This is a genomic window from Paraglaciecola sp. L1A13, assembly GCF_009796745.1.
In the GTDB taxonomy this organism is placed as follows: Bacteria; Pseudomonadota; Gammaproteobacteria; order Enterobacterales; family Alteromonadaceae; genus Paraglaciecola.
The window spans coordinates 2,363,626-2,478,968 of record NZ_CP047024.1 but is presented as its reverse complement, the minus strand read 5'-3'; the positions used below and the strand labels follow the sequence as shown (position 1 = coordinate 2,478,968).

The window sequence follows — 115,343 nt, the reverse complement described above, 5'->3', positions numbered from 1 at the left end:
ATTAAGATTGACGGATTCGGTGCAAAACCAAATTGAACAGAAAATCAAAAAAGGTGATAAAAAGTGAAAAAATACTGGCTACTGATAGCCTTAATCCCATTAAGTGCTTGTACACACAAAGTACAAGTAGAAACAAAAGAACCCATTACAATCAACATCAATGTTAAAATTGACCATGAAATACGCGTAAAAGTTGATAAAGAATTGGATGATATTTTCAGCGATGACAGCGAATTATTCTAAGGAGAAAATTATGAAGACTGCCCTACTACCGACTTTTTTTGCAGCGGCATCGTTGCTGTTTAGTAGTATGAGTTTTGCTATTGAACTGGACAGCGCCAAAGAGCAGGGTCTTGTTGGTGAACAAACTGATGGCTATCTTGGCGCGGTTGTTAGTCAACCGGATGTATTGGCCCTGATTAAAGAAGTGAACGCTAAGCGTAAAGACAAATATAACCAGCTTGCTAGCAAGAATAACCTGACACTTGAGCAAGTCGAAAAGCTAGCCGCTAAAAAAGCCTATGAGAAAACCACTGCTGGACATTATGTACTAGTCAATGGAAATTGGGTTAAGAAATAACATTCCATAGATAAAATGTTATTGGCATTGTACGAATGATAAAAAATTCCGCTAATGTGTGAGCACGCTAGCGGTTTTTTTAATTATTTTTGACGTTATGCTAAGTAACCGCCATCAACAGTGATAGTAGTACCTGTTGTGTAGGAAGACGCGTCTGATACTAGGTATAAGACAGTACCAGCCATTTCATCTGGTTGAGCTACTCGGCCAAGAGGAATGGTCAATAATGCCGTATTAAGTATCTTCTCGTTTGAGGTGAGTGCTGATGCAAACTTAGTTTCAGTCAAACCTGGTAATAAGGCATTTACCCGTATATTAAGCGGTCCGCATTCTTTGGCGAATGCTTTAGTCATACTGATTACCGCTGCTTTTGTAATGGAGTAAATTCCCTGCATAGCACCTGGAGATATACCGTTAACTGAAGCCGTATTTAGCATAACGCCACCGCCCTGCTCTTTCATCATGTTGCCCGCCGCAACTGACATAAAGAAGTAACCTCGGATATTAACATCAACGGTTTTTTCATAAGCGGCTAGGTCTGTATCCAGAATATGCCCAAAGTAAGGATTAGCTGCAGCGTTGTTAACCAATATATCTAGTTGTCCGAAGTCTTTTTTAATCGTAGCGAAAGTTTGCTCAATCTGGGCCATTTCGCCCACATGGCAAGCCATCGCTGTGGCTTTTCCGCCATCATCACGAATACTTTTAGCCACGGCTTCGCAGCCATCAATCTTCCGGCTTGATACAATAACATGTGCACCATAAGCAGCCAGCAACTTAGCGATAGACTCACCAATACCGCGACTTGCGCCAGTGACAAGCGCGACTTTTCCTGTTAAATCAAAAATATCTTTTTTCATAATATGTCCTTTAAATAAAATTATTTACTAAGCAGTCATGCCGCCATCTAATACCACGGTATGCCCTGTCATAAAGCTAGATTCTGCTGTGCATAACCATGCAATTGCCCCAGCAATCTCTTGAGGCTCCCCTAGACGCTTCATTGGGTTGGCACTGATTAGGGCTTTTTGTCCCCGTTCATTTAATTTGGATAGTACGTGTTCCACCATGGGCGTACGCACAAAACTTGGGCATACGGCATTGACACGAATGTTATATCTTGCGTATTCCACTGCAGCAGATTTAGTCAGGCCTACCACAGCATGTTTTGCTGCACTATAAGCCGACAAAGTGGGCGCCGCTCGGATGCCAGCGACGGAGGAAATATTGATCACATGCCCTCCACCGTTTTCTAACATGTGCCCTAGAGCTTGTTTCATGCAGTACCAGACGCCATTTACATTAACAGCAATATTTTTATGAAAAGTAGCATCTTCTATTTCGAGCAAAAACTTAGGGTCATGATCAATTCCAGCATTGTTAATTAATACATCAATGTTGCCCAACTCGCCGATAGCACTTACAAAAAGAGCCTCAACTGACTGGCTAACACTGACATCAACTTTACAAAAACGCGCTTGGCCACCTTCATCATTTATACGCTCGACTAACGTCTTACCATCTACTTCGTTTAAATCGCCTATGGTGACTTTGGCTCCGCGCTTAGCCAGTAATAAAGCTGTCTCAGCACCGATACCTGATGCCCCACCAGTAATTAATATATGTTTGCCAGCTACGCTATTATCACTCATTACTCGTTGTCCACCTTCAGTACTAACTTGCCAGTATTCTCACCTTTAAACAGCATAAGTAAGGCTTCGGGGAAATTCTCAATACCAGTGACAACATGCTCTTTGGCTTTTAGTTTCCCTTCGCTAATCCATTGCGCCATTTCTGCAGCAGCTTCACCATAATGTTTGACGTTATCAAACACGACTATGCCTTCCATTCGCGCTCGGTTCACCAACAATGATAAATAATTAGAGGGGCCTTTAACGGGTGTTGTATTGTTGTATTGGCTTATCGCACCACACACTACGATTCGTGCGTGCAGACGTATCTGCGTTAATACATCATCTAAAATTTCACCACCAACGTTATCGAAAAAAACATCTACACCTATAGGGCATTGTGTTTTGAGGGCTTGTTTAACATTTTCATTTTTATAATCAATTGCACCGTCAAACCCAAGTTCATCTACAAGATACTGGCACTTATCCTTTCCCCCAGCGATACCGATAACTTTGCAGCCCTTTATTTTGGCAATTTGACCGACAACCGTGCCGACGGCACCCGCAGCTCCAGATACTACGACGGTTTCACCTGCTTTTGGCAATCCGGTATTAAGTAAGCCGAAATAAGCCGTCATACCGGGCATACCAAGTACGCTTAAATAGCGCTCTAAAGGAGCGATATTGGTATCTATTTTATGAATGTCTTTACCTTCAGCGACGGCGTATTGCTGCACCCCGCCATGACCGAAAACATAATCCCCTTTCTGGAAATTAGCATCACGTGAGTCAATAACTTGACCAACTGTACTCGCTCGCATCACTTCGCCTATTTGCACAGGAGCAATATACGATTTTGCATCATTCATCCAACCACGCATGGCAGGGTCTAATGAAATATAAGCGACTTTCATTAGAACTTGATTATCATTGAGTGTTGGTACATCGACCTGCACTTGGTCCCAATTGTCACGCGTTGGTATACCAACGGGACGTTTCGCTAATAGAAACTGCGTGTTTTTCATAACTAATCCTATGCATTAATATTTTGTCGTATGATTTAATTAAGGTATTTTTAGAACCAAGCTTCCTGCATATCGCTGCAGCTATCACTCATACTATTTAAAATCTTAAAATCACGGTCTGTTAAGGTTAATTCCCAGTCAATAAAGTATTTTGCGGCTTGTAGTTTTCCACGATAAAACGACTCGTCATCAGTGGATAAGTCACCTGCATTAAGAGCTGCTTCAGCGGTAATCGCTTGACGTATCCACATCCAACTTACAACGATCTGACCGAATATTGTTAAGAAGCAACTTGCGTTAGCTAGCAACGAGTTTTGATGTTCGCCTTTAAGTTCTAAAGCTAATAAAGGGACGAGCTTTTGAAGCTTAAGCAGATAAGGCTGAAGATCACCAATCAGTTGTTTACTCGTTAGATGTTGCGCTTTGGCAAAATCATTACTCATTACACTTTGCAACTGCACCAAGCCCGCACCGTTGGCCTGCCATAATTTACGTGTCATTAAATCTAATGCTTGAATACCATTAGTCCCTTCATGAATAGGGTTCAAACGATTATCACGCCAACACTGTTCAACCGGATATTCACGGGTATAACCAGCACCACCAAGTACTTGAATAGCCAAGTCATTCGCTTTAGGACCGAATTCAGAAGGCCATGCTTTAACAACCGGAGTCAGTAAGTCGAGCAGTTCAGCTGTTTGCTGTTTTTCTTTACCCGACTCTACGGTATGAAGGTCATCCACAAGCCTTGCTGCGTAAAAACAAAGGGCCATGCCACCTTCAACATAAGATTTTTGTGCCAACAGCATTCGTTTAACATCGCCGTGTTGAATAATTGTGGCGGCTTTATCTGTTGGTTTGTTGTGGGGTGCCACACGACCTTGAGTACGCTCCTTTGCATAGCCTAATGAATAACGATACCCTGCGTAGCCAACCATTGCAGCACCAAAGCCGACACCCAAGCGAGCTTCATTCATCATCAAGAACATGTACTTCAAGCCTTGATGTTCTTCACCCACTAGAAAACCGCGACAATCGTCTTTATCACCAAATGTAAGTGCGGTAGACGTGGTTCCGCGGTAACCCATTTTATGGATAAGACCCGCTAACGTAACGTCATTACGCTCGCCAGGGTTGCCGTTTTCATCTAAGCGAAACTTGGGGACCACAAAAAGCGAGATACCTTTAACGCCAGGAGGAGCCCCTTGGATTTTTGCTAATACTAAGTGCACGATATTTTTAGATAATTGGTGATCCCCAGCCGAGATATACAATTTACTGCCTTTAATACGATAAGTACCATCATCTGCGGGTTTGGCACTCGTTGTAATATCTGTCAAAGATGAGCCTGCATGGGGTTCTGTAAGTGCCATCGTGCCGGTAAATTCGCCGGTTAACATACGTGGCATAAATTGTTCTTTAACGCTTTGACTAGCAAAATTCTTAATAACATTCGCTGCTGCAACGGTTAAGAATGCGTAGCCTGTGCTAGATGGATTTGCTGCCATAAAATAACTCGAACAAGCCATCATAATCGTTTCAGGGAGTTGCATTCCGCCGTCTTCGAAATCGAAGCGACCTGCAATGAGTCCTGATTCCGCATAAGTGTCAAATGCCTCTTGTACCTCGGGTATCATATGCACGTTATGCCCATCAAATGTGGGTTCGTTTATGTCAGCTTTACGGTTATGTGGTGCAAATTTTTCTCTGGCAATTTTATCAGCCGTATCCATAACTGCGTCGAAGGTGTCTTTATTATGCTCACTAAAACGTCCGCGCTCACACAATGCTTCTGTATCTAACACTTCATACAATTGAAACGCTAATTCTTTACGACTGACTAATTCTTCACTCATAGTACTTGCACCTTTTTTATTCACGAGTCGTGACACCTAAGTGATCACAGATTGATGTGAGGCCTAATTCTGGCAACATTCTTTTAACAGGCTATAGCTTCGCAGATAAAAGTAGGGTGAATAATTGTCATATATGACATAATAATGGTCATTAATGACTGTTATAACATCCCGTGATACGGTGCAAAAACATGGGTTTATAGTGAGAGCTAATTTATGTTCAAAGTGACTATTCTGGGTTTTGATCAAGCCTATGCTAGTGCCATTACTGGCGTTCTTGATATATTTGGTTTAGCGGGCGTAACATGGCAACGAATGCAAGGGTTACCAATACAGCCCCTGTTTGAAGTGCAAATAGCTTCGTTAAAAGGCAAATCAGTAAAATGTATTAATCAACTCGAATTAAACAGCCATGTCTCAATTGAATCTCTTGAAAAAACGGACTTGTTATTGATCCCCACAATAGGCGGCGATCCCATAGAGGTGCTGCGTAACAACGTTGCTCTTTTACCGCATATTCGAAAGCATTATGCATTGGGGGCAGATATTGCTAGCAATTGTAGTGGCGCTTTTTTTTTAGCTCAAGCCGGTATTTTAGATAAACGAATGGCGACGACACATTGGGGTTATGCAGAATTATTTAAGCAACTTTATCCGAATGTAAACTTACAGATTGATCGGATGATCACCGAACAAGACAACATCTTTTGCTCCGGTGGCGGGATGGCGTGGTTTGATTTAGCGTTACTATTAATAGAGCGTTATGCAGGACATGACATTGCAACGACGACGGCCAAGGCTCATGTGATTGATTTATCCCGTGGAGAGCAATCAGCGTATGCTTCACTGCGCACAAAAAAATATCATCAAGATGCGGAGGTGTTATCTATTCAGCAGTGGCTAGAACAAAATTATGCCCAAAAAATAGTGGTCAATACTTTATGTGAGAGAGTGAATCTGACATCGCGTACCTTTGTACGGCGTTTCAAACATGCAACAGAACAATCCCCTTTGGCCTATTTACAGAGCATAAGGGTTGAAGCAGCTAAAAAGCATCTTGAAGCATCAAGTCATAATGTTGAACGTATAGTCAATTTAGTTGGTTATGATGATCTTAGTTCCTTCACCCGCTTATTTAAAAAGCACACTGGATTATCACCAAGCCAATACGGTAAAAAATTTCGACGTTGACGTTAAGGGTTCCCTATTACATCACCATAAACTAACGTTAATAAAATTGTGGTAATAGCTAAAATGTGTACAGTTTTTGCTTTAAAACAACTCATTAGCAATAAAATATTATGCAAACATTTAGATTTAGTAACGTATAAAATTTAATCCTTTATAAATCAATCAGGTATATATAAATGATTAAAAATTCCTGTTTTTCGTTATTTTATAAATGTTTTAATTAACTATTGAGACTACTGACATGCATCAATATTGTGCAATTGAAATCAGATATACTAGAAAGTAAAACGATGGAATAATGAATAATGGCTATTTATTCCGTAATTTTATTACGGAATCGTTTTAAAATTAGCCGTTTTAGGTGTATAAATAAACCAAAATCTGTTCTTTAATTACATTGAGAGGAAAATCATGGCTTTTAAGAAACAATATTTAAAATCGAAACCTGTTTGTAAGGTCACGTTCAAGCTCACCAAGGAAGAAGCAAAAGCAGCGGATTCAGTTAGTATTGTTGGCGATTTCAATAACTGGGACAAAAGTTCGACAGTGATGAAAAAGCTCAAAAATGGTAGTTTTTCTGCCTCTATGGATTTACCAGTAGAAACGGATTATCAATTTCGCTATTTGCTAGATGGCAAAGTATACGAAAATGATTGGCAGGCCGACGCTTACCAGACGTCTCCAATGTCAACTGAAGAAAATTCAGTTATTAAACTTTGATACTTGGCTACCTGTACCAGCTTCTATACTGGTACAGGGACCTTGGGTCATAAGTTCAACCTAACCCTTTTGAAACTCAGTGAACGATACGCCGGGGTAAGTTTCCCCAAGCCAATTGACATCTTGTTGATTAAAGTTCAGCACAAGCGTTGTATCTCCGCGCGTGCTTAATCTGAGTCCTTTGGGTAACTCGAACGTTTCAATCGCCTGTTTTTCAGCTATATTTTTTAGCACTGATTTAATTAATTCGCCGGACAATGCTCCGATGACACTTACCTGTTCATGTTGAGTAACAGCCGCTAAGTCTGCCATAGGGCCATCTGCGTAATAATGCGTTGCGCTTGCAGACGTTAACTCATAGCTTTCACACCATAGAGCAGCACTAAAACTCTGATTATTATTCGCGCTATCTATTTGCTGCTGAATTGTGGGGCGCAAAGAATCAAAATTCGCCAACTTAATCCCAACCAGTGCTTCGATCATTTGAAATTGCCCTTGATCAGCAACCCGCCCAGAATTATTGCGAAAAGCCGTACGTGGTCCAAATACAATCGGGCATTTGGTAGCCGCGAGACTTAACTGAGTCGCAATTTTATCTGTCATTAATGTCAAGGCGGGTGATACAACTAACGCGTAATCTTTATCAGCTAGTTGATCAGGATGAATAATATCAACATCGATTCCTAATTCGCGAAGAGCGCTGTAGAACATCATAAATTGATGCCAATAGCTAAGATCTTTGTTGTGTGGCTGCAGATTATAAATCCACAAACTGTTGTAATCATGCAATAACGCTACTTTAGCGTTAACTTTTTCTAAAGCAAATTTAGTCGGATCAAATTCTTTAACTTCTTGGTATCCTCTGTCAGCTCGCCCGTCTTGTTGAAGTAAGCCGGAATGCATAATCTCTTGTGCCATATGACTAGCGCGCCATCTAAAGTACGTAACTGAACTTGCTCCATGAGCCCATGCCTGAGCGGTCCATAGCTGAACCGCACCAGCGGCGGGCAATGGGTTGTACTGCGCCCAATTTGCATGTCCACATTGTTGCTCCATGACCCAAAAATCACGGCCACCCTTAATTCCCCGGTATAAATCATGATTAAAGCTCACTAAATCAGGATGGCCCGTACGAGCAAATTCTGTTTTGGTTTCTTCGCTTTCCCACGTAGCGAAAAATTCTAACATACCAATTGGATAGCTATCCCAAGCGACAAAATCTAGATTTTTAGCTACTTTGTACAAATCGAATTCCTGCGCAAAAATAACAAAGTTATGGGTAAGAAAGCGCTTTGGAGATAAAGCTCTAAGAATATCTATTTGGACTTGTTGAAATTCGTCAATCATGTCAGAGCAAAATCGCTGGTAGTCTAACGCTTGAGAGGGATTAGGTTGACGTACAGCGGTTAGATTAGGTGGGTTGATTTGCTGCCACTGTGAGTAATTTTGGCTCCAAAATGCACAACCCCACGCTTCGTTCAAGGCATCTAATGTGCGGTATCGATGCTCAAGCCATTTGGGAAATCGTTGAGCACTAGCCCCACCATACGATACAGCTGTACCTTCATGTCCCAATTCATTATCCGTTTGCCAACCAATAACATCTGGGTGCTGTCCATATCGCTTTGCCATTAGCGTGGTAATACGCTTTGATTCTTGGCGATAAATGTCACTGGCATGATCATAATGCCTACGTGAACCAAACTTCATCGTTTGTCCCTGAGCGTCAACGGCCAGTATTTGAGGATATTTTTGGATCAGCCATGCAGGTGGCGTTGCCGTAGGTGTACACATAACAATCTTTAGGTCGAAATTTGTATATGTATCAATGGCATCGTCAAGCCATTGCCAGTCCAACACACCATCTTGCGGCTCAATTTTTGCCCATGAAAATTCAGCTAAACGAACGTAACTTAAGCCTAATGCTTTTTGTTGCTCTGCATGTTTAATCCACTCATTTTGCGGTACATGCTCAGGATAATCACATACACCTAGCGTTAGTGAGTTGTTATTTAAAGCGGACATACATCGCCTCCGATTGATTAATTTGTATGATAAATACGATGCGAGGAAATTAAACATTTATGTGAGTTAACGCAAAGACTATTTTATTTCTAAGAACTGTTCGTTGCTTAATTAACCAAACCAATATTGTTATAAAAGCCTAGATACAACAATGCCGCTTAAAAGCGGCATTGTTCAAAGATACTTTACGGTTTTATAAAGCAGCTTCAAGCTCAGGCAGTATGTCGAATAAATCGCCCACTAGGCCATAATCGGCTACTTGAAAAATGGGTGCCTCTTCGTCTTTGTTGATTGCAACAATCACTTTCGAGTCTTTCATTCCAGCCAAATGCTGAATAGCGCCAGAAATGCCCACCGCGATATATAACTGAGGTGCAACGATTTTACCTGTTTGACCCACTTGCATATCATTTGGTACAAAACCAGCATCAACCGCAGCACGCGAAGCACCCATGGCGGCTCCCAACTTGTCGGCAATACCATCAAGCAGCTTAAAGTTTTCACCGTTTTGCATACCACGACCGCCAGAAATAACCACATCAGCAGCGGTAAGTTCAGGACGTTCAGATTTAGTCAATTCTGCACTAATAAATGAAGATATCGCAGACGTTTTAACCACATCAATCGTTTCTACAGGTGCGCTGTTGCCCGTACCGTTTGCATCGAACGTTGAAGTACGAACGGTCAGTACTTTTATTGTATCGCTTGATTGTACTGTTGCAATGGCATTGCCCGCATAGATAGGACGAACGAACGTATCACTACTTTGTACACCGATAACGTCTGATATTTGTGCAACATCAAGTAATGCCGCTACACGGGGCATAAAGTTTTTGCCTGTTGTGGTCGCTGCACAAATAATGTGGCTGTAATCTTTACCTAATTCAGATACCAAATCAGCTACATTTTCAGCCAATTGATGTTCGTATGCTACATTATCAGCAAGTAAAACTTTTGTGATACCTTCGATTTCACTTGCCTGTTTTGCTACGTCAGCACACTGAGAGCCGACCACAAGAAGATGAAGCTCGTCGCCCATTTTGCATGCGGCGTTAACCAATTTATGGGTTTCGGTTTTAAGTTGGCTGTTGTCATGCTCTGCGTAAATAAGAATTGGCATTAGATCACCTTCGCTTCGTTTTTTAATTTATCGACTAATTCGGCTACGTCCGCCACTTTAATGCCACCTTTACGCTGTGCAGGTGGCTCAACTTTAAGGACCTTAACATTTGAGGTTAGTTCTACACCAAAATCAGCGGCAGATTTAACTTCAAGGGGTTTACGCTTAGCTTTCATTATATTAGGCAATGAAGCATATCGTGGCTCATTCAAGCGCAAATCAGTAGTAACGACGGCTGGAAGACTCAATTCTAACGTTTGCAGACCGCCATCAATTTCACGAGTGACTTTCACTTTGCCTGCATCAAAATTCACTTCAGATGCAAATGTTCCTTGAGGCATGCCAGTTAAGGCGGCCAACATTTGTCCCGTTTGATTATTATCTGAGTCGATTGATTGTTTGCCCAAAATAACTAAATCAGGCGATTCTTCTTCAACTACTTTTTTGAGTAGCTTCGCAATCTGCAAAGAGTCTAATGTTTCACTGGTATCAATTTGCAAACCGCGATCGGCCCCAAGCGCCAATGCTGTTCTAATTTGTTCTTGGCAAGACTTATCGCCAACAGACACAACAACAATCTCAGTTGCAATGCCTTTTTCCTTCAGCCTAACCGCTTCTTCAACTGCGATTTCACAGAAAGGATTAATAGACATTTTGGCGTTGGTCAAGTCGACAGCACTGTGATCGGCTTTAACTCGTACTTTCACGTTGTAATCGATAGCACGTTTTATTGGCACTAAAATTTTCATTTTCACCTCATTTGATAGGCGTTTAAGCAAAAAAATAATGTAATTAACATTACATTTACGGAATGAGGTTAATTTACGTCTTGTTGACGTAAGCGTCAACCCGCTCTACCCTCGCGTAACTGACCAAAGGCAAAATCTAGCAATACTGCCCGTCAAAAATGATCATGCGGGACGTGTTTAACTTGTAGAATGTAAGCAAATAAATAAGCTTTTTAAATTTATAAGACGTACTTTAAATCATCAGAACACTGCCCTCTATGTCTTTGAAGGTATAAATAAACCTGACTTATTGGGTATATATATACAAATAAGTTGCGCTTTGGCGGCGCTAAAAGTAAAACAACTGTCAAACAATTTGTAAATTTTGTGTAACTGAGTTACGCAAATATTATTTTTTTAATTAATAGATATTTATAACGAAGGAGAAACGGGTGGAACGAGAATCGATGGAGTTTGATGTAGTGATAGTCGGTGCTGGTCCAGCGGGGCTCTCAACCGCATGTCGATTAATGCAATTAGCCCAAGAAAAAGAACAAGAGCTAATGGTCTGTGTTGTAGAAAAAGGTTCAGAGGTAGGCGCACATATTTTATCTGGTGCTGTATTTGAAACCCGAGCATTAGACGAACTATTCCCAGATTGGCAAGCAATGGGCGCGCCGTTAAATACACCGGTAAAAGAAGACCATATCTACTATTTACGAGATGAACAAAAATCCAATAAGCTGCCTAATGCCATTACCCCTAAGACTATGCATAACGACGGAAATTATATCGTTAGCATGGGTAATGTCTGTCGTTGGTTAGCCGAACAAGCCGAAACATTAGGGGTTGAAGTGTTCCCAGGCTTTGCTGCTGCACAAGTTATATATAACGAAGATGGAAGTGTTGGTGGCGTGATAACTGGTGATATGGGAATTGACCATAATGGCAAGCATAAAGATAGTTATATGCCCGGCATGGAACTTCGTGCCAAATACACCGTTTTCGCAGAAGGTTGCCGTGGGCATTTAGGCAAAGAACTTATCGCTAAGTTTGGGTTAGATGATGACAAAGCACCTCAGCATTATGGTCTTGGCTTTAAAGAAATTTGGGATATTGATCCAAGTAAGCACCAAGAAGGTTTGGTTGTTCATAGTGCGGGGTGGCCCTTAACAGAGGCCTCTGGCGGTTCTTATTTATACCATGGCGAGAACAATCAAGTTTTTGTCGGTTTAATCGTAGACCTTCATTATAGTAATCCTCACTTAAGTCCTTTTGACGAATTTCAACGCATGAAGCACCACCCTGTATTTAAACAATACTTAGAAGGTGGTAAGCGTGTTAGTTATGGCGCAAGAGCTATCGCCAAAGGTGGATTTAATTCATTACCTAAAATGACGTTGCCTGGCGCTATTATTGTTGGGTGTGACGCTGGAACGCTCAACTTTGCTAAAATAAAAGGTAATCATACTGCGATGAAGTCTGGCTTATTAGCAGCAGAGACACTCATAGAAGCGTTAAGTACTGATGAACAGGGTGGTAAAGACTTAATCGATTATACCAATCGCTTCAAAGCATCTTGGCTTTATGACGAATTATTTAAGGCACGTAATTTTGGCGCTGCTTTACATAAGTTCGGTACATTTATGGGCGGCGCCTATAATACGCTCGAGCAAAATATATTTAATGGCAATATGTTTTTCAATCTAGCTGATAACGGTAAAGATCATGAGCAGCTAAAGTTAGCCAAAGATAGTGTGAAAATTAATTATCCGAAATACGACGGTGTACTGAGTTTTGATAAATTGTCTTCTGTATTTCTCTCAAATACTAACCATGAAGAAGACCAGCCTTGTCATCTTCAATTAAAAGATAGTGCTATACCTATTACGGTTAATTTAGCTTTATATGACGAACCTGCTCAACGTTACTGTCCTGCAGGCGTATATGAAATTATTGACGCTGAAGGGGGAGAAAAAGCATTACAAATAAATGCCCAAAACTGCGTGCATTGTAAAACTTGTGATATCAAAGACCCAACTCAGAATATTCAATGGGTTGTACCTGAAGGTTCAGGCGGTCCGAATTATCCAAATATGTAATCAATTATAATTGAAAATCAAAAGGCGAAATTTATTTCGCCTTTTTTAATTTACGATGCAAAAATCTGAAATTATTAATATTTAATTACCTTTAACATAATTATTTTCAATAAACTTATTGCTAACTATCACGTAAAAATATATGTTTCACGTAATGTAAACTCTCAAAATAAAAAAGGTAAATTATGAGTGACTTTATTGGTATTTTAACTCATGGACGTCGTTTACAAGGAGCTGTAAAAGAATTATCTGTGGAAGAATTAGAAAGTGTTGCAGATAAGTTAAACTCGATTATTGAAAATCGTAAAACGAAAGAACTAGAACTGCAAGAAGCAGCTAAAGAAAAGAATGAAAAGCTGAATGAGATTCTAGCGCAATTAGAAGCTGCAGGCTTAGATGTCAATGATTTGCAAAAAGCTGAACCTGCTAAAAAATCTACTAAAGTTGGCAAGAAGCGTCCAGTTAAATACATCTTATCGGATAACGAAGGTAATGAGCACAAGTGGACTGGTATAGGCCGTATGCCCAAGGTATTTAAAGCCGCTCTTGATAGTGGTAAATCACTCGATTCATTCTTGATCGGTTAGTTTATCTTTGTCGTCACTTAAGGTGGCGGCAACACTCCCCCATTTACACGCTTCTTATTACCTTATTGACTAATAGGGGTATATTATTTCCATATTAGATATTAACTACAGAATAGATTCAGGCGACAAAAGTCAGCCTTGGATTATATTAATTCATGGCTTGTTTGGCAGTTTAGATAATCTTGCTATGCTTCGTCGTGAGTTAAGTGCTGACTTCAATATTATTTCAATAGATTTACCTGATCATGGGAAATCTCAGCATTCAACTCAATTTAGTTTTGAACAGTACGCAGAATCAATTATTTATTTGTTGAACGAGTTGAGTATATCTAAAGCAAATATTGTTGGGCATTCGCTTGGTGGCAAGGTTGCTATGCAAATTGCATTAATGAATGAAAGTCTGGTTGACTGCCTTGTTGTGCTCGATATTGCACCCGTTACTTATACTCCGCGCCACGAAAATGTATTTAATGCTTTGCTCAGTGTGAATCTAGAACAAATTACTGATCGAAAAGAAGCTAACGATATAATGGCCGAATATGTTGCTGAGTCCTCGGTAAGACAATTTTTATTGAAAAGCTTGTATCAAGATAATAAAACACAAAGCTGGCATTGGCGCTTTAATCTCAATTTACTCTACCGTGATTACTCACTGCTATCTAAAGCATTGGAAATCGGGCATAGCAATGACAAACCCGTGCTGTTTTTAAAGGGTGAATTATCCGATTACCTTCAGCCTCAATACACCCAGCAAACTATTGCACTATTTCCTAATAGCCGTGTGAGGGTCATACAGGGAGTTGGTCATTGGTTACACGCAGAAAAACCAGCCGAGTGTGCGAAACATATACGCACATTTTTACGAAATTAGTTTTTTTCAACCTTGGCTCAATATGCTAAAGTAGCCCCGCAATGAAATGTAGCGAGTTCTCATGTTAAGTGAAAATTATGAACAAATTGAAGCCATCGCCTTAGATTTGGCGTTGGTGGGTTTATTCTTACTCATGGGCTTTGCGGTACATGATGTTTTGAAAAAAAATAACGTGCCTTTGATAGGCAGAGTTGTTGTTTATTTAGTCTTGTTTTTAGGCGCAGCAGGCTTCGTTTTTAAGGGTGTTGTGCAGTATTTCTGGCAAGCAAATTAATGGCACTGGTAACTTACCAGACATGTTTAACTAGATTTTGAGGTATCCCACACAATGGCGAGCGTAGGCCTATTTTTTGGTAGTGACACGGGTAACACTGAGCATATTGCGAAGATGATCCAAAAAGAATTGGGCAAAGGCCTGATCGACGTACACGATATAGCGAAAAGCAGTAAAGAAGATATTGCTGAGTTTGATTTGCTGATGTTCGGTATTCCAACTTGGTATTACGGCGAAGCGCAATGTGATTGGGATGACTTTTTTCCTGAACTTGAAGAGATCGATTTTGCCGACAAATTAGTCGCCATTTTCGGTTGTGGCGATCAAGAAGACTATGCAGAGTATTTCTTAGATGCAATGGGTATGGTCCGCGACATCGTTGAAGCTAAAGGTGCTATTCTGATAGGCCAATGGTCAACTGAAGGTTACGATTTCGAGGCGTCCAAAGGGATGGCTGATGATGATCACTTCGTGGGCTTGGGCATTGATGAAGACCGTCAACCTGAGTTGACTGAAAGTCGGGTTAAAAGTTGGTGCAAACAAATACACGAAGAGATGTGTTTGGCCGAACTACAATAAGTTCATACATTTACACCTTTAGATACTAAGGAGCGTAAGCTCCTTTTTTATGTTGAACGTCGAAAGAAGGTGGCGTGGAACCCTTGGTTTAATCAAAGCCATAAGGCTAAACGCCATTTTAATGAATTGTTAATTTAGTAAGCAATGATATGACTGGATAACCGACGTTATAATCGGTACAGTTCAAGATTATGTTGTTTACACCAAATGTTAAGTTGGATCCATGGACCAAAACAAAGAACTCAAAAAAGCGGGATTAAAAGTCACCCTGCCCCGATTAAAAATCCTTGAAATTTTACAAGATCCCAAAAATCAACATATCAGTGCTGAAGACGTCTACAAAATTCTAATTGAGCAAGACGAAGAAATTGGCCTTGCGACAGTTTATCGAGTATTAAATCAATTTGATGACGCGGGTATCTTGAATCGCCATCATTTTGAAGGTGGAAAATCAGTATTTGAAATCAGCCATAAAAAACACCACGACCACTTAGTTTGTTTAAATTGTGGAAAAGTTGTTGAATTTGAAGACGAGGTCATCGAAAAACGCCAAGAAGAAGTCGCTAAGCGTCATCGTATGACCTTAATCCACCATAGCCTATATCTCTATGGCGAGTGCCAAGATGATTGTGGTAACGACGACTAGTTAAATCGTGATACTCAAGATAATAACTGTAAACCGCCTACGCCAGTTTTTATCTTGAGAAAGTAACGACTAATTCAGCTTAAAATTTAACGGCAACTCTCCACCGACAACCTGCAATGGTGTCAGTGATCCATCGGTCACCCAGGCTGCAATGGCAAAGCGTTTAGCTTGAGTATGATTGCTGTGCAATGTCATATTCAGGGATTGGCCACCAATATATTTTCCCTGTTGATGCTGTAATACAACAAAGCTTTCGGTTAGTTTTTTACCTGCATTTTCACCGCTTCTAACCTGCGTATTCATGCCTAAACCCAACAGGGCGACATTGTAGGTAAGTGGTGTTAGCTGTGATTTTTCAGTATCACTGGTATCAACCCAATAGGTAAATTCAAGTTTGCTGTTGTGAACATTAACATCTAACTGACCAATGTGACGCGGGGCGTTTTGCGGTAGCGATTTACCATTGAACCAACCCGTCCATTCGCGGCCCTCAACGACAAAGCCAGGCGTGTAAACCGTATTTACGTTACCGTTGCGGCTATATTCCTGCTGACGCCGACTGAACGCCTTTGAAGCGAATGGGTCGTTCCAACCTAAGCCATCCCAATAATCTACGTGAAAAACCACAGGTACAACCTTTCGCCATAAACCTGGATTACCCTCAAAGTTATTGATCCAATTTTGAGCTGGAGGGCAACTACTGCAACCTTGTGATGAGTATACTTCTAACAAGGTACTTTGTAGATTTTTAGAACTTAAATGAATTGTATTTTTAAGGGGGATTATGGCTGAATGAACAGAGGCACTTAACAATATAAAACACAGACCAGAAATCGTTTTGCGCAACATAGATAGAATCCCTTATAAGCAAAAGGCTTCATTGTTAAGCAGGACATTCACATAAGTATCACGATAATTTAAATTTTAACTCCGCGCCTTAGCATGCTCAGTGAAAACAATACAAAAAAAGCAAACCCAACAAGCGCAAGTGCCAGCTGATTAGCAGAATCCATCTGGTTTGTTTCGATTAAATCGTAGAGCAAAATGGACAACACCCGTGTTTCACTTTCAATATTGCCACCAATAAGCAACACGACGCCAAACTCTCCCACTGTGTGGGCAAAGGCAAGAATACAGCCTGTTGTAATACCATGTTTGCTCAAAGGCAAAACGATATAGCGAAACGTTTGTATAAAACTTGCGCCTAAGGTACTGCTCGCATCGAGTAGATCGCGATCAATCTTCAAGAATGCGTCACGAATAGGTTGAACCATAAATGGTAAACTATAAATAATTGAGCCAAAGAGTAAGCCATAAAACGAAAATACTAAGGAAGAATCAAATACTGATAACCAAGCGTGTCCCACTGGATTCTGCGGGGAAAACAAAACTAACAGGTAAAAACCGAGTACAGTAGGCGGTAAAATCAACGGTAATGTGATGCAAGCTTCGATGATTGGTTTGAGTCGGCTTTTAGACTGGCTCATCCACCAACCTAGTGGAATAGCCATAATTAGCAATATTAAGGTTGTGAACGTTGCCAGTTTTAGCGTGAGTAACGTTGCTAACCAAATTTCATTCGTTAGCAAATTATTGAACACTCGGGCTCACCGGCGGAGTTAACTGTATCTGTGCACTGAGATATCCATTTTTCATTATAATCTGTTGGCCTGATGCACTGAGAATAAATTGGTAAAAGTTCATCACCTGCTGATTTGCCTGTTGATCACGGCTAGGTTGTTTAATGACAATGACCTGCTGCTCTATTGGAGAATATAAATCGCTAGGGACTAACCAATAATCCGTAACGCTAGGGTGTTGACTGAATACTTGGCTAAGAGCAACAAATCCTGCTTGCGAAGCCCCCGTCTCGACGTATTGAGCCACTTGAGCAACACTGTTGCCCAGCACAATTTGATTTCTCAGTTGCTTAAACAATCCCAATTTCTGCAAAGTCTGTTTGGCCGCTAAGCCAAAAGGAGCCAATTTGGGATTTGCTATCGCTAATTTACCACTGAGTAAACTCAGGTTTGTGGCATTAATTGACGAATGTCCTTTCATCCATAATACCAATTGACCAAGAGCATAGGTTTTGCGCGTACCTAAGATTACTTTGCCGGTATTTTCTAATGTTTTCGGACGTAAACTATCAGCGGATAAAAATATATCAAATGGCGCTCCACGCTCTATTTGAGCATAAAGTACACCTGTCGAGGCCGTCGATAGGTGAATGTCAGCTTTCGGATGCTGTTTTTTGTAAGCATCAACTAGCAACATTAATGTGGGCCTAAAGTTAGCCGCTACGGCAACATTCACTTGGGCATGAACTGAAAAAGTCATAAAGAAGCCATATGCGATAAAAGCAATTGCACTGACTTTGCTCATTAACCCTCCCATTTTTTGCGCGCTTTACTGTCATTAGAATTCGCTTCAACCCATCTAGGACCTAGTTCCGTTGTTTCCTTTTTCCAAAAAGGGGCTTCTGTTTTTAAAAAATCCATGATGAATTGTGCGCCATCAAACGCATCTTTTCGATGGGCAGAGGTGACTCCTACAAAAACGATTTGATCACCTTGGGCTAATCGCCCTACTCGGTGTATTACGCTAATTCTGCCAAGAGTCCAACGTTGGCGTGCTTGTGCAACAATATTGGTTAAGCTTATGCTTGTCATCGCTGGATAATGCTCTAAAAATAACTCGCCGACGTTGTGACCTTGATTGAAGTCTCGCACTAACCCAGTGAATGTAACGATTGCACCGTTGCTGGTGTTATTATGCCTAAGCGCATTGTAAAGAGCACTCATGTCAAAATCTTCGTTTTGCACTTCAATCGTATCAAGCATGCCTTATCCTCCCGTTACCGGAGGGAAAAACGCAATTTCGTCACCGTCACTAAGAACAGTCTGATCGCTCGATATGGTTTGATTAACCGCTACTAAGATCGAATCACTGGCTAAAAACTCTTGCCAAATGATACCGCGCTGGACCAATAATATTTTCAATGCTTTGACATTAGGAACGGTATCCAAGGACAACTTATCGGTTTTAAGTTGTTCTCTTAATTGACCAAAGAATAATACATTAATCATGTGTCTGCTCCTCCCTGCGTTGCCAATGACCCGTTTTCCCTCCTAGTTTTTCTGTTACTTTTATTCCCTCGATCACCATGCTAGGGTCAACCGCTTTACACATATCAAAAAGGGTTAGCGCTGCAACAGAAACTGCAGTTAATGCTTCCATTTCAACGCCTGTTTGTCCGGCAAGTTTACACATAGCGGTAATTTCTATACCGCTGCCATCTTTAAGCGTCGCAAAGTCAATTTGCACCTTAGTCAGCATTAAGGGATGACACAATGGGATCAGGTCACTACATTTCTTAGCGCCTTGAATACCTGCAATACGGGCCACGGCAAAGACATCGCCCTTAGCGTGTTGTTTACTGTTTATCAACGCCAGTGTCTGCGCCGACATATTCACTCGGCCTTGAGCGTAAGCAACTCGTTGGGTTACGCTTTTGTCGGTTACATCTACCATGTTGGCTTCGCCGTGCTCATTTACATGGGATAACATATTTTTTTCACTCATCGCTTAACCCCGACTATCGCAAGGCGCAACAGTGGTATCTTTTAAATGCACAATAAAATTACATGGCTTATGCGTCGCGTTTAATTGTTGTTGTAAAATCCCCGTCCAAGCAGTACGACATGCGCCTGTCGACCCCGGCATACAGAAAATAGCAGTACCATTTGCCATACCGCCTAACGCACGAGATTGAACAGTAGAGGTGCCTATCTCAGTATATGAGATATAACGGAACAACTCTCCAAACCCTTCAATTTCTTTATCAAATAAAACGGACAACGCTTCAGGTGTGGTGTCTCTCGCCGTAAACCCGGTACCACCCGTTACCAGCACAACTTGTACATTTGATGACGCTATCCAATTTGATACAGTCGCTCGCAATTGGTACTTGTCGTCTTTTACGATCCGTTTTTCAACAAGACTATGACCCTCAGCCTGAAGCGCATTAACCAGATATGCGCCCGACGTGTCTGTCTCTTCATCTCGCGTATCTGAAACTGTTAATACAGCAATGTTCAACGCTACACTTTTTAAATTTGCAGAATGTGCCATAAATTTCCTAAAAGTTTGCATCATCGATGACGCACCTAAATTATTACCGATTGAATCAATTGCACCGAGAATAACGACGCATTCGTTTTAAATATTAAAAGATGATTACTGATTCAAGTCGTTCCATTGAGCAGGATAATTAATATTATCTAACTCACGATGACTGATGCCGCTAGGCACCGGAATTGTCTTGGCCAAGACAGCCGCAAATAAGCGGTATAAAGATAAAACTCCTCCATCAACTAACGCGCCTTCCAAGTAGTCGAAAATGGTTCTTTGTAGTGGTATATACATCGGGAGATTCAAGTCCTTAAAATGCACTACCGTGTTTGCACCAGATGCCGTTTTTAGTAAAGTGGTCAGGGTATCTGACGTTAGATTGGGCATATCGACGGGAATGACTAATAGGCCCGTTGCATGTGGATAATTATTCCGTACATAGCTAAACGCAGCATGGATCCCGCCTAATGGCCCGCTGTTAGGAAAAATATCTGGTATCTGATCCAATTCCGAACCGCTTACTAATACAGAGTTGAGGCCTGTTTCTTGGAGCAATTGTTTAGCATGCTCAAGCAATGACACGCCTTTATAATTAAGACGTAATTTGCTTTTATCTTGGCCCATTCTTAAAGATTGCCCTCCCGCCAGCACCAAACCTACCACTTGAGTATTACCAAGGGTAACTGGCGTTGAGTAATTACTTCCGCAATCTACAACCACGTTAAATCATCACCATGCACTGTGTATTTCAAACTTAATTGTTATTCTAGCCTCCAAGCATTGCAAGATGCTTAGTGGCTCCGGTATATCCATCGTGTAAAAAGTGCGTTGACTTTTTGTCGCCCAACAAGGTAGTCAATTCGTCTTGCAAACGTTGGGTATCGTTATTCTTGATGTACTCGCGTATATCAAGTCCTTGGTCGCTGAATAAGCACAAATGCAATTTACCTAACGCAGAAATACGTAAGCGATTACACGTGGCACAAAAGTCTTTGCTATAAGGCATAATTAGACCGATACGCCCCTTATAATCAGGGTGGGAAAACTCTTGCGCCGGACCGGCTGTTTTATCGCGAACAATTTGTTGCCAATCGTCGGCAACAAGCTGTTTTTTGATGGGTTGACCCGAGGTATGGTTCTTATCAAAGAATAATTGATTGTCACCCGTTTGCATCAACTCGATAAAGCGTAACGTAATAGGCGTGTGCTCAATCCACTTTAAAAACGTTTTCAGTTCATTTTGGTTAAAATGACGCATCAATACGGCGTTAACCTTAACCGTAACCCCAAGCTCGACCGCTCGATCGATGCCACGTAAAATGACATCTAACTTATCGTGACCTGTTATTGATGCAAACATACGCGGGTCTAAACTATCAATGCTGATATTAAGCGATGTAAGACCGGCCTCGACCCAACTATCTATATGCTCGGGTAATTTGTAGCCGTTACTTGTCATAGCGACATGCTTAATCCCTGGCGTGCTCGCGCAGGCTCGTATTATTTGCGGCAAATCTTTGCGTAAAGAAGGCTCACCACCAGTAATACGGATTTTACTGGTTCCGAGCTGTGCAAAAGCACTGGCAATGTGTTTAATTTCACTGAGGGACAGAAAATCGCGGTCGGTATCGCATTGGTACCCGTCGGGTAAACAATACTCACAACTGAAATTGCACACATCTGTTATCGACAACCGCAGATAATGAAATCTACGGCCAAATTTATCTTGCAACATATTCACTAACACCTTTCCAAATTGAAGTCGCTACGCTTTATCGGCGTAACACTTGCGGGGAGGCTGTCCGATTTCTCTCGCAACCCTGGCGATATGAATCCCAATCGGATAAATATCGCGGCCAGCACACCTTGTCTTGTGAGTTAGGTATGAAGGCTCGGAGTTAAACCACAATGTATTTTTAACATACTTTGTATCTCACAGGCTACCTGTAGCAGCGGAAACTCTGCGAATAGTTGTCAGCAAATATAAATGCTCACCTTTATGCACAAGATTTAATTATTTTCACCTAAATACATGCCAAGATATAAAAATATAATAACAACTAATCGACTCATTACTTTTCGATTGGCATGTATGTTGATTGCAATATAGTTATCCGAGATTATTACGCTCATAAAAGAGCAACAATATTGGTGCATAACTAGGGAGATAGCGTGATTATGTTGACCGAATTTGCTGATAAGCATCAGTTAGGTAAGGAATTTTTACAAGATGCTAGAAAATGGTACATACCTTTAGCAGATAACATCGCCACGCACCAAGATGGGGCAAGCAAACCCTATTTCTTAGGCGTTAATGGCTGTCAGGGTTCAGGAAAGTCTACCCTATCAGACTTTCTCAAAGCATACCTTAGCGAACAATATGACTTAAATGTTGTTGTTATGTCATTGGATGACTTTTATTTAGACCAATCTCAACGCTGCGCGATTGCTGAAAAGGTTCATCCTCTTTTTAAAACCCGAGGCGTACCTGGGACCCACAATATGACGCTAGCGGCGAAAGTTTTAACGCAATTACATGACCGACAAAATCAAATATCCATTCCCCGATTTAATAAAGCCACTGATAATCCTGAACCGCTCGAACAATGGCAGAAAATTACTACAGCAGTAGATGTGGTGATTTTCGAAGGTTGGTGCTGGGGTGTAGAGCCGCAAAATGATAGCGAACTAGCTGAGCCAATTAATTCACTAGAGAAAAATAATGATCAAACCGGCGTATGGCGTAAGTATGTAAATATGCAGCTCAAGGAAAATTACGCGCCATTGTATAGTTTTATGAATTATTGGATCATGCTTAAGGCGCCCTCATTTAACTGCGTATATAACTGGCGTTTAGAACAAGAGCATAAGCTTCGTAAAGTCCTTAGCGCTAATCCTGAGCATAGCAAAGTGAATATAATGAACGACCAACAAGTTTTAGCATTTATTCAATATTATCAGCGCCTGACACAGCATGCGCTGGCAACACTTGAAAATAAGTGCGATGTAATATTTACCTTAAATGCTGAACGAAGAATCATCGCTCAACACTCAAGGAGTACTCATGCTTAGGCAAGCGTTAGTTTTTACCGATATGGATGGTACGCTACTTGATCACCACAGCTACGATTACACGCCTGCGTTAAATATGCTGGATGTGTTAAAAAGTAAACAGATTCCCGTAATTCCTACAACCAGTAAGACCAAAGCTGAACTTGACGTACTAATGGCAGACCTAAAATTAAGCGGGCCATTGATTGTTGAAAATGGCGCTGCGGTATATATCCCAAAATACTTGTTTACATCCAAACCTTCAGGTTGTCTTGAAAAATCGGGTTTTTGGGTAAAAGAATTTACCAATCCTCGATCGCATTGGTTGCACTTACTGGCAAAACTGCATGATCAATTTACAGGGGAATTTTTGCAGTTTTCCACGATGAGTAATCAACAAATTATTGAACATACCGGGCTTGACGAGAAAAGCGCTCAGTTGGCTAACACTCGTTTATATAGTGAGCCTGTAAAATGGCTTGGTACCCCAGAGCGACAAACTCAATTCGTCACCAAATTGCAGCAACTCGGAGCTACTGTATTGCAAGGAGGTCGATTTCTAGGTGTATCCGGCTTTTGCGATAAAGGAAAGGCACTAGTATGGCTGGTTGAAGCGTATCAATCGGAGCTTGGAAACAGTGCTACATTGAGCATCGCATTGGGGGACAGTAATAATGATGTTGCTATGTTGAACGCAAGCGATATTGCCGTACGCGTGAAATCTCCAAGCCATCCATTTCCTACGCTCTCGCGCATCGCAGGTATATACGACAGTACGTTATATGGTCCAGCTGGCTGGAGCGAATGTTTAACAAAAATCTTAGTCTCTGAATGTTAATTTCATAGATTTGTATATTATTTTTATCCTATAACTAAAGGAATCATCATGGCTGACTTTTATCAAAACGGTATTATCACCACGTTACATAACCTTTCAGAACGTCCGGTTGAAGATTTAGAAAAAGAATTGGTTAGCTTTGCTCGCCGTCGTCCTATGGCACTTATTTTACCTTCATTATTTTCTGAACTTGAAGGTGAAGCACTTCCACATATAGTGTCTGAAATATCAAAAGTACCTTATCTCTCACAAGTCGTTATTGGACTTGACCGCGCAGACAAAGAGCAATACAAACATGCCATTTCGTTTTTTGAAAAATTGGGTCAAAACCATCGTATTCTTTGGAACGATGGACCCCGTTTAAAGGCGTTAGATAAAGAGCTAGCGGAATTAGGCTTAGCACCAAAAGAACTAGGTAAAGGGAGAAACGTTTGGTATTGCATGGGCTATATTCTCGCCACGGGTACCGCTGAGTCTGTAGCGCTTCACGATTGTGATATTCTCACTTATGACCGTAGTTTACTGGCAAGATTGATATATCCAGTAGCTAATCCTCAATTTAACTATGAATTTTGTAAGGGATATTATGCCCGTGTGGCTAATGGCAAAATTAATGGCCGTGTGTCTCGTCTGCTCGTTACCCCAATGCTACGGGCTCTTAAACGTGTGATCGGCAGTACCGAATACTTAGAATTTATGGACAGTTTCCGCTATCCCCTAGCAGGTGAGTTTTCATTTAGACGCGATGTATTAAGTGATATTCGGATCCCAAGTGACTGGGGTCTTGAAATTGGTGTGTTATCAGAAATGCAGCGTAATTATTCAAACAACCGCTTGTGTCAAGCTGATATAGCTAAAACTTACGACCATAAACATCAAGATTTGTCGGCTGACAACGATGCGGGTGGGCTTTCTAAGATGTCTATTGATATCACCAAGGCCATGTTTAGAAAACTTGCAACTCAAGGGGAAACATTTAACACCGAGACTTTTCGTTCAATAAAAGCAACTTATTATCGCATAGCGTTAGACTTCGTTGAAACCTACCACAACGATGCAATCATGAATGGCTTATCACTTGATATACACAGCGAAGAAAAGGCCGTGGAGTTGTTTGCGGAGAATATTATGAAGGCGGGTGAAAGCTTTTTAGATAATCCAATGGAGACCCCATTCATTCCTAGTTGGAACCGAGTTATCAGTGCAATGCCAAACGTACTAGAAAGACTTAGAGACGCCGTAGAGCAGGATTATAACGAGTGTAAAAACACCCTATAAAGTAACAAATACAATTAATGGTGAAGCAATGCAAAGTACTTATAAAGAGCTAACTGAGTTAGTCGAACATCATCTAGCCGTCATTTATAATGAGGTGGAGTTGTCACAAAGTTATCAGGAGGTCGCTCGTGATCTCTTAACGACAATGGAGTTTAGTGAAGATAAAGACATTACTCGCCCTCTGCGTCACCATAACAATTGGACCCAACAAGATGCCGTTCTGATCACGTACGGCGATTCGATTGAAGAAGAAGGTGTTAAACCTTTAAAGACCTTGCATAAATTTTTAAAGCAAAGTTGCACTCAACATATTAACAGTGTTCATATTTTACCTTTCTTTCCTTACAGCTCTGACGATGGGTTCGCCGTCATTGATTACTCCAGTGTAAATGAATCACTTGGAGATTGGACGGACATTAAGAGTATCGCGAAAGATTTTAGACTTATGTCAGATGTGGTTATTAATCACTGTTCGTCGAGAAGTGCTTGGTTTGATAATTTTATAAAAGGCGAAGGTGTGGGCAGCGATTTCTTTTATACTGCAATCCCAGAAGACGACCTATCAAATGTCGTACGCCCGCGCACTTCACCTTTATTACGCGAAACTGAAACAGCTAACGGTATGGAACATGTTTGGTGCACATTTAGCCATGATCAGGTCGATTTTGATTTTCGTAATCCAAAGGTACTGCAAGCCTTTGTTTCAATTATCAGGCAGTACCTGGATAATGGGGTGCGCTTATTTCGGTTGGATGCAGTAGCCTTTCTGTGGAAAAAAGTGGGTACCAGTTGCATTAATTTGGAACAGACTCATGAGGTCGTTAGGCTGCTACGTACCTTGATTGAGTATGCCCAACCTGATGTTATTATCATCACTGAAACCAATATTCCTAATCGAGAAAATTTGGCTTATTTAGGTAATGCCAACGAAGCCCACGCAATTTATAATTTCTCGTTACCGCCTTTACTGGTTAATACCTTAATTACTGGCGATTGTCATTACCTTAAGTCATGGTTAATGAGCATGCCTCCTGCGCAAAACGGCACGACCTATTTTAACTTTATTGCTTCCCACGATGGAATCGGTCTTCGTCCCGCGGAAGGTTTGCTCGAAGACGAAGAACTGACCGTATTAGTTAATACCATGCAAAATTTCGGTGGCAGAGTTTCATGGCGCGCGTCTGAGAATGGTCAACAAAAAGCTTATGAAATTAACATCGCTTTGTATGATGCTTTACAAGGCACCACAAAGGGCCCAGACAAATGGGGATTTCAGCGATTCATATGTGCCCACGCTATTATGTTGGCTCTTGAAGGGATCCCAGGGATATATATTCATAGTTTGTTGGCGACAGGCAACGATTACGAGCGGGTAAAAAACACCAGTCATAACAGAGCAATTAACCGCCACAAATGGCAATACGATGAGTTGCAAAAACAACTCGCATCAACATTTAGCCAGCACCATAAAGTGTTGAATGCTATGGGTGATTTGTTAACTATTCGTCGCCAACAAGTTGCGTTTCACCCAAATGCAACACAGTTCACATTGCAGTTAGGCACGCAAATATTTGGTTTTTGGCGACAAAGTATTGATCGGCGGCAAAGTATATTTTGTATAAATAATATTAGTGATGAACCTCAAGAGATTCATTTAACCGATATTAATTTGGTCGGTACGGATGAATGGCTTGATCTTCTTACCAAACAACCTATTTATGCAACTGATCATACCGTTGAATTAGCGCCTTATCAGTCTATGTGGATAAGTAATTTGCCCAAAAACTAACATCATATAAATCCATTAAAAGTGGCACTATGAATAGAGCGTAATGAATTAATTTATGTTTATCATTTTGTCGCTTTTGCGCTACGCGTAACTAATTTGCTCCCCTTTAACCTACTGATTAATAACATAATTTAAAAACACCTGCATTAAGTGTAACTGTATCCGTACCATTGACTCTTGCAAACATAGCGGCCCCCCCCTTCTAGCCTTTAAATTATTTTTAACCAACTGATTTTAAAGGTATTTATTCCATTGGCACGATATATGTAATGTCTAAATTCGTATTCAAAGTCTTAGTCGTTTCATTTGACTCGGTCGCGCTAGATATGAATACCTGAGCAATATCGCTCGTGAATATGTTGTGTTTGCACTGCCGGTAGAGGCTACCAATGTAGGCACAATCTCGACAACTTAGCTAAGCTTATTTAGCCACAAGGATTCGATACCATGAAAAATTTAATTGCGATTACCTGCCTTTGTTTTGCTTCAGGCTCTGCTTTTGCACAAGAAGACATAATGGACGCACTAGATGCCGATAACGATGGTCGCATCAGTGTAGAAGAAGCATCATCTGATGCGGCGCTGTCTTCAGTATTTACAGAATTAGATGTCAACAAAGACGGTTATTTATCAGCCAGTGAACTTGAAAGTTAATGAGTGGGTTTGAATAGTATTAGCGTCTAAACAAACATTGCCATTGTACTTATCAACATTAGGAGAAAATATGAAAAAAATCATAATCGTGGGTTTATTTTTTATGTCATCAAGCAGCGTTTTTGCTACCACTGACATTTTTACCGCCCTTGATGTAAACGAAGACAATCTGCTTAGTGCCCAAGAAGCAAGTATCGATACTACGTTAACGGCCATTTTTGCTGAACTAGATAACAATAACGATGGATTCGTATCAAAGCAGGAATTTAGCGTTCTGCAAAAGCATTAAGCGACGCATTAACGTAGGGGGAGTAATCCCCCTACCCCGTTGGTCATATTGGCTTGCTGAACTTCGCTAGCTTGACCAAGATACGACTAATTTCCCCATACTATCATTTTGTTCAAGACGCTGATGGGTAATAGCAATATCTTTAACGTCATATCGAGTATCAATCACAGGGCGTAACGCTCCACTTTCAAAGTCTGCCAAAAATTCCTTGGAAAATGCTTCGATTAATGCTGTTTTGTATTCATCAGTTCGGCTGCGAAGTGTTGAGCCAGTAATTGTTGCTCGCTTAGCCAACATAAGTGCCATATCAAGCTTATCGCCGTAACGCCCAGCTAGCATGGCAAGATAGACGATGGTTCCGTCTACATTCAAAATGCGAAGATTGCGATTGATATAATCTCCCCCTACAAAATCAATAATGACATCAACGCCACCTTGCTCAAAACATTCAGCGAAGTTTTGAGTCTTATAATTAATCAATCGATCTGCGCCATATTTTTCACACATAGCTAATTTTTTTTCAGTGGATGCCGTTACGCTGACATGACACCCCCGAGCTTTAGCTAACTGAATTGCGGCCAGGCCAACCGCACTTGCCCCCGCGTGGATCAAAACCCGTTGATCAGGTTTTAAGCCCCCAACCTGAAATAGACTCTGGTATGCAGTCAAAAACACTTCTGCTATTCCCGCTGCACTAGGCATATCAACGCTATTTGGTTTAGCAATAAGGTGTGATGCATTAACCGCTACATATTCGGCATAGCCGCCTCCAGCAACCAAGGCAAAAACTTCATCTCCGATGCACCAATGACTCTGAGTGTCGATTGGGTCTGGCCCGAGTTGAACAACTTCCCCCGACACTTCCAAACCTAATATGGGGCTTTCACCTCTGGGAGCTGGGTATTTTCCCTGACGTTGCAGTGTATCAGCTCGATTTATGCCGAAACTATGCACCTTAACTAATACTTGCCCATGTTTGAGCACGGGTTTTGTTGTATCATTAATAAAAAGCGTGTCAGTCGCTGGACCTTCTTGATAGTCAATAAATTGCATGAATTCTCCATTGAATTTCTTGTTCAGTTTGATGCTCGCGAGAAGGAATATTTACCACACGCTCGCCTATTTAATTCTGTATGTTGGAAACCACTACACTATGTCATCACGCGTTACATTACACCCTGGTCGAGAAAAATCGCTACTTCGCCGTCATCCTTGGATTTTTGCCAGTGCTATCGAAAGCACAAAAGGACGATTAAACCTCGGCGATACCGTCGATGTTTATAGTCATGAAGACGTTTGGTTAGGAAGAGGTGCTTTCTCCCCTCATTCTCAGATACAAGTTAGAATATGGACGTTTGAGCAAAATGAAAGTATTGATAACGGATTTTTTCAACGTCGTATTGCAAGAGCGCAATCATCTAGAGAAGAACTGATACAACGCCATGGTCTTACAGGTTATCGTTTAATTGCTGCTGAATCAGATGGTTTACCCGGTGTCACCATTGATATATATAATAATATTATCGTTTGCCAACTCCTCTCTGCCGGTGCCGATAAACATCGCGAGAAAATAGTTTGGGCACTTAAGTCACAATTTCCACAGCATGTAATTTATGAGCGTAGTGATGTCGCTGTACGTAAAAAAGAGGGCCTAGAAGAAATAGCGCAAGTGTTGGCAGGCGATATTCCAGATGAAGTTGTGATTGAAGAAAATGGTGTGAAAATCATCGTCAATGTAAAGCTTGGTCACAAAACAGGTTTTTATTTAGATCAGCGCGATAACCGCGCTATTGCGGCGCAATACGCTAAAGATCGTGATGTGCTAAATTGCTTTTGTTATACAGGAACGTTTGGTAGTTACGCCTTAGCCGCTGGCGCGCGTAGTGTAACCAGTTTAGATGTATCGGATTTAGCTTTGAAAACCGCTGAACGTAATGTCGAGATCAACGGATTAGATACCAGTAAGTGCGAGTTTAGTAATCAAGACGTGTTTCAAGCACTACGTGATTATAAGGCACAAGATCGCCATTTCTCACAGATCATACTCGACCCTCCCAAATTCGTAGACTCAAAAGCGTCGTTAAATCGTGCCTGCCGCGGTTACAAAGACATTAATATGTTGGCTATGCAAATTATGCAACCCGGAGGGATCCTTGTCACATTTAGTTGTTCGGGCTTGATGCCGTTTGACCTATTTCAGAAAGTTGTGGCCGATGCTGCACTTGATGCTGGTCGAGAGGTTCAGATATTACAGCGTCTTTCTCAGGCTCCCGATCATCCAGTGTCTACAAACTACCCAGAAGGCTTCTACTTGAAGGGCCTAGTATGTAAGGTTTTATAGACAACTTTACTCTCGCGGTGCAACAGGCAAAGCCCTATAACACCGCGAAATGTCGACACAGTAAAAAAGAATAGATAGCAAACCGACTGTTAATTCATTTCTGTAATTTCAACACCAATAATACAGGTCTTGTCTTCGCTGCATTCAGAACGAACTACACGGGCTTTAGCAGATAAAGAAGGTATTTGGCTGTTGGTTGATTCAATATATACATCGACCATTGTTCCAATCTCTACTGACTGTTCGTCTACTTCGAATGACATACCAGTGGCGCTAATATCCTTGCATACCGCTGGTAATGTGCGACTCGACTCATCGTCGTTTACCACTATTTCGCACGCTGAATTTACCATCATACGAAAAAAATTACGTTTGTCGTTGTAGCCTAACATTAAAATTCCGTCCTAGTTTTTTACCTACTCAGTGTTTATAGGGTGCGGTGAAACCAATGTCAACGGACTTTGCTTAATCCAGCTGATTAAATCCGTTGTTTCCTTGCCAAATCAAGTGGCTGCTTCTAGTTGATTAATAATGCGCTTAGTAGAAATAGGCATTGCTGTACCCAATTGCTGCGCAAAAAATGAGACACGAAGCTCTTCAATCATCCATCGCACCTCAGCTAATTCTTGTGGCAAGGGCACACCGGCGGGAATTTTTTGTAGTCGATTGGTGTAGGCTTGCTGAACCTTTTCAACGTTAAGTTGATGAAGTCGATCTTTCGTAGGGTCTATTGGCAGTTTTTCAATACGCCTAGCGATGCCTTCAATATAACGCTGCCAATCATTTAAACGTTCTGAACCGATATCGCTGACAAATCCACTAAAAACTAGACTATCTAGATGCTGTTTAATATCACCATAGGCATTAATCATACTCAATGGCACATTGCCTTTCATTTTTTTCTTAATTTGGTGCGCCTTGGTCAGACCCACTTCAACTTTTTGCGCGATGGCTAATACATGATCATTTATGTCACTGCGCACATAGGTACAACATGCCTCAAAATCTAGCGCAGTGCGGATCTCTTCGTGTTGCGACTGATATTGTTTAATGAGCTCATCAATCGCTGCGGCAATGACATCGTCAATAAGCGCATCGATTCTACCAAACGGATTAAAATATAATCCCAGCTTCGCTTTGTTAGGTAACTTTGCATGCAAGTACTTAATGGGAGATGGTATAGATAATGATATTAGTTGCCGTAAACCAAGCTGATGAGAAGATTCGGCTATATGTGGCTTGTCGAATAACTTGATCGCCACCGAACTCTTCTCTGGGACTAATGCCGGATACGCTTTAACATTAAAGCCACTTTGTTTACTAACGTACTCTTTCGGTAACGTATCGAAATCCCATTGCGTAATACCTGTTTTCTCTAATCCAGGTTTTGCAATGCTGCTCAAGCTCTGCTTAACTTTACCTTGCAGTTCGTGTTGTAAGCCCAGTAAGTCCCTTCCTTGCTTAAGAACGCTATTGTTCTCATCTAACACTTTGAAATTAAATCGCAAGTGCAAAGGTAAGTTATCTATTTGCCAATCATCACCAGAAACGTCCACTCCTGTCATCCGTTTTAATTTCAGACTTAGCGCCGAAAGAAACGTCACAGATTGGCCATGGGAATCAATTGGAGTGATATCTGCTAAACATGCTTCGGCATAATTAGGTGCTGGCACAAAGTTTCGTCGAAGACGCTTAGGAAGTAATTTAATAAGAGTAATAATTAACTCGCTACGCAATCCAGGCACCAACCAATCAAAACCGCTAATCGTTAGTTGATTCAACAGCGATAGGGGTACCAATAAACTCACCCCATCATCGACATCCGTTGGGTTAAAGTGATAATCAAGTCGTAACGTCAAGTTTCCTTGTTGCCATGTTTCAGGAAAATCATATTCGTGAGCCTTCGATGGCGAATTTTTTAGCAGCATTTGCTTTGAATATGTCAGTAAATCAGGTGAAAGGGTGCGAGCTTTGCTCCACCACTTTTTGAAACTGGCTTCACTGCAAACGTGACTGGGAATATGTTCGGCGTAAAAATCAACCAATGCATCTTCGTCAACCAACAAGTCACGGCGACGAGTTTTATCCTCCAGGCCCTTTATTTCATCTACTTCGAGTTGGTTTTCAATTAGAAAATCGTATTGCAGCTTAGTGTCTTGGTTGACAAGCGCTTCACGGATAAATATTTCTCGACTAACAACAGGATCAATTTGACTGTATGCTACCCTGCGCTTTGTGACTAAGGGTAAGCCATATAAGGTAACACTCTCGAATGCTTGGGCGACGCCCTGCTTTTTCGACCAATGAGGCTCACTATAATTACGCTTGATAAGATGAGGTGCTAAAGATTCTAGCCATTGAGGTTCAATCTTGGCGCCCATACGACCAAATAAGCGCGAGGTATCAACAAGTTCCGCAACCATCAGCCATTTCGGGCTAGTTTTGGCAATGCCAGAGCCAGGAAAAAGCATAAATCGGCTGTTACGCGCACCCAGATATTCTTTGTTTTTATCTTTATTCCCAATATGAGACAGCAGTCCTGCCGCCATAGCTTGATGAATAGCCTGATAATCTGCTTCTGCCTGACTAATTCTAAAGCCAAGCTCTGCGATTGATTTTTTCAATTGACTGACGATATCTTGCCATTCACGCATACGCAGGTAATTAATAAAATGTTGCTTACACCACTTGCGCAGTTGGTTATTAGTTAGTTCGGTCTGTTTAGCTTTAAATTCATGCCAAATGGTTAATAAGGCGAGAAAGTCCGAGTCCTTATTGGCGAATGCCTGATGTTTTTCATCAGCAGCCTGGCGTTTGTCTTGAGGTCGTTCTCGAGGGTCTTGAATACTTAGCCCAGCGGTAATCACTGTGACATCACGCATACTATTTTGTTTTTCAGCCTCAACAATCATTCGGGCATATCTTGGGTCAATAGGTAAGCGTGCCATTTGACGACCAATAGTGGTTAAACTTAGGCGGCCGGTATTTTTTTCAACCCCACCTAACTCCTCCAATAGATTAAATCCATCGTTTATACTGCGTGAGTCTGGCATTTGTACAAAGGGAAATTGATCAATTTTGCCAAGCCCCAAGGCCAACATTTGCAAAATAACGGAAGCTAAATTTGTTCTTAATATTTCTGGATCAGTGAATTCATCACGGTTATTAAAATCCTCTTCGCTGTACAAGCGAATACAGATACCGTTGGATACTCGTCCGCACCGACCTGCCCGTTGATTGGCCGACGCCTGTGAAATAGCTTCAATGGGTAATCGTTGGACTTTACTGCGCACACTATAACGAGAAATACGCGCCGTTCCTGGGTCTATAACATATTTAATACCAGGCACCGTAAGGGATGTTTCGGCTACGTTTGTGGCCAATACAATTCGGCGACCTGAGTGGGTTTGAAATATTTTATTTTGTTCTGCGGCTGATAACCTAGCGTATAAAGGCACCACCTCTGTGTGCCTAAATTGTTGCCGCGTAAGGGCATCAGCCATATCACGAATATCTCGTTCACCGCTAAGGAATACTAGAATATCGCCTTGGCTGTGCTGCCCTAACTCATTAACTGCATCAATTATTGCTTGTGCTTGGTCTCGATCATTTTCTTGACTGTCGTCGAGTAAAGGACGATAGCGCATTTCCACGGGAAAGGTTCGTCCACTAACCTGTATAATCGGTGCATTGTCAAAATGCTTAGAAAAGCGTTCCGGGTCGATAGTCGCCGATGTGATGATTAATTTCAAATCCGGACGTTTGGGTAATAGTTGCTTTAGGATCCCCAAAATAAAATCAATGTTGAGACTTCGCTCATGAGCCTCATCGATAATAATGGTGTCATACTTTTTTAAGTAGCTATCTTGTTGAATCTCCGCAAGTAAAATACCGTCAGTCATCAACTTCACATAAGTACGCTCACTGACCTGATCAGAGAAACGTATTTTAAATCCGACTTCGTTACCTAGTTCGGTGTGCAGTTCTTCGGCAATACGATTCGCTACACTTCTCGCCGCTAACCTTCTGGGTTGGGTGTGTCCAATGAGTCCTGCGACACCGCGACCTAATTCTAGACATATTTTGGGAATTTGTGTGGTTTTACCTGATCCTGTTTCACCGGCAATAATCACGACTTGGTTATCGCGGATCGCCTCGGCAATTTTATCTTTTTGTTCCGTAACGGGTAAGTCAGGATAATCAATTTTAGGAAGATTGATTTGACGCTGTTCACGCAATAATACTGAGCGTTCAATATCTTTGCTAAGTTTGGCGAGACCTTCGTTTTTCTTCTCGGTATCAAAGCGTTGAATTTGTTGAAAACGACGACGAATACGAAAACGGTCGGCCAACATGCATTGATCTGACAATGCGTTTATTTGGGCAGAGTTCAAGTGGGTATTTTCTGTTTCAGGAACATGTGAAGACAATAAATTTACTCATACTAGGAGACAACCATAATGGTTGCCGATCCTAGAAGAATGAGTATTTAAATGCTAGTGCCGAATGGGTAAATCGTTAAAAAAGACCTAACCAGCTATTCGATAACCATCTCGGAGTTGCATATCAATGGCATTCAATAGTTGAGAACGGTTAATCGTACCCATAAGATATCCATCATCATCAACTATCGGATACACCTTAGGCTTGGCCACAAGCATTTTTTGAGCTTGCTCGATAACCGATACATAAGATCGAATGGATATCACCTCTGTCTGCATAATGTCTTTTACTCTACAAACCTGCTCACGATAATAACTCGATTCGATCATGCGCACTAAACAGTCCTGCTCGGATAAAAATCCAACAACTCTATTATGATCATCAACCACAGGCCCCCCTGTTTGGCCACTCTGTAATAGACGCTCAACGGCTTCAGCTACAGACATTTCAATAGAAAAGGTCACTGGGCGGCAATTCATATAATCGCTAACTCGTAATGATTGCATAAATACTCCAAAGGTAAGCTACCACTTGCTCAACAAAATTTTTACTACACTGTAAGTTAAGCACAAACTTAGAGATTTAATAGCTTTAGCGTGTACAACTTTAGTATGTTCACTCTATATGTACCGCATATTTAACTAGACAAGCATGTTAAGTGGGAAATATTGGGATTAATTTGAGTTTGCGGCATATTTCTGTTGAGATCCATTGAGAATATAAACGTTAAGGAACACTGTGTCTTCACCCTCTATTTATTGGCACGATTATGAAACTTGGGGTGTCAACCCCCAAAAAGATCCGGCTTGTCAATTCGCTGGTATTCGTACAGATCTTGATTTAAACATCATTTCTAAGCCTCTGATGATTTTCAATCAGATCCCAAATGATTACTTACCTAATCCACAGGCTTGTTTGATCACAGGAATTACGCCGCAACAAAGTTTACGAGCAGGCATGATAGAGCCCGAATTTATCGCTAAGATACATCAAGAGTTTAGCCAAGCCGAAACATGTGTTGCTGGCTACAATAACATTCGGTTTGATGATGAAGTTACACGCTACACGTTGTACCGTAATTTTTATGACCCCTATGCGCGTGAATGGCAAAACGGTAACAGCCGTTGGGATATTATAGATTTAGTCAGAGCCTGCTATGCGTTGCGTCCTGATGGTATTGAATGGCCACTAAAAGAAGATGGCAGTCCAAGTTTTAAATTGGAAGACTTAAGTAAGGCAAATAATATAGAGCACAGTGCCGCTCACGATGCGATGTCCGACGTTCACGCTACGATAGGCATGGCGAAGTTAGTCAAAAAGGCACAACCCAAACTATATGACTATATCTTTAATTTAAGACTAAAAAAGAATGTTATTGCGCTTCTTGATACCAATAATCATACGCCTTTGGTGCACATATCATCAAAGTTGCCTGCCATCCAGGGGTGTTGTACGTGGATTGCGCCGATCGCGCAGCATCCGACTAATAAAAATGCCTATATAGTCGTAAATTTAGACCTCGATATTCAGCCCCTGCTGTTGCTGTCTGTAGAGGAAATCATCAGCAAGCTTTATACGCCAAGTAGTAAGCTCGACGAAGGAGAGCAACGTTTACCGATTAAGCTCATTCATGTGAATAAGAGCCCCGTATTGGCGCCAGCCAAATCACTAAGTGAAGAAAATGCTCAGCGGCTAGGTATCGATCGCCCCGCTTGTTTAAGAAACTTACAATTACTGAAACAACATCCTGAGATTGTTGAAAAGCTAATAGAAGTTCATAATGAGGGCCGCTCAAGTAAAGACCTCGAAGCAGATCATGCTTTATATACCGGCGGATTTTTTAGCCCTGCTGATCGCGCATTAATGAACCAAGTGTTAGTAAGCAGCCCAGAGCACCTGTCTGACCTGAAATTGCCTTTTGAAGATCCAAGGCTTACCACCTTATTGTTCTTTTATAAGGCACGTAACTTCCCAAATACATTGAATGAACAGGAACTTCAGCGCTGGAAAAATCATCGCACATTCCGTTTGATGGACGATAGTTCGCCAGCCAGTATCACAATGAACGATTATATTCAGTCCCTTGAATTGTTGTCACAACAGTATCAATCAAATGAAGACAAATTAACCATACTCAAGGCATTATATAAATATGCAGAACAGCTTTAATTTAAAAGATTGGCAAGGTACATTGAAATTAAGTCATGCTATTTTGATTTTGACCGATAATAAATCAGTTAACCCCGTATTTTAACGTGGTGCGGCGCTAGGCTGTTCCATTGTAGTAGTTTTATTTTTAAAGACGTTAGGTGGTTTGAATGGAAGGAATAATCTTACAGGTTGATGAATCTGATACACATTTGAATGTACAGATTAAGCCTGAAGAGTTGCAAGGTAATCTAGATGTAAAGAGTTTGCTAAACGCTATCAAAAATAGCGAGTTTGGTGATTTTTATATTAACGATGAAGCCGTTCTTAAGCTATTAGCGAATTTACAAAAGGCAATTAAAAATGAATCTAACGATACGCTAATTGAACAGGTTGGCGAACGGCGAGATAACGATGTTAAATGTAAAATTGAAGAAGGCCTGCTCAGTGCGACCCTATCGATTACTAAAGGCTACGGCGCATCACAGTTAACCATTGAAGACTTAGTCAATCTCGCCGAAAATAATAAAGTGCAGCGGGGACTCAGTCGTAAACGTGTTTACGCGCTGCATGAAACATATTTAGTAGCTAAGCCTGGTGAAATTGTTTCTGCCACTATTGCCAAAGGATTACCGGCTAAAAACGGCCGTTCATCAAAATTACAGCCCTTAGTACAAAATGCTTTAGATCGTATTCTACGTCCCCAAACATCTCATCATGGCCGTGTTGATATGCGCAATTTAGGTGACATTATCTGCGTTAAAGCTGGTACTGAATTGCTTCGGCGCTTGCCGCCCTCTAACGGACGTCCTGGCTATACAGTCACAGGCGAAGTGATAACACCTAAAGCTGGCGAATGGCAAACGCTTCGCCCAGGTGACGGGACTGTCATTAGTGCCAACGACGATAATTTACTTCTTGCCGAAATTTCTGGTATGCCAAAATTTAAAGATGAGAAAATGTGGGTCGATGACACCTATATCTGTAAAGGTGTCAACGTAGGCTCAGGTAATGTCAATTATGATGGTGCAGTATTAGTTAACGGCGATGTCACAGAGAAAATGGAGATTATTGCCACAGGAGATGTCACCGTAAATGGTTTTGTTGAATCCGCAACTATCCATGCGGGCGGCGATATTATTATTACTGAAGGTGCAATGGGAAAGGTCAATGATGCAGGTACCGAATACAGCACCATTTTACGCGCCAAAGGCAGTATTCATATCCAACATGGGCAAGGTCTAGATATAAAATGCGACGGAGGCGTCACCATAGGCCGTCAGTTAGCGTTTAGCAAAATTGTGTGCAAGAAGGAGATGTTTGTCGGTCCTATCGATAAGCCTAACGGTAATCTATTCGCTTGCAGTATATTTAGTCAAAACCGTGTTCAGGCAGGTACGTTTGGCGCGGTGTCTGGTAGTAATCTAACATTAGATTTCAGTGAAGGATTCAATAGTCTGCTCGCTCGCAAAGATTCGTTAGATGAGTTGGTTAGGCAGATAAGGCAGAACTGCAGCCGTCATGCTGATCGAATGAAAATTATTAATAGTAAATTTATTCCAGATGATTTACGCGACAAAGTTAACGCTGCCCAAGAATTGTTCGATAATGAATCTCAGCTTATGCAGTGGTTAGAGCAAAAGGCTGTCGAACTAACTGCTAACAAAGACGAATATCAACAAAATATAATGCTGGTAGCAAATAAGCGAATTTACCCAGGTGTGGTAGTTAAATTGAATAACAGAACTTGGCGAGCAGAGCGAGAGTATTCAAAAGCAAAAGTTAGTTTTCAGGGCCATCAATGGCAATGTGAGTCCGTTACCACTTAATTAAAAATAGCAATTGAGTGCCAAACTAAACTTTATAAATAACGGCGCATAAGCGCCGTTATTTATATATTACTGTCGTTTTGCATTTTCAATCGAAGCTTTTAGGGCACGGACCTGAGCGTCACAGGCCGCTCTTCGCTCCCCAGTCATATCCGAACACTTTGCGTCTTTTGACGGCTTAGTATTTAGCACCCCGCTAACAACAGCAGATACCGCACAACCTGGCGCACCGTCACATGTATCTGGTGCGGGGCGATGATAACCATAGGGAGTGGAACATGCCGACAGGAAGACTGTGCTGAATACAATAAAAATTAACGTCTGTTTCATGTGATTACCTTTATGCATAAAGCAAATTTATGATTTATGTAAACGAGCGAGTAAGCTGGATGTGTCGAAGCGATTTCCACCCTGACGCTGCACGTCTGCATAAAATTGATCGACTAACGCCGTTAATGCTAGTGTGCTGCCGTTCTTACGCGCTTCATTGAGCGCTATATTCAGGTCTTTACGCATCCAATCCACGGCAAATCCAAATTCATATTTTCCATCAATCATTGTTTTTGCGCGATTTTCCATCTGCCATGACTGTGCAGCGCCTTTGGAAATAACGTCTATCACCGCTTGGCAGTCCATACCAGCATGTTGACCGAAATGTAATGCTTCCGCTAAGCCTTGGACAACACCGGCTATACAGATTTGATTCATCATTTTCGCTAATTGGCCGCTACCCACCGGACCCAGTAAACGACTAAATCGTGCGTATACTTCGATAATAGAACTGATACGTTCAAAACTTGTCTTTTCCCCACCTAACATAATGGTTAGCTGACCATTCTCGGCACCAGCTTGCCCACCTGATACAGGTGCATCGAGAAAGTCTATCCCTTTAGTATCGCACAATTTAGCCAATTCTCGGGCCACATCAGCCGAGGCCGTCGTGTGATCAACAATTACGCAACCTTTTTTGGCAGAAGCCAATATGCCATGTTCACCACATACCACGGCTCGTAAATCATCATCATTACCCACACAGATAAATATAACGTCAGCGCTTTGGGCAGCCAAACTGGGCGTCAGTTCAGACTGGCCCGAATAAGCCTTTAACCAAGCCTGAGCTTTAGATTGCGTGCGGTTGAATACGGTAACATCGTAACCCGCCTTCGCAAGGTGACCGGCCATAGGAAATCCCATTACACCAAGTCCGATAAACGCTACTTTTATTGCCATAGTGTTGATTTAAACCCTTGATAGTTTGCATAAAAATGCCACTATATTACATCTACCAGCAAACCGGAATGAAACCGTTGAATAACATTTATCAATTCGCTGCAAAGCATAATAATGGCCATGGTCTTTCTCTTGATATCTATCACGGCAAGGTATTGCTAGTCGTTAACACGGCCAGTAATTGTGGCTTTACACCTCAATACGCTGGCTTACAGGCGCTTCAGGAGAAGTTTCATTCCCAAGGGTTTGAAGTGCTCGCCTTCCCTTGTGATCAATTCGGTCATCAAGAACCAGGCGATGATGAGAACATCGCGCAATTTTGTAGTACAAAATTTGACATAACGTTTCCGCTTTTCGCGAAGGTTGAAGTTAACGGGATTAATGCACACCCTTTGTTTATATATCTTAAAAAGCATGCACCAGGTCTATTCGGCTCAACCCGCATAAAATGGAACTTCACAAAGTTTTTAGTCGACAGTCAAGGTAACGTGTTTAAACGTTATGCCCCAAAAACTAAACCGTCTCAAATTGAGCAGGATATCGCTGAGTTATTAGCAAATTAATCAGGTAGCTTAGCTTTCTCTGCGCATTAAAATATGAAAGTACTTGCCTAGCCAAAGAAATGGCTCCTTATCACCAAAGGTAATTTCTGACTCTTTAAGTTGTTCGTAATGAGTCTGTTGCATCTGGGGATCTTTTAAATAGTCATGAAAGCAGCGGATCCCTGCCATATTAGTGATTGTGACATTTTGATCGCGCAAAAATTCGAGAACCACTCGCGGCTCTAAAGGCTTGTTCGGACTAAGCCTTACTTGATTTTTGACCTTCATACCTTGTTTAACGTAATCGAAATTCCCATACAATAAATTACCAAGCGTTTGCGCATCTTTATTAAAAAAGGACAGCGAGAAATATCCGCCCACTTTCGTCATAGCAATCAACTTGCGAATATTGATAAAGGGATCGTTTAACCACTCCAGTACAGCATGACAAACGACCAAATCGTATTGAGTATCCGGTAACCCTAAGATATCGCTGTGAAGAAGCGTTAACTGACTGGCGTTTTGACATTTCACCTTTGCCATATCCAATGTTTCTTGCGAAATATCACTCAAGGTAACCGTTAGCCCGTTATCCAGCAGAACGCGAGACATTTCCCCGGTGCCACCGCCTGCATCAAGTGCAGAGTTTAACTGACTGAAATCTACGTCTTTGTGAAGATGGTACTTTAACAACTCATGACGTAAACGCCCTTTGCTAGTGCCATAAATATTTTTTTCGAACTTATTCGCGATGGCATCAAAATTTTGATCGCATTTATCACTGTGCATGTAATGTACTCATCAGTCGGTGCTGGCACCCTTTCAATTTATATTAGGCTGGGTTGGGTATATCAATAAATTCGGCATTAAGGGATGTATGCGCTGACAAATATTCAGCGATGGCTTTAGCCCCATAACGCTCAGTCGCATGATGGCCTGCACTGTAGAAATGTATACCCATCTCACGGGCGATATGGATCGTTTGCTCTGATACCTCACCGGTAATAAAGGCATCTATACCCTGCTGCGCAGCAGCTTCAATGTAACCTTGGCCGCCCCCTGTGCACCAAGCGACTGTATTGATTGGTAAACTATTTACATTTTCATGTAGGGGTACGCGGCCTAATAACGTATTGAGTTTATCGGCGAGTGCAGTGGGAGTAAGCGCAGGTTCAAACTTACCCTGCATAACAATCCCTTGTGGCCCTGAATTAACCCTCAAAGGCTCAACTTGTGAAGCTCCCAATAACTTTCCAAGCTGGGCATTATTACCCAACGAAGGGTGAATATCTAAAGGCAAATGGTAGGCGAAAAGATTAATATTATATTTTAACAGCGCTGCAATTCTATTTTTTTTCATGCCACAGATGTTGGCTGTCTCACCTTTCCAAAAAAAACCATGATGAACGAAGATGGCATCCGCTTTTAGCTCAATTGCCTGATCAATTAATGCTTGGGAGGCTGTAACAGCGCAGACTATTTTAGCGACATCTCCTTTACCTTCAATCTGTAAGCCATTGGGGCAAAAATCGTTGACTTGTTGTGGTAGCAGTAAGTCATCGAGATATGTCAATAATCGAAAATTATTCATACTCATTTTATTCGTATCCTAAACTACACTCTTGCTAAATTAGCGTCGGTAAGCATGATACTTACCCTTAAAAACCCGCTTTATTATAAGGTAATTTTATCTGAGTAACAGTTTTAGGTTACGACCAATAGCCCACTGTATTGGAAATTATTTTGCCTGGTTAAACGCGGCCAGAAAACCTTTAAATTGCGCCTTTGTGCGCGTCACTGACGCTTTATGTTCTACGATGGGTAAACAATACCCTAAGCGCTGAACATCACAGTACTTGCTGGGTTCATGTATTTGCTTTGGGGTGAGCTTCGACAATTCAGGCAACCAAGTTTTGATAAAGAATCCTTGGGGGTCGAATCGTTGGCTTTGTGTTGTGGGATTGAAAATACGGAAATAAGGAGCAGCATCAGTACCAACAGATGCGCTCCATTGCCATCCACCATTGTTAGATGCGTAATCCCCATCAATTAGCTGACTCATAAAATAATCTTCAGCCCACTGCCAAGGCAACAATAAATGTTTACAATAAAAACTGGCAACAATCATTCGTAAACGGTTGTGCATCCAACCTGTTTCTTTTAGCGCTATCATTGCCGCATCAACGATTGGATAGCCCGTTTTCCCCTCTTTCCATGCCGTAAAGTGATCTTGATTGGTTTCCCACTTGAAATGCTGATAATGCTTTTGAAATGGTAAACCACGACTGACATGAGGAAAGTGATACATCACGTAGCGGTAAAAGTCTCGCCATGCCACTTCCTTGAGCCAGGTATATGCCCCATGATCAGGTGTCAACGCCTCTTCACCGTAACTCTGTAATACATGAAATAAGCATTGAACCGGGCTCAGGGCACCAATTGATAAGTAAGGTGAAACTTTACTGGTACCATCGACACTAGGGATATCACGATTAGTTGGATAATCTGGCGCAAACTCATTAATGAACACGTTCATTTTTTTAATAATGTCTTGATCGGTTGATGGCCACAGATGTGCATTGTTGTCAGTCTGTGGAGACTCATTAAACGTGCGAAAATGCTCGTCACTGCTGATAAAGCCACTGTCTTGCGCCTTGGTTATTTCAGGAACACCAGGTAACTGTTGCGTCACCTTTTCTAACCAGCGTTTAAAATATGGAGTGAACACCTTATAAGGGGTGTTTTGCAGATTCATAATTTCACTTGGCTTGACCAAACATGTGTCATGGAACATCGCCAATGTAATCTCTTTTTCATTACACGCTTGTTTTACGGCTTTATCTCTTTGGCGCTCGTCCCATTCATATTCAGCATTGCAATAAATATGGCTAACATTTTCTTGCTCACACAATTGGACCAATTCACTGGTAACGCCATCATAACTGTCAGTATGCAACACGCGGAGGGTAATATTACGCTGCTTTAAATCTTCTTTTAAAAACGCCAATCGTTGATAAATCAAATCGATTTTAACTTGAGCCAGGTTGTATTTTGTCCATTGAGCTTGGGGGATGCAGTAGACAGCGATAACTTTATCGTGATTAGCGATGCCATAATCGATTGGACTATGCCACTTACTGCGAAGATCGCTTCTTAACCATACCAATGCTGTCACGCTAGTTCCTTAATACTAAGATAAATTAACAATTCGTATACGATAGATGAGCCAAAGACGATCACTCATTTATATGTAAATACTGGTTCAAAACGTTAATGGGTATACTAGCGCCCATAACAAAGGTGAGGAAAATGTGCCACAAGGTATAAACAACCATGAGACAAAATAGATGCAAAAAAAAGCCTTGTCATTTGACAAGGCCTTTCCTTTAAAAGTTAAAAGTTAAAAGTTGTACTTGGCTTTAACATAGTAAAAACCACCATTGTAATCATAGGGACCACTTTCATAATATTGACCTCCTACCGCTGCATATGAACTCGCTGGTAGCTCTTCTGCTTCACGGTCGAATAAGTTACTTGCGCCAACCGATAAGGTGATTTGATCAGTAACAAAATAACTCATCTCAGCATCAAAGGTAGCACTGCTACCTGCAGTCTGGTTCCAACCGCCTTCTGCAGCGTCATCAGCGTGCACCGCAAAGTATTCGCCGAAGTAATTCATACGCACAAATGCACTCACCATGTCCCAGATTTGCGATACAGTGAAGGTCGCTCTGTGATGAGGGATCCCATCTTCTAACAAACGTACTTTGCCATCGCTAGTCGTAAGTGGATTAAATTTTTCTACTTCAGTTTCATTCCAGTTATAGGCTAAGGAGAATTTTGTGTCTCCTGAATCAAATATTGAGTGTGAATAGTTTGCAACTAAATCTAAACCTTGTGTTTTAGTATCGAAGTCGTTGGCAAAGTAGGTTACTGCTGAAATAAGCTCAGGATTTTGCACACCCAAATTTCTTAACTCTTCATAATCTTCAGCCAGTACATCAATCTTACTGGACTGCGCAATACGATCTTCAACAGTAATACTGTATAAATCAGCGCTCATAAAGAAATCACCTGCCTGATAAACCACACCAAAAGCATAACTTTGTGAGTCTTCTGGGCTCAACTCTTTACCGCCGTAGAATGCTGATAAAGTATCTGTAGGCGGAGCCAAGAAACTCTGTATAAGATCGCCACCCACTATTGATGTTTGAGTGTTGACAACATTCGCTTGACCAACCGTTGGGGCCCTAAAACCAGTGCTAGTAGAAGCACGTAGTGAAAGCTCGTCAGTAACTGAGTATTGTAGGGTTAACTTGTAATTAGTGGTGTCTCCAAAGGTGGTGAAATCTTCATAACGCAACGCAGCACCAACCAAAAAGTCTTCAGTTAGGTAGGCTTCAACATCTACATATGCACCGATACTGCGGCGGGTGTTTGTTCCTTGAGCTTCAGGACCGAAGCCTTTAAAGCCGTGAGAACCAATATTAAAACCTTGAGAAGCGTAGTCCCCTGCTTTCCATGAAGACTCTTCACCCGCAACGATTTCAAATGACTCTTCTCGCCATTCAAGTCCGCCCGCAACGTTTAATGAGTCGATAGAGTCCACGTCAATTTGCTTAGACAAATCTAAATTGAACATTTTCTCCAGTTGAATATATTTTCCAGTGTCAAATTCAGTAGGAGTCTCTAACCCAAGTGATGGGTTTAACGTGTTACTCAAATTGAAAGACGATTCGCTACGACCCACAGAGCCGCTCAAGTCAAAATGAGCACCAGATAAAAATCCACTTTTCAATTCGCCTTCAACGCCCATCACTAATGACGTATCCGTTATATTACCGCCAAATGCTGGTGTATAACCACCAGGGAAGATTTGGTTCATTGAGAAACAGTTTGGATCCGCTACCATGTCCAAGTACGCAGTTGACGCCAAAACATTGCCATCTATAAACGTTCCATCGGATTGTGCTATTTTTGGAATTGGGACTGACGCGCAAGTTCTCTCACCGCCAGCAGCTTCACCAACATCCCCTACCAACAAAGTTTCACCGTCATCGTTCGAATAAACTTGTCCGCGGTTATGAGGGTTTCGATAATAAAACCCTCCGATTATATCGCGTTCAGAATAGTTACCAAACATATAGAATTTTTTATCATCGCCGAGATCCAAACCCACATTACCAAATAAACTGATGTCGTCATTTATCTCTGGATTACCCCAAATTTGTGCAGGGTTGCCAACAGCGGTATTGCCTTGAGTGATAAGGTTAGCCGCATCAGGACGTTGTGCACTTCGACTGGTAGCATCTGCATTTTTAAGTTGAAAACTTAAATTAGCGTATCCATCTTTGGTAAACGGTAAGCCTACGTTCCCTTCGACTGTGGTGGTAGCACCGTCGCCCTCAAAATACTCACCTCGTTTAACGGACAATGAACCACCATCTGCATCGTCTTTTAATACAAAGTTCATAACACCGGCGATAGCATCAGAGCCGTATTGGGCTGCTGCACCGTCTCGTAATACTTCAACTTGCTTTAATGCTGAACTAGGAATAACCGAAATATCTGGCCCTTGAGCACCATCATTAATGCCCCCACCTTGGAAGGCAATAACGGATGCACGATGGCGACGTTTTCCGTTAACCAACACTAGCGTACTGTCCGAAGACAATCCACGTAAGTTAACAGGACGTATAAGCGTAGCTGCATCAGAGATGGGTTGTGCACGGGCGGTAAAAGAAGGAACTGAGCTAACTAACATATCTAACATATCACTTGATGCAGATTTGCCTAATTCATCTCCCCCAATAATATCAATTGGAACAGGAGAGTCTGCAACTGAGCGAGGAGCTGAGCGGCTTCCTACCACAGCGATTTTTTCCACATCTGCGCTGTCGTCTTTCACTTGTTGAGCATATACAGGGGTTATCGCTGTCACTGCAACGGCAGCGGAGGTAGCGATAACATAGCGAATACTTTTAGTTAATTTGTTTATTGACGTGTTCATTTATTATCCAACTTTATTATGTTTTTTCGCGTATATCCGCTTTTTATTAGTTTTTTGTCAGCGGGTGCTGGTTGATATTACGCGGTTAAGAATTCAGTAAAAACTGTCCGGTTAGTATTGAATTGCATATTATTTATAACGATAAAGAGTTGAACTTACAAACACATTGCTTGGTCAAATGGCTCACAAGGCCACTAACAGAATAATTCACCGAAAAGTTTATTAAAATGTTATTTTTATGCTGTTAATGTAAATTTTACGATATTTTTAGGGCGTTAAATTTAACCAGTATTGTCTTCCGGTAAAAAAAATACCGACTAAATGTCGGCATTTTTTGTAAGAAATTAATCTTTGGTCTAATTGTTTATTTAGCAATAATTTGGGTTTTGCTCCACAAGCGCATAAGTGTATTGGTAACCCCCTTGCTAACTGAAATGCCGAATCGCTCAGCGAGGTTCTTTTTAACGGCATATTTTACCGAATATATTTTTTTGTTGCTGTTAGTTGCGAGTAAAAAATCATCAGACGTCTGGATATGATCGACCAATCCCATTTCGAGTGCTTTAGTGCCATACCAATATTCACCGGTTGCCACCGTATCTATTGCTAATGAAGGTCGATGTTCTTGTACAAAACCCTTAAACATTTGATGAACGTCTTCGAGTTCACTTTTGAATTTCTCTCGCCCTTCATCATTGTTTTCACCAAACATCGTCAATGTACGCTTAAACTGCCCTGCCGTATGTTGTTCAAATTCAATATCATTTTTCTTTAATAATTTATTAAAGTTTGGGATTTGAGCGATAACACCAATTGACCCTATAATGGCAAATTTAGCAGCAAGCACTTTGTCAGCAACGCAGGCCATCATATACCCACCGCTTGCTGCCACTTTATCGACAGAGACAGTAAGTGGAATGCTTTTATCTTTCAAACGCTGTAATTGTGATGCAGCGAGTCCGTAACCATGCACTACGCCGCCACCACTTTCTAGTCGTACAAGCACTTCATCCTTTGGCCCAGCGATACAAATGATAGCGGTGACCTCCTCACGCAGGTTTTCTACCTCATGAGCATCCATGGAACCATCAAAGTCAATAACATACAGATTGCCCTTGGCATCTTCATCAGTTTTATTTTTTGCCTCTTTTTTAGCAGCCTTATCGGCCTTCTTTTGTTCTTTATTTTTCTTCTTGAGTTCTTCTTTGGTGCAAATTAAATGATTAACACTGTCTTTAATATCATCTAAACGATCTGAAATAGAATCTATCTCAAGATTGCCTTTAGGGTGTTTTTGCTTGCTGATGAGTCCTACCACCCCGCCAACAACCAGTAATATGGCAACAACGATGGTTACTGCTTTGGCTATAAATAGCCCGTATTCATACAAAAATTCCAAACTACATGCTCCTAAGCTTTAACTATCTAAGCGATATTGGGACTAATTACTAAAAAAAAAGCTAGGCACAGCCTAGCTTTTAACGTTTATTGTAGCGCTTTAGTTAGCGACAACGTCTTCATTTGCAATAACAACACTCTTACCGTCCGTTAAAAAGTATTGAACCGCTTCGTTTTGCAACTCAGTTGTTGCAGCTAAACTCGGCGTAGGACGGAATAAAGATTGGTGCTCACCCGTTGAGAATTGAACTACTGCATTCTGCGGCGTATCACTTTCAATAGTTGATGATACTTGCGTTAAGCCCATTACCTGAGAAAGGGCAATACCACCCGATAATGGCAACGACGTAACAACAGGATTAACCTGATCAGTCAGTGCAATCTCGCCATCATCATTTATTCCACCACCTACCATTAGCTGCATTAAAGTCGGTGTATTTGAACCTAAACGCTGTGCATAGTTAATAGGATCGCCGGCATCCAATATTGCTTGGGCAGCAAAAATAAACTGGCTAAAGGTAGCATTAATTTCAGCACGCTGTTCGTCATCAATAGCGGCGTAAAATGCAGTATACGCAGGACGGATAGCCGCTTCTAATTCGAGTGAATTAGCCGTAGCATATTGCGTTAAAAATGCCGCGAAATCAGTGGAAGATGCCGCTAACAATGAGCCTTTAATCAAAGGTCCAAAATCAGCAGATTCAAATAAGAAATTGGCGACGCCACCAGATGGCACGTTTAACACTGCGGTATTAATGGTAAACATATCGCTAAAGGGCGCGAAATCTCCTTCAAATGGCGTATTCGCATTAGCAACTGTGTTGGTACCTGAAATTGATCCTAAACTCTGGGCAATGAAATGCACTTTAGAGGTATCTAAATCAACTATACCTGACGCATCGTTAATTGCGTTAAGTGCCAAACGTAAACCAAGGGTGTCTGTAGCACTTTGACGTAAATTATCACGTGCCGACAATAAACCCGCTAAGTTCATATAATCAGTAGCTGAATGAGAGGATGCATTAACAACAGTGCCGTCTTCTAAAGTAAATCCACGAGAACCATGTAATGGATGATCAATCGCAACAGAGGCGAGCCCTGCAAGTGAAAGCGCCGCAGAAATGGTTAACGCATTTTCCTTTGAGCCGGTGATACCATGTTGAACAATCACCACAGGCCACCCGTCCTGAGGTTTGGTAGGTAAATCAACACCGGTTGCCTCTGATAACATTGCTAAAACAGTTTCATCAGGCACGGTAAATTGTACGCTTAATGTTTCTGTACCCGCTTCGTTGTATCCGGTCGTATCATCATCGGAGTTAGTCCCTTGGGCAACAGGTAACGGATTAAACTTTGTTAAATTACGAGGGTCGTCTATTCCTTGTGAAGATAAATCTAAATCTCGCAAAAGACCATCTGACGCTAATTGACAGAAATCATCATTTGCTCCAAGTGCTCCGGCTTGCACTAATGCACCTACCGTTTCTTCACCCATAAGCTGTAAAGTAGCCCCACTTGTACAAGCTGCACGCCACCAGTCACCTAAAGGATTGGTTGTACTTGAGTAATAAGGTAATTTCACTTCGCCGACTAAGCGCTTGGCAGCACATAGCGGTCCAGCAAACGTCATGGCACTCGTCAAATCAGCGCTCGCATTAGTACCGGCGGCAGAAACCGCAGTGAATAACTCAACACATGTACCTAAGCCCTCTGCCTGCAACGTGGTATATGTATCGCCTAGTTGAGAGCCTAGGGCTTCAAACGCATTGGAAATATCGTCGGTTGACACATTTAATTGCGGTAAATACCCGCGAGCGACAGCAGATGAAGTGGCTAAGTCACCGCCAGTCGCGGCCATCGTTGCCGCAAATGCTTGCGCGTAACCTGCGATCTGTAATTGCTTAACGGAATCCATTACGGTGCCGGTAGATACAGTAGAAAAATAAGCCGCATAAGAGATCGCATCGCGCTCAATGCCAGCGGGGATTACGATATTAACCAAACTATTGACTAAGCCTTGTAGCTGCAATTGCTCGTCAGTTGAAAGCGGTAAGGTGTTGATATCCTGGCGGGCAAGTTCCCATGAGCTTGAACCCTTAACGCTCTTGCCGTCGGTATCAAGCAGTGCGTCGGTAACAACCAACATATAGCCTTGGCCAGCATCTAATGGTTTAAGAGGAATAATCCCGACTGAACCTGATTCAGCGGTATAAGAGGTAACAAAATCTACACCGTAAACTAACTCTTCGCCCAACTCGCATGGAACGCCAGGTGCCGGTGATGCTGTTGCTATCGCTTGGCATGTTGCCGACGTCCCCTCTAAAGCTTGAGTCGCTTTGAATAATTTTATCGACGAACCGTTTACACTATTCGCGTCAATATCAAGGTCAGTAGGTAATGTAACCCTAACTGCGAATGGGTTTTGTGTTGACCAACCATCTAACGCACTCAATGCATGCTCAGGGTTTGCACCATCGAATGTTTCGTCACCTTCAGTATTTAAAGTAAAGTCAAAAAAATTACCATTTGGCAGCATAAGTAAATCATTTGGCAAATTCAAATCACTATTAGCGGGGTCAAATACAACCCTTGCAAACGGTTTTTCAACGGGTGTGTTTGTCTCTATATCTGCTACGGAGTCTCCATTGCAGCCTGTCAGCCCTAAAACAGCAGCAATGCTCACACTAAGCAAAAGTTTATTCATTGTATTTCCCTACCTCTTTATTATTTGAATGGCCAAGCATGTTGTCGAAATCAATTTTGTCTATGCATTTTTGTTGTCAATATAATTAACACGTTAGACCAGTCTATTGATGATTAATCTTATGTAGTTTGATATTGATTTGCAAAGGATTGTTAATAACATGTAACTTAAAATAATCCAGTCTTCCGAGACTATTTGGTAGGATATTTTCACATCTAAATGATAAAATCAGCAAAATTTACTTAAATAAATAATATATGTTTGATTTTCAACCAACATCTGGCCTATTGGCGGCAAAAACAATATTAGTTACTGGTGCTGGCGATGGCATTGGTAAAGAAGCGGCTCTGCAATTTGCTAAATATGGCGCGACCGTTATATTACTCGGTAAGACGGTGAGTAAACTAGAAGCGGTATACGACATGATTTTGGCTCAAGGTGGAAAAGAGCCTGCCATTGTCCCGTTGGATCTTATGGGGGCTACGCCTCAACATTATCGCGACATGGCGAGTACCATTGAAGATCAATTCCCAAGCCTTGATGGTGTGCTACACAACGCGAGCGTTTTGGGCCATCTAGAGCCATTCGAACAGATAAGCGAAGATGATTGGAACAAGGTAATGCAAGTCAATGTGAATAGTCAGTTCTTTATGACACAAGCTTTGATACCTGTGCTGAAAAAATCACTTAGTGCATCGATAATATTCACAACCTCGAGCGTGGGTTTAAAGGGCCGTGCTTATTGGGGAAGTTATGCCATTTCAAAATTTGCAACCCAAGGCATGATGGAAGTGATTGCTGATGAAAACGCAAATACCTCAATTAGAGCGAATTGTATTAACCCTGGTGGCACTCGCACAAATATGCGAGCCCAAGCTTTTCCAGCTGAAGATCCTAATAAATTAAAGACCCCCGCCGATATTATGCCACTTTATATTTACTTAATGAGCGATCACAGTAAGCATGAAACAGCTAAGACATTTCACGCACAACCTAAATAGAAACACATAAACATTGAATGAAATGAAAAAGCCCCGAGCATATACAATATGATCGGGGCTTTTTTTGAAACGATAAAATATTGCAGCTAAATATTTATCACTTAATCGCCAATTTTAGCCCAAGTATCGCGCAGACCAACCGTGCGATTAAACACCAACTTTTCTGAGGTGCTGTCTTTATCGAAACAGAAATACCCCGTGCGCTCAAACTGATAAGCATGAATTTCATCTGGAACTAACTCAACAGACGTTAGACTAGGTTCAACCCAACCTTGTTTGATGGTCAGCGAGTTCGCGTTGATACATGCAGAAAAATCTTCTTCCGCCACTGGGTTGGCGACGGAGAAAAGGCTGTCATATAAACGAATTTCTGCAGCAACAGCGTGTGCGGCAGAAACCCAATGGATAACCCCTTTCACTTTACGACCATCAGCTGGGTCTTTACCCAATGTATCTGCGTCGTACTCACAGTAAATCGTTGTGACATTACCTTGCTCGTCTTTTTCTACCCGTAATGCTTTGATCACATAGGCATTGCGTAAGCGAACTTCCTTGCCCAACACTAAACGCTTAAATTTCTTGTTGGCTTCTTCACGAAAATCTTCAGCTTCGATATAAATCTCTCGAGAAAAAGGCACCTCTCGGCTGCCCATTTCTGGACGATTTGGGTGATTTGGCGCGACTAGCGTCTCAGAGTTATCTTGGGGATAATTCTCAATAATAATTTTAACAGGCTCTAATACTGCCATTGCGCGAGGCGCATTTTCGTTCAATTCATCACGTAAGGGAGCTTCAAGCATCCCCATTTCAACCATATTATCCATTTTGGTTACGCCGATACGTTTACAAAACTCACGAATTGAAGCGGCAGTGAAACCTCGACGACGAAGACCTGCAATAGTGGGCATACGAGGGTCGTCCCAACCATTAACATATTCTTCTTCAACTAGCTGAATAAGCTTACGTTTACTTAAAACAGTGTATTCAAGGTTAAGTCTAGAGAATTCGTATTGACGAGGCACAACATCAATTGTGATGTTTTCCAGTACCCAATCGTACAGGCGACGATTGTCTTGGAATTCCAATGTACATAAAGAATGGGTTATTCCCTCAATGGCATCTGAAATACAATGAGTAAAATCGTACATGGGATAAATACACCACTTGTCACCAGTTTGATGATGGTGAGCAAATTTCACCCGATATAACGCGGGATCGCGCATACACATAAATGGTGACGCCATATCAATTTTAGCGCGCAGCAAACATTCGCCTTCTTTGTACTCACCGTTTCTCATCTTACTAAACTGACTGATATTTTCCTCGATAGAGGTATCACGATAAGGACTGTTAGAACCAGGGCGCGTGAGAGTGCCACGCATTTCGCGTACTTGCTCTTGATTTGAAAAATCAACGTAAGCTAAGCCTTTCTCAATCAACTCAATAGCAAAAGCATGTAATTGATCGAAATAATTGGATGAATAACGGGCTTCGCCCTGCCAATTAAAACCAAGCCATTTTACGTCTTTTTTAATGGCATTAACGTAATCAATATCTTCCTTGTCAGGATTGGTATCATCAAAGCGCAAGTTACACTGGCCTTGATAATCCTCGGCGATACCAAAGTTCAAACAAATAGACTTGGCATGGCCTATATGCAGATAACCATTTGGCTCCGGCGGAAACCGTGTATGAACCTGCTTATGTAAACCAGATTGCAGATCTTTATCGATGATTTGACGAATGAAATTGGTCGGACGACTCTCGGTCTCGGCCATTAATAATTACCCCTACGCTAGCACTTTGAAAACAGCGGATATTATACCAGTATTCTTCCTTGGCAAAGTCCTTTTATTACCTGAAACACCAATGAAATATATCTTCGGCGTCATAATAGTACAGATTATAAATACGCAAAATCAATTACTTAAGTTTGAGGATGATATAGCTATTGCTACAAACTTGATTAAATTTAGTTGCGGATTTCAGTGGCTTGCTAGTGTATAACTCTTATTTACATTTGGTATATCGTTCTTGTGTCGTCGAATAAGGTCAGAGGTAATGAAAGAAAAAGCTACATCGTTCGATATAGCCCATCAAGCAGGTGTATCGCAGTCTACGGTGTCACGGGCACTTCGAAATAGTCCGTTGGTTAACAAGGAAACCCGCGAAAAAGTACAAGCAATTGCGCGGGAGCGAAATTACAAGGTTGATAAAAATGCCAGCAATCTTAGGCGTCAGCATAGTAAGACCTTAGCGCTGTTATTATTTGAAGATCCTACGTCCGACAACTCTCTTATTAATCCGTTTTTTTTATCTATGCTGGGTAGCATTACCCGTGCGTCTGCTAAGGCGGGTTACGATTTACTGATCTCTTTTCAAAACTTAAGTGACGACTGGCATGCTGACTACGAAGATTCCAATAAAGCGGACGGTATTATATTACTTGGTTACGGTGATTATACCGAATACTGCACCAAACTAAGTCAGTTAGAGGCGCAGCATACCCATTTTGTTAGATGGGGTGCGCTAGATGATGAGCATCCAGGCGTATCTATTGGTTGCGATAATTTTCAAGGAGGCTACGACATTACCCAACATTTATTAGGCTTAGGTCGACGTAGATTCGCCTTTATTGGAGGTGCTGACATCCGCTCTCCGGAATTCTTCGCGCGCTATAACGGCCACCAAAAAGCACTTAAGCTCGCTAATGTGGAACAAAAAGCGGTGCAGCAAGATGCTATTTCAACCGAAGATTCTGGCTATGAAGCCACATTGACGTTATTAAAAAACCACCCACATATTGATGCAATCGTGTGTGCTAGCGATCTAATCGCCATCGGTGTACTAGGTGCACTTCGCGCTAATAATATCGCTATCCCTGAACAGATTGCCGTTGTTGGTTTTGATAATGTGCCAGTGGCTAGCTTCGCCAATCCAGCATTGACCACAGTAAAGCAAGATACAATTTTAGCCGGTGAGATATTGGTCGATAGTTTACTTAAACTAATAGCCGGTGAGAAAGTAGAACATTATCTTATGCCAGTTGATCTAGTTGTACGACAATCAAGCGGAGCCTAGCGGCTCCACTTTTTTATACTATTTAAATTTCATCAATCGTGTTAATTCTTTTAGCATTAAGGGGTCTGTTACTTGACCTTCATGTACCCAGACCTTAACGCTGTGGCCATCAACAATGCTAATTAAAGCACTACCTTCTTTCAGATCTTGGCTTTCTTCCTTAAAGCGGACTTCTGACCATAGACCACTTTGCAAATATTTAGTTATCTTAAAACGATATGCGTCATCACCTTTATTAAGTAAAACCAATGCAGTTTGCGCCATATCATCACGTTGTATTACGCGGAAAAATGCCGCATGTTCACCCGAAAATTCAAGGTTTACCTGTAATCCATTTTGCAGCGCAGGCAGCGATTTTCTAACGTTAGCAATTGCGGATAGTTGTGAGTGTATTGGATGGGTTTTCGCCCTATCAATATTCTCTTGCCCCAAGTAGTTGCGGTTACCCTGGTGCTCAGCTTTACCGCGCATAAACCCCATTTCTGACCCTTGGTAAACAACAGGAATTCCGCGACTGGTAAAAAGCCAATTGTTGGCGTCAATAAAACCGTTATCCGTTGCGTCCATTCGTGGCATATCATGGTTATCGTAAAAAGTGGTTAATTCGTAAGGATTGGCGTAAGGCCCATGTGTTAAGTGCAAGTACGATAACAACTGGCTGTAATCACTATCAGGGGATTGAAATACACTGGTGATGGCCTTTTGACCGGGGAAATCTAAAACGCTTATCCCTCCATTTTTAGTCAGTGTATGTTGGGCAATGAAATTGGCGTTGTAATCATAACTTTCGGCAAACATAAAAAAGTCTGGATGAACGGCACGCACTCGTGCAGCCATCTCTTGCCAAAAGTGATGAGGGACGTGTTTAATCGTGTCGATACGAAAAGCATCAGCTCCCTGCTCTATCCAATATAAATAAGAATTAATTAGATAATTTCGAAGAGCCTCATTATCTTCATTCAAATTAGACAATTGCATGATGTCAGGTGTGTTGTGATAGAAACGATGTAAGGGATTGTAGGGGTCAAGTTGCTCTGGAGGCAGGTTCTGGTGATCAGCAACTAATTGTCCATTTTGGTCGTAAAGCTGACCAAATTTTGGCTGCTTCATTGGCATCGTAAATGAGGGAGAACCATGATTTGCGACTACATCAAATACTGTTTTCAATCCATATTGCTGGCGCATTTCATCAGTATAGTTTTTATAGCTCAGAGCAGCGGATGGATAGTGCTCATCAATTTTGTAAAAATTTGCAGCCCAGTAACCGTGATACCCCGTTTTACCACCGTCTTTAAACGCACCACCATAGCCAATCGATTCACCACCAGAAAATTGTTGATCTGGGTTGTCCACTATTGGCGTTAGCCAGACCGCAGTAAAGCCCATATCACTAATGTACTGTGCGTTGTTTAATACGCCTTTTAAGTCTCCGCCTAAGTAACCGACATTAGCCTTTGCGCCATTTTGTCCATAAAGCGGTAAGTCGAAGCTAGGAAGACTCCCACCTTGCTCTGGATAATTATTACTTTCGTCGCCATCGACAAAGCGGTCAGTCATCACGAAATAAACCGCTTCTTTTACAAATGGATTGTTAGTTCCGTAAAATTGCGCGGTCTCTTGTATATGTGTGGGCTTAGCCATGTTGTTGTGTGTGGTACCGCACCCAGCAAGGACGATTGCGAACGCTAATCCAGTTACACCTGTGCAAATATGATTAGCAGTAAAATACTCAGTTGAATACATCTTCATAAATCGTTTGGTCCCATCCGGCTATTGTGGAATTTTAACACGCAGAGTCATAACACCTGCAATCAACATACTGCAACCACCTATGACTAAAGCAAATATAGGTTGGTTATCAAATACTTTGCTTATCAGAAAACCTAAGATACTGGCTGCGAGTATCTGGGGAATAACGATAAAAAAATTGAATATACCCATGTAGACCCCCATTTTGTTACTCGGTAGCACATTCGCTAATATGGCATAAGGCACGGATAAAATAGACGCCCAAGCGAAACCCACGCCTACCATAGATAATACCAACCAAGCAGGATCGCGAACAAACCAGAATGAGATAAATCCAATTCCGCCTAAGGTCAAGTTAATCATATGGGCATATTGTAAGTTGAGTTTTCGTACCACAAATGGAATAACGATGGCGGCGATGATAGATACACCATTGTACGTCGCCATCAATATTGACACCCAATCTGCACCTTCGTTATAGGCTAAAGTACTTGTGTCTCTAGTACCATAATGATGTGACGTTACCCCAGAGTTGGTATAAATCCACATAGCAAATAGTGGAAACCATGAGAAAAACTGAACCACTGCTAGTTGACGCATCGCTTGGGGCATAGCAAACAGATCGCCGAGCACTTGGGCAAATCCATTTTTAGTATGGCTTTTATGGACCATATAACTGCCAATAAATTGGCATAAACCAAACGCTATTAGCCCCCCAGCCAGAATATATAAGTTTTTATCTAATGCTTCGATGTTAATAAAGATGATAGCCAACAGTATCAAACCAATCACGGTAAAGGCGCTGCCTCCCATTAAATACTGCTTTGCACTTCTGGCAGAAACAATAGGGGGATTATACGCACTGATTTGGGCCTGTGCGGCTTCAAACGCTGCTAACTTTTCAGGTGAATATTCTTTGGTTGACACCACTGTCCACAGCACAGCGACGAAGAATATACTGCCACCCGCATAGAACGAAAACTTTACTGAATCGGGCACTACGCCAGGTTCGGCAATATTCGATATATCAAACCAATTCGTCATCATCCAAGGCAACGCAGAAGCGACTACCGCCCCTACGCCAATAAAGAAGGTTTGCATTGCATAGCCAGTAGCACGCTGTTTAGGTGGAAGCATATCTCCTACAAATGCTCGAAATGGTTCCATGGAAACATTAATAGACGCATCCATTATCCAAAGCATACCAGCAGCAAACCACAAGGTTGGAGAATTTGGCATAATAAACAAAGCGCCACTCGCCGCAATGGCACCCCATAGGAAATAAGGACGCCTACGCCCCAATCGGTTCCAAGTATTATCACTTAGATAACCAATAATAGGCTGGATGATTAAACCAGTAATAGGCGCGGCGACCCATAAAACAGCTAAATTGCTGTAATCGGCGCCAAGGGATTCAAATATCCGGCTTACGTTGGAATTCTGCAAAGCAAAACCAAATTGAATGCCGAGAAAGCCAAAGCACATATTCCAAATTTGCCAAAAGCTTAACTGTGGTTTTGTTTGCTGCATGTATGTGTCTCTTTAAAATACTTATTATTAGAAGGCAAATTACAGGCGTTTACGTGCTCGCACAATAACGTTCCGTTAGCTAAAAAAAGCGTGATTGATATACACGCAGGATTAGTCTTATTGGTCAGGGCGATCTATGTTAATAAATAGTTAGTCGCCGTAGTTGTAAGACTATCCTTTGTAACAATATGGAAACAAGTTTTTGCATACGTATTCAGCCCTGTTCACGGTTATTAAGGTTGAGATGCGCGGGGTAAATATCGGTATATTCACTAGATTATGAATAAACCTAGCGGCGAGTGATCAACGTTTAACGCGATATTACAGAATGATTTTAAACCAGATTTTTTTTGCTAGGACGTACGAGTACTGCTAATCGAAGATTAACGCGGTAGACCAGTTGGTTACATAAGATGTGTGTCACGAGTGGCATAATATCAATGTAGTATTATGCCAAATTCAATATTGCACTACTCGTGGTAATTAACTATGAGTTACGCGTTTAATCAACAAGCGTCACGCCAGCATGATTAATCAACACAGCGTGAGCTGGCGTAGAAAATGCGTCTTTCAACGAATCGGGAATCGACACTTTACTGAACGTTTCAGCGTCCACGCATACATAAGTTATGTCGGCACTGACAATTAGCCTGTCAGTCGCATGATGGAATAACAATACCTGGCATGTGAAGGAAGTATTACCGACCTTTTGAACTGTTACACTTGCACGCACAATATCATCAAAGCGAGCAGATGATTTCCAATTGATATTTAAATTTACGACTTGCGTGTCGACACCTTGTTTTATCAACATATCGAAACCGCCATAAAAGGCTCTGAAATATTCCGTCATGGTGATATCCACATAGTCGCCATAACGCGCGTTGAAGACCACACTTTGTGCGTCACACTCACCATAACGCACTCTAAAAAAGTAATTAAAATCCAGCATATCAAATCATTACAAATAATTAACATTAAACAGCATACTACTGGATTGTCCCTAAAAAGCCTAGGGAAAAGTTGAGTTAAAACAAACAGTAACCCTTATATATGAATGACCAATCGGTTGGGTATATAAATAGTTGAGGTTAATATGAAAAGAAATTTTGGTTACGCATAACTAAATTCTGACGTTAGACACTCTCTATACTTGTCTTAATTTCACAATGTATATAAAACATCTTTGATTGCTATGGATAAGGTTTATCGTTGGAATCATGATTATCTGAATCGTCAACTAATTGGTCATTTACTTGACTAGAATCCCGAACAGGCGCTGCTTGAAAATTAGGATTAGTCTGTTCATTTAATGCTGTATCACCACCTGTATCACGCCACTCATCGCCAATAATAGGATCGTCTATTTCACTTAAGTCTTGCTCCCACGGATAGGGCTTATCTAGCTGTTTAGGGTCTAGCCGATACCAAAATAATGCGACCAGAGCCCCACTTATACCGCCAAATAAATGATACTCAAAAGAAATACCGGGCTCTCGGGGGAAAATACTCATTGTCATTCCTCCATACATAAAAAACGCAATCATCATAATAGCCACTGAGGACTTATCTCTGCGTAATATTCCCACCACCAATAAATAGAAGAAGATCCCGTGGCTGATCCCACTGGCGCCTAAATGGTATGCGTCCCTAGCAAAAATCCACACGCCAAGGCCTGACAATAACCATACGCTTAAGAGTACACGCACTCGCGAGCGCGGATAACCATATAGGAGCGCGGTTAACAGCACTAACAATGGCAGACTATTACTGAAAATATGTTCAAGCGAGCCATGAATCAGCGGTGCCGTGACAATTCCCAGCGCACCATTTAGCTTTTGAGGGTATACAGCAAACATATGTAAATCCAGTGAGAACAAAATCTCAGCGGATTTGATACACCATAGCAACACCACGAATGCGCTACTGGCTAAAATACTGTTGGATAAGCGTTTTGAAAAGTTCATTTATATAATGTGTGGTACAAAACTAGGATTAAAAGCCTTAAGGCAAATTAATACACAATAAAAATCAACTACCTCATAACGAAACGATAGTGAAATCAACGAAAGAAAAACAGCTGATGGATATTCGCGACAAATTCACGACTAAACTGGTTTTCCTCTTTACGCTAGCGGCCCAATCTCGTTATAGTTAACGGCTAAGTTCTATTATCAGGTGATGAATAAACAATGACCACTATGTACGGTATAAAAAATTGCGACACCATTAAGAAGGCACGAAAATGGTTAAGTTCGAATGATATAGAATATCAATTTCATGACTATCGCGCCGATGGTTTAGATCCTAAATGGTTGGCGGACGTTGAATCCGTTGTGGGCTGGGAAACGCTTTTGAATAAACGCGGTACGACATTCCGTCAATTATCAGATGCGCAAAAGGAAAACTTAAATAAAGACACTGCGCTCGCTTTGATGCTTGAAGCGCCTGCGATAATAAAGCGCCCCCTACTGATCCATCAAGACCATCACATTGTTGGATTTAAAGATGCCGTATACCAAGAGATGTTTAAATGAGCTGTGAAGTATTAGCACTAACCAAAGAATTAATTAACCGTCAGTCGGTCACACCAAATGACGCTGGCTGTCAGCAACTAATGGCAGATTATCTCAATCCTTTAGGGTTCAAAATTGAGGCGATGGTGTTTGAAGATACGACTAATATGTGGGCACGAAAAGGCGATTCAGGTCCCCTATTTTGCTTTGCTGGGCATACAGATGTAGTGCCAAGTGGCCCAGCCGAAAAATGGATATTCCCTCCGTTTGTAGCAACTGAACACGATGGTCAAATATATGGGCGTGGCGCTGCCGATATGAAAGGAAGTTTAGCAGCAATGCTAGTCGCGACTAAAGCGTTTGTGACAAAGTACCCAAGTCACAGTGGTTCAATTGCCTTTCTGATTACCAGTGACGAAGAAGGTCCATTCATTAATGGCACGACTCGCGTTATTGATACACTTGAAGAGCGGCACGAGAAAATGACTTGGTGTTTGGTAGGAGAACCATCGAGCACCAAAGAAGTCGGTGACGTAGTTAAAAATGGACGTCGAGGCTCGTTAACGGGAGATATTACTATTAAGGGTATTCAAGGCCACGTGGCCTATCCCCATTTAGCTAAAAATCCTATTCATCTTTCAGCCCCAGCATTTGCGGAGCTTGCGAATACCCATTGGGACAACGGTAATGCTTCATTCCCGCCGACCAGTTTTCAAGTATCGAATATCAACTCAGGTACCGGTGCAGGAAATGTCATCCCAGGTGATTTAGCAGCTTGTTTTAATTTTCGATTCTCTACTGAAGTGACTGACCAGCAACTAATAGGGCGCGTTACAAGTATCTTAGATAAGTACGACTTTGACTATCTCATTAACTGGACATTTAATGGTCAACCTTTTTTGACCGATTCAGGTAAATTAGTTGAAGCAACCAAAGGCGCTATAAAAGCAGTCACTGGCAGAGAAACACAACTGTCCACTGCCGGTGGTACCTCAGACGGACGTTTTATTGCCCCTACCGGCGCACAAGTTATTGAATTAGGACCAGTGAATGCGACAATCCACAAAATTGATGAAAATGTCAAAATTACCGATTTAGCTGAATTAGCAAAAATCTATGAAGGCATTCTAGAAAGGCTGTTAGCTTGATAACAACTCAGCATGCGTTAGGTCTTGATGCTTCGCACTTGTGCGAAGCACAAGACGGTCATCGCCTTGAAAAACAAACCTATAATGCTTTTCTGTTGATGCAAAAAGCAGCTAAAAAAGACAACATTAACATCAACATTGCCAGTAGCTATCGAAACTTTGAGAGACAGAAATTTATATGGGATCAGAAATGGCAGGGATTACGGCCTCTTTACTCGTCTAATGGTAGCTTGCTTGATAACGCTAGCTTGTCTGAAGAGAAAAAATTAGCCGCAATATTAACATGGTCTGCGTTGCCTGGAGCAAGCCGTCATCACTGGGGCACAGACTTAGATATATTTGACCGTAGGGGCATAGAGCGTTCAGGTAAAAAATTACAACTCGTGCCCGATGAATATAGTCGCAATGGCCCTTGTGGTGCACTTAGTGAGTGGTTAACTGGGAATGCCGAAAAATTTGATTTTTATCTGCCCTACTCTTTTTATAATGGAGGTGTTTCAGCTGAACCATGGCATATTAGTTTTCAGCCTGTGGCGCATAAGATACAGCAACTACAAACATTAGGTGCGTTACAAGCTTTAATTACCAAAGAAGCCATCAGCGGGCAAGACTATGTGTTATGTCGATTGCCAATGATTTATCACAAGTACATACTCAATCGTGGCATAGATGCGTAAATCATGCGCATCAGCCTAACAATCGGATAAATCATGAATATTTGGATCGTCGTCGCCATCATCGTTATCGTACTGGGCTTTATTCTCGGCAATATATTTTTATTGCAGCAAAGTGCAAAAGCCAAGTTACCTAAGCCAAGTAAAGACAACAATAAAAATTTTGACGATGATGATGACTGGGAAAGCAAGTAGTAGACAGTGCGCTATAGGCTAAATATATTTCCCGAATCATAAACGTTTCCTAAATAACGGTTCTCAAATGTTGACTACTGGTGCGTGCTGAAACGTCTTAGGTTCACCGCTAATTGACTAGTAACTAGTTACTAAAGGGAAATTCACCGCCACATGTTAAATCATGGGATCAATCAGCTATAGTAGTTAGCTAAAGATCATCACACTTTACGGCGGTTCCACTGATACTTACCATCAACATACTGCCGCCCTTACCAACTACTTCGTAATCAATATCGATTCCAACAACGGCATTTGCACCCATTGCACGCGCTTCTGCTTCTAGTTCACGAAATCCAATTTGTCGGGCGTTAGTTAACTCATCTTCATACGCACCTGAGCGTCCACCGACGACATCCCGAATAGCGGCGAAGATATCTTTAAATACATTTGCGCCCATTACTGCTTCCCCCACAACAATGCCGCAATAACGCTCAATTTTTTTCCCTTCAATGCTCGGGGTTGTTGTCATTATCATGTTGCTATCCTTGTTTTAGTGAATTGACTACTTAGTACCAACGTTAGCAAAAAATCTGGTGATTACGTATTGTGCTTTTACACATATTTGTAACAAAACCACCGCTAATCAATTTAGCGTTGTAGGAATAACCGTTAAAATTGCGCGTTGGCCAATTGCCACGTTTGCATTAGGAAACACAACCGCTTCGCCATCGTGAGCCGTGCGATACTCAGCCCCTGTCTCATGAGCCAATAGTGTACCCGCTGGAAAATCGCTAAAATTTGGTAAATCATCAGAAAAATCCAAGGTAAAGTCATGCTGACTTTTATTGATCACCTGATTCACTTGATAGATTGAAAAATCGCTATTTTTAAATGGTTTACTCTCAATGCTTCGTCCGCAAATAAAGCGTTCCATAGTGTCTCTAACTTGACTAAAGCGTGACATATCATTATGTCCAAATGGCTGCACTTTACCCAGCTCTACAGTAAAAGCGTGAGCGTCAAACTTTTGCGAAGAGTAATAACTAAAGGTAGTCGTTGTACTACCAGAAAGTAAAAAAGTATCAACGCCACAGGCAAGCAAAAAACTTAACTGTTCTTTACTATGGGCTTTGCCATGGAGATAGGGATATACAGCAAATTTTTCATTCTTCGAGGGACGAATAGCCGTGTGCAAATCATAGTGATAACGTTCTTCTGAATGATCCCCAGCCATAAAAAAATGACTGACGAATTGTTCTAATTCTTTTGCTCTTGAGCATTCATAGCTATTTTGATTCACTTCAGGGCGTGTATGTGCACCACTAAACAGGCGATTCAAATTTTCATCGATAAACCGCGTGGCACTATCCATAGCGGGTAAATTACCAAAGATAAACAGTACTCTATGGGCTACGGTTATTTTCTCCATCAAAATATCGACTACGTATTTTTCACATATCTCAATGGGCGCAGTTTCATTTCCATGGATCCCACTCGACAGAACGATGGCTTTACCACTTGGTACCTGTGGTGTAAAAGAAAGAACACCAGGCCCTAGTACGTTCACCTTTGTACCATTATCTAATGAAAAGGTTGTACCCTCTTTGAACACAGTAGGTTGACTGCGCGACAGTGCTAAAAACTGCCCTGTCTCACGTAAATGATTAATCATTGCATTGATATCTTGTATTTGCATAAATGCTCTATATGACTCGACTGTCCTATACCTTTAATATTCGTATAATACAAAGGCCAGTGGCTAATTGAAATGACTTACTGACTTAGCAGAATCAACTGAACGCACATGAGAATTACCGACCATAAAATCTTGATGGGTTAACGTGATAAAGTCTTCCAATGGCACAGCACGGGAAAATAAAAAGCCTTGCCCTTCCACAATGCCTATTTCACGCAATATATGGAGTTGATGAATATTTTCAATTCCCTCAGCAACGACTTCACACTTCGCTGCTGTAGCGATCAATTTAGACGCCTCAATTACGGCTCGGTTAATTGGACTTTCGGCTAATTCCATAACAAACGTTTTATCTATTTTTATGGTGTCCAATTCTATATTGCGCATATAAGCGAGATTGGAATAGCCTTTTCCAAAGTCATCTATGGCCACAGATACACCCAGTGCGCGGATTTGAGTAAGTTGTGATGTCACCACAAAGGAATTAGAGAGCGCCACATCCTCGGTTAATTCAATTTCAATCCGGCGCAAGTCAACTTCATATATACGTGCAAACTCAGCTAACTGATCGACAAAGTTAGGATCGTAAAGTTGTGTCGGTGACATATTAACGGATAGCTTTAAGTGTATATTGAGATCGCAAAGGTGTTTAGCTCCTTTAAATGCAGCCTCTAATACCCAGTAGCCCATTTCGTTCATCATATTGTATGATTCAGCAGCTTCGATTAATGCGCCTGGAAACAAAATTCCGTCAAGCGGATGATTCCAGCGCAATAAACACTCAGCCCCTGTAATTTGTAACGTACGTAGATTAACTTTTGGCTGGTAATAAATCTCAAGCTCTTCTTGGGCTAAAGCACGTTTTAAGTCTGCCTTTAAGGTGATTGATCTGCTGTTATCTGGCTTATCAATTAAGCTCATATAACAGAAATTATCGTAACGATTTTGCTTAGCTTGTTTAAGTGCGGCTTCTACTCGAGTGAAAAACTGACTGGCTGCTATTTCAGACTCTTCATTCGACACTCCGCCTACATTAAAATCTGCAATAAAAGAATGGTCACCCACTGCGATTGGCGTCTTGAAATGTTCGATAAGATGAATATAGAAACGCTGTAACTGCACCTGGCTAAACTTACCGGGTATTACCAAACCAAAAATATCGCCACTGATACGCCCTAGATGCGCATCATGACCAGCGAACAAATAACTTATACGGTTAGCTATATTGAGCAGCAATTCGTCACCGAGTTCATAACCAAAACTACTACTGACGTCGGAAAAGCGTACCACATCAATTAACAGCATAGAGTGATGAGGATGGCTCTTAAGCATTTCGTCAATTTGTTTTAAGAACACATGACGATTAGGTAACGTTCGTAACGAATCATGGACTGGTATCATGCAGCTATATGAACCCCAAATACTTCAGACACTAAGTGTCTATTTTTAATAGGAATAAAAGCCCAAAATTCACTTTGAGCTTTCCATATACGACCTTAGTCTACAGGAAAATGGCTGGGGTTAAAGCCATTCTGTCGTTAAAAGTACTAAAGCTATATTACTATTCCACTTGGCAGGGTGTAAGTTTCCAGATACGTTCTACATAATCCTTAATAGAACGGTCAGAGGTAAATTTACCCATACGCGCCGTATTTAAAATAGCCATCTTCGCCCATCTGTCTTTGTCTTTATAGGCTTTATCAGCAAGCGCTTGGGCGTCGCTGTATGAAGCGAAATCCGCCAGTACCTTATAAGGGTCACCACCTTCTAGCATACTGCGCTTTAATGAAGACAAAGCACCAGGCTTGCCCGGGGTAAAGTAGTCACTGTCTAACCAATCAAGAACCGCTTTGAGTTCACTATTGTTGTCGTAATAGTCAAACGGGTTGTAGCCCTTTAGTTCAAGCGCTTCTATTTCATTGACTGTCAGGCCAAATATAAAGATGTTCTCGTCGCCTACTTCCTCAGCAATTTCAATATTCGCACCATCTAACGTGCCAACGGTTAGCGCTCCATTTAAAGATAACTTCATGTTACCTGTGCCTGAGGCCTCTTTACCTGCTGTCGATATTTGCTCAGAAATGTCCGCTGCGGGTATCATTTTCTCAGCTAAACTCACACGATAATTTGGTAGGAAAACAACCTTTAATTTATGATTAACGCGATGGTCATTGTTTATCTTGTCTGCTACTTTGTTGATCGCAAATATAATGTCCTTAGCCAATTTATAGCCGGGCGCTGCTTTAGCACCAAACAAAAATACCCTTGGATGTATGTCATAGTTAGGGTTGGCTAATAAGCGACGGTACAAGGCCATGATATGCAAAAGGTTTAAATGTTGACGCTTGTATTCATGTAATCGCTTAATTTGAATATCAAATATTGCGCTTGGATCAATTTCTATCCCTGTTAGCTTAAGCACTTCTTGCGTCAGTTTTACCTTGTTGTCGTGCTTAATATTCATAAACTGTTTTTGAAATTTAGCATCATCGGCAAACTTAGCCAGATCTTGTAACTTATCTAGATGTAATGGCCAATCTTGGCCGATTTTCCCATCAATCAAGTGAGACAACGCAGGATTACAAGCCTTTAACCAGCGACGTGGAGTAATTCCGTTTGTTACGTTGGTCAATTTACCAGGCCACATTTTGTTAAACTCTGGGAAGAGATCTTTTTTCACTAATTCAGAGTGGATTTCTGCTACGCCATTGACCGCAAAGGACCCAATAACCGATAAGTTACCCATGCGGACCATTTTTTCATTACCCTCTTCGATAATGGACAACTTCTGTTTAATAGCATTATTACCCGGCCATACAGCATCTACTTCATCCATAAACCTATGATTGATTTCATAAATGATTTCTAAATGGCGTGGCAATATTTTTTCAAACATACGAGCAGGCCATTTCTCTAATGCCTCAGGCAGTAAAGTATGGTTGGTATAAGCAAATGTTTTGCTACAAATACTCCAGGCATATTCCCAATCAAGCTCCGCTCGATCGATCAATATACGCATAAGTTCCGGGATGGCTACGGCAGGATGTGTGTCGTTAAGCTGGATAACAACTTGCTCTGAAAAACGACTCCAATCATCACCATGAGCACGTTTATAACGACGAATGATATCCTTTAGTGAACATGCGCTGAAAAAGTATTGTTGAATAAGGCGTAGCTCTTTACCGACTTCCGTTTCATCATTGGGATACAATACTTTTGAGATCGTTTCGGCTTGAACATTTTCTTTTTGGGCATCAACATACCCCCCTGCATTAAACACATCCCAGTTAAAATAATCTGATGCTTGGCTTTGCCATAAACGCAAAACGTTTACCGTCTTACCGCCGTACCCTACTACCGGAATATCCCACGGTAAGCCTTTTACGATAAGTCCTGGGTGCCATTCTTTATTTATACGGCCATTTTCACCGTATTTTGTTTCAACATATCCAAATAACGGAATGTCTTGAATAGATTCAGGACGGCAAATCTCCCAAGGATTTCCGTAATCACGCCAGCTGTCCGGACGTTCTATTTGTTCACCATTTTGTATTTCTTGACGAAACAAACCATGCTCGTAATGCAAACCGTAACCGACAGCAGGCAAATCTAGGGTAGCAAGTGAGTCTATAAAACATGCGGCAAGACGTCCCAAGCCGCCGTTGCCCAAGGCCATATCTTGCTCTTCTTCCATAATGTCCGTTAGGTTTACGCCTAATTCATTTAATGCTTTTTCAGTCGGTTCAAAAAGGCCTAAATTATGTAAGTTGTTCGAGGTTAACCGACCCATTAAAAATTCAGCTGAAAAATAATGAACGGCACGAGTATCATTCATATAATGAGATTTTTGTGTTTTACGCAGCCCTTCGAGCACATGTTCTTGCACAGAAGCACAGGTAGCCTTCCACCATGCATGATTATTCGCTTTGTTTTCGTCTGTACCCAAAGAACAATGTAAATGCTTGACGATAGCCGCCTTCAGTTCGTTTTTATTGAGCCCTGCGGGACTTGCCGCAGCTTTCTTGGGGGTGCGCTTCACAGGTTTTACGGTCATTGTGTTACCTCAATCCATACATGTTATAAAACGGTTAATATCCTAACGATAAAACTCGTAATAAAATTACAAAAGTAAACTGAGGATAGTTTTAGCAGGTAAATCGGAAATATTCTGTTAAAATAATGTTAACAAAACAAAAAAGGCGGTTGAATACGTATTCAACCACCTTTCAATGTTTATTAAAAAACATTTAGTTTACATAAATATCACGTAACGTTTGCAAATATACGCGCCACAAGTTTTTGTGCTTCATCGATCAAAAGTTGTAAGTGCTTTTCACCATTAAAGCTCTCTGCGTAAATTTTATATATTTCTTCGGTTCCTGAAGGACGAGCAGCAAACCAACCATTCTCAGTAGCAACTTTAACGCCACCAATCGCAGCGTTGTTTCCAGACGCGTGTGTCTGTATAGAAACAATAGGCTCCCCTGCTAACTCGGTTGACGTAATCGCATTTTTGTCTGCTTTACTCAGTGCTTGTTTTTGAGCATGAGTTGCTGGCACATCGATACGCGTGTACAAAGGTGAACCAAATTTTTCAGTAAGTGTTTGATAATGTTCGCTTGGATCTTTACCCGTAACAGCCAATATCTCTGCCGCTAACAAACACAGAATGATACCGTCTTTATCTGTCGCCCACGGCTTGCCGTTGCGTCGTAAAAATATGCCACCGGCGCTTTCTTCACCAGCAAAGCCAAATTCGCTGTTGAGCATTCCTTGAACAAACCACTTAAATCCTACCGGCATCTCAGCAACAGTTAACCCTCCATCTTGTGCAACACGGTCAATCATACTGCTAGAAACAAGGGTTTTTCCTACCTTTAAGCCAGCAGGCCAATCTTTTCGATGAGAATATAAATACTCAATTGCCACAGCAAGATAATGGTTAGGATTCATCAAACCGGCTGTTTTGGTCACGATACCGTGACGATCAAAGTCGGGATCATTACCAAACGCTAAATCGAATCGGTCTTTTAGATCAATTAACCCCGCCATAGCATAAGGTGAAGAGCAGTCCATGCGTAACTTGCCATCTTTATCACGGTGCATAAACCCGAATTGTTGATCAACTTTAAGATTAACCACTTCAATATTAAGGCCATATCGCTTGGATATTTTATCCCAATAATAAAGACCTGCACCACCTAGTGGATCAGTTCCAAGCTTTAAACCAGCCTTGGCAATGGCTTCCATGTCAATGACTTGATCAAGTTGCGCTATATAATCATCAGAGAAGTCGACTTCTTGAACTAAGCCAGTGTCGTACGCCACTTGATATGACATGCGTTTCACACCTTGTAAATCAGCTTGAATCAACTCGTTTGCTCTTGCTTGGATAAGATTCGTAACATCACTGTCGGCAGGACCGCCATGAGGAGGATTATATTTGAAACCTCCGTCTTCCGGTGGATTATGCGAAGGTGTAATCACAACGCCATCAGACAAACCTGACGTTTTACCTTCGTTATACCCAAGAATTGCATGGCTGATCACAGGGGTAGGTGTATAGCCTCGGTCTAATTGAACAACTAACTTGACCTCATTAGCAGCCAGCACTTCGATTGCGGTCGTAAATGCGGCTTCTGAAAGTGCGTGTGTATCCATGCCCACATACATCGGACCATTGATATTATTGGCTTGACGGTATTCTGCTAATGCTTGGCTAATTGCTGCAATATGGGTATCAGTGAAAGTACTTTTAAAAGAACTTCCGCGATGTCCAGATGTACCAAAAGTAACCGCTTGGCTCACGTCACTTTTGTCAGGTTTATTGCTGTAATAGGCACTAATTAATTGAGCAACGTTTACGAGTTGTTCTTGTGATGCTGGTTTACCTGCTTCTGAGTGAATAGCCATATAGATCCTTTAGTTAGTCTTCATATAATTCCGGGGCGAATAACACGGCTAAACGTTGAGCATCATTAGAGCTGTAGCCTAATACTTCAGCGACTTCTTTAATAAGCGATGCTTTTTTAGCCGTATTGTTGTTGGTCATGACCCAAAATTCAGATTCGCCTATCTGTTTTGGGTTTGTCACACTGCTGGCTTGTAACAAGGTGTCTTTGTCTTTAGCAAAGTACACTCTATTTCTGCCACTTAGCGTGAGTACTTCATCGAATTGGGCACCGTGGATGCTTTCAAGTACCGATAAAATTTTCAAAAAACGTTCTACCATTTTAGGGTATTCAAGCAATTGTTCAGTGGTAACCTGAGTAAAAACGTTTCCGCTAGGCGCCGTGGGCACACTGACCGCAGTTTTTAACGTTGGTTTTTGTATACCATTTTCTGGCATGACGATACGACGTAATATATCTGATGCCGTCTCACCTATATGTTGAGTCTGTGACGCTATATAAGCGTATAAATCATCTTCTATTTCAATGTTCTTCATTTAATGTCACTACACTGTCTATGTTCTGTTCATTATTATACTGATAGCTAACGTCTGCGCACTGATTAATTCTGGCTTAATACAATTTTAATCGTTCAATACAAGCAGCTTAAGCTATTGTTTTTAAGTCTTTTAACTCGTTCACCTGACCACTTATCATATGACAATTAAGGCTTTAATCTTAGATGAACGGTCACTTCTTCTCGGTCATGGTATAAATGTTTCACACTTAAATCATAAGGCCCAGCATGATGTTGTTCAATACATTGGTCGATTATCGCCAAGGCTTCTTGTACTGATTCATAGCGTTTTTTCATCGGTAGCTTAAGATTGAATATACTTTCTTGGCAACGTTTAGTTGCGACCCAAGTCGCGATTAATTTTGCCACCCGTTGAGGCTGCTCAATCATGTCGCAGACTAACCAGTACACATTATTACGACGAGGTTGGAATTTAAAGCCATCTTCAGGACAATACCGCACTTGTCCCGTGGCCATTAATGCTTCATCCATTGCGCCATTGTCCACCGCTTCAACAAACATTCCTCGTTTAACCAACTGATAAGTCCACCCGCCCGGACAAGCGCCTAAATCAACCGCATGTAATCCGCCAGATAAACGCTTTCCATGCTCTTTTTTAGGGATAAATAAATGAAATGCCTCGTCTAACTTTAGCGTTGAACGACTAGGAGCTTCATTTGGGAACTTAAGACGTAGAATGCCTAATGGATAAGGCGAGTTATTTTGTGGATACGAATAACCCACGATAGCGGTAGTACTATCCTGAAAATAAACATGACATACGGGAAGTTTATTGTGTTCTAGTGGTGTTAAAATACCTTTTGCACGTAACGTTTGCCTAAGTGGTACACTTATCTTACGGCAGAATTTTGATATTTCTCGGCCATCTGTACTGTCTGCATGTTCTACTCGTAATTCTCCACATTGGGGAAATTCAATACAAGCGTCAAGAATAGGGCCTATACGGTCGTTCGTATCTAACGCTTCACACCGCTCGCTGAATGCAAATATCTGACGCGCGAAGATCAAACTAGTCAACGCCAACGATTTAACTAACTTATCTGCTTCTTCTGCTTGATAACAATGAAATAGCACTAAGCCGCTATTGACCTTTAGCTCTGGATAGCCAAAAACGTTGAGGGCGGCACTCTTTTCAATTACTTCATTCGCTAAGTCTTTCTCAAAGCCTGTACGACAATATAATGCTAAACCCGCCATTAATTATTTTAACCCTTTAACTGCTGTAAATATGAATATGGCCCATGCAATAATAAAGCACAGACCACCGATTGGCGTAATTGGACCAAACCATTTAATACCGGTAATGGCCAATAGATATAGACTACCGCTGAATAACAAGATCCCCGTGGTCATGAATGCTGCCGACCATGCAAGTTGAGGACTAGGCATAATCTGCGCAACCAAAACCAACAAAATTAAACCTAGGCTATGGTACATCTGATATTGCACACCAGTTTGGAATACACCAAGTAGGTTATCGGATAACTGATTTTTAAGGCCATGGGCTGCGAACGCTCCCAATATAACCGCTAGCATGGCACTAAACGCACCAATGACTAAATAAATCTTCATACTGATGTCCCTTCGTTCAAATATATCAAGGAGTCGATATATTATGACTGTAACTTTTGCATCACCAGTTGTTGACGAATAAATTCAGCGCTGGCATCGATTGCACTAATAATGTGTTGCTCTTGCGTAAATCCAGATTTTTTTCGCGGTTTAAAGCTATGATCTCCATCCGCCATAAAAATAGTTTCAATGTTTTCAGGAAGTCCATAGTCAGTCACTTCCTCTTGTGTACCAAAGGTGTCACGACTGCCCTGTACGACCAGCAATGGCTTGTGCAATGAATATAGATGCTCTGTGCGCAATTTATCCAGTTTACCGGGCGGATGAAACGGGTAGCCCAAACAGACAGCTGCAATGGCGCTAGACTCTTCAAGTAACATGGTGGCCACTCGCCCACCCATGGACTTACCACCAATGAAAAGTGGCAAAGACGATTCGAGCCCCTCAAGAACATGACTGAAGTAAGACAGCAATTTTGGCATTCTATCGGGAGGTTGTCGCCTATTTAATGCAGCCGATTTTTGCATATATTCAAAATCAAAACGGATAACAGATATTTGCCGCTGTGAAAATAACGCCGCGACTAAGGCCATAAAATCACTGTTCATGTTAGCGCCAGCGCCGTGCGCTAACACCAATTGCGCTATAGGCTCTTGGGCTTTATTGATTAAAGTCATCGTCTTCCTGCTCATCTTGCACTTGGCTTTGCAACCATTGAAAGAAAGCCACTATTTTACCCAAATCGGCCTGTGATTGGTGGCAAACCGCATAATACGCGTTTGTCGCAATCAAGCGTTCATCAAAAGGACAGACCAAACGACCTGACTCTATTTCTGGGCGTGCAAGCACACTATGACCAAGCGCAATCCCCTGACCTAAAGCTGCAGCTTGTAGAACTAACATGGAATGGCTAAAAATCGCGCCTTGGTTAACATTGATGCCTGGGATCTTAAAGTGTTTAATCCAATTCTTCCAAGCCTCTCGTGACGAGTCATGGAGCAATAAATGATGACGCAAATCCTCTAGCTTATCTAAAGGTTTTTGACCTTGAAATAACAACGGTGAACAAACAGGTGTTAAATATTCAGTATGCAGTTTTTGCGCATATACATTGGGCCACTTCCCGCGACCATAATAAATAGCAACATCAACATCGTCTGTTAAAAAGCCTTCATCGAAGTCCACTGCTTTTATTCGTATATCAATATCAGGGTTTGATTGACTGAACTGATTCAAACGCGGCACTAACCATTGAATAGCAAAGCTGGGAGGTAAAGCAACGGTAATAGCCCCTTTTTCACCTCTGGCTAGCAGCCGCTGCGTTGCTTCATGCATCGCTTGAAAAATATCTTTTAAATCGAGGTAATAACTCTGTCCTTCTTCAGTAAGCAACAAAGAGCGGTTTTTACGCATAAACAATTTCATTGATAAAAATTCTTCTAGCGATTTTATTTGGTGGCTCACCGCGGCTTGAGTAACAAATAATTCATCTGCAGCTCGTGTAAAGCTCAAATGACGCGCAGCGGCTTCAAACGCTTTCAACGCATTAAGAGGAGGTAATCTGCGACTCATAAATCTACTGAAGGGTGAATTTCATAAAATTGTATCACCATTAGTTTTTCTAATCCATCACGATAGTTATTGTCATTTTATTAACTCGTCAAAATTGTATATTATTTAATCCGTCAAAGATAAAAGCCCTTTTAAAACAAGGGTTAACATAATGCGTGTTTATTTAACATTTAGGTGAACATGTTTACATAAAACATTAATATACTTTAGGTGACAATCATGAAAAATCGTAAAAATTTAGTTTTAAGCAGTTTATTTGCATTAGTATTCAGTCAACAGTCTTTTGCCCAAGAATTCGACCTTACCTCTATGTACGTTAGCGAGCAAATCGAAGCTAGTCTTCAAAGCATGTTAGCAGACATTAGCAGCAGCAACAGTTCGCAAGGATTAAACAAAATCATTGCGAGTCTTGAAGAGAGCCTTAACGCTCAGGGTCAACAAGCTGTTGCCTTAGCTAATAAAGAACGTGGTGGCAACGCCCCACAAACTGCGACGTTATCAGAATAACCCTAGGTTAATCATTTAAAGCATTAACGTATTATTATCTAGACGTTCTGGGTATATGGAATACATCCCATATGCCCAAAACCTCTCCGCCCTGCGCTATTTACTAATTTGCACTGGTATCCAGTGGTGCGAACCCCTTCACTAACTCATCTAACGCAAGCATCTGCTGTAAATAAGGTTCTAGTTTGTCCAAGGACAAGGCACAGGGTCCATCACACTTTGCTTCATTTGGGTTAGGATGCGCCTCAATAAATAAACCCGCTAGACCAAGTGCCATTCCACTTCGCGCTAACTGTGCAGCTTGTGCACGTCGTCCATCAGCAGAATCTGTTCTTCCACCAGGCTTTTGCAATGCATGCGTGGCATCGAATATCACGGGAGCATATTGCTTCATTTCGTCCATTCCCAGCATGTCGACTACTAAATTGTTATAACCAAAGCTTGAACCTCGTTCACACAGGATGATTTTGTCGTTACCTGCTTCCATGAATTTATTAATGATGTGGCGCATTTCGTGAGGCGCCAAAAACTGTGGTTTTTTGACATTGATGATGGCGTTGGTTTTCGCCATTGCCACGACAAGATCTGTTTGACGTGCTAAAAAGGCCGGTAATTGGATCACATCGACAACTTCCGCTACTGGAGCGGCTTGAGCAACTTCGTGCACATCTGTAATCAGGGGGACATCGAAAGCCGCTTTAATTTCAGCAAAAATCTCTAGGCCTTTTTCCATGCCCGGTCCCCGATAAGAGTTCACAGATGAGCGATTTGCTTTATCAAATGATGCTTTGAAAACGTAAGGGATGCCAAGTTTACTGGTAATTTCTTTATAATGCTCTGCGATGCGCATAGCCATATCACGGGATTCTAATACATTCATTCCACCAAAAAGTACGAATGGTTTATTGTTGGCTACTTGAATATCACCAATTGAAATAGCATGTAAGTTGTTCATTTATTGAGCCTTTGAAATATCCTAAGACGCAAGAATAGCAAGGCTGATAACGCTTGGGTAGACCCATAAAATAAGTAGCCAGCTACCATTATTTTAAACCTAACGTCAAAAGTGAATATTCCTTAGTACGGAAGACTGTGTTAGCGAATTGCATAACTATTCAACTTACGATTTAATCCACCCAACGACTCGATTGCGATGATGCAACTGTTTAGATAGTAAATCCTTAACACCCCACCTAATTTGACGGATTTTTGTGTCATTATTGCCTGATAAAACTAGCCTAGTGACACAATTACCCGTAAAATACGCGGTTCGATTTTGCTCAATTAATTTGGACCACGCTTAAAATGCATTTTCTAAATTGGGCATTACAAGATTGCATTGTTTTTTTTAGCAGAGATTTCACATCAAAGGTAAGTACACGGCGTTATGACTAAAAAACTTTTTATAAAAACTTGGGGCTGTCAGATGAACGAGTATGACTCGCAGAAAATGGCTGACTTACTGGATTCTACCCATGGATACCAAGTTGCAGACACTGCGGAAGAAGCCGATGTGATTTTGTTAAACACCTGCTCCATTCGTGAAAAAGCCCAAGAGAAAGTTTTTCATCAACTAGGCCGATGGAAAAATCTTAAAAAAGACAAACCAGAATTAATCATTGGCGTGGGCGGCTGTGTTGCTTCCCAAGAAGGACAAGTTATTCGCCAACGTGCGCCATTTGTCGATTTAGTGTTTGGTCCACAAACGCTGCATCGTCTACCCGAGATGATTAATCAGATTAAAGGTGGTAGTTCATCGGTCATTGATATCAGTTTTCCTGAAATTGAGAAATTTGATCGTTTACCTGAACCAAAAGCAGACGGCCCCACCGCGTTTGTTTCCATTATGGAAGGTTGCTCTAAGTATTGTACATTTTGCGTTGTACCCTATACCCGTGGCGAAGAAGTCAGCCGTCCGGTAGACGATGTGTTGTTAGAAGTGGCACAACTAGCTGAACAAGGTGTTCGGGAAGTCAATTTACTTGGACAAAACGTCAATGCGTTTCGCGGTCCTCATCATGACGGCGCCGTTTGTACGTTCGCTGAACTACTTGAGATGGTTGCGTCAATCGATGGTATTGATCGAATCCGTTACACTACATCGCACCCAGTTGAATTCACTGACGACATTATCGACGCCTATGCCGCTATTCCAGAATTAGTTGACCATCTGCATCTGCCCGTTCAATCAGGTGCTGACCGTGTCTTGAATTTAATGAAACGTGGCCATACCGCAATAGAGTACAAGTCAAAAATCCGTAAGTTGAAAAAAATACGTCCAAATTTAAGTATGTCTTCTGATTTCATTATCGGTTTCCCTGGCGAAACTGACGCTGATTTCGAAGCGACAATGGATTTAATTCAAGCTATGGACTTTGACTTAAGTTTTAGTTTTATTTATAGCGCACGTCCGGGTACCCCTGCAGCTGATTTACCCGATGATGTAACCGAAGAAACAAAAAAGGAACGTTTACAGTTATTGCAAAACCGTATTACCCAGCAAGCACTGCGCATTGCGAGAAATATGGTAGACAGCGAACAACGTATCCTCGTTGAAGGACCGTCTAAGAAAAATCCGATGGAGCTTTCTGGACGTACCGAAAACAACCGTGTCGTTAACTTTGAAGGCACGCCAGACATGATTGGTGGGTTTGTCGATGTTAAAATCACCGATGTCTTTGCCAACTCTTTGCGTGGACACGTGCTGCGTAAAGAAGCGGATATGAATTTACGCATCAATGTTGCGCCGCAAGCTATTTTAGCTAAGCAAACGAATAAAACCGATGCCTTAGGCGTTGCCCAGTTTGTACCGGCACATTGATCAAATATTAACAACCGAGAGAGAACGATTGAGCAAACTTATCAGTAATGAAATAGCGTTAGAGCCATCTGATCATAAGCGTTTAGCTAGTTTATGTGGTCCATTAGATGACAATATTAAGCAAATAGAACGTCGACTTGGGGTAGAAATAACCTATCGCAATAACGAATTTAAAGTCACGGGCGAACCACTTCAATCCAGCGGTGCTGCTCAGCTATTAAAACTGCTTTATATTGAAACCCAACCGATACGCGGTGAAATTCCTGATTTGGAATCTGAACATGTACACTTAGCAATTCAAGAAGCTAAGTGCCTAGAACGTGCGCAAGCCGGTCATTACAGTAAAGAAGTGCACATTAAAACCAAACGCGGGGTAATCAAACCGCGTAATCCAAATCAGTCAAAATATGTTTCCGATATATTAACCCATGATATTAGTTTTGGCGTCGGTCCAGCGGGTACAGGTAAAACCTATCTAGCAGTAGCCGCGGCAGTTGACGCATTAGAACGTCAAGAGGTTCGCCGTATTCTACTAACCCGCCCCGCCGTTGAAGCTGGTGAAAAGCTAGGTTTTTTGCCTGGTGATTTGTCGCAAAAAGTCGACCCTTATCTACGTCCGCTTTACGACGCATTGTTTGAGATGCTCGGCTTTGAAAAAGTCGAAAAACTTATTGAACGTAATGTCATAGAAGTAGCACCTCTTGCCTACATGCGCGGTCGTACCTTAAACGATGCCTTTATCATCCTTGATGAAAGCCAAAATACGACAGTTGAGCAGATGAAAATGTTTCTAACCCGTATTGGCTTTAACTCCAGAGCAGTCATTACCGGCGATATCACCCAAGTAGATCTACCTCGGGGAACGCGCTCAGGTTTACGCCATGCCATTGAAGTATTGAAAGAAGTGAATGATATTTCATTTAACTTTTTTAATGCCAATGATGTTGTAAGGCATCCTGTAGTAGCAAGGATCGTAATGGCTTACGAAGATTACGAAGCACAGCAAGAACGTATTCGTCTGGAAAAGAAGGCTGAGCACTCTAGTCAGCAAAGTCCTCAATAGTGAACGCGCTACTCGATTTACAAATTGCATCTGATGCGCCGAATTTACCTCTAGCCGATGACGTACAGTCATGGCTAGAGGCCGTGTTCACCCAGCAGAATATACCTGAAAATGAAGTGACAGTGCGCATTGTTGACGTACTAGAGAGCCAAGCGCTCAATTTGGCCTATCGGGGCAAAGACAAACCAACCAATGTATTGTCGTTCCCTTTTGAGGCACCTGCTGGTATTAGTATGAACTTACTTGGCGATCTTATTATTTGTGCTAGTGTAGTGTCACAAGAAGCCAATGACCAAAACAAAGCGTTACATCATCATTGGGCCCATATGGTAGTGCACGGAACCTTGCATTTGTTGGGCTTTGACCACATAAAGGATGATGAAGCACAAGAGATGGAAGACCTAGAAGTCGAAATTCTTAAACAGTTTTCGATTGACGACCCTTACCAAGATCAATGATGATAGTCATTCAAACCATAATTTAACGAGATCATGAGCGAAGATAACCCCCCATCTACAAACGGTTCTTCCAACAAAGGTTGGTTGGATAAAATAGTCCAATCATTCACGGGAGAACCGAAAAACAAAGACGAACTCTTCTCTGTCATCATTGATGCAGAACAACGAGAAGTCATTAATCAAGAAACGCGAGAGATGATCGAAGGCGTCATGGAAGTGAGCGAAATGCGTGTCAGAGAAATTATGATACCTCGCGCTCAAATGACCACCATCGACATCACCGAAACGGTCGATAAATTCTTACCTATTATGCTTGATTCTGCGCACTCGCGATTTCCCGTAATAAGTGAAGACAAAGATCATATCGAAGGTATTGTACTCGCCAAAGATTTACTGAAATATGCCTTTATACCCGGTAAAGAGTTAGAGCTTAAGAATGTGTTGCGCCCAGCGGTTATTGTTCCAGAAAGTAAACGCGTAGATGTACTGTTAAAAGAGTTTCAACAAAAGCGTTTCCATATGGCTATTGTCGTCGATGAATATGGCGGTGTATCAGGTCTTGTTACCATCGAAGATATTCTTGAACTTATTGTCGGAGAAATCGAAGATGAACATGACGCCGAAGAAATTATTAGCGATAATATTCGTGCGCTGAATAAGCATACGTATTCGGTCAAAGCGCTTACTGAACTTGAAGATTTTAATGACTTTTTTAAAACGTCATTTGATGAGGAAGAAGCCGATACCATAGGCGGCATCGTTCTTAAGGCATTTGGTCATATGCCGATGCGTGATGAGAAAGTCAGTATTAATGGATTCATTTTTACCGTATCCAACTCAGATTCTCGTCGCCTGATCCAATTAAAGGTAACCCTTCCCCACTCTGAAGAATAGGTGCCATAACCCGCATGCTGTACTTTTTATCACTTCTTACTGGAGCAAGCTTAACCTTAAGCTATGCTCCTTTTTCTTATTGGGCGGTTATGCCCATCGCCCTCACTGGGTATTTGTGTCTCCTGTATAAAGCGCGAGTTGATCAAGCTGCTAAAGTAGGTTTTAGTTTTGGTTTAGGTTGGTTTGGTGCTGGAATTAGCTGGGTACATGTAAGCATCGCAGATTTTGGCGGGTTGCCTCTTGTGGGATCGCTTGGCTTAATGCTTTTACTGTGCAGTTATTTATCACTATACCCCATGATCTTTAGCAAGTTAGCTAGGCGTTACTTTTCGCCTAATGTTTGGGGCCTTACACTGCCATTCGTATGGCTACTATGCGAATGGGCTAGAGGCATAGTATTAACAGGCTTTCCTTGGTTATCAATCGGTTACAGTCAAATGAATAGCCCTTTGTCTGGCTGGTTGCCAGTGATAGGTGAATTTGGCGTTAGCGCACTGCTGATGGCGCTCTGTGCTGCATCTGCGATTTGGTTGATGCACAAACGTTATATAGCACCAATGCTACTCTGTGCGTCACTCTATTTAAGCGGCTGGGTACTCAATACCTATAAGTGGGTTGTGCCAACCGGTGAACCGGTTAAAATCGCTATGGTGCAAGGCAATATCGCCCAAGAGATCCGCTGGGCACCTGAGCAGGATTGGCCGACAATGAAGAAGTATCTCGAATTGACGGAAGCCCATTGGGATAATCAAGTCATTATCTGGCCTGAGGCAGCTATTCCGCAACTTGAACCCATAGCGGTAGATTATCTTACACAACTTGACGAAGAAGCCGCACAGCACAAAACGGGGCTACTGACGGGCATTGTTAATTATAATTTTGAAACTCGTCAAGCTTACAACAGCATTATAGGCGTGGGTTTGAAAGAGCATACTGACACCAAAGGACACTACCAATATCCCCAATCAAATCGTTTCGACAAACACCATCTGTTACCCGTAGGGGAATATATTCCATTAGAGGATTGGTTGCGTGGTTTGGCGCCAATTTTTGACTTGCCTATGTCATCTTTTACCAGAGGGGATTATCAACAGGCAAACCTGGTGTCAAATGGCTTTTATTTCGCTCCCGCTTTGTGCTTTGAAATTGTTTTTCCTAATCAAATACGCGAAAATCTATACGCGAAAACAGATTTTATTATCACCGTGAGTAACGATGCTTGGTTTGGTCATTCTCATGGCCCAGCTCAACATCTTGAAATCGCTCAGGTCAGGGCTAAGGAGTTCGGGCTTCCTGTACTGCGCGCTACTAATAACGGTATCACAGCGTTTATCGACGCCAGCGGTGCCATTCAAAGTCGTTTACCCCAATTCGAAACGGCGGTACTCACTGATAAAATACAACGGGTAAGTGGTATAACACCTTATCGATATTTCGGTAATTTGACCGCTTGGCTTGTCACTGTACTGGGATTGATTATCGCCATCCGTCTACATAGGGCTAAATAGTTAGTTAACCACTATTTAGCTCACGATACGTCTTTTCGCTGCTTTCGATGCAGAAACCAATGTCGAATTTGAGCCATGGGCGTCAGCACGATGGCATTACCGATGATAACTAATACAAACCCCAGTACGGTATTAATATGCCATTCAAATCCTTCATATAAGGTACTGAGCGCAACGGCCACAAACGGGAATAACACTATCGAATAACTGGCCTTTTCTGGGCCTATATCCCGTAGCAATACGAAATAACATGCAAAAGCGATAACAGTGCCAAACAGAGCAAGATAAATTAACGACAATACATAGCTCGGTTTCATTGAGAATTTAAATTCGACACCAGTAAAGAGCACGACGCAAATTAGCGCTAAGGCACCGTATAACATTCCCCAGGCGTTGCCCTGCATTACACCTATCTTACAAGCTGAATTACGTACACTGGCCATGTTGCCCAACGAAGCCATAAATGTTCCCCCTAACGCTAAGCCTAATCCGAGCATGGCATCGCTGGCAAAATCGAGGCTTTTGATATCAGGCCAAAACAACGCGCCTAAACCAATTACACCCAATCCAGCTCCAACATAGATACGTTTTGCAATTACCCGACCGAAAAATATTCGCGTATTAATAATGTTCATCAACAACAAAGTTGAAAAAGCGATAGATGCCATCGCAGATGTAAGGTAATTTTGAGCCCAATAGAGGATCAGATAATTTCCTCCAAAATTACATACCGCTAATATTAAGAAAAAACAATGATCACTCCAAACAAACCGCATATCTAGGCGTTTGAATATACAGTATGCCCACATTAAAATGGCTGCAATTGCGAAGCGGTAAACTAATGAGACTTGTGCTGGGATATCACCTAATTGAAATTCAATTGCTAACCAAGTTGAGCCCCAAATAAGCACGGTGATCATGTATAAAACAGTACTGCGCATGTGCGTCGTTATCCTAAGTGTAAATGTCATGTTTTTGAGAAAATGCATATGAGCAGACGCCGCATCTCAAGTACCGACGTATATCTACGGTTACTCTATTCTATCGGCGTAATATAATTAGCACATCATTAGGCTCAGATTTAGGCATTTTCTTTTATCCAGCCCAGATTAACTTAATCCCTTTATACAGACACTATTTAATAGCTATTAGCAGGCTAACTGAGCTTGGGGATAAACCCACAGCGTAAGTTTGAATATCAACATTGTTGGAAAAACAGTACTGGGAAAGTTATTAACCAATTAAAAGTATTAAAAATTCGGCTTTAGGTAACTTTAACTACCTTAAGGCAATTTTGCTGTAAATATTCGTGACAATATTGCCTAATTCCTGCGACCAAATTTACACATATTTCCTATATTATTTGAAAACTAACTGACATAAATCCGGTCTAACTTAGGTAACAAACTAACATTATATAGTTAAATCAATAGCTAACGTATTTGCGCTATTAACCAGGACAGCAAAAAAATACTGGTTTAATAATTGCATATTCTAATTTAGATGCATTTGTTGTCTTTATTCATATTTACGTCCCAAAAAGCACGAATGCAAAAGCAGGAGCAAAGCATGTTAAACACGTTATCAAGTAATAAAACTGCCGCCATATTAGCCAAGGATGGATTCGAACAATGTGAGCTCATTGAAACCCGCGATGCGCTTATCAGTGCTGGAGTAAACGTTCATATTGTCTCTTTGGAGCCAGGCACCATCATAGGCTGGAATGGCAGTAAATGGGGTATAGAAGTTGATGTCGATAAAATAGTTTCGAATGTTTCCGCTGAGGAATATGACGCACTCATTCTACCCGGTGGTTTATTTAACCCCGATGCATTGTTGCAAGATAAAGACGCCATCGATTTCGTTAAAGGATTCTTTAAGGACGCTGAGATTAAACCTGTAGTAGCCATCAATCAAGGTACATGGATGTTGCTAGAAGCAGACGTACTTAAAAACCGACTGGTGGCTTCCTTCCCTACGGTGCTCAATAGACTGCGCTATGCAGGTGCCAAGCTTGTAGACCGAGATCTGGTGATAGATAAGGGGCTTTACACAAGTCGTAGCTCACACAACTTAGCAGCGTTAAATCAACAGGTTATCCAACACTTAACCAAACCGAGAATGCATTAGCGGTGGCGTAAATTACCGCCACATGAGAATTTTTCATGTAAATAGTAACGCCTGCGTACCATAATATTAAGATTATCTAATCAGCTATAAAGACAAATTTCGGACACAAAAAAGCGCGCTAGGCAGCGCGCTTGTTAATATATAAAAGATTAACTAGATATATTTCACATCGACAATTTCAAATTCAACTGCACCTTTAGGCGTTTGAATTGTGACAACATCATCTAAATTCTTACCAATTAAACCTCGGGCAATAGGTGAGTTGATAGAGATTAAATTATTTTTAATATCTGACTCGTCATCGCCGACAATTTTATAAGTAATTTCAACATCATTGACCAAATCTAGTACGGTCACTGTGGTACCAAAAATTACTTTACCGTTATTGGTCATCTTCGTTACATCGATAATCTGCACATTCGACAGTTTGCCTTCGATGTTCTGAATACGCCCTTCACAAAAACTCTGCTGCTCGCGGGCTGCGTGATATTCTGCATTTTCTTTTAAATCACCGTGTTCACGCGCTTCTGCGATAGATTTGATAATTTCTGGGCGTTTTACCGACTTTAAATGCTGCAGTTCTGTACGCAACATTTCTGCGCCTTTCGCCGTCATTGGATATTGAGTCATTGATCAATAGCTCGCTTAATGTATTTGTTGTTTTACATAATTATAAGGTGAGTGCTGGGCGCTATATTTCAACACCCAGCACAAACTTTTTAAACAATTAGACTAATTGTTTATGTAGTTCTTGTAACGAATTTACTCTTGCTCTGTCGTCTGCTTTATTAGCATTAACGGTAGCGAAAGCCGCGTTCATCGTTGTAGTGTAAGGGATTTTGTTTAACAACGCTTCTCGGCGAATATACACCGAATCATTAATAGCCTGACGACCTTCGGTGGTATTTATAATATAACAATATTCACCATTTTTAATCGCATCTACGATATTTGGTCGCCCTTCAGACAACTTATTAACGATTGAACAAGGGACGCTCGCGTTGTTAAGTACCTCAGCCGTTCCACGAGTTGCTTCTAAGGTAAACCCTTTGGCAACCATAGCGCGACCTAATTCGATAATACGATTTTTATCATTTAGACGTACTGATAACAGTGCTTTACCACCCGCAGGTATAGGCTCGCCAGCACCAAGATTGGCTTTCGCGTAAGCTTCTACAAAAGTATCACCTACGCCCATCACTTCACCTGTTGAGCGCATTTCAGGGCCAAGCAACGGGTCAACACCTTGGAATTTGGCAAAGGGCAACACCACTTCTTTAACGCTGTAAAATGGTGGAATAACTTCTTTACTATAACCTTGAGAAGCTAGTGATTGACCGGCCATCGCACGAGCACCGATTTTGGCTACAGGTAAACCGGTCGCCTTAGACACAAATGGCACAGTACGTGCGGCACGCGGGTTGACTTCGATTAAATACACTTCGCCGTCTTTTACCGCAAATTGCGTATTCATCAAACCAACAACACCTAACTCTAACGCCATAGCTTTAACTTGTTCACGCATTACATCTTGTATTTCACTGCTAAGTGAATATGGCGGCAATGAACATGCAGAGTCACCAGAGTGAACACCTGCTTGCTCAATATGTTCCATAATGCCCGCTATCATAACTTCTTTACCGTCACAAATGGCATCTACGTCAACTTCAATCGCGTCATCTAAGAAGCGATCGAGCAACACGGGTGAGTCATTTGACACTTTTACGGCATTATTTAAATAGCGTTTTAAGTCTTTCAGGTCGTACACGATTTCCATCGCACGACCACCCAATACATACGATGGGCGCACAACCAAAGGAAAGCCGATTTTTTCGGCCGCGATCAAGGCTTCTTCAAGATTACTGACAGTCGCGTTAGCAGGTTGCTTAAGATTTAACTTATTAACCATCTTCTGAAAACGTTCGCGATCTTCTGCTTTGTCAATGGCATCAGGTGAGGTCCCAATAATCGGCACACCAGCGGCTTCTAAATCACGAGCAAGTTTAAGAGGGGTTTGGCCACCATACTGAACAATAACGCCAACAGGCTTCTCGATACGCACGATTTCTAAAACATCTTCTAAGGTCACAGACTCAAAATACAAACGATCAGATGTGTCATAGTCAGTAGAAACTGTTTCAGGGTTACAGTTAACCATAATGGTTTCATACCCGTCTTCACGCATTGCAAGCGCCGCATGTACACAACAGTAATCGAACTCTATACCTTGGCCAATCCTATTAGGACCACCGCCTATGACCATGATCTTTTCTTTATCAGTCGGATTTGCTTCACATTCTTCATCGTAAGTTGAATACATGTATGCCGTGCTAGAGGCAAACTCAGCCGCGCAAGTATCGACACGCTTGTAAACAGGATGAATATCAAAGCCTCGACGAAGTTCACGCACATCGCCTTGATCAACACCAGTCAAATCGGCAATGCGGGCGTCTGAAAATCCTTTACGTTTTAAACGGGTCATTAATTCTGCGTCAATAGCTGATAAACCGATTTCGGCAATGTTTTGCTCTTCTTTTACGAGATCTTCAATTTGTACCAAGTACCAACGATCGATATTGGTAAGGGTAAAGATTTCATCGATGTTCATACCCATACGCATGGCATCCGCCACATACCAAATCCGCTCAGCTCCTGGTTCGCGTAGCTCCCGTAGAATCGTTGCTTTATTTTCAGGGTCGGTATAGTCGATGATAGAGTCAAGTCCATTAACACCTACTTCTAAACCACGAAGGGCTTTTTGCAATGACTCTTGTTGATTACGGCCAATGGACATGACCTCACCCACTGATTTCATCTGTGTGGTCAAACGGTCATTCGCACCGGCAAATTTTTCGAAGTTAAAACGTGGAATTTTTGTTACTACGTAATCGATAGCAGGCTCAAAGGATGCTGGCGTTAACCCACCAGTAATATCATTAGCCAACTCATCTAAGGTATAACCTATCGCGAGCTTCGCTGCTACTTTTGCAATAGGAAAGCCTGTGGCTTTTGATGCTAATGCAGATGAGCGAGAAACACGCGGGTTCATCTCAATGATAACCAAACGACCTGAATCAGGATCGACACCGAATTGAACGTTAGAACCACCCGTTTCAACACCGATCTCACGCAAAACTGCCATAGCAGCATTACGCATTATTTGAAACTCTTTATCTGTTAAGGTTTGCGCAGGCGCAACCGTAATAGAATCACCTGTGTGCACACCCATTGCATCAATATTTTCAATAGTACACACGATAATGCAGTTATCTGCTTTATCACGGACCACTTCCATTTCGTATTCTTTCCAACCGATTAATGATTCGTCTATCAGCAATTCAGAAGTCGGTGACAGGTCTAGGCCTCGGCGACAAATCTCTTCGAATTCGTCAACGTTATATGCGATACCACCGCCACTTCCACCCATGGTGAACGATGGACGAATAATACATGGGAAACCAATACGAGTGGATACATCGAATGCTTCTTCGAGGCTGTGGGCAATTTCAGCACGGGGACATTCTAAGCCGATAGATTTCATCGCCTTATCAAATCGCTCACGATCTTCTGCCTTATCAATGGCGTCAGCAGTAGCGCCAATCATTTCTACGCCGAACTCTTCTAAAACACCGAACTTGTTTAAATCCAACGCGCAATTCAGAGCAGTTTGTCCACCCATGGTTGGCAATATGGCATCAGGACGTTCTTTCTCAATGATTTTTCTAACCACTTCCCAGTGGATGGGCTCGATGTAGGTTGCATCAGCCATTTCAGGATCGGTCATTATAGTCGCTGGGTTCGAGTTAACCAAAATAACTCGGTAACCTTCTTCGCGCAGTGCTTTACACGCCTGCGCACCAGAATAGTCGAATTCACAGGCCTGGCCGATAACAATCGGTCCAGCACCAATAATTAAGATACTTTTTATGTCGGTACGTTTTGGCATTGTGCTTATTACTCTAATTTGGGGCTTAAGGGTCGTATTAGCGTGTTACTTGCATTAACTCAATAAAATGATCAAATAACGGGGCTGCATCATGAGGACCTGGGCTTGCTTCAGGGTGTCCCTGGAAGCTAAACGCGGGCTTATCATTTCGGTGGATCCCTTGTAATGATTGGTCAAATAGCGATACATGAGTGATATCTAGATTATCAGGCATCGATTGCTCGTCAACGGCAAAACCATGATTCTGACTGGTTATCATTACGCGATTACCGAGTATATCTTTCACAGGATGATTAGCACCATGATGGCCAAATTTCATTTTGACTGTCTTAGCGCCACTGGCCAACGCAAGCAATTGATGACCAAGACAAATGCCAAAAATAGGTAGATTCTTATCAAGTAAGGTTTTTATCGCTTCAATCGCATAAACACATGGTTCTGGGTCGCCTGGGCCGTTTGATAGAAATACCCCATCGGGTTCCAAGGCCAATACGTCTTGGGCACTGGTTTTCGCCGGTACGACGGTCAAACGACAACCTCGGTCTACCAACATCCGTAAAATATTATGTTTAGCACCAAAATCGTAGGCAACAACATGAAAAGGTAAGTCAGTTTGATTTTCTTTAAAACCTTGACCCAAAGTCCATGAGCCATCGGTCCAGCTGTAGGCGCTGTCGGTGGTGACTTCTTTTGCCAAATCCAAGCCTTTTAAACCAGAGAATGCCTTGGCTTTCTCGAGCGCTAACGCGTGATCTAAGGAAAATTCTGAGCTTGAGTCAATCGCGATAATACAGCCGCTTTGCGCACCTTTATCACGTAAAATACGTGTTAAACGTCTAGTGTCAATATCAGCAATGCCTAAAATATTATTTGAACGTAGGTATTCACTAAGGGATTGCTCACTACGAAAACTACTTGCAAGTAGGGGTAAATCTCTGATTATAAGGCCTTTGGCCCATATCTTCGTGGATTCACAATCTTCGCTATTGGTACCGGTGTTACCAATATGGGGATAAGTTAAAGTTACGATTTGTTCTGCGTATGAGGGATCAGTAAGAATTTCCTGATAACCTGTCATTGAAGTGTTAAACACTACTTCTCCAACAGACATACCAGTCGCTCCGATAGCCGTGCCGTTGAAAACAGACCCATCTTCTAGCACTAAAAGGGCGGAATTAGCCAAGTCAACCTCCGAATATAGTTAACCTAAGGTGTTTACACGGGCAATGTGCAAAAACCTGTAAAAAACGGGCTGTAATTAATTAAATTACATCCCGCTCTACCGTATTTGCAGCTATTAATTCCGTGGATTTGTGAAAAACCCACTAAAATTTGGCAAATTCGCAATAATATACATGAAAGCCTGTTTAAGGTCTATTCCCAAATAGAAAATTCGCTAAAATAACCCTTTCATGCATATTTACTGCACTAAGGGTTAAAACCCCTAGTTACACAATTATTATTTCAGCTATTTTATGCTAAACCTAAAACATCCTGCATATCATATAAACCAATAGGCTTGTTTTTAAGCCATATTGCCGCTTTTACTGCCCCATTGGCGAACGTTAAACGACTAGACGCTTTGTGCGTCAATTCTATTCTTTCACCAATGTCGGCAAATAGTGCCGTATGTTCACCCACGATATCGCCTGCTCTAATCGTGGCAAAACCAATGGTTTTTTGATCCCGCTCACCAGTGTCTCCTTCTCGGCCATACACTGCACAGCTAGCAAGATCTCGACCTAACTCATCGGCAATCGCTTCACCAATTGCAACAGCCGTGCCTGACGGGGCATCTTTTTTGAAACGGTGATGACCTTCAATAATTTCAATATCTGCGGTATCACCCATCACGCGAGCGGTTTGCCGAGCTAAATTTAATAGCAGGTTAACACCGACACTATAGTTAGCGGCGAACACGATAGGAATATGCTGACTAGCTCGGTGAAGTACTTCTTTTTGCGATTTATTTAACCCTGTAGTACCAATAACCACTGGCTTTTTATGCTCAATACATAAAGCTAAATTTACTTCAAGTGCATCAGGAAGAGTGAAGTCAATAATAACATCGACACAAGAAAGGTCAGCTTTGTTCGCGTCAATCACGGCCATCCCTCTTTGTCCAATACCGGCTAATTCACCTACGTCAACGCCCATCATCGATGAACTTGCTCTGACATAAGCTGCGCACAACGTTGCGTTTTGCGCTTGATCTAACGCATCGATTAACACGCGTCCCATTCGGCCATTGGCCCCAAAAATTGCGATTTTATTCATGCGGTTTGTACGTCAAATGATCTGTAGCGCTATTGTGCCTCATTTACCACACTCTTTCAGCCATACAAACAACTCAATACAGCATTATTTATAATTGAATTAAATGAGTAGATTTAACTTCTTCCATTACGACATAAGTGTGAGTCTGTGTAACACCTTTAATTGAAGCCAATGTCGAACCTAAAAACTTGCAATATTCTTCCATATTTTCAGTCCGTATTTTAATCAAATAATCGAACTGGCCTGCAACCATTGCACATTCAACGATTTCGTCTATTTCGCTGATTTGTTGATTGAACTCTTTTACCGCTTCAGTGCTAGTGCTAACCAACGAAAGCTGTACGTAAGCAGTCAAATTAGCTTTTAATTTTTTCGGATTTAAATGTGCAACGTATTTCTCAATATAGCCATTTTTCTCTAAGCGACGCACCCGCTCCAAGCAGGGCGTTGGACTTAAATGAATTTGATTGGCTAACTCGACATTCGATATCCGACACTCTCGCTGAAGAATGTCGAGTATTTTTAAGTCGGTTCGGTCTAGCGTGTCTTGCCCTTTTTTCATTTTTTGTTGCCTTGTAGTAACACGATTTTATCGTTTTTTGTTTTGCTCATGCTAATCATAGACAGAATTAGTGTCAGGTAAATTATCCAAAAGGATTAATTTAAGCAGCAATATCACTATTTAACCAGTGATAAGTGCTGCTTAACTAGGCTAATATCAAAATGGAGGCTACAAGCTATTCTTTTAAGTTTAGTAACATCGCATTCCCACCGGTGGCAACAATATTATCAGTTTTGGTTTTTTCACTGGCGTAACGCAATAAGGTATATTCAGTTGAAACATTGCCTACAAAGGGAATAATAGCACCGCTACGTGAGCCTAATGCACTAATGAGCCCATCGGCGTTACTGCCCGTAACGCCAGCAAGTGCATCGTTAGTTAAGATGGCATGTAGTTCGTCGGCGTCATCAATACATTGCAAGCAATCGACCGGCACAAAACTTTGCAATGCGTTGTATACCGCTGAGTCACTGGCTTTTTGGGTTGAGATATTAAGTAATAACAAAGTATTGCCGGACAATAAAGCCCCCATTGCTTGTAGTAAATTCTGTATTTCATCACCCTCTTTTAATACGGCTAGAAATATTCCGCGACCATTTAGCGACAGTTCATTCGTTTCGCCCGTCGGGCCCGGTAATTGAATTGAAGTAGCAAAGTTGTGTTGCGCTTGAGCAAACATTCGAGACGCTTGATTTTGAATGTCGACCGACAAATGATTAAATTCAACTAAGTTTTGTCCAGCTGCAAAGGCACTTTCCAATAATTTAATGCGCTTAGTAATCCCTTTTTTCTGCCAATTACCCTGCCCTGCTTTCGCTACCCTTAAACTCATCTGGCTGGTTTTATTCACATTGCTGATGTCATTTGCTACGCCGATTACCGATTCAGTTGGCCATAATTTAGTAAAGCGTAATAAATAGTGTGGCCCACCGGCTTTGAAACCAGTGCCGGATAAACCTTGACCGCCAAAAGGGTTCACGCCAACTACAGCGCCAACCATGTTGCGGTTGATATAGGTATTACCTACGTGTGTATTGGCGTAAACCTTATCGGCGAATGACTTTAGACGGCTATGAACGCCGAGCGTCAAACCGTATCCAGTGTCATTTATATCTTGCAATACTTGCTCTAAGTCTTTCGTATCATAACGAATAACGTGTAAAACCGGCCCAAACACCTCACGTTCCAACTGATTAATGTGCTCGATTTCAAAAATATGGGGTTGCATATAATACCCCTCAAGACCACTTTCAGGTACTTTTGCTCGAGCCACAAACTTAGCTTCTTTCGTCATCTTTACACAATAGTCTTGCAAATTTGCTAAGGATTTTTTATCTATTACGGGGCCAATATCGGTACTTACCTCCCACGGACACCCCAATTTTAGGGTATCCAGCGCGCCTTTTAGCATATCTAGTAAACCATCAGCGATATCATGTTGTACATACAAAACACGTAGCGCCGAACAGCGTTGACCTGCACTTAAAAACGCGGACTGAATCACATCATCCACGACCTGTTCTGGTAAAGCCGTTGAATCCACTAACATAACGTTTTGTCCGCCAGTTTCCGCTATAAACGGTGGCAACACAGAACCACGTTTTATCAATTCACTTTGTATATTTTGCGCTGTGTTTGTTGACCCTGTAAAAGCGACACCTGCCACTCGCTTATCAGCCATAAGGAGGGGACCAAGTTCCGCACCAGAGCCAGTTAATAACTGCAATACGCTAGGCGGTACACCAGCTTGGTGCATTAATTTAATTGCTTCGGTGGCAATTAACGGTGACTGTTCGGCGGGCTTAGCTAGTACAGCGTTTCCTGCCACCAATGCAGCCGCAATTTGACCAACAAAAATAGCTAACGGAAAGTTCCACGGGCTGATACAGACAAACACTCCTTGGCCCTGTGTCAATTTGGGTTGAAGCGGGCTATCTGAAACTAGATAGCGGATTTGCAAGGCATAGTAGCGACAAAAATCAACGGCTTCACGTACTTCGGATATACCGTCATTTAATGTTCGTCCTGCTTCAAAGCTGATAAGTGTTGTGAGTTCTTCCATTTGGGCTTCAAGCAAATCCGCAACGCCTTCCACTATGGTAGCACGCTGGTCGACCAGCAATGCTTGCCAATCAGGTTGTGCAGCAAATGCAGATGACATCGCTATTTCGACATCTCGTGGCTGGGCATCACTGCAATGACCAACCAAGTATGTTGTATCTGCTGGGGAGTAAAGTGGATAGGCATTATCGTTCAGCATTACACCGTTTATAATCGGTCCAGCTTGCCACGTAGTCTGAGCAAAACTTTTTACTTTTTGTAAAAGAGCGTCAAGCGCTAATGGATCATCTACGTCAATCCCGCGAGAATTGTTACGTTTTTCACCAAAAGCATTGAAAATATCTTGTGCTAATGGGATCTGCGTATTGCGTTTACCTTTTGCTTTTTCAATCGTCGACTCAACACTTTGTACTATGTTAGCCGAGGGAATTTTGCCATCTAAGAATTGATTTACAAATGATCCGTTAGCACCGTTTTCAAGCAAACGACGGACTAAGTAAGGCAGTAAATCCCGATGTACACCCACAGGTGCGTAAACGCGTAATGGCAAGGCCTTACCGATAACCTCGCTCACCTGAGCGTAAAGTAAGTCACCCATACCGTGCAAACGTTGAAATTCGAAGCTGTTCGTGTCATTGCCTGCCATTTCCATTATAAGAGCAACGGTATAAGCATTGTGAGTGGCAAACTGCGGATAAATCACATCTCGGTTATCGAGTAATTTGCCAGCGCACACTTGGTAACTTAAGTCAGTGTGAGCTTTACGCGTAAATACCGTAAACTCCCCAAATCCCATTTCTTGCGCATGTTTAATTTCTGCATCCCAATAGGCACCTTTAACCAGTCGGACCATCAACGTTCGATCACTCGTTTTTGCCAGCTCAACTAACCAATCAACCACTGATAATGCGCGTTTTTGGTACGCTTGAAGCACGAAACCTAATCCATTCCAACCGGCAAGTTCGGGTGCGAACGCTAGATACGCGAAAACATCCAACTCAATATCTAAACGTGCGGCTTCTTCTGCATCTATGGTAAAACCAATATTGAATTTTTTCGCTTCAACTGCCAGCGCTAAAACATCCGGCAAAAGCTCATCCATAACGAGTTGATGACGACTGTACTCATAACGCGGGTGTAATGCGCTTAATTTGACTGAGATGCCGTCGGCAACATTAACATTTTTTTCGTTATTACCTTTGCCAATAGAGCGAATGGCTGACAAGTAAGACGCGTAATATTTTGCGCCTGTTTCATACGTTCTGGCCCCCTCGCCCAGCATATCAAAAGAAAAACGAGTACCGACAATATCTCGTTTTTTACCGCGCTTGCTCGCTTCTTTTATATCTCGGCCTAAAACATATTGTTGCCCCATAAACTTCATTGCTTGGAGCGTAGCTCCGCGCACAACAGGTTCGCCTAAACGCTGGATCAGTTTAGTAAACCAATTTTTCGACTCAGTCTCAATACGCTGTTCGTTCAACAATATCTTATTTGCAAGGGACAAACCCACACTTGCCGCATTAACTAGAATTTCAGCAGAATTCCCAATGTGGTTTTCCCATCGTCCCATGTGAATTTTTTCTGCGATTAAGCAATCGACAGTGTCCCTATCAGGGACTCTGAGCAATGCTTCTGCCAGGCACATTAACACCACACCTTCTTGGCTCGACAGACTGTATTCCTGTAAAAATGCACCAAATACCCCCTGTTTATCAGGGTTAGCACGGCACTGTTGAACGAATAATAGAGCGGTTGCATGCACTCTACTTTGTGCATCTTCACTCAACGGGTTTATGTTGAGCATATACTCCACACTTTGAGCTTCATCTAAGTATGTATTTGAGCGAATAGCTTGGCGTATAGATTGTAATTTAAGCTGCAACATGGATATTCTCTGTCGTTTATTTATTGATTTACGCGCTCTTACATTAAGTCATATCTCAAATGCTGAGCCCTACTGCCTAACGCCACTTTAACAATAGAAAAGTTATAATAATTTGGCGCACACTTTAAGCTTGATAATAGGGAATAAGACACTTTATTTGCTAACCTAGCAGCAAATTACTAATGTGAAAATAAAATAAATAGTGTTTTTAACTGATAAAATATAATTTTAATGGTGCAATTAACCAATTGCATTTCAATGTGGTCTGCCTTAGACCCTATTTTATGTTTAGTTAAAGGGCATAAACCGGATAATTAACACCAACAAAAAGAACAATTTCGCTTGAGTTCCGCGTCATCGCCAGTAACAATATTCATCATGATTTTCACTTATATTTACTGGGTAAAGCCATGCAAAAAAGAACCTTGGTATGGGATCTTCCTTTACGTATTTTCCATTGGGCGTTAGTCAGTCTTATTTTCGCACAATGGCTAACTGTAGAAGTGTTAGATGGGTATATGGATTACCACGCAGTCTTTGGTTACAGTTTGTTGGGGTTAGTTATCTTTAGAATTGTATGGGGGTTCTGTGGTCCTAAACATGCGTTATTTAGTGATTTTCTGCGGGGACCAACTGCTATATGGCATTATTCTCAGTCCTTAATCAGCCGTCACCCATCTACCTATACCGGCCATAATCCTCTGGGGGCCTTAATAGTCCCAGCCATTTTAATTGTGGTGGGCACACAGGCAATTAGCGGATTATTTGTCACCGATGACGTGTTATTTAATGGCCCTTACTACGCGTCCATTTCAACTGATTTACAAGGCACAATGCAGTGGTTACATCACAAAATGTTCGATGTGTTGTTAGTCATTATTGGCTTACACTTAACAGCAATAGCGAGTTATCAGTTCCTACTCAAAAAACCGCTCATTGGCGCAATGGTCCATGGTCACAAGAACATACAAGCCAAGAGTGGCATTATATCCTCTAAGTTACCTTTAGCTTTCGTTATTGCTTTGGCGACAGTAGCTTTTATTTATTGGTTAGTCGTTATCGCCCCGCCCGTAGTAGAAATGGATTATTACTACTGAGTCGTCATCATTAAAATATAAAGTTATTTCAGTGCGCTGATCATGGATAGTGTCTCAGCGCGAACATCTTCAATTTGCAGTAAGATTGTATCAACACTATGTTGCTGCTGTGACATAGTCTCCCAATTCTCATTCCATACTTTCAGCAAAGCCGCACTTTTAGTTGGAAATGGTTCCTTAAGCAGTTGCGTTAGGTCTTTTATCGTTAATACATGCGCCCAACCAATACGTGGATTACCTCTATCAAGTAAGGCATGATCGTAACGATTATGAAATATCACCAGTTGCAATTCGTTTAATTTAATCAGTATTTCAAATCCCGCCTGACGTAGATTACGATTATGTTCCGTTGCTTCATTTCGCCAAGTTGAATAACTCAAACTTGTCACGGCCACAGTTAAACTAATAAGCGCCACTATGTTGCGTTTTATTTGCTTTAAAAAACTATTTAAGAACTGCTGAGTGTCCATGTAGATATCCATTATTCATCTTGCTTTGCAATAAAAAGGTCATAGCTAAGACCCGATTAACGCTGAATAATATTCATAAAACCAAGACGAATTATTACAAATGGCGCCATATGAGCAAGCAGAAGGGATTAGTGACTATAAATTATTTACTGATAAATATAGGAGATTGACTCAGATAGAAAAATTATGGCGGATAAAGAGTATCCGCCAAAATGTCACCTTGTGACTTGTGTAGCCATTAAATAATACGTATTTTGGCCACATTTTGTAAGGGTTACTCGACTAATTCAAACACCACGTTTACCTGAGCCCCAGTGTTAATTTGGCCCGGTAGTGAATCACTCGATTTACTCATCATCATTACCTCGTGTGCACGGGGCATTGGCGAATAACCACTGTTTTCGCTTATTGAAATCACCTTACCTAACTTTGCGCCTAACGTTGAGGCCATTCGTGACGCCCGTAATTTTGCATCTTTAAGGGCAAGTTCCAGTGCAGCTAAGTATTGCGGCTGAGCATCTTCAACCACATAATTAAAACCATCAATACGACTAACCCCTGTGCTTAATACAGCATCAATAACTTGATCGTATAGTTCAATGTCTCGTAAGGTGAATTTTATTTCTCTGGATAATTTGAATCCGTTCTGTACCCGCTGATTGTTAATATTTTCATACCATGGATTAAGCTGAACGCGCATCGATTGTATGTCATTTTTGTCGACGCCAAAAGCCAGCACACTGCTTACAATCGTTTGAGTTTTATCCGTCACAACACGATTTAGGTTTTGCACTTTTTCGCCTTGCTCTTCGACGTAAACACTAAATTCAAATAAATCCGGTACGCTCGCCACATTAGCTTGACCGCTAACATTAATTTGATGAATTTGCTCGTCGCTCTTGGCCAGACTTGCGGTACTAAAGGTTAATGCGGCGCTGATGCTGATTAAAGTAATAACCGCGAATATTTTTGTCATTTTACGTCCTTAAAAACTAATCAAATTCAATTTAACTGTCGTTGAAGGAGCAAAGTATTGACTCCTTTGAATGAATCGTTACTGAATAACGAAATACTAACCCTTACATTATTAGTAATGCCTTTATTGCAGTTCCATTTCAAAATATTTAATCGGTCACTACAGGCAAGCTTTCATCAGCTCCCCATTCACTCCATGAACCATCATAAACACTTAGGTTTTCATATCCAGCCTCATGGGCCGCTAGCGCTAACACGCAGGCAGTAACACCCGATCCGCAGCTAAAAATCAGTGTTTGTTTAGTGCTTATCGTTAATGCTTCGAATTTGCTGCGTAACGCCGAGTTATTTATTAACTGTCCATTATCGATACATTGGTTAAATGGCAGATTACAGGCACTAGGCATATGTCCCGAACGCAAATGAGCACGCGGCTCCGCAACTTTGCCAAAAAATCGCTCAGGAGAGCGAGCATCAATAACTTTTTTATCTGTTGTGCTAAGTGCCGCTAAAACCTGCTCTGAATCGACTATTAAATCAGCTCTAAAATTACTCGTAAAGCCCCCTAGTGAGGTTGCCTTTGATAGACATACATCACTTGTAAACCCGTTTTCTTGCCACGCTGGGTAACCGCCATTTAGCACATATACGTGCTTGTGCCCCATGCATTTGAAGATCCACCATACACGAGGCGCACTGAACACGCCTTGGTTATCATATATCACTATCACGCTATCGTTATTTACGCCTAATTTACGTACCTCTTGTTGGAATACTTCAGGGCTTGGCATGGTGTGGGGTAACCCGCTTGTCTTATCACAAACTTGATGCTCAAAATCGAACAATTGAGCGCCTGGTATATAGCCTGATGGAGGGGCCTCTGGTTCGCCTGTAGTAATCACATTCATGGTGCTCATAAACACCACTAAATTAGCATCATCAATATGTTGGTTAAGCCAAAATGGGCTAACAAGTGCACTGCTGTTTTGCATACTTTACTCCTGAAATATATCCAATATTAATAATGAACTTCATCAATTTTTAATCAAGGTGCGATATGTAAACCCAACTTTAGCTCAAAGCCATATCCGTTAGATAGACTTGGTCCAAAACAAACATTTTATGCACCATTAAGGAGCAAAATATATTTAAGCTATTCATCACTTTTAAATATATTTAATTTTAATGCATAAATTCAATGAGTTACCAATTTTATCTCAACTGACCATTTGGTCAAATAATTGCTTTATAGCCAACAACCTTGGTTGGACTTAGCTCAACCTGCTTTACAGATACATATATTCGCCCTGGGCATTGCATAAAGCGGTCGGCATTGTTTTTACTTGCAACCAGAACATTCTTCTGACGTTTGCACGCTTTGGCTAGCCCAACGGTAAACTAAATACCCACTGGTTCGAAGCCCTTAAATGCAAAGCTGATTATAAAGTCATTAAAGAGGTATTTAGTGTTTTATCTATGGACAACAATCAACAGTAGAATCTTGACGGTTACGGTTTAACAAGTGTGGCAATGCGCTTCGCAATTCGACAATTTTATGTAACACAACTTTATAGGGTTACCCATGCTTGACGCTCGTCCACAAAATAATGAAATACTGTATTCACTTAACGATGTGCCTTCAATAAGCCATAGCATAACCGCGGCACTGCAACACATTATGGCCTGCTTTATTGGCATCATTACGCCGACCTTGATCATTGGTTCAGTACTGGGCCTGCAGGCAGAAATCCCCTATTTAATCAGTATGGCCTTGATGACGTCTGGTGTTTCCACCTTTATTCAAGCGAAAAAATTTGGCCCTATAGGCTGTGGACTTATTGCCGTTCAAGGGACCAGTTTCACCTTTATTAGCGCCCTTCTGGTGGCCGGTACTGCAATAAAAAGCAGGGGCGGCAGCAACGATGAAATTATGGCCTTGATGTTCGGATTATGCTTTTTCGGAGCGTTCGTAGAAATAATCATAAGCCAATTTATTCAACACCTTAAGGCCGTTATTACCCCCCTGACTACGGGAATAGTTATCACTACAATCGGCATTACGCTTATCAAAGTGGGTATGACTGATCTTTCAGGTGGGTTTAACGCCCCCGATTTTGGTGCGCCGCATAATCTTATGCTAGGCCTAAGTGTATTGGTTACAGTGATTGCCTTAAACGCATCTAAGTTCCCGATGCTGCGTTTAAGCGCCATATTCTGTGGCATGTTGGTTGGCTGTATCATTGCGTGGTGGCAAGGTATTCTGTCTTTTGATGATATGGTGTCATTGCCACTAATTAGTATTCCAGAGCCTTTTAAGTACGGAATTGCATTTGATTGGGAGCTTTTCATTCCCATTGCGCTGGTCTACTTCCTTAGCGCCATCGAGACATCGGGTGATTTAACCGCCAACAGCTTATTTTGCAAGGAGCCCATCAAAGGACCTGTATATATTAATCGTATAAAAGGCGGAATATTAGCAGATGGCATCAACTCAATGTTAGCCGCGGTATTCAATAGTTTTCCAAACACCACTTTCGGTCAAAACAACGCCGTGATTCAAATGACCGGGGTGGCAAGTCGTCATGTGGGTCTCTACATTGCTGGCTTATTAGTGTTACTGGGATTATTCCCTATTATTGGTAGCGTATTGCAATTGATGCCCAAGCCTGTCCTAGGAGGTGCAACCTTAGTCATGTTTGCCACTATCGCTGTTGCAGGTGTTAAAATTCTAACTAGCGAACCTATTGATAGGCGAAAAAGCTTGATTATTGCCACCTCGTTAGGTCTAGGCCTAGGGGTTATGATGGTACCCGACGCTTTGGCACAGCTACCGCAATTAGTTAATAATATTTTGTCATCATCAGTGACCACTGCTGGCTTTTGCGCGATCACTATGAGTATTTTAATCCCTGATAATACGCCAGTCGATGCCCCTGCAGAAGAAGAGGTCTCCTCGATAAATCTGGCGACTGATAAACATCTGCCTAGTATGTCTAGCCCCAACGTTATTGCCTCTAAGGCCTTAAGAGAAAGTTAATTCTTAATGAGCTAGTTCTATATTTAAAGCGAATATACGGGTAACCCGATACACCATAACCTTTACCGAGCTAATTAAGAATTGGTCAAAAAGACAACGTTCAAACTACCACCGAAGAGCAAGAATAAATGCAACCCCAAGCCCTTAAAAAAAACGCCCCCACACTTTGGCTTAAATCTCCAGAAGGTGTTTTCACCGGTAACACCCAAAATGCAGATAATGGCGTGCTGGTACAAAATAGTCACATTATCGAATTGGTTAAAAGCGGTGAAAACCCGAAATTACCGTTCGACGCAATCGAAAACTGCACAGGTAAAGTGATTCTGCCAGGCATGATTAATACCCATCACCACTTTTACCAGACCCTGACGCGCTGCGTACCAGGAGCGATGAATAAGCCACTATTTCCTTGGTTAACCTTCCTATACAAAGTGTGGAAAAACCTTGATGAAGAAATGCTCTATAGCGCAACCAAACTAGCGGGACTAGAGCTTATGATGTCTGGTTGCACCACAATTGGTGATCATCATTATGTATTTCCCAAACGTTTAAGTCATGCCATTGATGTTCAAGTGCAAGCAATTGCCGAGTTAAACTGCCGAGCTCTAATTACTAGAGGCTCCATGAGTTTGGGCCAAAGCAAAGGTGGATTACCGCCAGATTCAGTTATACAAAGCGAAGATACGATACTGGTAGACTCACAACGCGTCATAAGTGCCTATCATCAATCAACACTTAGTCACCCTAGCCCCATGTTACAAATTGCCTTAGCACCCTGTTCGCCTTTTTCTGTATCAAAAGAATTAATGCAACAAACCGCCCTATTAGCCAACAAAAATGACGTACTACTGCACACGCATTTGGCTGAAACCGAAGACGAGAATGCTTTTTGCCAACGTATATATGGTGCCCGCCCCTTAGACTACCTAGAGCAATGTGGCTGGTTGGGCGATCGAACGTGGTTAGCACATGGTATCCATTTTACCCCACAAGAAATTGCTCGCTTAGGGCAAGCAAACGTTGGTATTGCCCACTGTCCCAGCTCTAATATGTTATTGGCATCGGGCATTTGCCCAACATTGGATTTGGTAAACGCAGGTTGCCGGGTCGGTTTAGGGGTCGACGGCTCTGCGTCAAACGATTGCTCCAACATGATCCAAGAGGCGCGCCAATCGTTGTTGCAACAACGATTGCGCTACGGTGCTGTCGATATAACTGCTGAATATGTTTTAGGTCTTGCCACTAAGGGGTCTGCATCATTGCTTAATAGAACAGACATAGGTGAAATTGCCATCGGCAAGCAGGCTGATTTAGCAATATTTGATTTAAATGCTCTGCGCTTTTCAGGAGCCGGAGACCCCATCGCCGCTGTCGTCACATGCGGAGCCCATACCGTTGATAAATTGATGGTAGCCGGTAAATGGGTTATCGAAGGCGGTAAACACTATGCCATCGATGAGGATGAGCTAATAATAGAGCATCAAAAATTAGCCAAAAAGCTGCAATTAGCATCGATATAAGCGAACTTGGTGGGGTTCGTGAAATAAATTAACCATTTATTTCATGGACCCTTAAGTCATGTTTAGGTGCAATGGCGCATTTTTTGATTTATTTTGGTGCAGCTAGTTAATTCAAATTTTTATGAAAATCGAATTTATTGTCACCATCTCACTAAAAATTAAATATTCCACTTATAAATCATACCCTTACGCATTAGACTAATTTCTTGACCATTTGGACAAGTCTTTGGCACTCTTCATGCTTTTACCCCGTCAGTAACACGAATAAACACCACACATAAATAACCACACATAAGAAAATAGTTAGAGGAATACTGATGAACCATCCCTTATTTAAAAGCTCGACCTTGAGTAATGCTGTTCTATTAGGGTTAGCGATGACGCTATCACCCACGATATTGGCACAAGAGACCGCCAGTGAAGAAACCGCGGCATTGGAGCGAATTGAAGTAACGGGATCACTCGGCAGTTTACCAGGCCAAGGCGTAGAAGCCGTTTTCGGCTTTGGTAAGTCAATTTTAGAAACGCCGCGCTCAGCGTCAACGATCAGTGACGAGATGCTGGAACGTTTTGCGGTAACCGATATCGATGACTTAGTTGCATTTTCACCTGGTACGTTCACACAATCATTCTTCGGCGTTGCCGGTTCATTAGATGTCCGTGGTACACCCGGCGAAACTTATTTTCGTGGAGTTAAACGCCTAGATAATCCAGGTAACTACCCTACGCCGATTGGCGCATCAAGCCGCATCGATATAGTGCGTGGACCTGCATCTCCAATATATGGCCCCGCTAAAATTGGCGGTTACTTAAACTTCAATCCTAAATCTGCTCGCGCAAGTGGCGGCCAATATCTTGAACAGAATGAAGGTAAGTTTTCATACACCTTGGGTTCATGGGATAAGAGCGTGATGACAGCCGAAATTGGCGGCCCTGCAACACTAGCCGGCAAAGAAGCAGGCTTCTATCTATACGGTGAAGTTGAAAACTCAGGCAGTTATTATGACAACAGCGGAACGGACCAGACGGTATTACAAGGCTCGTTCAATATTGACGTAACTGACAATTTACGCTTCGAATTTGGCGGTATGTACCACGATTACGATGGCAACCAAGTCGCTGGTTGGAACCGCTTAACCCAAGACTTGATCGATAATGGCACCTATATAACAGGTACTGCTAAAAATATTGATGCAGACGGTAGCGGCGCGATTTCTCACGCTGAATATGGTGCTGTAAACTTAGCGGGTAATAGCTTTTTCTATCCGTTTGCTCCTGGTTTCACCGATGATGAAGCCACTGACTTGATGCAACTAGAAAACGTTGGCACAACTACACTAGGTCGTAACCAAGTATTAGTAGCCGCCGATGACGTTCTACAAAATACCGTTCAAACACTGTATTTTGACGCAATTTATTACAGTGATAGCGGTTGGGAAATCAAAAACCAATTCTTCTATGAAGATTATGAAAACTTAAATGAAAACGCTTATGGTTTCTCGCAATTTCACAATAGCTCAGTAGTTGAAAATAAATTAATATTTTCTACTGAATATGAAACCAATTCTTTGTTAGCCCAATTTCAAGTGTCACCGTCAATTCGTCATACTAATTTCTTACACGGAGACGACTTCACTTACGAATACTTCAATCGTCGCGATCTAACCATGGCGTCAAGCGCTTTGGATAGACGTGAAATGGCTACTCGTATTAACGACAACTACGATAACTACGACAAAGGTAATTATACTGACTACGGTATTGCTGCATTAACCGATTTAACCTGGGATTGGGGCCTGAACATAGTACTAGGTTTGCGTTACGACTCAATCGATATTGAAACCACTAGCCGCGGTGATTTGCTCCTCGAAAAAGGAGATATTGTGACCTTGAGCAAAACCGAAAGCGGCACATCGTGGAACACCAGTATTTCTTACAAAACTGAATTTGGCTTAATTCCATATATTACTGCTGCCGAGCAAGCAACGATCGTTGCAGGTCAAGGTGCTGAAATTGGTGTAGGCCAACTTCAAGACGGTGCGTTTGATACATCTGAATTGTTTGAATATGGTGTAAAAGGTTCTTTCCTTGACGACAGTTTGTATTTCGCCTTATCAGTGTACGAACAAAAACGAACTGATTTTAGCGCACAAGCCATCGTGACCAACTCAACTACGCAAAATGAAGGTGTTGAATTTGAATTACGCTGGGTAGCGACCGATCAACTTGTTTTAGGTGCGGGTTACACCCACCTAAATGTATATAACTTAACGGCATTAGATGAAGGTAGTCAGTTTGGTTTCCTTGGTGCTGAAGACTTAACTAGCTTAACTGACCCATCATTAATCTTTGGTGGTAACCCAATAGGGTTAACTTTGCTGCCAGAAGGCGCAACAAAAGATGATGCACGTAAGGCTGGTATTCCAGAAAACATTTATACCTTAAACGCAACATACGACTTCTTAAACGGATACGCCGCTAACGCCAGTATAGTGCGAGCGGACGAAACTTATTCTAGTTTCTCCCAATCGGTTCAACTCCCTGCTTACACATTGGTCAATGCCGGCGTGTCATATACAACCGATACATGGTCAGCAAGCTTTAATATTAAAAACTTAACAGATGAAGAGTACTACCGTGCCAACTTCCCTGATTTGTTTGGTGCACAAATTGTGTTACCCGAGTTACCACGTCATTATCAAGCGTCGGTAGCTTATAAGTTCTAATCACATGTAATCTTTTATAAGTGATTTATTCCAACAGACAGGTATGCTAAATAGCATGCCTGTTTTTTTATATAACGGTTTTTATTATGCTATCAACTATACGTAAATCTATACTGCCACTTGGCGCCCTCATTCTTTCAAGCTTTTTTATTAGTGCCTGTCAAAATACGCCTTCCTTAGCAGATGCCAAACAAATGGCTACTGAACAAGAAGCGCCACTTGAGATCAAAGTGGTGGTGGTCACCATGTTCGAAATCGGTGAAGACGACGATGATAAACCTGGTGAATTCCAAATGTGGAAAGAAGGCCAAAACCTTGATACCCGCTACGCATTCCCCATGTCTCACCATGATATCTACGTCAACAAAGAAACCGGCGTAATGGGCATAGTGACCGGTATGGGAACGGCTAAAGCTGCTTCAGCGATTATGGCCTTAGGCTTAGATCCCCGCTTTGATTTAACGCACGCTTATTGGTTAGTTGCAGGTATTGCCGGAGTCGACCCACAAGATGCATCAATTGGTTCAGCAGTGTGGGCAAACTGGCTAGTCGATGGTGACCTAGCCCACGAAATTGACGCCCGAGAAATCCCACAAGACTGGAAAAGCGGCTACTTTCCCTTGTTTAGCGTAAAACCTACCGAGCGCACAGAGAAACCAGTACAAGCGATGAATGGCGAAGCTTATCAGCTCAATACCAAACTCACAAAGTGGGCGTATGAGCTAAGTAAAGATACTCCCTTGACTGATTACCCTGCCATGTACGAACTTCGTGAAAAATACCTTCATTACCCCAACGCGCGTAAACGCCCGTTCGTGTTAATCGGCGATCATATGGCTGCAGCCACTTTTTGGCATGGTAAATTATTAAATGCATGGGCAAACGACTGGACCAATTATTGGACTAACGGTCAAGCAAACTTTGTTACCTCGGGAATGGAAGATACTGGCAGTTATCAATCGATGATTTATCTTGATAACGCCAATAAAGTCGATAAGTCTCGCTTTATGGTGCTGCGAGCGGCCAGCAATTACGCTATGCAACCAGACAGCTTGACCGCAGCAAATAACTTAGCCTTGGAAAGCGGCGAAAACGGTTACGCCGGCATGCAATCGGCCCTTGAATCGGCTTATAGCGTTGGCAGTGTTGTGGTCAACGACATTATCACCAACTGGGCAAACTATAAAAATTCTCTACCCTATGAAGCATCAAAGGTGGCTCCCGATGAAGATACGCTAAATGAAATGCTAACCCCGAGCACTGAACCTGTTGATGCTAAGTTAAGTGCTGAAGAGTTAATCAAATCGTTAAATTTATCAGGTCACGTAGAAGGTGGTTTTTATCGTCAAACCTTTAAAGCCGACCACCGCCCGATGATTAGCACCGAGAATGGCGATCGAGTGAATATGACATCAATCTATTACCTGCTCAGCGCACAATCCCCTATCGGGCATTTCCATATGAACCGTTCAGATATAATGCATTACTTCCATGTAGGTGACCCGATTACTTACTATCTATTAAATCAAGACGGCACACTGGAAACGCATATTCTAGGACCTGACCCAACTCAGGGTCACGAGATGCAGATGGTGGTGAAAGGAGGTACATGGAAAGCATCGAAGATATCCACCACTGGCGAGTACGGTTATGGGTTAATTGGTGAAGCTGTTGCGCCAGGGTTTGAATACGAAGATATGCAGCTAGGCAGACAAGCAGATCTTGTCAGTACGTTTCCCCAATACAGCGATTTAATCAAAACGCTTACCCGCTAAATTCTTTGCAGCAGTTTACGCCACCTTTATCGCGTTGTTATTGATGATAAATCCAACGCGATTGGTAGCCTTGTAGAATTTATAGAAAATTGGCCTTTGTGAAAATCTATTTTCGATAAGAAAGCGAAGGTTGTTTTTCATCTACAGCGCATCTATGCAACCTGCATACAGACGAGAACACGTAGCGGCTGCGATTGCTGTTAGCCGTTACCGTTTGATATCCGGCATTCACTTAGCACCAAGACTTAAGTATTTGTTCTCGCTACTGGGCTTCCTTGCAACTAATTCTCTGTGGCCTTGTCTCTAGTGTTACTGTGTTAATCATTACCTTGCACGTCATTGTTATGCCAGCTTTGTATAGCCATGAAAAGGGTTTGGATTTAACGTTATGACCTGTCGATAATTTTCAGAAAAATTTAAAAGGATACAATTATGCCTAGCTTTAAATATTCACGCATGCTGCCAAAGCACGTCTCATCATTGGTAGCACTTGTCGCAATCTGTGCTTTATCTACAGCTAGCAGCCAAGCCCAGCAGATGGGCAGCCCGCTAGATTTTGTTAATTCCCAATTAGCAGAGCAAATGAAAAATCAAGTAAGAGCCATGAGCGATCCAGATTTAATAAAAGCGCAAGCGCAACTACAGCGTAAATATTATGATGCATTGGTTGAAGCAGGGTTTAGTAAGGAGGAAGCGTTAAAAATTATCGTAGCAACCGCTAGGGGGGAAAACAACTAGCTTGTATTTTTCGTGCCATTGATCTTTTTCGCGATATTAATAATAAAAAGCCTGCAAAACTGCAGGCCTTAACGCTATATTAATCAGTGTTTAGAAGGTGTATTGAACCGAAACACTGGCATAATCTACATCGGTGTCGAAGCTGTCAATGTCGCCTAAAATACCGATTTCATCACGTTCAAATTCCAGCTCAAAACGTGTGTATTCCAGTCGTACATCCCATCCCTGTGAAATGGCAAATGAAGCGCCCACCCCATAAAATAAGTCGTCACCGTCCGTACTGTCATTAGCAGAGGCCGCGTTAATATCCGCGTCCCACCATAACTGTCCGCCTTTTGCATAAACCGTAATATATTCATTTATCGGCAAACCCGCTTTAAGACCTAAGGTGTAGCCATCAACTTCCGTATTAAACGTATCATTTCCAAATTCACCAAAATCAATATACCCGCCTTCAATCGAAACGTACTGATTGAATTGCGTACCGATAAACACATTAGGTGCATTATCATCTCGGTCGAAATCTTGATCACCGTCAGCATCAATTAAACCGTAACCAGCGCCAATATAAATACCATGATGATCCACGTTATCATTCGCTGCAGCAAAGGAGGCACCTGAAGTCATAAGTAACGAGGTAGCTGCAAGTGTGGTAAGGGTAAATTTTTTCATAGTCATCTCCGTACATCTAATTCAACAGTTTTAGTAAGAAAGTTTGTCCACTTTCTTGGTCGAGTTAGCTATATCAAACTACATGCCACCTAATTAACAATTAAATATAACACTAAATTTCAGTAACTTATAAATAAACACTAAAAATACACTGAATGCATGTAGTAATTATCTATGTACAATCTGCCTTGTATATGAAAATTTTACTGGTTAAAAAATATACCAATAAAATTATATCCCTGGCTATTAAAACTTCTAAATCTCTGCCCCGTTTTAGAGGATTCGAAGAAAGTACATGTTAGGTAGGCGCTTAACATATTAACCGCAGACGTCGTAAAAATAATCCTCCACTAATAAATGGTCAAATTCACTAAACAGTGAGGATATCGTCACACAATATTACCCTTCTACGCCACGATAAACGCTTAGTGCACTGATTTATATAGATAAATTTGTGTATCTCAGCATGGCATAGCTTCTGCAAATAGCCTCATAACATAAAGGCGATTTACACACAGAAGTCATTATTAAAAAGCGCCTATTTGACTGACACATAGACTAAATAACAAGATACAGGGGAATAAGATGACGATTAAAACGATACCACTTATCAGTTTTAACTCTCTAACAGTACTAGCATTACTCGCCACTAGTAGCTTACTTGCAGGCTGCGACGTAGAAGCCACCAGCACGGCACAAGAAAAAGAATTAATTATAGCCGTCCCCGTCGAAGCAGCAGTAATGCGTGTTGGTGACATATCATCTAAATACACCACCACAGCCGTGCTTGAAGCTAAGGAAGAAGCTTTTGTGGTGGCTAGAGCGTCAGGCGTTATTGAGCATATTTATGTGGAAGAAGGCGACTATGTAAAAAAAGGCCAAGTACTTGCCCAGCTAGAGCCAGAGCGCTATCGCTTAAATTTGGCTCGCGCTAAAGCCGACCTAATTGGAATTCAAAAAGAATTAGCAAAAATCAATAAGGTCTACAATCAAAAACTTGTGAGCGACGATACGTACGATAAGATCAGCGCCCAATATGCGTCATCGCAAGCCACGCTGTCACTAGCGGAATTAGACTTAAAAGAGGCTACTATTCTTGCCCCTATTTCTGGCTATATAGCAGCCCGTAATGCCAAAGTGGGTAATTTAACTGAGTCGTTCCAGCGAGCTCAAATGTTTCATATCGTGGAGCAAAACGAATTGCATGGTGTGGTCTATTTACCTGAAAAAGAACTGTCTAGGGTACATAAGGGGCAGGCGGCAATACTAACGTTAAGCGCGTTAAACGAGGATCAAGTCAATGGGTTCGTAGAGCGTATTAGCCCAGTAATAGATGCGGCGACAGGCACGTTTAAAGTGACCTTACGGGTACCCAATGATGCCCACCGACTTAAAGCGGGTATGTTTGCCCATGTTAGCTTGAATTACGATACCCACCAACTTGCTACTTTAATGCCCCGTAAAGCCATGCTTAGTATTGATGACAACATAAGTGTCTTTGTGGTGCGCGATGGCCTTGCCCACAAACAGCATATTCGCGTTGGTTATCAAGAAGGTGACTATGTAGAGGTATTGTCAGGCCTGACTGGCAAAGAGTACGTGGTGGTCACAGGCCATCAAAATCTTAAAGACAGTGCACCAGTTGAAATTGTTAACGCTGATGCTTTACCGCTAAATAGCGTAGACGCTGCAATACCCTCCGATACCGAAATCGCCAATGACGCCGAAACGTTAAACGCTAATCACGCCAGCTAAGTAAGGATACCTAGCATGAATATTGTTGATATTGCAGTAAAACGCCCCGTTGCCGTGTGGATGTTCACTTTCGCCATCGTATTATTCGGGCTTGTTTCTTTGTCACGCCTTGCCATTAATTTATTACCCGAACTGTCTTACCCTACCCTAACTATCCGCACCGATTACATTGGTGCAGCGCCCGGTGAAATCGAACAATTGGTAACAAAACCCGTTGAAGAAAGTATCGGCGTTGTTAAAGGCGTGCGCAAAGTCACTTCATCTTCCACATCAGGCCAGTCTGATGTGCTGTTGGAATTTGAATGGGGCACCGATATAGATATGGCGAGCCTTGAAGTTCGCGAAAAACTTGATATTTTGATCTTGCCGCTGGATGTTAAAAAACCTGTGTTGTTGCGTTTTAATCCCAGCTTGGAGCCAGTAATGCGACTCGGCTTTGGCTTCGCAGCTAATAGCGAGAATGCCACTGCTAGTCATAAAAACCGTCAAACCGTTGGCCCTGCTAATACATTAGATATTCCACAGATGAAACGCTTGAGGGAATACGCAGAGCAACAAATCAAACGTAAATTAGAATCCATTAGCGGTGTTGCGTCGATTAAAATTGGCGGCGGGCTGGAAAGTGAAATTCAAGTACTGGTCGAACAGCAAAAAGCCAGTCAATTAGCTATTTCCATGAGCGACATCATCAAGCGCTTAAAAGAAGAAAACGTTAATGCCGCAGGAGGGCGTGTAGAAGATGGCTCTCAGGCGTACACCGTGCGTACCCTAAATCAGTTCACTAGCTTACAAGATATGCAAAACGTATTCATTGCCCGCCGCGATAACAAAAATATTCGACTGGGTGATATAGCGCAAATCCAAGATTCCTACAAAGAGCGTGACGCTATCTCACGCTTCAATGGCCTAGAAGGGGTTGAAATTGCCATCTATAAAGAAGGTGACGCGAATACCGTGCAAGTTGCCCAGAATATTAATGCTGAACTACTTACCCTGAAACAAGCCTTACCAGAGCACTACCAAATTCAGTTAACGTATGATCAGTCAGTTTTTATCGCCAATGCGATTGACGACGTAAGGTCTGCGGGATTCATCGGTGGTTTACTGGCCATGCTGGTGTTGTATCTTTTTCTTCGAAATATTTGGCCTACGCTGATCATTTCGATTTCAATTCCTGTTTCGATCATCGCCACCTTCAACTTAATGTATGCCAACGACGTAAGCCTGAATATTATGAGTCTAGGGGGTATAGCCTTAGCCATCGGGTTATTGGTCGATAACGCTATCGTGGTGCTTGAAAATATTGAACGCCATAAGCAAACGGAACCCAATTTTCAAAAGGCAGCGGCCAAAGGGACTAAGCAAGTTTCCATGGCGATTATTGCGTCCACATTAACGACTATGGCGGTTTTTTTCCCGCTGGTATTTGTTGAAGGTATTGCTGGACAGTTGTTTGCTGACCAAGCGTTAACCGTTACCTTCGCTCTAGGCGCTTCGCTTGTTGTTGCGTTAACGGTGATCCCCATGCTAGCTGCTCGTGAGCGCAATGCGATTGACGACAGCGCTAAGCAAGCCGTCGTCTCAGACAGCGCAATCAACGATAACGCAAACACTGTTAATGACCCAGTAAAAAACGCATCGAATAAAGCGAGTCTTGTACGGCGTATTATGGCAACGGTGAGATTACCATTTGTCTGGCTTGGCCGAGGGCTGTTTTACTATCTCCCCTTGGCACTATTGACCGCTTTACTGGTCATATTCCGGTCAATGTCGCGGGCGCTTTATTGCCTGTTTAAACCTTTATTGTGGGTATTTGAGCGTAGCCTTACGTTTATTTCAAAACAGTACCTCACCTTACTCACTCGAACGTTAAAAGCCCCCGTTTTATTACTGTTGGGCGTTGTAGTCATCTCAGCCAGTGCCTTATTGCTGGTACCTAAATTAGGGATGGAACTAATCCCTAATATGTCGCAAGGTGAGTTTTATGTAGAGGTTACTTTACCCAGCGGTACTCCGCTTAGCCATACCGATACGACTTTGTCTGCATTGGCCGCCTTTACCGCTGTGCAAGAAGGTGTCGAACGTACCTATTCTCTAGCCGGCACTGGAAGCTTAATGAACGCTTCGGCAAGCCAGGGCGGGGAAAATTGGGGTAAGCTCAACGTGGTTATGCAAGGCGCTGCTAACAAAGATCAGCTGACCTCTGTGAAAAACGCCATGCGCAAGTATTTAAGTATGCAAGCAGGTGTCAGCGCTAAATTTGGCCAACCAGAGCTGTTTAGCTTTGCATCTCCTCTTTCAATCGACATCATTGGCTACAATCTAACGAGCTTAGGACGTTACAGCAGCGCCTTAGTAGAAGCCTTGCAACAAGACTCGCGTTTTAGCGATGTTAAAAGCTCACTTCAACGTGGTAACCCTGAACTTAAAATCACGTTCGATCACGCTAAGCTTGCTCAGCTTGGCTTGAGTGCTCCGCAAGTATCCACCTTAATTAACGCCAAGGTTGGAGGCGAAGTAGCCAGTCAATATAACGTAGATGATCGTCAAATTGATATTCTTGTACGTAGCCTCAACGAACAGCGGGACTCAATTGAGGACATAGGGCGTATTATTGTCAATCCCGGTGCAGACAGAGCCATCGCGTTAAACGCAGTGGCACAGTTGAGTATGTCGATTGGGCCCAGCGAAATTACCCGTATCGGTCAGCAACGCGTGGCAGTCGTCTCTGCTAACCTGGCTTATGGCGACTTAACCCAAGCAGTAGAGGCAGCAAACAAGTATATTCGAGAGCTAAACCTACCCCTTTCAATGCAAGGCCGTATCGCCGGCCAAAGTGAAGAAATGAAAAATAGCTTTTCTTCCTTAAAGTTTGCGTTAGCGCTAGCAATATTTTTAGTTTATATCGTGATGGCGTCCCAGTTTGAATCATTGCTACACCCATTGCTGATATTGCTAACCGTGCCACTTGCCTGCGCGGGTTCAATTTACGGTCTATTCATTACCCAAACTAATATCAGCGTAGTGGTCTTCATCGGATTAATAATGCTGGCGGGTATAGTAGTGAATAACGCGATTGTACTGATTGATCGTATTAATCAATTACGCGCTGAGGGCATACACAAGGTGCAAGCTATTATCGATGCAGCCCAAAGTCGTCTACGCCCCATATTAATGACCACATTAACCACCTCACTTGGTCTATTGCCGATGGCCTTAGGTATCGGGGAAGGCGCTGAAATGCGCGTGCCCATGGCTGTCACCGTAATTTTTGGTTTATTATTTGCCACATTGCTGACGTTATTCTTTATTCCTTGTCTTTATGTCTTATTTGACCGCAAAAAAGATACCCAAATAAATTCAAAGTATGACCAGCAACCTGCTCAAGCACTCAACAAGGAGTTGGGCTATGAGTAATGTTAAACAACCTCAGCACGATAAGTTTGGCGCAGGAGGCGCAAGCTTAGCTGCCTTTGCAATGCGTCGCCCTGTGACCATAGGCATGCTGTTTCTCTCAATGCTACTGTTTGGGATCCTAGCCTCGCAGTTACTGCCCCTAGAGAAATTTCCCAGTATTGATATTCCAGAGATTGCCATACGCATTCCTTACGAAAACGCTACCCCTGCGGAAATTGAAAAAATGATTACCCGCCCGGTTGAAGAAGTACTTGCTACGATGTCGGGCATCAAGCGTTTACGCTCTAAATCAACGGAAGATGCGGCAGAAATCCAATTACAGTTTTCCTGGGATGAAAACTTGAAGGCTAAGGGTATTGAAGCCAGAGAAAAGATTGACGCGATTCGCAACGATTTACCCACTGATGTTGAACGCATTTTAGTCTATCAATTTAATACCAGCGACCTACCCATATTTCAATTACGCGTTTCCAGTGACCGAGACTTATCTGATGCCTATGATTTACTTGAACGCAATCTGAAGATGCCCATCGAGCGTGTGGCCGGTGTATCAAAAGTAGAGCTGTATGGTGTACTTAAAAAGCAAATCGCCATTCGAATCGATCCTCTAAAACAAGCAAGTCTGGGGATCACTAATAGTCAGCTCGTCGCAGCTTTACGTCAGGCTAATTTTTCAATGACAGCCGGGTCTTTTTACGATCTCGAGCAAAAAATCAGTATCAATCCCCAAGGCGAGTTTAGTCAAATTAAAGACATTGAGACGCTGCTGCTGAAAAAAGGCGTACAACTAAATGATATTGCCAGCATTGGTTATGAGAGTCCCAAACGAACCGAAGGTCGGCACCTCGATCGCACCTATGCGGTGGGCTTTAACATCTTTAGAGAATCAAACAGTAATTTGGTCGCTGTATCTAACGCGGTGATGAAAGTCATTAATCAGGCCAATGAGAGTCCAGCGTTTACCGGGATCACGCTATTCGTTATGGACGATGAAGCGAGCAGCGTAACTGAATCTTTGTCTGACTTACTCAACGCAGGCTTGTTAGGTGCATTACTGTCAATACTGGTGCTATATGGTTTTCTACGTAATTTGAAAACTACTTTAATTGTGGTGCTGTCTGTGCCTTTCTCGATATGCATTACCTTGGGTTGCATGTACTTTATGGGTTATACCATCAACATTTTGTCTATGATGGGACTTATGTTGGCGGTGGGTATGCTGGTTGATAATGCAGTGGTCGTAACCGAGAGCATACAGCAAGAGCGTAAACATCATTCCAACGCTGTTGAGGCAACTAAAGCAGGAGTAGGCAAAGTAAGTCTTGCCGTTATCGCAGGCACCACCACCACGGCTATCGTGTTTTTGCCGAATATCGTTGGCGTTAAAGTAAATTTAACTATTTTCTTAGAACACGTGGCTATTGCGATTTGTATTTCACTTTTCGCATCCTTGTTGATTGCACAAACCCTGATCCCCCTACTGACCAGTAAATTATCAAACCGCGCTTTTTCAAGCCGCAGCGCAAAAATGCCTCTGACCAGTGATAAACAATCCCACAAAAATACTCACCAAGATGTGCCCTTAGGTAAACTTGCCTCTAACTACAGAAAGACACTCGTATGGTCGTTGTCCCATCGCGGGTTAACCTGCCTGATTGCATTGCTAATATTAATAAGTACCGCTATTCCCATGCAATTTGTTAGTGGCGACGACGACGATGACAATAATAATCGCTTGTGGCTCAACTACGATATTCAAGGTAATTACAGTCTGGCTGAAGTTGAAAAGTCAGTAGACAAGATGGAAGCTTATTTATATGCCAACCAAGACGCCTTTCATATTGAGCAGGTTTACACTTACTACACGGCAGGCGAAGCCACCTCAGCCCTAACACTTAAAGAAAATATTACTATGTCAAAGGGCGATTTAAAGGCATTGATTATTAAAGATATGCCTAAATTTGCCAGGGCTCGGCCCTCCTTTAAATGGGAGCAAGGAAACGGTGGAGGCTTACAATTAACCTTACTTGGCGATTCGTCTGCGTCTGTTAGTAATGTAGCAAAACGCGTGTTGCCTGCCATCCAGCAAATCGATGGTCTGACTGATGTGGGCATCGACGGCAATAATCAAAAATTTGAACTACAGATTATCGTCGATAGAAACAAAGCATTTCGCTACGGTTTATCGGCTAATGACGTGGCAAGCACGATTGCTAGCGGCCTTAGAGGTACTAACTTACGTACCTTTAGAGACGCTCAAACTGGTGAAATAGGCGTGCGGATGTTATTCGATGAGGCATTACAAGAATCTATTACCGAACTAAAGAACTTAGCAATTACCCGTATAGGGCAGCAAACCATCACGCTGGACATGCTCAGCGAAAGCAAAATCGTACCGCGATTAGCGGAAATACGTCGCAGTTATCGCCAAACCTCAATCACCATTGGTGCAAACATGGCGGATGATGTCACACTTAAACAGGCTAAAGAGCGTATTGAAAATGTAATGCAATACCTGACGTTACCCGATGGTTACAGTTGGACATTTGATGGCAGTATCGATAGGCAGAATCAAAACGAAGCGGTTATGCAAACCAATATGTTGTTAGCCATTTGTATGATTTACATCGTTATGGCAGCATTATTTGAATCCTTATTGCTACCCACTGCAGTGATCACCTCTTTACTCTTTTCTCTAACTGGTGTGTTTTGGGCGCTTTTTGTTACCGCGACCCCCATGTCAGTAATGAGCATGATCGGTATGCTCATTTTAATGGGGATAGTCGTCAACAATGGCATTGTGCTCGTAGACCGTATTAACCAATTAATTGTCCAAGGTGCCGACGTCAACAACGCTGTTATCGAGGCATGTTTAACCCGCATCAGACCTATTTTGATGACAGTAGCAACGACCATAGTTGGTCTTATTCCTCTGGCATTAGGCAATACATCTATTGGTGGAGACGGCCCTGCATATTCGCCCATGGCAATTGCCATTATCGGTGGCTTAACGTTTTCAACCATGACCAGTTTAGTGTTAGTGCCGTTGGCATACGTGCTGCTGTTGCGACTGCGAACGAAAACAACCCTGTTGATCAATACAGCGAAGCTATGGGCCAATAAAATCGCTAACGCCTAATCATGTTACGCCCGTTATAAGCGTTATGTGAGCCTTTGAATTGTCGAACAAAAATTGAGAATTCAAAGGCTTTCGTTTAGGCTATCGAA

At 41.9% G+C, this 115,343-nt stretch carries 98 protein-coding genes and 1 riboswitch (1 of these 99 running past the window's edge); of the genes, 43 read left to right on the top strand and 55 right to left on the bottom strand.

The features are described 5' to 3' along the window. The 3 genes in view from GQR89_RS10245 to GQR89_RS10235 are tightly spaced (at most 10 nt apart) and all read left to right on the top strand, a layout consistent with a single transcriptional unit that may run on beyond the window. Positions 1-67, top strand: partial view of a YdbH domain-containing protein gene (locus GQR89_RS10245; protein ID WP_158769953.1) — the final stretch only. 2,624 nt of this gene lie to the left of the window's left edge; the window shows 67 of its 2,691 coding nt (coding positions 2,625-2,691); its start codon lies off the left edge, out of view; the stop codon is at positions 65-67. Further along, a complete protein-coding gene (locus GQR89_RS10240; RefSeq protein WP_158769952.1) occupies positions 64-243 on the top strand; it encodes a YnbE family lipoprotein in 180 nt (59 codons plus the stop codon). Before GQR89_RS10245 ends, GQR89_RS10240 begins: the two co-directional genes overlap by 4 nt. Positions 244-253: 10 nt before the next feature. Next, complete coding sequence (locus tag GQR89_RS10235) at positions 254-580, top strand: YdbL family protein (RefSeq protein ID WP_158769951.1); 327 nt, start codon at positions 254-256, stop codon at positions 578-580. Positions 581-675: 95 nt separating this feature from the next. Here the strand turns inward: GQR89_RS10235 and GQR89_RS10230 are convergent, their stop codons facing one another. The 4 genes from GQR89_RS10230 to GQR89_RS10215 are packed head-to-tail and all read right to left on the bottom strand — an operon-like array spanning position 676 to position 5,092. Next, positions 676-1,440, bottom strand: a complete 765-nt coding sequence (locus GQR89_RS10230) for an SDR family oxidoreductase (RefSeq protein WP_158769950.1) — start codon at positions 1,438-1,440, stop codon at positions 676-678. Positions 1,441-1,467: 27 nt separating this feature from the next. Further along, positions 1,468-2,232, bottom strand: coding sequence for an SDR family NAD(P)-dependent oxidoreductase (locus tag GQR89_RS10225; RefSeq protein ID WP_158769949.1), 765 nt, complete (start codon positions 2,230-2,232; stop codon positions 1,468-1,470). After that, on the bottom strand, positions 2,232-3,236 hold the full coding sequence (locus tag GQR89_RS10220) for an NADP-dependent oxidoreductase (RefSeq protein WP_158769948.1): 1,005 nt from the start codon (positions 3,234-3,236) through the stop codon (positions 2,232-2,234). The genes GQR89_RS10225 and GQR89_RS10220 overlap by 1 nt, the downstream gene beginning before the upstream one ends. A gap of 50 nt (positions 3,237-3,286) precedes the next feature. Then, positions 3,287-5,092, bottom strand: coding sequence for an acyl-CoA dehydrogenase (locus GQR89_RS10215; protein ID WP_158769947.1), 1,806 nt, complete (start codon positions 5,090-5,092; stop codon positions 3,287-3,289). Between the two features lie 216 nt (positions 5,093-5,308). On the opposite strand from GQR89_RS10215, the gene GQR89_RS10210 reads away from it, so the two are divergent. Continuing rightward, a complete protein-coding gene (locus GQR89_RS10210) occupies positions 5,309-6,283 on the top strand; it encodes a GlxA family transcriptional regulator (protein WP_158769946.1) in 975 nt (324 codons plus the stop codon). A gap of 411 nt (positions 6,284-6,694) precedes the next feature. Beyond that, the gene (locus GQR89_RS10205; protein ID WP_158769945.1) at positions 6,695-7,003 is read left to right on the top strand and encodes an isoamylase early set domain-containing protein; all 309 of its coding nucleotides are present in this window, start codon (positions 6,695-6,697) and stop codon (positions 7,001-7,003) included. 60 nt (positions 7,004-7,063) lie between these two features. On the opposite strand, the gene GQR89_RS10200 is transcribed toward GQR89_RS10205, so the two are convergent. From GQR89_RS10200 to GQR89_RS10190, 3 genes are all read right to left on the bottom strand, one after another. Then, positions 7,064-9,028, bottom strand: coding sequence for a beta-galactosidase (locus GQR89_RS10200; protein ID WP_158769944.1), 1,965 nt, complete (start codon positions 9,026-9,028; stop codon positions 7,064-7,066). Positions 9,029-9,221: 193 nt separating this feature from the next. Beyond that, positions 9,222-10,148, bottom strand: a complete 927-nt coding sequence (locus GQR89_RS10195) for an electron transfer flavoprotein subunit alpha/FixB family protein (protein ID WP_158769943.1) — start codon at positions 10,146-10,148, stop codon at positions 9,222-9,224. Beyond that, on the bottom strand, positions 10,148-10,897 hold the full coding sequence (locus tag GQR89_RS10190) for an electron transfer flavoprotein subunit beta/FixA family protein (protein WP_158769942.1): 750 nt from the start codon (positions 10,895-10,897) through the stop codon (positions 10,148-10,150). The genes GQR89_RS10195 and GQR89_RS10190 overlap by 1 nt, the downstream gene beginning before the upstream one ends. Before the next feature lie 446 nt (positions 10,898-11,343). On the opposite strand from GQR89_RS10190, the gene GQR89_RS10185 reads away from it, so the two are divergent. The 6 genes from GQR89_RS10185 to fur all read left to right on the top strand — a co-directional run bounded on the left by GQR89_RS10185 (position 11,344) and on the right by fur (position 15,935). Continuing rightward, complete coding sequence (locus GQR89_RS10185; RefSeq protein ID WP_158772228.1) at positions 11,344-12,978, top strand: electron transfer flavoprotein-ubiquinone oxidoreductase; 1,635 nt, start codon at positions 11,344-11,346, stop codon at positions 12,976-12,978. A 185-nt stretch (positions 12,979-13,163) separates the two neighbouring features. Next, positions 13,164-13,565 (top strand): H-NS family nucleoid-associated regulatory protein, encoded by a 402-nt coding sequence (locus tag GQR89_RS10180; protein WP_158769941.1) that lies wholly within the window; start codon positions 13,164-13,166, stop codon positions 13,563-13,565. A gap of 145 nt (positions 13,566-13,710) precedes the next feature. Further along, entirely contained in the window at positions 13,711-14,436 is a 726-nt protein-coding gene (locus tag GQR89_RS10175; protein ID WP_255455713.1) for an alpha/beta fold hydrolase, read from the top strand. Positions 14,437-14,497: 61 nt separating this feature from the next. Further along, positions 14,498-14,710: a DUF2788 domain-containing protein gene (locus GQR89_RS10170; protein WP_158769940.1), complete on the top strand. Its 213-nt coding sequence runs from the start codon at positions 14,498-14,500 to the stop codon at positions 14,708-14,710. 54 nt (positions 14,711-14,764) lie between these two features. Next, positions 14,765-15,289: a flavodoxin FldA gene (gene fldA, locus GQR89_RS10165; protein ID WP_158769939.1), complete on the top strand. Its 525-nt coding sequence runs from the start codon at positions 14,765-14,767 to the stop codon at positions 15,287-15,289. Between the two features lie 223 nt (positions 15,290-15,512). Beyond that, positions 15,513-15,935, top strand: coding sequence for a ferric iron uptake transcriptional regulator (gene fur / locus GQR89_RS10160; protein WP_158769938.1), 423 nt, complete (start codon positions 15,513-15,515; stop codon positions 15,933-15,935). Positions 15,936-16,004: 69 nt separating this feature from the next. Here fur and GQR89_RS10155 read toward each other — a convergent pair whose 3' ends face one another. The 9 genes from GQR89_RS10155 to moaA form a co-directional block, all read right to left on the bottom strand. After that, positions 16,005-16,784: a DUF1223 domain-containing protein gene (locus tag GQR89_RS10155; protein WP_158769937.1), complete on the bottom strand. Its 780-nt coding sequence runs from the start codon at positions 16,782-16,784 to the stop codon at positions 16,005-16,007. 68 nt (positions 16,785-16,852) lie between these two features. Further along, entirely contained in the window at positions 16,853-17,536 is a 684-nt protein-coding gene (modB, locus tag GQR89_RS10150) for a molybdate ABC transporter permease subunit (RefSeq protein WP_158769936.1), read from the bottom strand. Continuing rightward, a complete protein-coding gene (modA, locus tag GQR89_RS10145; RefSeq protein WP_233269139.1) occupies positions 17,526-18,320 on the bottom strand; it encodes a molybdate ABC transporter substrate-binding protein in 795 nt (264 codons plus the stop codon). The genes modB and modA overlap by 11 nt, the downstream gene beginning before the upstream one ends. Continuing rightward, entirely contained in the window at positions 18,320-18,778 is a 459-nt protein-coding gene (moaE, locus tag GQR89_RS10140) for a molybdopterin synthase catalytic subunit MoaE (protein WP_158769935.1), read from the bottom strand. Before moaE ends, modA begins: the two co-directional genes overlap by 1 nt. A gap of 3 nt (positions 18,779-18,781) precedes the next feature. Then, positions 18,782-19,024 (bottom strand): molybdopterin converting factor subunit 1, encoded by a 243-nt coding sequence (gene moaD, locus GQR89_RS10135; protein WP_158769934.1) that lies wholly within the window; start codon positions 19,022-19,024, stop codon positions 18,782-18,784. Next, positions 19,017-19,520, bottom strand: a complete 504-nt coding sequence (gene moaC, locus GQR89_RS10130) for a cyclic pyranopterin monophosphate synthase MoaC (RefSeq protein WP_158769933.1) — start codon at positions 19,518-19,520, stop codon at positions 19,017-19,019. Before moaC ends, moaD begins: the two co-directional genes overlap by 8 nt. Positions 19,521-19,523: 3 nt before the next feature. Continuing rightward, on the bottom strand, positions 19,524-20,069 hold the full coding sequence (gene moaB, locus GQR89_RS10125) for a molybdenum cofactor biosynthesis protein B (protein ID WP_158769932.1): 546 nt from the start codon (positions 20,067-20,069) through the stop codon (positions 19,524-19,526). Positions 20,070-20,174: 105 nt separating this feature from the next. Beyond that, a complete protein-coding gene (locus GQR89_RS10120; protein ID WP_158769931.1) occupies positions 20,175-20,789 on the bottom strand; it encodes a molybdenum cofactor guanylyltransferase in 615 nt (204 codons plus the stop codon). A 46-nt stretch (positions 20,790-20,835) separates the two neighbouring features. Continuing rightward, on the bottom strand, positions 20,836-21,804 hold the full coding sequence (gene moaA / locus GQR89_RS10115) for a GTP 3',8-cyclase MoaA (RefSeq protein WP_158769930.1): 969 nt from the start codon (positions 21,802-21,804) through the stop codon (positions 20,836-20,838). Next, a riboswitch (molybdenum cofactor riboswitch) is annotated at positions 21,798-21,979 on the bottom strand. Its footprint overlaps the gene before it by 7 nt. A gap of 268 nt (positions 21,980-22,247) precedes the next feature. On the opposite strand from moaA, the gene GQR89_RS10110 reads away from it, so the two are divergent. The 6 genes from GQR89_RS10110 (at position 22,248) to GQR89_RS10085 (ending at position 27,968) form a co-directional block, all read left to right on the top strand. After that, positions 22,248-23,141: a kinase gene (locus tag GQR89_RS10110; protein WP_158772225.1), complete on the top strand. Its 894-nt coding sequence runs from the start codon at positions 22,248-22,250 to the stop codon at positions 23,139-23,141. Continuing rightward, positions 23,134-23,958, top strand: coding sequence for a mannosyl-3-phosphoglycerate phosphatase (locus GQR89_RS10105; RefSeq protein ID WP_158769929.1), 825 nt, complete (start codon positions 23,134-23,136; stop codon positions 23,956-23,958). The genes GQR89_RS10110 and GQR89_RS10105 overlap by 8 nt, the downstream gene beginning before the upstream one ends. A 48-nt stretch (positions 23,959-24,006) precedes the next feature. Beyond that, entirely contained in the window at positions 24,007-25,236 is a 1,230-nt protein-coding gene (locus GQR89_RS10100) for a glycosyl transferase (protein WP_158769928.1), read from the top strand. Positions 25,237-25,264: 28 nt separating this feature from the next. Then, positions 25,265-27,025: a sugar phosphorylase gene (locus tag GQR89_RS10095; RefSeq protein ID WP_199271405.1), complete on the top strand. Its 1,761-nt coding sequence runs from the start codon at positions 25,265-25,267 to the stop codon at positions 27,023-27,025. Positions 27,026-27,472: 447 nt separating this feature from the next. Further along, entirely contained in the window at positions 27,473-27,679 is a 207-nt protein-coding gene (locus GQR89_RS10090) for an EF-hand domain-containing protein (RefSeq protein ID WP_158769927.1), read from the top strand. Between the two features lie 70 nt (positions 27,680-27,749). Beyond that, positions 27,750-27,968, top strand: coding sequence for a calcium-binding protein (locus GQR89_RS10085; RefSeq protein ID WP_158769926.1), 219 nt, complete (start codon positions 27,750-27,752; stop codon positions 27,966-27,968). A 66-nt stretch (positions 27,969-28,034) separates the two neighbouring features. Here the strand turns inward: GQR89_RS10085 and GQR89_RS10080 are convergent, their stop codons facing one another. Next, complete coding sequence (locus tag GQR89_RS10080) at positions 28,035-29,021, bottom strand: NAD(P)H-quinone oxidoreductase (RefSeq protein WP_158769925.1); 987 nt, start codon at positions 29,019-29,021, stop codon at positions 28,035-28,037. 100 nt (positions 29,022-29,121) lie between these two features. Here GQR89_RS10080 and GQR89_RS10075 point away from each other — a divergent pair, with 100 nt between their 5' ends. Then, the gene (locus tag GQR89_RS10075) at positions 29,122-30,309 is read left to right on the top strand and encodes a class I SAM-dependent rRNA methyltransferase (protein WP_158769924.1); all 1,188 of its coding nucleotides are present in this window, start codon (positions 29,122-29,124) and stop codon (positions 30,307-30,309) included. Positions 30,310-30,398: 89 nt separating this feature from the next. Here the strand turns inward: GQR89_RS10075 and GQR89_RS10070 are convergent, their stop codons facing one another. From GQR89_RS10070 to GQR89_RS10060, 3 genes are all read right to left on the bottom strand, one after another. Continuing rightward, a complete protein-coding gene (locus GQR89_RS10070; protein WP_158769923.1) occupies positions 30,399-30,701 on the bottom strand; it encodes a PilZ domain-containing protein in 303 nt (100 codons plus the stop codon). Positions 30,702-30,812: 111 nt separating this feature from the next. Beyond that, entirely contained in the window at positions 30,813-34,739 is a 3,927-nt protein-coding gene (gene hrpA / locus GQR89_RS10065) for an ATP-dependent RNA helicase HrpA (RefSeq protein ID WP_158769922.1), read from the bottom strand. Between the two features lie 99 nt (positions 34,740-34,838). After that, a complete protein-coding gene (locus GQR89_RS10060) occupies positions 34,839-35,258 on the bottom strand; it encodes a CBS domain-containing protein (RefSeq protein WP_158769921.1) in 420 nt (139 codons plus the stop codon). A gap of 232 nt (positions 35,259-35,490) precedes the next feature. Here GQR89_RS10060 and sbcB point away from each other — a divergent pair, with 232 nt between their 5' ends. Both sbcB and GQR89_RS10050 read left to right on the top strand, forming a co-directional pair. Continuing rightward, on the top strand, positions 35,491-36,921 hold the full coding sequence (sbcB, locus tag GQR89_RS10055) for an exodeoxyribonuclease I (RefSeq protein WP_158769920.1): 1,431 nt from the start codon (positions 35,491-35,493) through the stop codon (positions 36,919-36,921). A gap of 149 nt (positions 36,922-37,070) precedes the next feature. Beyond that, a complete protein-coding gene (locus tag GQR89_RS10050; protein WP_158769919.1) occupies positions 37,071-38,729 on the top strand; it encodes a DUF342 domain-containing protein in 1,659 nt (552 codons plus the stop codon). Between the two features lie 69 nt (positions 38,730-38,798). Here GQR89_RS10050 and GQR89_RS10045 read toward each other — a convergent pair whose 3' ends face one another. Together GQR89_RS10045 and GQR89_RS10040 are read right to left on the bottom strand one after the other, a co-directional pair. Further along, the gene (locus GQR89_RS10045; protein ID WP_158769918.1) at positions 38,799-39,059 is read right to left on the bottom strand and encodes a hypothetical protein; all 261 of its coding nucleotides are present in this window, start codon (positions 39,057-39,059) and stop codon (positions 38,799-38,801) included. A gap of 27 nt (positions 39,060-39,086) precedes the next feature. After that, on the bottom strand, positions 39,087-39,959 hold the full coding sequence (locus GQR89_RS10040) for an NAD(P)-dependent oxidoreductase (protein WP_158769917.1): 873 nt from the start codon (positions 39,957-39,959) through the stop codon (positions 39,087-39,089). A 68-nt stretch (positions 39,960-40,027) separates the two neighbouring features. On the opposite strand from GQR89_RS10040, the gene GQR89_RS10035 reads away from it, so the two are divergent. Beyond that, positions 40,028-40,522, top strand: coding sequence for a glutathione peroxidase (locus GQR89_RS10035; RefSeq protein ID WP_199271404.1), 495 nt, complete (start codon positions 40,028-40,030; stop codon positions 40,520-40,522). 9 nt (positions 40,523-40,531) lie between these two features. Here the strand turns inward: GQR89_RS10035 and GQR89_RS10030 are convergent, their stop codons facing one another. The 6 genes from GQR89_RS10030 to GQR89_RS10005 all read right to left on the bottom strand — a co-directional run bounded on the left by GQR89_RS10030 (position 40,532) and on the right by GQR89_RS10005 (position 50,613). After that, the gene (locus GQR89_RS10030) at positions 40,532-41,290 is read right to left on the bottom strand and encodes a methyltransferase domain-containing protein (protein ID WP_158769916.1); all 759 of its coding nucleotides are present in this window, start codon (positions 41,288-41,290) and stop codon (positions 40,532-40,534) included. Positions 41,291-41,333: 43 nt separating this feature from the next. Beyond that, the gene (locus GQR89_RS10025; RefSeq protein ID WP_158769915.1) at positions 41,334-42,098 is read right to left on the bottom strand and encodes a Nif3-like dinuclear metal center hexameric protein; all 765 of its coding nucleotides are present in this window, start codon (positions 42,096-42,098) and stop codon (positions 41,334-41,336) included. A gap of 141 nt (positions 42,099-42,239) precedes the next feature. After that, positions 42,240-43,676 carry a deoxyribodipyrimidine photo-lyase gene (locus GQR89_RS10020; protein ID WP_158769914.1) on the bottom strand — a complete coding sequence of 479 codons (1,437 nt, stop codon included), beginning with the start codon at positions 43,674-43,676 and terminating at the stop codon, positions 42,240-42,242. 225 nt (positions 43,677-43,901) lie between these two features. Next, positions 43,902-46,511: a TonB-dependent siderophore receptor gene (locus GQR89_RS10015; RefSeq protein WP_158769913.1), complete on the bottom strand. Its 2,610-nt coding sequence runs from the start codon at positions 46,509-46,511 to the stop codon at positions 43,902-43,904. 364 nt (positions 46,512-46,875) lie between these two features. After that, on the bottom strand, positions 46,876-47,910 hold the full coding sequence (sohB, locus tag GQR89_RS10010) for a protease SohB (protein WP_158769912.1): 1,035 nt from the start codon (positions 47,908-47,910) through the stop codon (positions 46,876-46,878). Between the two features lie 99 nt (positions 47,911-48,009). Next, entirely contained in the window at positions 48,010-50,613 is a 2,604-nt protein-coding gene (locus GQR89_RS10005) for a VolA/Pla-1 family phospholipase (protein ID WP_158769911.1), read from the bottom strand. Positions 50,614-50,870: 257 nt separating this feature from the next. Here GQR89_RS10005 and GQR89_RS10000 point away from each other — a divergent pair, with 257 nt between their 5' ends. Further along, positions 50,871-51,614, top strand: a complete 744-nt coding sequence (locus tag GQR89_RS10000; protein WP_158769910.1) for a YciK family oxidoreductase — start codon at positions 50,871-50,873, stop codon at positions 51,612-51,614. A gap of 101 nt (positions 51,615-51,715) precedes the next feature. Here GQR89_RS10000 and glnS read toward each other — a convergent pair whose 3' ends face one another. Continuing rightward, on the bottom strand, positions 51,716-53,392 hold the full coding sequence (gene glnS / locus GQR89_RS09995) for a glutamine--tRNA ligase (protein WP_158769909.1): 1,677 nt from the start codon (positions 53,390-53,392) through the stop codon (positions 51,716-51,718). Between the two features lie 283 nt (positions 53,393-53,675). Here glnS and GQR89_RS09990 point away from each other — a divergent pair, with 283 nt between their 5' ends. After that, positions 53,676-54,695, top strand: a complete 1,020-nt coding sequence (locus tag GQR89_RS09990; RefSeq protein ID WP_158769908.1) for a LacI family DNA-binding transcriptional regulator — start codon at positions 53,676-53,678, stop codon at positions 54,693-54,695. A gap of 18 nt (positions 54,696-54,713) precedes the next feature. On the opposite strand, the gene GQR89_RS09985 is transcribed toward GQR89_RS09990, so the two are convergent. The 4 genes from GQR89_RS09985 to GQR89_RS09970 all read right to left on the bottom strand — a co-directional run bounded on the left by GQR89_RS09985 (position 54,714) and on the right by GQR89_RS09970 (position 59,941). Beyond that, on the bottom strand, positions 54,714-56,444 hold the full coding sequence (locus GQR89_RS09985; protein WP_370461062.1) for an alpha-amylase family glycosyl hydrolase: 1,731 nt from the start codon (positions 56,442-56,444) through the stop codon (positions 54,714-54,716). A 21-nt stretch (positions 56,445-56,465) separates the two neighbouring features. Beyond that, positions 56,466-57,974 carry an MFS transporter gene (locus GQR89_RS09980; protein WP_158769907.1) on the bottom strand — a complete coding sequence of 503 codons (1,509 nt, stop codon included), beginning with the start codon at positions 57,972-57,974 and terminating at the stop codon, positions 56,466-56,468. Positions 57,975-58,476: 502 nt separating this feature from the next. After that, the gene (locus GQR89_RS09975; protein WP_158769906.1) at positions 58,477-58,926 is read right to left on the bottom strand and encodes a thioesterase family protein; all 450 of its coding nucleotides are present in this window, start codon (positions 58,924-58,926) and stop codon (positions 58,477-58,479) included. Positions 58,927-59,167: 241 nt separating this feature from the next. Beyond that, positions 59,168-59,941, bottom strand: coding sequence for a rhomboid family intramembrane serine protease (locus tag GQR89_RS09970; RefSeq protein ID WP_158769905.1), 774 nt, complete (start codon positions 59,939-59,941; stop codon positions 59,168-59,170). A 225-nt stretch (positions 59,942-60,166) separates the two neighbouring features. On the opposite strand from GQR89_RS09970, the gene GQR89_RS09965 reads away from it, so the two are divergent. From GQR89_RS09965 to GQR89_RS09950, 4 genes are read left to right on the top strand one after another with little or no spacing between them, the layout of a single operon-like run. Beyond that, positions 60,167-60,511, top strand: coding sequence for an ArsC family reductase (locus GQR89_RS09965; RefSeq protein WP_199271403.1), 345 nt, complete (start codon positions 60,167-60,169; stop codon positions 60,509-60,511). Further along, positions 60,508-61,638, top strand: coding sequence for a succinyl-diaminopimelate desuccinylase (gene dapE / locus GQR89_RS09960; protein WP_158769904.1), 1,131 nt, complete (start codon positions 60,508-60,510; stop codon positions 61,636-61,638). Before GQR89_RS09965 ends, dapE begins: the two co-directional genes overlap by 4 nt. Then, on the top strand, positions 61,635-62,315 hold the full coding sequence (locus GQR89_RS09955; RefSeq protein ID WP_158769903.1) for a M15 family metallopeptidase: 681 nt from the start codon (positions 61,635-61,637) through the stop codon (positions 62,313-62,315). Before dapE ends, GQR89_RS09955 begins: the two co-directional genes overlap by 4 nt. Positions 62,316-62,348: 33 nt before the next feature. Beyond that, the gene (locus GQR89_RS09950; protein ID WP_158769902.1) at positions 62,349-62,507 is read left to right on the top strand and encodes a DUF2897 family protein; all 159 of its coding nucleotides are present in this window, start codon (positions 62,349-62,351) and stop codon (positions 62,505-62,507) included. Positions 62,508-62,697: 190 nt separating this feature from the next. On the opposite strand, the gene GQR89_RS09945 is transcribed toward GQR89_RS09950, so the two are convergent. The 10 genes from GQR89_RS09945 to GQR89_RS09900 all read right to left on the bottom strand — a co-directional run bounded on the left by GQR89_RS09945 (position 62,698) and on the right by GQR89_RS09900 (position 73,818). After that, positions 62,698-63,024 carry a heavy metal-binding domain-containing protein gene (locus GQR89_RS09945; protein ID WP_158769901.1) on the bottom strand — a complete coding sequence of 109 codons (327 nt, stop codon included), beginning with the start codon at positions 63,022-63,024 and terminating at the stop codon, positions 62,698-62,700. Between the two features lie 108 nt (positions 63,025-63,132). Beyond that, positions 63,133-64,185 carry a succinylglutamate desuccinylase gene (gene astE, locus GQR89_RS09940; protein WP_158769900.1) on the bottom strand — a complete coding sequence of 351 codons (1,053 nt, stop codon included), beginning with the start codon at positions 64,183-64,185 and terminating at the stop codon, positions 63,133-63,135. A gap of 63 nt (positions 64,186-64,248) precedes the next feature. Continuing rightward, positions 64,249-65,586, bottom strand: coding sequence for a bifunctional diguanylate cyclase/phosphodiesterase (locus GQR89_RS09935; protein ID WP_158769899.1), 1,338 nt, complete (start codon positions 65,584-65,586; stop codon positions 64,249-64,251). 160 nt (positions 65,587-65,746) lie between these two features. Next, positions 65,747-68,239: a glycogen/starch/alpha-glucan phosphorylase gene (locus GQR89_RS09930; RefSeq protein ID WP_199271402.1), complete on the bottom strand. Its 2,493-nt coding sequence runs from the start codon at positions 68,237-68,239 to the stop codon at positions 65,747-65,749. A 209-nt stretch (positions 68,240-68,448) separates the two neighbouring features. After that, entirely contained in the window at positions 68,449-70,098 is a 1,650-nt protein-coding gene (pgm, locus tag GQR89_RS09925; protein ID WP_158769898.1) for a phosphoglucomutase (alpha-D-glucose-1,6-bisphosphate-dependent), read from the bottom strand. Between the two features lie 13 nt (positions 70,099-70,111). Then, entirely contained in the window at positions 70,112-70,633 is a 522-nt protein-coding gene (locus tag GQR89_RS09920) for a Negative modulator of initiation of replication (RefSeq protein WP_158769897.1), read from the bottom strand. Between the two features lie 167 nt (positions 70,634-70,800). Beyond that, positions 70,801-71,871, bottom strand: a complete 1,071-nt coding sequence (gene rlmM, locus GQR89_RS09915) for a 23S rRNA (cytidine(2498)-2'-O)-methyltransferase RlmM (RefSeq protein ID WP_158769896.1) — start codon at positions 71,869-71,871, stop codon at positions 70,801-70,803. 3 nt (positions 71,872-71,874) lie between these two features. Next, positions 71,875-72,246: a DUF423 domain-containing protein gene (locus GQR89_RS09910; protein ID WP_158769895.1), complete on the bottom strand. Its 372-nt coding sequence runs from the start codon at positions 72,244-72,246 to the stop codon at positions 71,875-71,877. Between the two features lie 41 nt (positions 72,247-72,287). Beyond that, complete coding sequence (locus GQR89_RS09905) at positions 72,288-72,923, bottom strand: alpha/beta family hydrolase (RefSeq protein ID WP_158769894.1); 636 nt, start codon at positions 72,921-72,923, stop codon at positions 72,288-72,290. Then, on the bottom strand, positions 72,907-73,818 hold the full coding sequence (locus GQR89_RS09900) for a transcriptional regulator GcvA (RefSeq protein WP_158769893.1): 912 nt from the start codon (positions 73,816-73,818) through the stop codon (positions 72,907-72,909). Before GQR89_RS09900 ends, GQR89_RS09905 begins: the two co-directional genes overlap by 17 nt. A gap of 219 nt (positions 73,819-74,037) precedes the next feature. Here GQR89_RS09900 and GQR89_RS09895 point away from each other — a divergent pair, with 219 nt between their 5' ends. After that, positions 74,038-74,325, top strand: coding sequence for a hypothetical protein (locus GQR89_RS09895; protein ID WP_158769892.1), 288 nt, complete (start codon positions 74,038-74,040; stop codon positions 74,323-74,325). Positions 74,326-74,428: 103 nt separating this feature from the next. Here GQR89_RS09895 and kdsA read toward each other — a convergent pair whose 3' ends face one another. Beyond that, complete coding sequence (gene kdsA / locus GQR89_RS09890) at positions 74,429-75,280, bottom strand: 3-deoxy-8-phosphooctulonate synthase (protein ID WP_158769891.1); 852 nt, start codon at positions 75,278-75,280, stop codon at positions 74,429-74,431. A 432-nt stretch (positions 75,281-75,712) separates the two neighbouring features. Between kdsA and miaB the strand changes: the two genes are divergently transcribed. Genes miaB through lnt form a run of 5 tightly spaced genes read left to right on the top strand, consistent with a single transcriptional unit; the run spans position 75,713 to position 81,069 of the window. Continuing rightward, positions 75,713-77,146 (top strand): tRNA (N6-isopentenyl adenosine(37)-C2)-methylthiotransferase MiaB, encoded by a 1,434-nt coding sequence (miaB, locus tag GQR89_RS09885; RefSeq protein ID WP_158769890.1) that lies wholly within the window; start codon positions 75,713-75,715, stop codon positions 77,144-77,146. 28 nt (positions 77,147-77,174) lie between these two features. Beyond that, a complete protein-coding gene (locus GQR89_RS09880) occupies positions 77,175-78,209 on the top strand; it encodes a PhoH family protein (RefSeq protein ID WP_158769889.1) in 1,035 nt (344 codons plus the stop codon). Continuing rightward, positions 78,209-78,667 (top strand): rRNA maturation RNase YbeY, encoded by a 459-nt coding sequence (ybeY, locus tag GQR89_RS09875; RefSeq protein ID WP_233269138.1) that lies wholly within the window; start codon positions 78,209-78,211, stop codon positions 78,665-78,667. The genes GQR89_RS09880 and ybeY overlap by 1 nt, the downstream gene beginning before the upstream one ends. A gap of 33 nt (positions 78,668-78,700) precedes the next feature. After that, positions 78,701-79,561, top strand: a complete 861-nt coding sequence (gene corC, locus GQR89_RS09870; RefSeq protein ID WP_158769888.1) for a CNNM family magnesium/cobalt transport protein CorC — start codon at positions 78,701-78,703, stop codon at positions 79,559-79,561. A gap of 14 nt (positions 79,562-79,575) precedes the next feature. Next, complete coding sequence (gene lnt, locus GQR89_RS09865) at positions 79,576-81,069, top strand: apolipoprotein N-acyltransferase (protein WP_158769887.1); 1,494 nt, start codon at positions 79,576-79,578, stop codon at positions 81,067-81,069. Positions 81,070-81,089: 20 nt separating this feature from the next. On the opposite strand, the gene GQR89_RS09860 is transcribed toward lnt, so the two are convergent. Continuing rightward, positions 81,090-82,010, bottom strand: coding sequence for a DMT family transporter (locus GQR89_RS09860; RefSeq protein ID WP_158769886.1), 921 nt, complete (start codon positions 82,008-82,010; stop codon positions 81,090-81,092). Positions 82,011-82,638: 628 nt separating this feature from the next. Between GQR89_RS09860 and GQR89_RS09855 the strand changes: the two genes are divergently transcribed. Next, positions 82,639-83,199: a type 1 glutamine amidotransferase domain-containing protein gene (locus GQR89_RS09855; RefSeq protein ID WP_158769885.1), complete on the top strand. Its 561-nt coding sequence runs from the start codon at positions 82,639-82,641 to the stop codon at positions 83,197-83,199. Positions 83,200-83,352: 153 nt separating this feature from the next. On the opposite strand, the gene greA is transcribed toward GQR89_RS09855, so the two are convergent. The 6 genes from greA to putA all read right to left on the bottom strand — a co-directional run bounded on the left by greA (position 83,353) and on the right by putA (position 93,933). After that, positions 83,353-83,829 (bottom strand): transcription elongation factor GreA, encoded by a 477-nt coding sequence (gene greA / locus GQR89_RS09850; protein ID WP_158769884.1) that lies wholly within the window; start codon positions 83,827-83,829, stop codon positions 83,353-83,355. 97 nt (positions 83,830-83,926) lie between these two features. Then, entirely contained in the window at positions 83,927-87,145 is a 3,219-nt protein-coding gene (gene carB / locus GQR89_RS09845; RefSeq protein ID WP_158769883.1) for a carbamoyl-phosphate synthase large subunit, read from the bottom strand. 37 nt (positions 87,146-87,182) lie between these two features. Next, positions 87,183-88,328, bottom strand: coding sequence for a glutamine-hydrolyzing carbamoyl-phosphate synthase small subunit (gene carA / locus GQR89_RS09840; protein WP_158769882.1), 1,146 nt, complete (start codon positions 88,326-88,328; stop codon positions 87,183-87,185). Positions 88,329-88,618: 290 nt separating this feature from the next. Further along, on the bottom strand, positions 88,619-89,422 hold the full coding sequence (gene dapB / locus GQR89_RS09835; protein WP_158769881.1) for a 4-hydroxy-tetrahydrodipicolinate reductase: 804 nt from the start codon (positions 89,420-89,422) through the stop codon (positions 88,619-88,621). 88 nt (positions 89,423-89,510) lie between these two features. Continuing rightward, positions 89,511-89,984 (bottom strand): Lrp/AsnC ligand binding domain-containing protein, encoded by a 474-nt coding sequence (locus tag GQR89_RS09830; RefSeq protein WP_158769880.1) that lies wholly within the window; start codon positions 89,982-89,984, stop codon positions 89,511-89,513. 175 nt (positions 89,985-90,159) lie between these two features. After that, positions 90,160-93,933, bottom strand: coding sequence for a bifunctional proline dehydrogenase/L-glutamate gamma-semialdehyde dehydrogenase PutA (gene putA, locus GQR89_RS09825; protein WP_158769879.1), 3,774 nt, complete (start codon positions 93,931-93,933; stop codon positions 90,160-90,162). A gap of 410 nt (positions 93,934-94,343) precedes the next feature. On the opposite strand from putA, the gene GQR89_RS09820 reads away from it, so the two are divergent. After that, a complete protein-coding gene (locus GQR89_RS09820; protein WP_158769878.1) occupies positions 94,344-95,030 on the top strand; it encodes a cytochrome b/b6 domain-containing protein in 687 nt (228 codons plus the stop codon). Positions 95,031-95,053: 23 nt separating this feature from the next. On the opposite strand, the gene GQR89_RS09815 is transcribed toward GQR89_RS09820, so the two are convergent. The 3 genes from GQR89_RS09815 to GQR89_RS09805 all read right to left on the bottom strand — a co-directional run bounded on the left by GQR89_RS09815 (position 95,054) and on the right by GQR89_RS09805 (position 97,467). Next, on the bottom strand, positions 95,054-95,500 hold the full coding sequence (locus GQR89_RS09815) for a hypothetical protein (RefSeq protein ID WP_233269137.1): 447 nt from the start codon (positions 95,498-95,500) through the stop codon (positions 95,054-95,056). A gap of 274 nt (positions 95,501-95,774) precedes the next feature. Continuing rightward, positions 95,775-96,476, bottom strand: coding sequence for an SIMPL domain-containing protein (locus tag GQR89_RS09810; protein ID WP_158769877.1), 702 nt, complete (start codon positions 96,474-96,476; stop codon positions 95,775-95,777). Between the two features lie 148 nt (positions 96,477-96,624). Then, positions 96,625-97,467, bottom strand: a complete 843-nt coding sequence (locus GQR89_RS09805) for a sulfurtransferase (RefSeq protein WP_158769876.1) — start codon at positions 97,465-97,467, stop codon at positions 96,625-96,627. Positions 97,468-98,057: 590 nt separating this feature from the next. Here GQR89_RS09805 and GQR89_RS09800 point away from each other — a divergent pair. The 5 genes from GQR89_RS09800 to GQR89_RS09780 all read left to right on the top strand — a co-directional run bounded on the left by GQR89_RS09800 (position 98,058) and on the right by GQR89_RS09780 (position 106,271). Further along, entirely contained in the window at positions 98,058-99,512 is a 1,455-nt protein-coding gene (locus GQR89_RS09800; protein ID WP_233269136.1) for a uracil-xanthine permease family protein, read from the top strand. Between the two features lie 128 nt (positions 99,513-99,640). Beyond that, positions 99,641-101,032 (top strand): 8-oxoguanine deaminase, encoded by a 1,392-nt coding sequence (locus GQR89_RS09795; RefSeq protein ID WP_158769875.1) that lies wholly within the window; start codon positions 99,641-99,643, stop codon positions 101,030-101,032. Between the two features lie 317 nt (positions 101,033-101,349). Next, positions 101,350-103,758 (top strand): TonB-dependent siderophore receptor, encoded by a 2,409-nt coding sequence (locus GQR89_RS09790; RefSeq protein ID WP_158769874.1) that lies wholly within the window; start codon positions 101,350-101,352, stop codon positions 103,756-103,758. An 86-nt stretch (positions 103,759-103,844) separates the two neighbouring features. Beyond that, positions 103,845-105,533 carry a cupin domain-containing protein gene (locus tag GQR89_RS09785; RefSeq protein WP_158769873.1) on the top strand — a complete coding sequence of 563 codons (1,689 nt, stop codon included), beginning with the start codon at positions 103,845-103,847 and terminating at the stop codon, positions 105,531-105,533. A gap of 432 nt (positions 105,534-105,965) precedes the next feature. Continuing rightward, a complete protein-coding gene (locus GQR89_RS09780) occupies positions 105,966-106,271 on the top strand; it encodes a hypothetical protein (protein WP_158769872.1) in 306 nt (101 codons plus the stop codon). 90 nt (positions 106,272-106,361) lie between these two features. On the opposite strand, the gene GQR89_RS09775 is transcribed toward GQR89_RS09780, so the two are convergent. Next, positions 106,362-106,943, bottom strand: coding sequence for an outer membrane beta-barrel protein (locus GQR89_RS09775; protein WP_158769871.1), 582 nt, complete (start codon positions 106,941-106,943; stop codon positions 106,362-106,364). A gap of 585 nt (positions 106,944-107,528) precedes the next feature. On the opposite strand from GQR89_RS09775, the gene GQR89_RS09770 reads away from it, so the two are divergent. From GQR89_RS09770 to GQR89_RS09760, 3 genes are read left to right on the top strand one after another with little or no spacing between them, the layout of a single operon-like run. Then, positions 107,529-108,698 (top strand): efflux RND transporter periplasmic adaptor subunit, encoded by a 1,170-nt coding sequence (locus GQR89_RS09770; protein ID WP_158769870.1) that lies wholly within the window; start codon positions 107,529-107,531, stop codon positions 108,696-108,698. Between the two features lie 15 nt (positions 108,699-108,713). Then, the gene (locus GQR89_RS09765; RefSeq protein WP_158769869.1) at positions 108,714-112,115 is read left to right on the top strand and encodes an efflux RND transporter permease subunit; all 3,402 of its coding nucleotides are present in this window, start codon (positions 108,714-108,716) and stop codon (positions 112,113-112,115) included. Beyond that, the gene (locus GQR89_RS09760; RefSeq protein WP_158769868.1) at positions 112,108-115,254 is read left to right on the top strand and encodes an efflux RND transporter permease subunit; all 3,147 of its coding nucleotides are present in this window, start codon (positions 112,108-112,110) and stop codon (positions 115,252-115,254) included. The genes GQR89_RS09765 and GQR89_RS09760 overlap by 8 nt, the downstream gene beginning before the upstream one ends. The last annotated feature ends 89 nt before the right edge of the window (positions 115,255-115,343 follow it).

What these genes read in the sequence shown, in the direction of transcription:
- GQR89_RS10235 (WP_158769951.1), top strand. Translation starts at nt 254, where the DNA reads ATGAAGACTGCCCTACTACCGACTTTTTTTGCAGCGGCATCGTTGCTG.
- GQR89_RS10230 (WP_158769950.1), bottom strand. Translation starts at nt 1,440, where the DNA reads ATGAAAAAAGATATTTTTGATTTAACAGGAAAAGTCGCGCTTGTCACT.
- GQR89_RS10225 (WP_158769949.1), bottom strand. Translation starts at nt 2,232, where the DNA reads ATGAGTGATAATAGCGTAGCTGGCAAACATATATTAATTACTGGTGGG.
- GQR89_RS10220 (WP_158769948.1), bottom strand. Translation starts at nt 3,236, where the DNA reads ATGAAAAACACGCAGTTTCTATTAGCGAAACGTCCCGTTGGTATACCA.
- GQR89_RS10215 (WP_158769947.1), bottom strand. Translation starts at nt 5,092, where the DNA reads ATGAGTGAAGAATTAGTCAGTCGTAAAGAATTAGCGTTTCAATTGTAT.
- GQR89_RS10210 (WP_158769946.1), top strand. Translation starts at nt 5,309, where the DNA reads ATGTTCAAAGTGACTATTCTGGGTTTTGATCAAGCCTATGCTAGTGCC.
- GQR89_RS10205 (WP_158769945.1), top strand. Translation starts at nt 6,695, where the DNA reads ATGGCTTTTAAGAAACAATATTTAAAATCGAAACCTGTTTGTAAGGTC.
- GQR89_RS10200 (WP_158769944.1), bottom strand. Translation starts at nt 9,028, where the DNA reads ATGTCCGCTTTAAATAACAACTCACTAACGCTAGGTGTATGTGATTAT.
- GQR89_RS10195 (WP_158769943.1), bottom strand. Translation starts at nt 10,148, where the DNA reads ATGCCAATTCTTATTTACGCAGAGCATGACAACAGCCAACTTAAAACC.
- GQR89_RS10190 (WP_158769942.1), bottom strand. Translation starts at nt 10,897, where the DNA reads ATGAAAATTTTAGTGCCAATAAAACGTGCTATCGATTACAACGTGAAA.
- GQR89_RS10185 (WP_158772228.1), top strand. Translation starts at nt 11,344, where the DNA reads ATGGAGTTTGATGTAGTGATAGTCGGTGCTGGTCCAGCGGGGCTCTCA.
- GQR89_RS10180 (WP_158769941.1), top strand. Translation starts at nt 13,164, where the DNA reads ATGAGTGACTTTATTGGTATTTTAACTCATGGACGTCGTTTACAAGGA.
- GQR89_RS10170 (WP_158769940.1), top strand. Translation starts at nt 14,498, where the DNA reads ATGTTAAGTGAAAATTATGAACAAATTGAAGCCATCGCCTTAGATTTG.
- fldA (WP_158769939.1), top strand. Translation starts at nt 14,765, where the DNA reads ATGGCGAGCGTAGGCCTATTTTTTGGTAGTGACACGGGTAACACTGAG.
- fur (WP_158769938.1), top strand. Translation starts at nt 15,513, where the DNA reads ATGGACCAAAACAAAGAACTCAAAAAAGCGGGATTAAAAGTCACCCTG.
- GQR89_RS10155 (WP_158769937.1), bottom strand. Translation starts at nt 16,784, where the DNA reads ATGTTGCGCAAAACGATTTCTGGTCTGTGTTTTATATTGTTAAGTGCC.
- modA (WP_233269139.1), bottom strand. Translation starts at nt 18,320, where the DNA reads ATGAGCAAAGTCAGTGCAATTGCTTTTATCGCATATGGCTTCTTTATG.
- moaE (WP_158769935.1), bottom strand. Translation starts at nt 18,778, where the DNA reads ATGCTTGATACGATTGAAGTGCAAAACGAAGATTTTGACATGAGTGCT.
- moaD (WP_158769934.1), bottom strand. Translation starts at nt 19,024, where the DNA reads ATGATTAATGTATTATTCTTTGGTCAATTAAGAGAACAACTTAAAACC.
- moaC (WP_158769933.1), bottom strand. Translation starts at nt 19,520, where the DNA reads ATGAGTGAAAAAAATATGTTATCCCATGTAAATGAGCACGGCGAAGCC.
- moaB (WP_158769932.1), bottom strand. Translation starts at nt 20,069, where the DNA reads ATGGCACATTCTGCAAATTTAAAAAGTGTAGCGTTGAACATTGCTGTA.
- moaA (WP_158769930.1), bottom strand. Translation starts at nt 21,804, where the DNA reads ATGTTGCAAGATAAATTTGGCCGTAGATTTCATTATCTGCGGTTGTCG.
- GQR89_RS10110 (WP_158772225.1), top strand. Translation starts at nt 22,248, where the DNA reads ATGTTGACCGAATTTGCTGATAAGCATCAGTTAGGTAAGGAATTTTTA.
- GQR89_RS10105 (WP_158769929.1), top strand. Translation starts at nt 23,134, where the DNA reads ATGCTTAGGCAAGCGTTAGTTTTTACCGATATGGATGGTACGCTACTT.
- GQR89_RS10100 (WP_158769928.1), top strand. Translation starts at nt 24,007, where the DNA reads ATGGCTGACTTTTATCAAAACGGTATTATCACCACGTTACATAACCTT.
- GQR89_RS10095 (WP_199271405.1), top strand. Translation starts at nt 25,265, where the DNA reads ATGCAAAGTACTTATAAAGAGCTAACTGAGTTAGTCGAACATCATCTA.
- GQR89_RS10090 (WP_158769927.1), top strand. Translation starts at nt 27,473, where the DNA reads ATGAAAAATTTAATTGCGATTACCTGCCTTTGTTTTGCTTCAGGCTCT.
- GQR89_RS10085 (WP_158769926.1), top strand. Translation starts at nt 27,750, where the DNA reads ATGAAAAAAATCATAATCGTGGGTTTATTTTTTATGTCATCAAGCAGC.
- GQR89_RS10080 (WP_158769925.1), bottom strand. Translation starts at nt 29,021, where the DNA reads ATGCAATTTATTGACTATCAAGAAGGTCCAGCGACTGACACGCTTTTT.
- GQR89_RS10075 (WP_158769924.1), top strand. Translation starts at nt 29,122, where the DNA reads ATGTCATCACGCGTTACATTACACCCTGGTCGAGAAAAATCGCTACTT.
- GQR89_RS10070 (WP_158769923.1), bottom strand. Translation starts at nt 30,701, where the DNA reads ATGTTAGGCTACAACGACAAACGTAATTTTTTTCGTATGATGGTAAAT.
- GQR89_RS10060 (WP_158769921.1), bottom strand. Translation starts at nt 35,258, where the DNA reads ATGCAATCATTACGAGTTAGCGATTATATGAATTGCCGCCCAGTGACC.
- GQR89_RS10050 (WP_158769919.1), top strand. Translation starts at nt 37,071, where the DNA reads ATGGAAGGAATAATCTTACAGGTTGATGAATCTGATACACATTTGAAT.
- GQR89_RS10045 (WP_158769918.1), bottom strand. Translation starts at nt 39,059, where the DNA reads ATGAAACAGACGTTAATTTTTATTGTATTCAGCACAGTCTTCCTGTCG.
- GQR89_RS10040 (WP_158769917.1), bottom strand. Translation starts at nt 39,959, where the DNA reads ATGGCAATAAAAGTAGCGTTTATCGGACTTGGTGTAATGGGATTTCCT.
- GQR89_RS10035 (WP_199271404.1), top strand. Translation starts at nt 40,028, where the DNA reads ATGAAACCGTTGAATAACATTTATCAATTCGCTGCAAAGCATAATAAT.
- GQR89_RS10030 (WP_158769916.1), bottom strand. Translation starts at nt 41,290, where the DNA reads ATGCACAGTGATAAATGCGATCAAAATTTTGATGCCATCGCGAATAAG.
- GQR89_RS10025 (WP_158769915.1), bottom strand. Translation starts at nt 42,098, where the DNA reads ATGAGTATGAATAATTTTCGATTATTGACATATCTCGATGACTTACTG.
- GQR89_RS10015 (WP_158769913.1), bottom strand. Translation starts at nt 46,511, where the DNA reads ATGAACACGTCAATAAACAAATTAACTAAAAGTATTCGCTATGTTATC.
- GQR89_RS10005 (WP_158769911.1), bottom strand. Translation starts at nt 50,613, where the DNA reads ATGAATAAACTTTTGCTTAGTGTGAGCATTGCTGCTGTTTTAGGGCTG.
- GQR89_RS10000 (WP_158769910.1), top strand. Translation starts at nt 50,871, where the DNA reads ATGTTTGATTTTCAACCAACATCTGGCCTATTGGCGGCAAAAACAATA.
- glnS (WP_158769909.1), bottom strand. Translation starts at nt 53,392, where the DNA reads ATGGCCGAGACCGAGAGTCGTCCGACCAATTTCATTCGTCAAATCATC.
- GQR89_RS09990 (WP_158769908.1), top strand. Translation starts at nt 53,676, where the DNA reads ATGAAAGAAAAAGCTACATCGTTCGATATAGCCCATCAAGCAGGTGTA.
- GQR89_RS09985 (WP_370461062.1), bottom strand. Translation starts at nt 56,444, where the DNA reads ATGAAGATGTATTCAACTGAGTATTTTACTGCTAATCATATTTGCACA.
- GQR89_RS09980 (WP_158769907.1), bottom strand. Translation starts at nt 57,974, where the DNA reads ATGCAGCAAACAAAACCACAGTTAAGCTTTTGGCAAATTTGGAATATG.
- GQR89_RS09975 (WP_158769906.1), bottom strand. Translation starts at nt 58,926, where the DNA reads ATGCTGGATTTTAATTACTTTTTTAGAGTGCGTTATGGTGAGTGTGAC.
- GQR89_RS09970 (WP_158769905.1), bottom strand. Translation starts at nt 59,941, where the DNA reads ATGAACTTTTCAAAACGCTTATCCAACAGTATTTTAGCCAGTAGCGCA.
- GQR89_RS09965 (WP_199271403.1), top strand. Translation starts at nt 60,167, where the DNA reads ATGACCACTATGTACGGTATAAAAAATTGCGACACCATTAAGAAGGCA.
- dapE (WP_158769904.1), top strand. Translation starts at nt 60,508, where the DNA reads ATGAGCTGTGAAGTATTAGCACTAACCAAAGAATTAATTAACCGTCAG.
- GQR89_RS09950 (WP_158769902.1), top strand. Translation starts at nt 62,349, where the DNA reads ATGAATATTTGGATCGTCGTCGCCATCATCGTTATCGTACTGGGCTTT.
- GQR89_RS09945 (WP_158769901.1), bottom strand. Translation starts at nt 63,024, where the DNA reads ATGATAATGACAACAACCCCGAGCATTGAAGGGAAAAAAATTGAGCGT.
- astE (WP_158769900.1), bottom strand. Translation starts at nt 64,185, where the DNA reads ATGCAAATACAAGATATCAATGCAATGATTAATCATTTACGTGAGACA.
- GQR89_RS09935 (WP_158769899.1), bottom strand. Translation starts at nt 65,586, where the DNA reads ATGATACCAGTCCATGATTCGTTACGAACGTTACCTAATCGTCATGTG.
- GQR89_RS09930 (WP_199271402.1), bottom strand. Translation starts at nt 68,239, where the DNA reads ATGACCGTAAAACCTGTGAAGCGCACCCCCAAGAAAGCTGCGGCAAGT.
- pgm (WP_158769898.1), bottom strand. Translation starts at nt 70,098, where the DNA reads ATGGCTATTCACTCAGAAGCAGGTAAACCAGCATCACAAGAACAACTC.
- GQR89_RS09920 (WP_158769897.1), bottom strand. Translation starts at nt 70,633, where the DNA reads ATGAAGAACATTGAAATAGAAGATGATTTATACGCTTATATAGCGTCA.
- rlmM (WP_158769896.1), bottom strand. Translation starts at nt 71,871, where the DNA reads ATGGCGGGTTTAGCATTATATTGTCGTACAGGCTTTGAGAAAGACTTA.
- GQR89_RS09910 (WP_158769895.1), bottom strand. Translation starts at nt 72,246, where the DNA reads ATGAAGATTTATTTAGTCATTGGTGCGTTTAGTGCCATGCTAGCGGTT.
- GQR89_RS09905 (WP_158769894.1), bottom strand. Translation starts at nt 72,923, where the DNA reads ATGACTTTAATCAATAAAGCCCAAGAGCCTATAGCGCAATTGGTGTTA.
- GQR89_RS09900 (WP_158769893.1), bottom strand. Translation starts at nt 73,818, where the DNA reads ATGAGTCGCAGATTACCTCCTCTTAATGCGTTGAAAGCGTTTGAAGCC.
- GQR89_RS09895 (WP_158769892.1), top strand. Translation starts at nt 74,038, where the DNA reads ATGAAAAATCGTAAAAATTTAGTTTTAAGCAGTTTATTTGCATTAGTA.
- kdsA (WP_158769891.1), bottom strand. Translation starts at nt 75,280, where the DNA reads ATGAACAACTTACATGCTATTTCAATTGGTGATATTCAAGTAGCCAAC.
- miaB (WP_158769890.1), top strand. Translation starts at nt 75,713, where the DNA reads ATGACTAAAAAACTTTTTATAAAAACTTGGGGCTGTCAGATGAACGAG.
- corC (WP_158769888.1), top strand. Translation starts at nt 78,701, where the DNA reads ATGAGCGAAGATAACCCCCCATCTACAAACGGTTCTTCCAACAAAGGT.
- lnt (WP_158769887.1), top strand. Translation starts at nt 79,576, where the DNA reads ATGCTGTACTTTTTATCACTTCTTACTGGAGCAAGCTTAACCTTAAGC.
- GQR89_RS09860 (WP_158769886.1), bottom strand. Translation starts at nt 82,010, where the DNA reads ATGCGCAGTACTGTTTTATACATGATCACCGTGCTTATTTGGGGCTCA.
- GQR89_RS09855 (WP_158769885.1), top strand. Translation starts at nt 82,639, where the DNA reads ATGTTAAACACGTTATCAAGTAATAAAACTGCCGCCATATTAGCCAAG.
- greA (WP_158769884.1), bottom strand. Translation starts at nt 83,829, where the DNA reads ATGACTCAATATCCAATGACGGCGAAAGGCGCAGAAATGTTGCGTACA.
- carB (WP_158769883.1), bottom strand. Translation starts at nt 87,145, where the DNA reads ATGCCAAAACGTACCGACATAAAAAGTATCTTAATTATTGGTGCTGGA.
- dapB (WP_158769881.1), bottom strand. Translation starts at nt 89,422, where the DNA reads ATGAATAAAATCGCAATTTTTGGGGCCAATGGCCGAATGGGACGCGTG.
- GQR89_RS09830 (WP_158769880.1), bottom strand. Translation starts at nt 89,984, where the DNA reads ATGAAAAAAGGGCAAGACACGCTAGACCGAACCGACTTAAAAATACTC.
- putA (WP_158769879.1), bottom strand. Translation starts at nt 93,933, where the DNA reads ATGTTGCAGCTTAAATTACAATCTATACGCCAAGCTATTCGCTCAAAT.
- GQR89_RS09820 (WP_158769878.1), top strand. Translation starts at nt 94,344, where the DNA reads ATGCAAAAAAGAACCTTGGTATGGGATCTTCCTTTACGTATTTTCCAT.
- GQR89_RS09815 (WP_233269137.1), bottom strand. Translation starts at nt 95,500, where the DNA reads ATGGACACTCAGCAGTTCTTAAATAGTTTTTTAAAGCAAATAAAACGC.
- GQR89_RS09810 (WP_158769877.1), bottom strand. Translation starts at nt 96,476, where the DNA reads ATGACAAAAATATTCGCGGTTATTACTTTAATCAGCATCAGCGCCGCA.
- GQR89_RS09805 (WP_158769876.1), bottom strand. Translation starts at nt 97,467, where the DNA reads ATGCAAAACAGCAGTGCACTTGTTAGCCCATTTTGGCTTAACCAACAT.
- GQR89_RS09800 (WP_233269136.1), top strand. Translation starts at nt 98,058, where the DNA reads ATGCTTGACGCTCGTCCACAAAATAATGAAATACTGTATTCACTTAAC.
- GQR89_RS09795 (WP_158769875.1), top strand. Translation starts at nt 99,641, where the DNA reads ATGCAACCCCAAGCCCTTAAAAAAAACGCCCCCACACTTTGGCTTAAA.
- GQR89_RS09790 (WP_158769874.1), top strand. Translation starts at nt 101,350, where the DNA reads ATGAACCATCCCTTATTTAAAAGCTCGACCTTGAGTAATGCTGTTCTA.
- GQR89_RS09785 (WP_158769873.1), top strand. Translation starts at nt 103,845, where the DNA reads ATGCTATCAACTATACGTAAATCTATACTGCCACTTGGCGCCCTCATT.
- GQR89_RS09780 (WP_158769872.1), top strand. Translation starts at nt 105,966, where the DNA reads ATGCCTAGCTTTAAATATTCACGCATGCTGCCAAAGCACGTCTCATCA.
- GQR89_RS09775 (WP_158769871.1), bottom strand. Translation starts at nt 106,943, where the DNA reads ATGAAAAAATTTACCCTTACCACACTTGCAGCTACCTCGTTACTTATG.
- GQR89_RS09770 (WP_158769870.1), top strand. Translation starts at nt 107,529, where the DNA reads ATGACGATTAAAACGATACCACTTATCAGTTTTAACTCTCTAACAGTA.
- GQR89_RS09765 (WP_158769869.1), top strand. Translation starts at nt 108,714, where the DNA reads ATGAATATTGTTGATATTGCAGTAAAACGCCCCGTTGCCGTGTGGATG.
- GQR89_RS09760 (WP_158769868.1), top strand. Translation starts at nt 112,108, where the DNA reads ATGAGTAATGTTAAACAACCTCAGCACGATAAGTTTGGCGCAGGAGGC.